Source organism: Paenibacillus provencensis, assembly GCF_042678545.1.
Taxonomy (GTDB): domain Bacteria; phylum Bacillota; class Bacilli; order Paenibacillales; family Paenibacillaceae; genus Paenibacillus; species Paenibacillus provencensis.
On record NZ_JBHTKX010000001.1, the window covers coordinates 2,132,476 to 2,247,818 of the forward strand.

At 44.5% G+C, this 115,343-nt stretch carries 117 protein-coding genes and 4 pseudogenes (2 of these 121 only partly in view); 17 read left to right on the forward strand and 104 right to left on the reverse strand.

What is annotated here, in order from left to right:
- The 46 genes from rpsB to ACFQ3J_RS10400 all read right to left on the reverse strand — a co-directional run.
- Nucleotides 1-136 carry the start of a 30S ribosomal protein S2 gene (gene rpsB, locus ACFQ3J_RS10175; protein WP_091155186.1) on the reverse strand. The gene continues 563 nt to the left of window position 1, outside the view, so the window shows 136 of its 699 coding nt (coding positions 1-136); the start codon lies at nucleotides 134-136; its stop codon lies off the left edge, out of view.
- A 209-nt stretch (nucleotides 137-345) separates the two neighbouring features.
- Nucleotides 346-942, reverse strand: coding sequence for a hypothetical protein (locus tag ACFQ3J_RS10180; protein WP_251583227.1), 597 nt, complete (start codon nucleotides 940-942; stop codon nucleotides 346-348).
- The gene (locus tag ACFQ3J_RS10185) at nucleotides 939-1,469 is read right to left on the reverse strand and encodes a hypothetical protein (RefSeq protein WP_251583225.1); all 531 of its coding nucleotides are present in this window, start codon (nucleotides 1,467-1,469) and stop codon (nucleotides 939-941) included. Before ACFQ3J_RS10185 ends, ACFQ3J_RS10180 begins: the two co-directional genes overlap by 4 nt.
- Nucleotides 1,470-1,558: 89 nt before the next feature.
- Complete coding sequence (locus ACFQ3J_RS10190) at nucleotides 1,559-1,873, reverse strand: hypothetical protein (protein WP_091155179.1); 315 nt, start codon at nucleotides 1,871-1,873, stop codon at nucleotides 1,559-1,561.
- Between the two features lie 32 nt (nucleotides 1,874-1,905).
- Nucleotides 1,906-3,318 carry a DUF342 domain-containing protein gene (locus tag ACFQ3J_RS10195; RefSeq protein WP_251583223.1) on the reverse strand — a complete coding sequence of 471 codons (1,413 nt, stop codon included), beginning with the start codon at nucleotides 3,316-3,318 and terminating at the stop codon, nucleotides 1,906-1,908.
- Nucleotides 3,319-3,371: 53 nt separating this feature from the next.
- Nucleotides 3,372-4,160 carry a FliA/WhiG family RNA polymerase sigma factor gene (locus tag ACFQ3J_RS10200; protein ID WP_091155173.1) on the reverse strand — a complete coding sequence of 263 codons (789 nt, stop codon included), beginning with the start codon at nucleotides 4,158-4,160 and terminating at the stop codon, nucleotides 3,372-3,374.
- 14 nt (nucleotides 4,161-4,174) lie between these two features.
- The gene (locus tag ACFQ3J_RS10205) at nucleotides 4,175-4,618 is read right to left on the reverse strand and encodes a hypothetical protein (protein WP_091155170.1); all 444 of its coding nucleotides are present in this window, start codon (nucleotides 4,616-4,618) and stop codon (nucleotides 4,175-4,177) included.
- A complete protein-coding gene (locus tag ACFQ3J_RS10210) occupies nucleotides 4,615-5,115 on the reverse strand; it encodes a chemotaxis protein CheD (RefSeq protein ID WP_091155169.1) in 501 nt (166 codons plus the stop codon). The genes ACFQ3J_RS10205 and ACFQ3J_RS10210 overlap by 4 nt, the downstream gene beginning before the upstream one ends.
- Nucleotides 5,115-5,735 (reverse strand): chemotaxis protein CheC, encoded by a 621-nt coding sequence (locus tag ACFQ3J_RS10215; RefSeq protein WP_091155166.1) that lies wholly within the window; start codon nucleotides 5,733-5,735, stop codon nucleotides 5,115-5,117. The genes ACFQ3J_RS10210 and ACFQ3J_RS10215 overlap by 1 nt, the downstream gene beginning before the upstream one ends.
- On the reverse strand, nucleotides 5,735-6,196 hold the full coding sequence (locus ACFQ3J_RS10220) for a chemotaxis protein CheW (protein WP_091155165.1): 462 nt from the start codon (nucleotides 6,194-6,196) through the stop codon (nucleotides 5,735-5,737). The genes ACFQ3J_RS10215 and ACFQ3J_RS10220 overlap by 1 nt, the downstream gene beginning before the upstream one ends.
- A 93-nt stretch (nucleotides 6,197-6,289) precedes the next feature.
- On the reverse strand, nucleotides 6,290-8,359 hold the full coding sequence (locus ACFQ3J_RS10225) for a chemotaxis protein CheW (RefSeq protein ID WP_251583221.1): 2,070 nt from the start codon (nucleotides 8,357-8,359) through the stop codon (nucleotides 6,290-6,292).
- Nucleotides 8,360-8,382: 23 nt separating this feature from the next.
- Nucleotides 8,383-9,807, reverse strand: a complete 1,425-nt coding sequence (locus tag ACFQ3J_RS10230) for a protein-glutamate methylesterase/protein-glutamine glutaminase (RefSeq protein ID WP_091155160.1) — start codon at nucleotides 9,805-9,807, stop codon at nucleotides 8,383-8,385.
- Between the two features lie 31 nt (nucleotides 9,808-9,838).
- Complete coding sequence (locus tag ACFQ3J_RS10235; protein ID WP_091155158.1) at nucleotides 9,839-10,747, reverse strand: MinD/ParA family protein; 909 nt, start codon at nucleotides 10,745-10,747, stop codon at nucleotides 9,839-9,841.
- Nucleotides 10,744-12,042: a flagellar biosynthesis protein FlhF gene (gene flhF / locus ACFQ3J_RS10240; protein WP_251583219.1), complete on the reverse strand. Its 1,299-nt coding sequence runs from the start codon at nucleotides 12,040-12,042 to the stop codon at nucleotides 10,744-10,746. Before flhF ends, ACFQ3J_RS10235 begins: the two co-directional genes overlap by 4 nt.
- Nucleotides 12,039-14,072: a flagellar biosynthesis protein FlhA gene (flhA, locus tag ACFQ3J_RS10245; protein ID WP_091155154.1), complete on the reverse strand. Its 2,034-nt coding sequence runs from the start codon at nucleotides 14,070-14,072 to the stop codon at nucleotides 12,039-12,041. The genes flhF and flhA overlap by 4 nt, the downstream gene beginning before the upstream one ends.
- Nucleotides 14,072-15,181 (reverse strand): flagellar biosynthesis protein FlhB, encoded by a 1,110-nt coding sequence (gene flhB, locus ACFQ3J_RS10250; protein WP_091155151.1) that lies wholly within the window; start codon nucleotides 15,179-15,181, stop codon nucleotides 14,072-14,074. Before flhB ends, flhA begins: the two co-directional genes overlap by 1 nt.
- 34 nt (nucleotides 15,182-15,215) lie before the next feature.
- Nucleotides 15,216-16,004, reverse strand: coding sequence for a flagellar biosynthetic protein FliR (fliR, locus tag ACFQ3J_RS10255; protein WP_170862371.1), 789 nt, complete (start codon nucleotides 16,002-16,004; stop codon nucleotides 15,216-15,218).
- Nucleotides 16,005-16,016: 12 nt separating this feature from the next.
- On the reverse strand, nucleotides 16,017-16,286 hold the full coding sequence (gene fliQ / locus ACFQ3J_RS10260; protein ID WP_047909707.1) for a flagellar biosynthesis protein FliQ: 270 nt from the start codon (nucleotides 16,284-16,286) through the stop codon (nucleotides 16,017-16,019).
- Between the two features lie 35 nt (nucleotides 16,287-16,321).
- Entirely contained in the window at nucleotides 16,322-17,080 is a 759-nt protein-coding gene (fliP, locus tag ACFQ3J_RS10265) for a flagellar type III secretion system pore protein FliP (protein WP_091155149.1), read from the reverse strand.
- On the reverse strand, nucleotides 17,077-17,595 hold the full coding sequence (locus ACFQ3J_RS10270) for a FliO/MopB family protein (protein ID WP_091155147.1): 519 nt from the start codon (nucleotides 17,593-17,595) through the stop codon (nucleotides 17,077-17,079). Before ACFQ3J_RS10270 ends, fliP begins: the two co-directional genes overlap by 4 nt.
- A gap of 7 nt (nucleotides 17,596-17,602) precedes the next feature.
- On the reverse strand, nucleotides 17,603-17,968 hold the full coding sequence (locus ACFQ3J_RS10275) for a response regulator (protein WP_091155145.1): 366 nt from the start codon (nucleotides 17,966-17,968) through the stop codon (nucleotides 17,603-17,605).
- A gap of 30 nt (nucleotides 17,969-17,998) precedes the next feature.
- Nucleotides 17,999-19,276, reverse strand: coding sequence for a flagellar motor switch phosphatase FliY (gene fliY, locus ACFQ3J_RS10280; protein ID WP_379292744.1), 1,278 nt, complete (start codon nucleotides 19,274-19,276; stop codon nucleotides 17,999-18,001).
- Nucleotides 19,266-20,264, reverse strand: coding sequence for a flagellar motor switch protein FliM (gene fliM / locus ACFQ3J_RS10285; RefSeq protein WP_091155141.1), 999 nt, complete (start codon nucleotides 20,262-20,264; stop codon nucleotides 19,266-19,268). The genes fliY and fliM overlap by 11 nt, the downstream gene beginning before the upstream one ends.
- A gap of 47 nt (nucleotides 20,265-20,311) precedes the next feature.
- Nucleotides 20,312-20,776: a flagellar basal body-associated FliL family protein gene (locus ACFQ3J_RS10290; protein WP_251583215.1), complete on the reverse strand. Its 465-nt coding sequence runs from the start codon at nucleotides 20,774-20,776 to the stop codon at nucleotides 20,312-20,314.
- A gap of 1 nt (nucleotide 20,777) precedes the next feature.
- Complete coding sequence (locus tag ACFQ3J_RS10295; RefSeq protein ID WP_047909714.1) at nucleotides 20,778-21,002, reverse strand: flagellar FlbD family protein; 225 nt, start codon at nucleotides 21,000-21,002, stop codon at nucleotides 20,778-20,780.
- A gap of 62 nt (nucleotides 21,003-21,064) precedes the next feature.
- Entirely contained in the window at nucleotides 21,065-21,880 is an 816-nt protein-coding gene (gene flgG, locus ACFQ3J_RS10300) for a flagellar basal body rod protein FlgG (RefSeq protein ID WP_091155136.1), read from the reverse strand.
- An 82-nt stretch (nucleotides 21,881-21,962) separates the two neighbouring features.
- Nucleotides 21,963-22,349, reverse strand: a complete 387-nt coding sequence (locus ACFQ3J_RS10305) for a TIGR02530 family flagellar biosynthesis protein (RefSeq protein WP_091155133.1) — start codon at nucleotides 22,347-22,349, stop codon at nucleotides 21,963-21,965.
- Nucleotides 22,346-22,867 carry a flagellar hook capping FlgD N-terminal domain-containing protein gene (locus ACFQ3J_RS10310; protein WP_244533149.1) on the reverse strand — a complete coding sequence of 174 codons (522 nt, stop codon included), beginning with the start codon at nucleotides 22,865-22,867 and terminating at the stop codon, nucleotides 22,346-22,348. The genes ACFQ3J_RS10305 and ACFQ3J_RS10310 overlap by 4 nt, the downstream gene beginning before the upstream one ends.
- A gap of 21 nt (nucleotides 22,868-22,888) precedes the next feature.
- Complete coding sequence (locus tag ACFQ3J_RS10315; RefSeq protein ID WP_251583213.1) at nucleotides 22,889-24,373, reverse strand: flagellar hook-length control protein FliK; 1,485 nt, start codon at nucleotides 24,371-24,373, stop codon at nucleotides 22,889-22,891.
- Nucleotides 24,374-24,411: 38 nt separating this feature from the next.
- On the reverse strand, nucleotides 24,412-25,353 hold the full coding sequence (locus ACFQ3J_RS10320; protein ID WP_091155129.1) for a MotE family protein: 942 nt from the start codon (nucleotides 25,351-25,353) through the stop codon (nucleotides 24,412-24,414).
- A gap of 42 nt (nucleotides 25,354-25,395) precedes the next feature.
- On the reverse strand, nucleotides 25,396-25,839 hold the full coding sequence (fliJ, locus tag ACFQ3J_RS10325) for a flagellar export protein FliJ (RefSeq protein WP_091155128.1): 444 nt from the start codon (nucleotides 25,837-25,839) through the stop codon (nucleotides 25,396-25,398).
- Between the two features lie 11 nt (nucleotides 25,840-25,850).
- The gene (gene fliI / locus ACFQ3J_RS10330) at nucleotides 25,851-27,170 is read right to left on the reverse strand and encodes a flagellar protein export ATPase FliI (protein WP_251583211.1); all 1,320 of its coding nucleotides are present in this window, start codon (nucleotides 27,168-27,170) and stop codon (nucleotides 25,851-25,853) included.
- Complete coding sequence (locus ACFQ3J_RS10335) at nucleotides 27,157-28,011, reverse strand: FliH/SctL family protein (RefSeq protein ID WP_251583209.1); 855 nt, start codon at nucleotides 28,009-28,011, stop codon at nucleotides 27,157-27,159. The genes fliI and ACFQ3J_RS10335 overlap by 14 nt, the downstream gene beginning before the upstream one ends.
- Nucleotides 28,004-29,017, reverse strand: coding sequence for a flagellar motor switch protein FliG (fliG, locus tag ACFQ3J_RS10340; RefSeq protein WP_091155120.1), 1,014 nt, complete (start codon nucleotides 29,015-29,017; stop codon nucleotides 28,004-28,006). Before fliG ends, ACFQ3J_RS10335 begins: the two co-directional genes overlap by 8 nt.
- 11 nt (nucleotides 29,018-29,028) lie before the next feature.
- Entirely contained in the window at nucleotides 29,029-30,615 is a 1,587-nt protein-coding gene (fliF, locus tag ACFQ3J_RS10345; protein WP_251583206.1) for a flagellar basal-body MS-ring/collar protein FliF, read from the reverse strand.
- Nucleotides 30,616-30,653: 38 nt separating this feature from the next.
- Entirely contained in the window at nucleotides 30,654-30,974 is a 321-nt protein-coding gene (gene fliE / locus ACFQ3J_RS10350) for a flagellar hook-basal body complex protein FliE (RefSeq protein ID WP_285850173.1), read from the reverse strand.
- A 45-nt stretch (nucleotides 30,975-31,019) separates the two neighbouring features.
- On the reverse strand, nucleotides 31,020-31,469 hold the full coding sequence (flgC, locus tag ACFQ3J_RS10355) for a flagellar basal body rod protein FlgC (protein ID WP_091155114.1): 450 nt from the start codon (nucleotides 31,467-31,469) through the stop codon (nucleotides 31,020-31,022).
- Between the two features lie 7 nt (nucleotides 31,470-31,476).
- On the reverse strand, nucleotides 31,477-31,881 hold the full coding sequence (flgB, locus tag ACFQ3J_RS10360) for a flagellar basal body rod protein FlgB (RefSeq protein WP_091159059.1): 405 nt from the start codon (nucleotides 31,879-31,881) through the stop codon (nucleotides 31,477-31,479).
- Between the two features lie 500 nt (nucleotides 31,882-32,381).
- Nucleotides 32,382-33,776 carry an ATP-dependent protease ATPase subunit HslU gene (hslU, locus tag ACFQ3J_RS10365; protein ID WP_170862370.1) on the reverse strand — a complete coding sequence of 465 codons (1,395 nt, stop codon included), beginning with the start codon at nucleotides 33,774-33,776 and terminating at the stop codon, nucleotides 32,382-32,384.
- Nucleotides 33,777-33,816: 40 nt separating this feature from the next.
- The gene (gene hslV, locus ACFQ3J_RS10370; protein WP_091155111.1) at nucleotides 33,817-34,359 is read right to left on the reverse strand and encodes an ATP-dependent protease subunit HslV; all 543 of its coding nucleotides are present in this window, start codon (nucleotides 34,357-34,359) and stop codon (nucleotides 33,817-33,819) included.
- Between the two features lie 80 nt (nucleotides 34,360-34,439).
- Entirely contained in the window at nucleotides 34,440-35,771 is a 1,332-nt protein-coding gene (trmFO, locus tag ACFQ3J_RS10375) for an FADH(2)-oxidizing methylenetetrahydrofolate--tRNA-(uracil(54)-C(5))-methyltransferase TrmFO (protein WP_251583204.1), read from the reverse strand.
- 100 nt (nucleotides 35,772-35,871) lie between these two features.
- A complete protein-coding gene (gene topA / locus ACFQ3J_RS10380; protein ID WP_091155108.1) occupies nucleotides 35,872-37,971 on the reverse strand; it encodes a type I DNA topoisomerase in 2,100 nt (699 codons plus the stop codon).
- A 73-nt stretch (nucleotides 37,972-38,044) separates the two neighbouring features.
- A complete protein-coding gene (dprA, locus tag ACFQ3J_RS10385; RefSeq protein ID WP_251583203.1) occupies nucleotides 38,045-39,154 on the reverse strand; it encodes a DNA-processing protein DprA in 1,110 nt (369 codons plus the stop codon).
- A 166-nt stretch (nucleotides 39,155-39,320) separates the two neighbouring features.
- The gene (gene sucD / locus ACFQ3J_RS10390; protein WP_091155106.1) at nucleotides 39,321-40,250 is read right to left on the reverse strand and encodes a succinate--CoA ligase subunit alpha; all 930 of its coding nucleotides are present in this window, start codon (nucleotides 40,248-40,250) and stop codon (nucleotides 39,321-39,323) included.
- 60 nt (nucleotides 40,251-40,310) lie between these two features.
- Nucleotides 40,311-41,471, reverse strand: coding sequence for an ADP-forming succinate--CoA ligase subunit beta (sucC, locus tag ACFQ3J_RS10395; RefSeq protein ID WP_251583202.1), 1,161 nt, complete (start codon nucleotides 41,469-41,471; stop codon nucleotides 40,311-40,313).
- 275 nt (nucleotides 41,472-41,746) lie between these two features.
- A complete protein-coding gene (locus tag ACFQ3J_RS10400; protein ID WP_091155098.1) occupies nucleotides 41,747-42,202 on the reverse strand; it encodes a MarR family winged helix-turn-helix transcriptional regulator in 456 nt (151 codons plus the stop codon).
- Between the two features lie 623 nt (nucleotides 42,203-42,825).
- Between ACFQ3J_RS10400 and ACFQ3J_RS10405 the strand changes: the two genes are divergently transcribed.
- Nucleotides 42,826-43,062 (forward strand): hypothetical protein, encoded by a 237-nt coding sequence (locus ACFQ3J_RS10405; RefSeq protein ID WP_091155095.1) that lies wholly within the window; start codon nucleotides 42,826-42,828, stop codon nucleotides 43,060-43,062.
- A gap of 564 nt (nucleotides 43,063-43,626) precedes the next feature.
- On the opposite strand, the pseudogene ACFQ3J_RS27085 reads toward ACFQ3J_RS10405, so the two are convergent.
- From ACFQ3J_RS27085 to ACFQ3J_RS10430, 6 genes and pseudogenes are all read right to left on the reverse strand, one after another.
- Nucleotides 43,627-43,782 (reverse strand): annotated as a pseudogene (locus tag ACFQ3J_RS27085) (DUF7660 family protein); the annotation flags it as partial.
- A gap of 333 nt (nucleotides 43,783-44,115) precedes the next feature.
- Nucleotides 44,116-44,261: pseudogene (locus ACFQ3J_RS10410) on the reverse strand (IS3 family transposase); the annotation flags it as partial.
- Between the two features lie 499 nt (nucleotides 44,262-44,760).
- Complete coding sequence (locus tag ACFQ3J_RS10415; protein ID WP_251583201.1) at nucleotides 44,761-45,363, reverse strand: hypothetical protein; 603 nt, start codon at nucleotides 45,361-45,363, stop codon at nucleotides 44,761-44,763.
- An 85-nt stretch (nucleotides 45,364-45,448) separates the two neighbouring features.
- Complete coding sequence (locus tag ACFQ3J_RS10420) at nucleotides 45,449-46,309, reverse strand: hypothetical protein (RefSeq protein ID WP_251583200.1); 861 nt, start codon at nucleotides 46,307-46,309, stop codon at nucleotides 45,449-45,451.
- A gap of 386 nt (nucleotides 46,310-46,695) precedes the next feature.
- On the reverse strand, nucleotides 46,696-47,037 hold the full coding sequence (locus ACFQ3J_RS10425; protein ID WP_251583199.1) for a YolD-like family protein: 342 nt from the start codon (nucleotides 47,035-47,037) through the stop codon (nucleotides 46,696-46,698).
- Nucleotides 47,038-47,338: 301 nt separating this feature from the next.
- On the reverse strand, nucleotides 47,339-47,941 hold the full coding sequence (locus ACFQ3J_RS10430; protein ID WP_379293305.1) for an ATP-dependent DNA ligase: 603 nt from the start codon (nucleotides 47,939-47,941) through the stop codon (nucleotides 47,339-47,341).
- Nucleotides 47,942-48,143: 202 nt separating this feature from the next.
- Between ACFQ3J_RS10430 and ACFQ3J_RS10435 the strand changes: the two genes are divergently transcribed.
- The 4 genes from ACFQ3J_RS10435 to ACFQ3J_RS10450 are packed head-to-tail and all read left to right on the forward strand — an operon-like array spanning nucleotide 48,144 to nucleotide 54,527.
- Nucleotides 48,144-49,397: a hypothetical protein gene (locus ACFQ3J_RS10435; protein WP_251585031.1), complete on the forward strand. Its 1,254-nt coding sequence runs from the start codon at nucleotides 48,144-48,146 to the stop codon at nucleotides 49,395-49,397.
- 4 nt (nucleotides 49,398-49,401) lie between these two features.
- Nucleotides 49,402-52,215 carry a helix-turn-helix domain-containing protein gene (locus ACFQ3J_RS10440; protein WP_251585033.1) on the forward strand — a complete coding sequence of 938 codons (2,814 nt, stop codon included), beginning with the start codon at nucleotides 49,402-49,404 and terminating at the stop codon, nucleotides 52,213-52,215.
- Between the two features lies 1 nt (nucleotide 52,216).
- On the forward strand, nucleotides 52,217-53,842 hold the full coding sequence (locus tag ACFQ3J_RS10445) for a hypothetical protein (protein WP_379293307.1): 1,626 nt from the start codon (nucleotides 52,217-52,219) through the stop codon (nucleotides 53,840-53,842).
- On the forward strand, nucleotides 53,835-54,527 hold the full coding sequence (locus ACFQ3J_RS10450; protein ID WP_251585037.1) for a hypothetical protein: 693 nt from the start codon (nucleotides 53,835-53,837) through the stop codon (nucleotides 54,525-54,527). Before ACFQ3J_RS10445 ends, ACFQ3J_RS10450 begins: the two co-directional genes overlap by 8 nt.
- Nucleotides 54,528-54,931: 404 nt before the next feature.
- Here ACFQ3J_RS10450 and ACFQ3J_RS10455 read toward each other — a convergent pair whose 3' ends face one another.
- The 10 genes and pseudogenes from ACFQ3J_RS10455 to ACFQ3J_RS10500 all read right to left on the reverse strand — a co-directional run bounded on the left by ACFQ3J_RS10455 (nucleotide 54,932) and on the right by ACFQ3J_RS10500 (nucleotide 62,145).
- On the reverse strand, nucleotides 54,932-55,675 hold the full coding sequence (locus ACFQ3J_RS10455; RefSeq protein WP_251585039.1) for an ABC transporter permease: 744 nt from the start codon (nucleotides 55,673-55,675) through the stop codon (nucleotides 54,932-54,934).
- Nucleotides 55,676-55,685: 10 nt separating this feature from the next.
- Nucleotides 55,686-56,462 (reverse strand): ABC transporter permease, encoded by a 777-nt coding sequence (locus ACFQ3J_RS10460; protein WP_285850485.1) that lies wholly within the window; start codon nucleotides 56,460-56,462, stop codon nucleotides 55,686-55,688.
- The gene (locus ACFQ3J_RS10465) at nucleotides 56,462-57,385 is read right to left on the reverse strand and encodes an ABC transporter ATP-binding protein (RefSeq protein WP_251585041.1); all 924 of its coding nucleotides are present in this window, start codon (nucleotides 57,383-57,385) and stop codon (nucleotides 56,462-56,464) included. Before ACFQ3J_RS10465 ends, ACFQ3J_RS10460 begins: the two co-directional genes overlap by 1 nt.
- 42 nt (nucleotides 57,386-57,427) lie before the next feature.
- Entirely contained in the window at nucleotides 57,428-58,096 is a 669-nt protein-coding gene (locus ACFQ3J_RS10470; protein WP_251585043.1) for a GOLPH3/VPS74 family protein, read from the reverse strand.
- An 18-nt stretch (nucleotides 58,097-58,114) separates the two neighbouring features.
- Entirely contained in the window at nucleotides 58,115-58,591 is a 477-nt protein-coding gene (locus tag ACFQ3J_RS10475; protein WP_251585045.1) for a small multi-drug export protein, read from the reverse strand.
- Nucleotides 58,592-58,605: 14 nt separating this feature from the next.
- Nucleotides 58,606-59,055: a DUF3169 family protein gene (locus ACFQ3J_RS10480; protein ID WP_251585047.1), complete on the reverse strand. Its 450-nt coding sequence runs from the start codon at nucleotides 59,053-59,055 to the stop codon at nucleotides 58,606-58,608.
- Complete coding sequence (locus ACFQ3J_RS10485) at nucleotides 59,052-59,255, reverse strand: helix-turn-helix transcriptional regulator (protein ID WP_379292759.1); 204 nt, start codon at nucleotides 59,253-59,255, stop codon at nucleotides 59,052-59,054. Before ACFQ3J_RS10485 ends, ACFQ3J_RS10480 begins: the two co-directional genes overlap by 4 nt.
- A gap of 532 nt (nucleotides 59,256-59,787) precedes the next feature.
- Nucleotides 59,788-60,036, reverse strand: a pseudogene (locus ACFQ3J_RS10490) (IS110 family transposase); the annotation flags it as partial.
- Between the two features lie 837 nt (nucleotides 60,037-60,873).
- A complete protein-coding gene (locus ACFQ3J_RS10495) occupies nucleotides 60,874-61,548 on the reverse strand; it encodes a SurA N-terminal domain-containing protein (protein WP_251584490.1) in 675 nt (224 codons plus the stop codon).
- Nucleotides 61,549-61,563: 15 nt separating this feature from the next.
- On the reverse strand, nucleotides 61,564-62,145 hold the full coding sequence (locus tag ACFQ3J_RS10500) for a hypothetical protein (RefSeq protein WP_251584488.1): 582 nt from the start codon (nucleotides 62,143-62,145) through the stop codon (nucleotides 61,564-61,566).
- Nucleotides 62,146-62,551: 406 nt separating this feature from the next.
- Between ACFQ3J_RS10500 and ACFQ3J_RS10505 the strand changes: the two genes are divergently transcribed.
- Complete coding sequence (locus ACFQ3J_RS10505; protein WP_251584486.1) at nucleotides 62,552-62,788, forward strand: hypothetical protein; 237 nt, start codon at nucleotides 62,552-62,554, stop codon at nucleotides 62,786-62,788.
- Between the two features lie 264 nt (nucleotides 62,789-63,052).
- Here the strand turns inward: ACFQ3J_RS10505 and ACFQ3J_RS10510 are convergent, their stop codons facing one another.
- The gene (locus ACFQ3J_RS10510) at nucleotides 63,053-63,229 is read right to left on the reverse strand and encodes a hypothetical protein (protein ID WP_379292762.1); all 177 of its coding nucleotides are present in this window, start codon (nucleotides 63,227-63,229) and stop codon (nucleotides 63,053-63,055) included.
- Between the two features lie 510 nt (nucleotides 63,230-63,739).
- Between ACFQ3J_RS10510 and ACFQ3J_RS10515 the strand changes: the two genes are divergently transcribed.
- The gene (locus ACFQ3J_RS10515; protein ID WP_251584482.1) at nucleotides 63,740-64,600 is read left to right on the forward strand and encodes a hypothetical protein; all 861 of its coding nucleotides are present in this window, start codon (nucleotides 63,740-63,742) and stop codon (nucleotides 64,598-64,600) included.
- A 205-nt stretch (nucleotides 64,601-64,805) separates the two neighbouring features.
- On the opposite strand, the gene ACFQ3J_RS10520 is transcribed toward ACFQ3J_RS10515, so the two are convergent.
- The 4 genes and pseudogenes from ACFQ3J_RS10520 to ACFQ3J_RS10535 all read right to left on the reverse strand — a co-directional run bounded on the left by ACFQ3J_RS10520 (nucleotide 64,806) and on the right by ACFQ3J_RS10535 (nucleotide 67,102).
- Nucleotides 64,806-65,246: a hypothetical protein gene (locus ACFQ3J_RS10520; protein WP_091155086.1), complete on the reverse strand. Its 441-nt coding sequence runs from the start codon at nucleotides 65,244-65,246 to the stop codon at nucleotides 64,806-64,808.
- Between the two features lie 442 nt (nucleotides 65,247-65,688).
- The gene (locus ACFQ3J_RS10525) at nucleotides 65,689-66,486 is read right to left on the reverse strand and encodes an N-acetylmuramoyl-L-alanine amidase (protein ID WP_251584494.1); all 798 of its coding nucleotides are present in this window, start codon (nucleotides 66,484-66,486) and stop codon (nucleotides 65,689-65,691) included.
- 99 nt (nucleotides 66,487-66,585) lie between these two features.
- Nucleotides 66,586-66,869, reverse strand: a pseudogene (locus tag ACFQ3J_RS10530) (phage holin family protein); the annotation flags it as partial.
- Nucleotides 66,870-66,961: 92 nt separating this feature from the next.
- Complete coding sequence (locus ACFQ3J_RS10535) at nucleotides 66,962-67,102, reverse strand: XkdX family protein (protein ID WP_251584480.1); 141 nt, start codon at nucleotides 67,100-67,102, stop codon at nucleotides 66,962-66,964.
- Nucleotides 67,103-68,000: 898 nt separating this feature from the next.
- Here ACFQ3J_RS10535 and ACFQ3J_RS10540 point away from each other — a divergent pair.
- Entirely contained in the window at nucleotides 68,001-69,581 is a 1,581-nt protein-coding gene (locus ACFQ3J_RS10540) for a YifB family Mg chelatase-like AAA ATPase (RefSeq protein WP_251584478.1), read from the forward strand.
- A gap of 231 nt (nucleotides 69,582-69,812) precedes the next feature.
- Here the strand turns inward: ACFQ3J_RS10540 and ACFQ3J_RS10545 are convergent, their stop codons facing one another.
- The 17 genes from ACFQ3J_RS10545 to wecB all read right to left on the reverse strand — a co-directional run bounded on the left by ACFQ3J_RS10545 (nucleotide 69,813) and on the right by wecB (nucleotide 84,474).
- On the reverse strand, nucleotides 69,813-70,703 hold the full coding sequence (locus ACFQ3J_RS10545; protein WP_251584476.1) for a hypothetical protein: 891 nt from the start codon (nucleotides 70,701-70,703) through the stop codon (nucleotides 69,813-69,815).
- A 312-nt stretch (nucleotides 70,704-71,015) separates the two neighbouring features.
- Nucleotides 71,016-71,570, reverse strand: coding sequence for a nitroreductase family protein (locus tag ACFQ3J_RS10550; RefSeq protein WP_251584474.1), 555 nt, complete (start codon nucleotides 71,568-71,570; stop codon nucleotides 71,016-71,018).
- A gap of 307 nt (nucleotides 71,571-71,877) precedes the next feature.
- Nucleotides 71,878-72,294: a YraN family protein gene (locus ACFQ3J_RS10555; RefSeq protein ID WP_091155064.1), complete on the reverse strand. Its 417-nt coding sequence runs from the start codon at nucleotides 72,292-72,294 to the stop codon at nucleotides 71,878-71,880.
- Nucleotides 72,295-72,300: 6 nt separating this feature from the next.
- On the reverse strand, nucleotides 72,301-72,612 hold the full coding sequence (locus tag ACFQ3J_RS10560; RefSeq protein ID WP_251584472.1) for an EscU/YscU/HrcU family type III secretion system export apparatus switch protein: 312 nt from the start codon (nucleotides 72,610-72,612) through the stop codon (nucleotides 72,301-72,303).
- Nucleotides 72,609-74,639, reverse strand: a complete 2,031-nt coding sequence (fliK, locus tag ACFQ3J_RS10565; protein ID WP_251584470.1) for a flagellar hook-length control protein FliK — start codon at nucleotides 74,637-74,639, stop codon at nucleotides 72,609-72,611. Before fliK ends, ACFQ3J_RS10560 begins: the two co-directional genes overlap by 4 nt.
- A gap of 396 nt (nucleotides 74,640-75,035) precedes the next feature.
- On the reverse strand, nucleotides 75,036-75,713 hold the full coding sequence (locus ACFQ3J_RS10570; protein ID WP_251584468.1) for a ribonuclease HII: 678 nt from the start codon (nucleotides 75,711-75,713) through the stop codon (nucleotides 75,036-75,038).
- Between the two features lie 160 nt (nucleotides 75,714-75,873).
- A complete protein-coding gene (gene ylqF / locus ACFQ3J_RS10575) occupies nucleotides 75,874-76,737 on the reverse strand; it encodes a ribosome biogenesis GTPase YlqF (RefSeq protein WP_091155054.1) in 864 nt (287 codons plus the stop codon).
- 64 nt (nucleotides 76,738-76,801) lie between these two features.
- On the reverse strand, nucleotides 76,802-77,422 hold the full coding sequence (gene lepB, locus ACFQ3J_RS10580) for a signal peptidase I (protein ID WP_251584466.1): 621 nt from the start codon (nucleotides 77,420-77,422) through the stop codon (nucleotides 76,802-76,804).
- A gap of 327 nt (nucleotides 77,423-77,749) precedes the next feature.
- The gene (rplS, locus tag ACFQ3J_RS10585) at nucleotides 77,750-78,091 is read right to left on the reverse strand and encodes a 50S ribosomal protein L19 (protein WP_091155050.1); all 342 of its coding nucleotides are present in this window, start codon (nucleotides 78,089-78,091) and stop codon (nucleotides 77,750-77,752) included.
- A gap of 568 nt (nucleotides 78,092-78,659) precedes the next feature.
- On the reverse strand, nucleotides 78,660-79,505 hold the full coding sequence (gene trmD / locus ACFQ3J_RS10590) for a tRNA (guanosine(37)-N1)-methyltransferase TrmD (RefSeq protein WP_091155048.1): 846 nt from the start codon (nucleotides 79,503-79,505) through the stop codon (nucleotides 78,660-78,662).
- Nucleotides 79,505-80,014 carry a ribosome maturation factor RimM gene (rimM, locus tag ACFQ3J_RS10595; protein ID WP_091155046.1) on the reverse strand — a complete coding sequence of 170 codons (510 nt, stop codon included), beginning with the start codon at nucleotides 80,012-80,014 and terminating at the stop codon, nucleotides 79,505-79,507. Before rimM ends, trmD begins: the two co-directional genes overlap by 1 nt.
- Before the next feature lie 94 nt (nucleotides 80,015-80,108).
- Nucleotides 80,109-80,339 carry a KH domain-containing protein gene (locus tag ACFQ3J_RS10600; RefSeq protein WP_091155044.1) on the reverse strand — a complete coding sequence of 77 codons (231 nt, stop codon included), beginning with the start codon at nucleotides 80,337-80,339 and terminating at the stop codon, nucleotides 80,109-80,111.
- A gap of 26 nt (nucleotides 80,340-80,365) precedes the next feature.
- Nucleotides 80,366-80,638 carry a 30S ribosomal protein S16 gene (gene rpsP, locus ACFQ3J_RS10605; RefSeq protein ID WP_047909749.1) on the reverse strand — a complete coding sequence of 91 codons (273 nt, stop codon included), beginning with the start codon at nucleotides 80,636-80,638 and terminating at the stop codon, nucleotides 80,366-80,368.
- 45 nt (nucleotides 80,639-80,683) lie between these two features.
- Nucleotides 80,684-82,057: a signal recognition particle protein gene (gene ffh, locus ACFQ3J_RS10610; protein ID WP_091155041.1), complete on the reverse strand. Its 1,374-nt coding sequence runs from the start codon at nucleotides 82,055-82,057 to the stop codon at nucleotides 80,684-80,686.
- 39 nt (nucleotides 82,058-82,096) lie between these two features.
- Nucleotides 82,097-82,453, reverse strand: a complete 357-nt coding sequence (locus ACFQ3J_RS10615; protein ID WP_091155039.1) for a putative DNA-binding protein — start codon at nucleotides 82,451-82,453, stop codon at nucleotides 82,097-82,099.
- Between the two features lie 157 nt (nucleotides 82,454-82,610).
- Nucleotides 82,611-83,261 carry a PAQR family membrane homeostasis protein TrhA gene (gene trhA, locus ACFQ3J_RS10620; RefSeq protein ID WP_091155037.1) on the reverse strand — a complete coding sequence of 217 codons (651 nt, stop codon included), beginning with the start codon at nucleotides 83,259-83,261 and terminating at the stop codon, nucleotides 82,611-82,613.
- 97 nt (nucleotides 83,262-83,358) lie between these two features.
- Nucleotides 83,359-84,474, reverse strand: a complete 1,116-nt coding sequence (gene wecB, locus ACFQ3J_RS10625; RefSeq protein ID WP_091155035.1) for a non-hydrolyzing UDP-N-acetylglucosamine 2-epimerase — start codon at nucleotides 84,472-84,474, stop codon at nucleotides 83,359-83,361.
- Nucleotides 84,475-84,677: 203 nt separating this feature from the next.
- Between wecB and ACFQ3J_RS10630 the strand changes: the two genes are divergently transcribed.
- From ACFQ3J_RS10630 to ACFQ3J_RS10650, 5 genes are read left to right on the forward strand one after another with little or no spacing between them, the layout of a single operon-like run.
- Nucleotides 84,678-85,703: a glycosyltransferase gene (locus ACFQ3J_RS10630; RefSeq protein ID WP_091155033.1), complete on the forward strand. Its 1,026-nt coding sequence runs from the start codon at nucleotides 84,678-84,680 to the stop codon at nucleotides 85,701-85,703.
- The gene (locus tag ACFQ3J_RS10635) at nucleotides 85,657-86,937 is read left to right on the forward strand and encodes a glycosyltransferase family 2 protein (protein WP_251584455.1); all 1,281 of its coding nucleotides are present in this window, start codon (nucleotides 85,657-85,659) and stop codon (nucleotides 86,935-86,937) included. The genes ACFQ3J_RS10630 and ACFQ3J_RS10635 overlap by 47 nt, the downstream gene beginning before the upstream one ends.
- Nucleotide 86,938: 1 nt before the next feature.
- The gene (locus ACFQ3J_RS10640) at nucleotides 86,939-87,943 is read left to right on the forward strand and encodes a polysaccharide pyruvyl transferase family protein (RefSeq protein ID WP_251584453.1); all 1,005 of its coding nucleotides are present in this window, start codon (nucleotides 86,939-86,941) and stop codon (nucleotides 87,941-87,943) included.
- A gap of 25 nt (nucleotides 87,944-87,968) precedes the next feature.
- On the forward strand, nucleotides 87,969-88,286 hold the full coding sequence (locus ACFQ3J_RS10645) for a mechanosensitive ion channel domain-containing protein (RefSeq protein WP_251584451.1): 318 nt from the start codon (nucleotides 87,969-87,971) through the stop codon (nucleotides 88,284-88,286).
- Between the two features lie 58 nt (nucleotides 88,287-88,344).
- Nucleotides 88,345-88,548 carry a hypothetical protein gene (locus ACFQ3J_RS10650; RefSeq protein ID WP_091155024.1) on the forward strand — a complete coding sequence of 68 codons (204 nt, stop codon included), beginning with the start codon at nucleotides 88,345-88,347 and terminating at the stop codon, nucleotides 88,546-88,548.
- Nucleotides 88,549-88,664: 116 nt separating this feature from the next.
- Here ACFQ3J_RS10650 and ftsY read toward each other — a convergent pair whose 3' ends face one another.
- The 12 genes from ftsY to ACFQ3J_RS10710 all read right to left on the reverse strand — a co-directional run bounded on the left by ftsY (nucleotide 88,665) and on the right by ACFQ3J_RS10710 (nucleotide 101,774).
- Nucleotides 88,665-89,672, reverse strand: coding sequence for a signal recognition particle-docking protein FtsY (gene ftsY / locus ACFQ3J_RS10655; RefSeq protein WP_251584449.1), 1,008 nt, complete (start codon nucleotides 89,670-89,672; stop codon nucleotides 88,665-88,667).
- Nucleotides 89,673-89,756: 84 nt separating this feature from the next.
- A complete protein-coding gene (smc, locus tag ACFQ3J_RS10660) occupies nucleotides 89,757-93,326 on the reverse strand; it encodes a chromosome segregation protein SMC (protein ID WP_251584447.1) in 3,570 nt (1,189 codons plus the stop codon).
- Between the two features lie 361 nt (nucleotides 93,327-93,687).
- On the reverse strand, nucleotides 93,688-94,380 hold the full coding sequence (gene rnc / locus ACFQ3J_RS10665; RefSeq protein ID WP_091155017.1) for a ribonuclease III: 693 nt from the start codon (nucleotides 94,378-94,380) through the stop codon (nucleotides 93,688-93,690).
- 14 nt (nucleotides 94,381-94,394) lie between these two features.
- A complete protein-coding gene (gene fabF, locus ACFQ3J_RS10670) occupies nucleotides 94,395-95,633 on the reverse strand; it encodes a beta-ketoacyl-ACP synthase II (RefSeq protein WP_091159057.1) in 1,239 nt (412 codons plus the stop codon).
- A 206-nt stretch (nucleotides 95,634-95,839) separates the two neighbouring features.
- Nucleotides 95,840-96,073, reverse strand: coding sequence for an acyl carrier protein (gene acpP / locus ACFQ3J_RS10675; RefSeq protein ID WP_025334828.1), 234 nt, complete (start codon nucleotides 96,071-96,073; stop codon nucleotides 95,840-95,842).
- 119 nt (nucleotides 96,074-96,192) lie between these two features.
- A complete protein-coding gene (gene fabG / locus ACFQ3J_RS10680) occupies nucleotides 96,193-96,942 on the reverse strand; it encodes a 3-oxoacyl-[acyl-carrier-protein] reductase (protein ID WP_091155015.1) in 750 nt (249 codons plus the stop codon).
- Nucleotides 96,943-96,991: 49 nt separating this feature from the next.
- Nucleotides 96,992-97,930 (reverse strand): ACP S-malonyltransferase, encoded by a 939-nt coding sequence (fabD, locus tag ACFQ3J_RS10685; protein WP_091155013.1) that lies wholly within the window; start codon nucleotides 97,928-97,930, stop codon nucleotides 96,992-96,994.
- A 77-nt stretch (nucleotides 97,931-98,007) separates the two neighbouring features.
- Entirely contained in the window at nucleotides 98,008-99,003 is a 996-nt protein-coding gene (locus ACFQ3J_RS10690; protein ID WP_091155011.1) for a beta-ketoacyl-ACP synthase III, read from the reverse strand.
- Nucleotide 99,004: 1 nt separating this feature from the next.
- The gene (gene plsX, locus ACFQ3J_RS10695) at nucleotides 99,005-100,000 is read right to left on the reverse strand and encodes a phosphate acyltransferase PlsX (protein WP_251584444.1); all 996 of its coding nucleotides are present in this window, start codon (nucleotides 99,998-100,000) and stop codon (nucleotides 99,005-99,007) included.
- Nucleotides 99,984-100,580, reverse strand: a complete 597-nt coding sequence (gene fapR / locus ACFQ3J_RS10700) for a transcription factor FapR (RefSeq protein ID WP_170862471.1) — start codon at nucleotides 100,578-100,580, stop codon at nucleotides 99,984-99,986. The genes plsX and fapR overlap by 17 nt, the downstream gene beginning before the upstream one ends.
- A 453-nt stretch (nucleotides 100,581-101,033) precedes the next feature.
- Entirely contained in the window at nucleotides 101,034-101,207 is a 174-nt protein-coding gene (gene rpmF / locus ACFQ3J_RS10705; protein ID WP_036645943.1) for a 50S ribosomal protein L32, read from the reverse strand.
- A gap of 54 nt (nucleotides 101,208-101,261) precedes the next feature.
- Nucleotides 101,262-101,774 carry a YceD family protein gene (locus ACFQ3J_RS10710; RefSeq protein ID WP_379292779.1) on the reverse strand — a complete coding sequence of 171 codons (513 nt, stop codon included), beginning with the start codon at nucleotides 101,772-101,774 and terminating at the stop codon, nucleotides 101,262-101,264.
- 289 nt (nucleotides 101,775-102,063) lie between these two features.
- Between ACFQ3J_RS10710 and ACFQ3J_RS10715 the strand changes: the two genes are divergently transcribed.
- Nucleotides 102,064-103,299 (forward strand): nucleotidyltransferase, encoded by a 1,236-nt coding sequence (locus ACFQ3J_RS10715; RefSeq protein ID WP_251584440.1) that lies wholly within the window; start codon nucleotides 102,064-102,066, stop codon nucleotides 103,297-103,299.
- Nucleotides 103,300-103,436: 137 nt separating this feature from the next.
- Here the strand turns inward: ACFQ3J_RS10715 and ACFQ3J_RS10720 are convergent, their stop codons facing one another.
- On the reverse strand, nucleotides 103,437-104,483 hold the full coding sequence (locus ACFQ3J_RS10720) for a SepM family pheromone-processing serine protease (protein WP_244533148.1): 1,047 nt from the start codon (nucleotides 104,481-104,483) through the stop codon (nucleotides 103,437-103,439).
- A gap of 166 nt (nucleotides 104,484-104,649) precedes the next feature.
- Here ACFQ3J_RS10720 and ACFQ3J_RS10725 point away from each other — a divergent pair, with 166 nt between their 5' ends.
- On the forward strand, nucleotides 104,650-105,864 hold the full coding sequence (locus tag ACFQ3J_RS10725; protein ID WP_091155000.1) for a nucleoside recognition domain-containing protein: 1,215 nt from the start codon (nucleotides 104,650-104,652) through the stop codon (nucleotides 105,862-105,864).
- Here the strand turns inward: ACFQ3J_RS10725 and coaD are convergent.
- The 6 genes from coaD to ACFQ3J_RS10755 form a co-directional block, all read right to left on the reverse strand.
- Nucleotides 105,839-106,357, reverse strand: coding sequence for a pantetheine-phosphate adenylyltransferase (coaD, locus tag ACFQ3J_RS10730; RefSeq protein ID WP_091154998.1), 519 nt, complete (start codon nucleotides 106,355-106,357; stop codon nucleotides 105,839-105,841). The genes ACFQ3J_RS10725 and coaD overlap by 26 nt on opposite strands.
- Before the next feature lie 4 nt (nucleotides 106,358-106,361).
- On the reverse strand, nucleotides 106,362-106,979 hold the full coding sequence (gene rsmD, locus ACFQ3J_RS10735) for a 16S rRNA (guanine(966)-N(2))-methyltransferase RsmD (RefSeq protein ID WP_244533147.1): 618 nt from the start codon (nucleotides 106,977-106,979) through the stop codon (nucleotides 106,362-106,364).
- 432 nt (nucleotides 106,980-107,411) lie between these two features.
- A complete protein-coding gene (locus tag ACFQ3J_RS10740) occupies nucleotides 107,412-108,305 on the reverse strand; it encodes an SMP-30/gluconolactonase/LRE family protein (RefSeq protein ID WP_251584438.1) in 894 nt (297 codons plus the stop codon).
- A gap of 12 nt (nucleotides 108,306-108,317) precedes the next feature.
- Nucleotides 108,318-108,968 (reverse strand): SGNH/GDSL hydrolase family protein, encoded by a 651-nt coding sequence (locus ACFQ3J_RS10745; protein ID WP_251584436.1) that lies wholly within the window; start codon nucleotides 108,966-108,968, stop codon nucleotides 108,318-108,320.
- Nucleotides 108,969-109,006: 38 nt separating this feature from the next.
- The gene (locus tag ACFQ3J_RS10750; protein WP_251584434.1) at nucleotides 109,007-109,795 is read right to left on the reverse strand and encodes an alpha/beta hydrolase; all 789 of its coding nucleotides are present in this window, start codon (nucleotides 109,793-109,795) and stop codon (nucleotides 109,007-109,009) included.
- A 77-nt stretch (nucleotides 109,796-109,872) separates the two neighbouring features.
- Nucleotides 109,873-110,706 carry an AraC family transcriptional regulator gene (locus ACFQ3J_RS10755; RefSeq protein WP_251584432.1) on the reverse strand — a complete coding sequence of 278 codons (834 nt, stop codon included), beginning with the start codon at nucleotides 110,704-110,706 and terminating at the stop codon, nucleotides 109,873-109,875.
- Nucleotides 110,707-110,819: 113 nt separating this feature from the next.
- Here ACFQ3J_RS10755 and ACFQ3J_RS10760 point away from each other — a divergent pair, with 113 nt between their 5' ends.
- Both ACFQ3J_RS10760 and ACFQ3J_RS10765 read left to right on the forward strand, forming a co-directional pair.
- A complete protein-coding gene (locus tag ACFQ3J_RS10760; protein WP_091154983.1) occupies nucleotides 110,820-112,847 on the forward strand; it encodes a beta-galactosidase in 2,028 nt (675 codons plus the stop codon).
- A 37-nt stretch (nucleotides 112,848-112,884) separates the two neighbouring features.
- Nucleotides 112,885-113,793 (forward strand): hypothetical protein, encoded by a 909-nt coding sequence (locus ACFQ3J_RS10765; RefSeq protein ID WP_251584430.1) that lies wholly within the window; start codon nucleotides 112,885-112,887, stop codon nucleotides 113,791-113,793.
- A 113-nt stretch (nucleotides 113,794-113,906) separates the two neighbouring features.
- On the opposite strand, the gene ACFQ3J_RS10770 is transcribed toward ACFQ3J_RS10765, so the two are convergent.
- On the reverse strand, nucleotides 113,907-115,343 hold the 3' portion of the coding sequence (locus tag ACFQ3J_RS10770) for a UxaA family hydrolase (protein WP_091154981.1). It continues 84 nt past the right edge of the window; only the last 1,437 of its 1,521 coding nucleotides appear in the window; its start codon lies off the right edge, out of view — the gene reads right to left on this strand; its stop codon occupies nucleotides 113,907-113,909.

Here is a 115,343-nt window from a genome sequence, read left to right on the forward strand (position 1 = left end):
TCTTTTGCAAGTCAATGATGTAAATACCGTTTCTTTCAGTGAAGATATAACGATCCATCTTTGGATTCCAACGGCGAGTTTGGTGACCGAAGTGAACCCCAGCTTCGAGAAGCTGTTTCATGGAGATAACTGCCATCTCCACACACCTCCTAATTATTGGTTTTTGTGTCCTCCGCCGGCATCATTTCCCGTCAAGACTTACCATAAGGCAAGCACCCTCGACAGAATTAGCACAGCGTGTGTTTTAACACCGTCAATTAATATATCACAACTGCATCCTCGATGCAACAAAGTTGGCATGAATCTCATTTATTTTCACAATACCTTCAAAAATCTCGTCTCTGTTCAGGGACCTGATATAAGTTTTGATATTATAGAATCTATTGATTCTCCCTCAGTGAACTCAAAGGTGCCTACCTGAATCTTCCTGTTGATTCCTTGATTTATCGCCTCTTCAACGAATGCGTCCCGATCCTCTATTACGCGAAGAGATAACAGATTATCTGCTACATCATTTAAGGTAGCCCCGTTTATTACACGATAAGAAACCGTACCCGGTACTGGCTCGCCGGCCGGATTGGGAGAATTGGTATTCTCCGGTGCTTCCGGCTGATCCGGCTGTTCAGGCACACTTACAGCAGGTCCGCCGCTGCTCGACGCATTGCCGGAGTTAGTGCCGGATAATGTGCTGTTATCCTGCGCCTGCTCCCCCGCCCTAGCCTCGGTCCATTCCTCTTCTGTCATGACCTCAGCAGATGCATCATATACCTTGAGCTCCAATTCTTCCGCTGCCTCTTGAAGCTCTTCTCTCGATAGTGTACTGAGATCCTGAGTCGGCTGTCCTCCAGCTTGTCCTTGTCCGATCAAAGCCAGTTGTAGAATCAAAGCGCCTGCTGCAATTCCGGTTCCAAGTCCAATAAGAAAGGACCGATTTTTGATCATCGACTCTCCTCCTTATTCCCTAGCTGCAATATAACCTGGACCTCTCCTTTAGGCATGTTCAACTTGCTGGAGATATAATCTACAGACTTCCCTTCCAAGTAGAGCCTGAACAACTCTGGAAATCGTGACTGAATTGAATTTGTTTCTGAAGAGGTTTCCTTGTTCTGTATGATCGGATCTTCTACCGCAGCAGCAAGCTCTCTCTCTTGAATAGATGCTGGTGCCGTCACTGTTTCCTTATGAGCTGACTGTGCCGCTAGATGGGACTGAAGTGAACTGAGCTGCTGGCTCAAATCAAGAATTTCCTGTTCTCTGCGTTTGTCTGTCTCTGACCATTCCTGCTGATAGAGCTTGAGCCTGTGAATAACCTTCTCATTCTCAAGTTCAATTTCTGCCAGGTATCGATCCAGTGTAGACTCTACGTCCTTTACAGCCTTTTGTCCTGAATCCGTCCTTGATTTGGGCACAAACCAAGCGAATACAATGACACATAGGCCAAGCAAGACGATAGTACTCCATGGTTGCATGAGCCTGTTCTCCTTTATTTACGTGCACGTGCGTTCTGATTATATTAAGAATTATTGCTATTCAGAAGCTTTGACATTTTCTTATGAGACTACAAACTTACATCAAAATTTTTCCCCTTAAATGGATGCTCCGCGGGCACTGTTGCTGTTTCATCAGCTTGCTCATTACTCTGATTCAACTGACCCACCATTGTGTGTGAAGAATTGCGCTGATCCTTGATACTTGCCTGCTCTGACTCGTTCGTTTTTGGACTTTGCTTGGCTTTCTTCTTGATCTGTTTGGACTGATTATCCGCGAGCAGCGACTGCTCTGATGATCTTCTGTGGTCGTATTCGCTTTGATAACGTCCCGCCTCACTCGTGCGCGGAATAGCAATCTGAAGTTCAACCGCTTTTAGACTCATCTGAAAAGTCACTCCTTTGGCTGTAATAAAGTTTACATTCCTTTTAAGGGTAGCATTGATATATCGCCATTATGATAAAAAAACGATATTCTTGTCGCTGAATCTTTAACAAATCTAGTGTATCTGCCGATAACTATTTTAGAACCGCCGTAGATGGTCTTCATGACATCTACACTGGCATTGGATGTGTCCTCGAGCATTTTCTCAATTTCAAGAATCCGTTCCTTAACTTCAGCAAGTTCTCGCATACTTGACTGATGGGTGACCTGAAGCTTCATTCTCATACTTATTTTATCAGGGGCCAGCTGCCCGGATGCAGCCATTTGATCCAGCAAATGTAATGCCTTTGCCGTCTTGTCGATGCTTTCAGTTTGGGCTTTGAGCTCTGTCCTCAGCTGTGCAAGCTCATTGCGCAGCTCTGGAACGACACCCACTTCAATCGTTGTCAGGGTTGACATCGTATTCCCAATTGTCCGTGCTATGACTTTTTCACCAGCCTGAATGACACCGCCAACAATGAGGCCTTTGGTACCTTCACATATGCATTGCTTGCCTGCCCTAATATTAGAATGCATGATGCTCTGAGTTACATATACACTCCCTCCGGCCTCTACATTGGCATCTTGAATAAACGAGCTCTTAACATCGACGCCTGCTTGAATAAGCCCCTTATTATACCCAATGATTCCGCTTGTAACTTGTATAGAACCTCCAGCATAGAGCTCGGCACCTTCGACCCCGCCAACTACACGGATATCTCCTGCAGCTCTAACTTTAAAGCCCGTCAAAACGTTCCCTCTGATTACGACCGTCCCTACAAAATCGATATTTCCGGTATTATAATCAATGTCTCCGTTCACCTCGTACACAGGGAATACATTGATCCGATCCTTTTCCGTAGGAGTTACAAGACCATCTAGTGCGGCATACATCGCATCGCCTTCAGCATTAACGACCACATTCTTGCCTGGCTTAAATCTGGCTTCCTTGCCTGGACGGTAGGGTATCGTTTCACCTTTGACACTCTTCCCAGGTATGCCTGGCTCAGGCGGGATCCGCCTGGCAATAACCTGCCCTTTTTTCACGTTGCTGAGCTGAGTAATTTCTTTGTAGTCTACTCTCCCGCCCTCTGTTTCGAGCGGCTTGCGCTCTCCGGTTTCAATCAAGTTCGTAATTAATTCAATGACTCCATCGGTCCCTGGGACCGGATCTTCACCAGAAGCAACCGTCGGCTTTAATCCATAATATGCTGATGGACGATTCGCGATATCTTGTAGAACATCCTCGTGAATTCCGTATACGATTCCTTGCTGAGCAAGATATGCTTTTAATTCCCCAGCTGTAATTTCAAATTCTTCTTGTCTAATCATATCAAGTACTGCGCTGCTGTGATCTGCTGAAAACAGTACCTTGATGTACTGCGCTGGGTCTAATTTCTGCGTCATCTGCAACCTTCCTTCTTTCTCCATAGACAGCTTATTTTAAAATTACTCTAATTCTAATGCCTGTTCATTAAGAGTTCACGCTGTTTTTCAAGAGTACCTCTCAGCCTCAGAATTGCCTTGGAGTGAAGCTGGGAAATACGTGATGGTGACAATGACATGACTTCTGCAATTTCACTCAAGGATAAATCCTCATAATATAGTAGGGATACAACGATTCTTTCTTTTTCCGTCAGCTTATCGATTCCCTGCATCAAAGCCTGCTTCAAATGAATATCTCTTACGGTCTGCTCAGGCGCATATGCTTTCTCATCGATTAATAGAGACATACGCGTCTCGGCATCCTCTTCACGCAGCGGATCTTCAAGTGAATAAAGCGACATTACTGCCACTTCCTGCAGCATATTCCTGAAATCTCCTGCAGAAACGTCGAGATACTGGCCCATTTCTTCATCAGTTACACTTCTTGAATATCTCTGTTCAAGATGCTGATAGGCCTCCTCAATTTTCTTCGCCTTCTCTCTAACAGATCTAGGCACCCAGTCACCTTGGCGCAAGCCATCGAGAATTGCACCTCGCACTCTCCATGAGGCATAGGTTTCGAATTGAAGTCCGCGCTTATAGTCAAATTTATCTAGTGCATCCATCAGTCCTAGAGCACCATTGCTCTCCAAATCATCTTTTGATACATTCTTGGGCAATCCGACGGCAAGTCGACTTGAGACATACTGAACGATATGAAGATGTTTTTCAATCAGCTGGTTCCTTGCATCCAGGTCCCCTTGTTCCTTCCATCTTTCCCACAGGTCCATATCTGCCAAATGGGACGAATTTCGGCCTGTCATATCGCTTCACCCCCTTAATTGTCTGACAAGTGTCGAACGGCTTTTGCCAATTCTTCAGCATCTTTTGTCCGAACAAGCTTCGGAGGATTAAGTGGTTCAAATCCCGTTTTAGCTGCTGATTTTTTCGGTTCATTGACACTTTCTTCTTGCGGTGAATACTTTAATAGATTCCTTAGCTCCTCATCGTCATCAGGAGCCGTTATATCCAGCTGGGTTCCCTTATGTTCCTTTTCTTCATTCTGCTTGCTATGATCTCCAGCACTTTGCGAAGGTGCCAGAACGTATCCCAGCACCCATCTGCAAATAAAAGCAATGACAAACCAGATTACAAAGGCCGTTCCCGCACGATATAAACTGGTAGATAACAAATTACTGCTGTATGAAACAAAAAATGTATACACAAGTCCAATAAGACCAAACACAAAATTTATGCGAATCGTACCAAACAACGTTGTCATAACTCCTTCACACCCATCTGAACGCTTCGAATAGTCAGCACCCCTGTATCCCGATCCAGATCAATGGTTCTGCCATGGTGTCCACCACAATCTTCTGCGATCAGAGGAATTTCTGCTATATTCAAAGCTTCTTTACACGCTTCCGTATTTCGAGGGCCAATACGTAACGTATCCCCAGATCCGGCAAATTGAAACATCTGTGATCCGCCTGCCATCTTCGCAACAATATGCTGATGAGATGCTCCTTGCGCCTTCATTCTATCTAACAATAGTACGATTGCGGTATCAGCATACTTTGCCCTATTCAAATCAATGCTTTCTCTTGCAATAGAAGAGGAGGGGAGCATAACATGCGCCATGCCGCAAATTCTGCTCACAGGATCGTGCAATGTGACACCGACACAGGATCCAAGCCCAGTCGTTCTAATAACTCCTGGCTCAACTAGAATGTTTAAATCCGCCATTCCTACCTTAATCAGCTTCTTTTGCTCAATCATCAGCCATGTACTCCAAGGGCTTCAAATATAGCGGCAAAGGATTCGGGATCAGGTATAAGGAAAAATTGTCCTTGCACCCGATTTGATCCCTCCAAAAAATTCGTATCTATTAGTAAGGCTTCGTTTCCCATATGACTCATATGAAGCAGCCCGTAACTTAGTATTGCACCTGCCATATCAACGGCAAAGCCGGGTACGGTAGGCAGCATGGCTAGTTGAGTAAAGTCTGCCAGTGAAGACAGGTAGGATCCGGCAAGTATATTTCCAATCTCGGACAGGATGGATCGTTCCATATCCGAGAATTCAAGCACCTCATTTGTCACGGATCGACTAAAGTGATGCAACAGCTGTTTTGCTGCCTCCGGCGTCATCATAAAAAACAAATTCCCCGGTGCATCACCTTCCACTCTAAAGTAGACAGCAGTAACGATACTCTCGTCACCACCAACGCTTTCTGCAATCGACTCGAACGGTACACGCTGAACAGTTGGAACTCCCATATCGATTGGCCTGTTCAGCAGTGTCGATAATGCAGTAGCCGCATGGCCTGCACCTATATTGCCTATTTCTTTCAGAACATCCATTTCAATATCATGAAATTGATCAAAAGAGCGTGTCATTATCCTTCTATACCTTCAAGCATGATAATTTCGCTCTTATTCAGCACTTCCACCAGATTGAGCATGATGAGCAAGCGATCTTCACCCAGCTTTGCAACACCTCTCAAGTACTTGGCTTTTATGCCACCAATAACCTCTGGTGGATTCTCGATATCTCCTGAATGGATGTCTAATACATCATTTGCCGAGTCGACAATAAATCCAACTTGCATGTCTTGTACAGTGACCATAATAATTCGAGTATGATCGGTGTATTCCGTCTCCGGGAGAGAAAAGCGTCCACGCAAATCAATAACTGGAATAACAATGCCACGAAGATTAACTACGCCTTTTACAAATGAATAGGTTTTGGGAACTCTCGTAATCGGCATCATTCTCTCAATCGTCTGAACCTGATCGACCTCAATGCCATACTCTTCTTCACCCAATTTAAATACGATTACTTTAATATCTTCTGCCATGACCTAATACCTCCTTAAGAAATGAACAACCTCGGATGCGGGAATCCAGCACCGCCGAATCTATCTATTATGAAACATGAAAATACTAATCTTCTATTTAATGAAGCCATTTGGATCAATAATGAGAGCCACCTGGCCGTCCCCAAGAATCGTTGCTCCTGAGATGCCTTGTATGGCAGGTAAGTATTTACCTAAAGTCTTGATTACAATTTCGTTCTGTCCGATAAAATCATCTACCGCAAGTGCAGCAAGCTGTTCACCCTTACGAATGACTACAATTTCAACTTCGTCCTCTTCGTCATCGGTATATCCGCTGACATTAAACACTTTCGACAGCGAAACATAAGGAATCATAGAGTCTCTGAAGCTGATCATTTTTGAACCGTGTACATAACGGACTTTTTCTTTCTTGATAATTGCCGTTTCCACGATGGAGGATAACGGAATTGCATACTTTTCTTCCCCAAGTCTAATCAACATCGCTGCAATAATGGATAGCGTAAGTGGCAGCTGAACCGAGAAATTCGTTCCATGTCCCGGCGTGGAGTGGATCGATACATTTCCGCCGAGCGAAGTTATTTTTGCCTTAACGACATCAAGTCCTACACCTCTTCCGGAAATATCCGATATCGTCTCGGCTGTACTAAATCCAGGAGCGAACAACAGCTGATACACCTGCTCGTCTGTCATCAATTCTCCTTCAGCTTCTGTGACTACACCGCGGGATACAGCCGTCTTAAGCAGCTTGTCGCGGTATATTCCAGCTCCATCATCTTCGATTTCAATGAATACATGATTGCCGCTATGGAAGGCTCTTAATTGAATTGTTCCTGTTTCAGGCTTACCTGCCTCTATTCGCTTGGAGATGGACTCAACACCATGATCCACAGCGTTTCGAAGCAAGTGGACAAGCGGATCGCCAATTTCGTCAATGACCGTGCGGTCAAGTTCCGTTTCGGCACCGGTGATAACCAAATCCACCTTTTTATCCAGCGACTTTGCCAGATCCCTTACCATTCTTGGGAAACGGTTAAAGACGGTGTCTACCGGAACCATCCTGAGCTTCAGAACAATATTTTGCAGATCTGAGCTCACTCTGCTCATATGAGAAACCGTTTCTATTAGATCAGAATGATCCAGCTCACTTGCCAGCTGCTCTAGTCTAGATCTGTCAATCAGCAGCTCACTGAACAAATTCATCAGTACATCAAGCCGTTCAATATCCACTCTAATCGTTCGGTTTCCAACTGCGGCGCCGGCTGGCTTCGCACTACTCTTGTCTGCTGCCGGCTTGATCGGTTTAGCAGTTCCTTTATCATTCTTATTAACTTCTGCTTTCTTCTCTTCTATCAGGGGCATCTCTACAGAAGCAGCCGCTTCGTTGCTGGCGATATGTCCCAGCATTTCTAAGGTTAATGGTACGACTTCTACCTTCTCAATCTCGGAAATGTTCAGAATCGCCTGCTGCAGCTCTTCCGGTTGCATTTGAGTTATGTAGTATAGTGAAAAATCGTAATCGAATTGGTCCTGCTCAATTTCTTGTACTGAAGGCTCTGTCTTAATAACCTCACCGGAACGCTCAAGCAAATCAAATACCATGTAAGCTCTAACAGATTTAAGCTGGCTTGACTTACTGATGGTGACGTGTACAAACACTGCGCCCTGCCCATCAGTAATGGACTGCGTTAATACGGATGCTTGAAATTCATCAAGTGATAACGCTGTTGAACTAGAAGATGTATCTGCTGCGCTTATCTCTGATGCAGCATCAGCAACACTCGCTTCTCCATTCTCGATCGCCTGTAGCTTAGCTACAATGGCAGACACGTCAGCCTTGCCCTCTCCGCCTGCCATAATGTCCTGTACCATGGACTCGAGTGCATCCAAGCTCTGAAATAGAACATCAAATATAGGCTCCTGCATGGTCAATTTCTCATTGCGGACCAAATCCAGCACATTCTCCATCTTATGAGTCAATGAGGCAAGATCCTCAAATCCCATAGTAGCAGCCATTCCTTTAAGTGTATGAGCCGATCGGAATATAACCTGAACAATGCTGATGTCCTCCGGATTATTTTCCAATTCGAGCATCTTCTCGTTCAATGATTGGAGATGATCATTAGACTCATCAATGAACATGGATAAATATTGATTCATATCCACTTTGTATTACCTCCTTTATCGAATTAACCGTTTCTAGTGACCGCTTTAACCAGTCTTTCGGCCAGCTCCTCCAGCGGGAGCAGCTGGTTTACACATCCGAGCTCCGCTGCAGCACGCGGCATCCCATATACGACGCAGGTCTCCTCATTCTCGGCAAATGTAGAAGTAACTCCAGCTTCGAAGAGACGCTTCATCATTCTTGCTCCATCGCTGCCCATCCCCGTCAAGATGGCTATATGTCTTTCCAGAGCATCAAACGGGAGTAATGATTCAAATAGGGTATCGACTGAGGGCCTGTGTCCATTCACCGGGTCCTCACTGCCGAGCTCAATCTCATAATCCGAATTAACATTCTCCCTTACTCTCATGTGATAGCCGCCAGGAGCGATATAAGCAGTTCCCGCCTTCAAGATCATTCCATGAGCTGCTTCAACCACATGAATCTCACTGAAGGAATCAAGCCGAGCAGCCAGCGATCTGGTAAAATCCGGCGGCATGTGCTGGACGATCACAATCGGAGCCTCAAAATCCCCGGGGAAATGAGACAGCAGCGTCTTAAGTGCACGCGGGCCCCCTGTCGAGCATCCGATGGCAACCAATTTGCTGAAAGAACCAGAAGGTTTTGACGATGAATCGGCCTTCTTAGGCTTCTTGGTCTTGGCTGCTTTCACTTGAGCCAAGGATTCCTGCTCTGTTTTAATCACATCGGAAGACAGTTTGGCAGGCTCCTTATCCGCTCTGCTCGATTTCGATCTTGTTTTTTTCTCAGTTTCTTTTTTGGCTGTTTCTAATTCTTGGGCCAGCCTCTGGGTAATGGACTTGATGTCATCCAACTTGCTCTTCGCCGATCTCGGAGCTGGAATGTTCTTGCTTGCTGTCTCCGGATGAGCAGATTTAGACTCTTGTGCGATAGTCTTGTCAGGCAGCTTATGATGAACAACAGCATCTCTGTTCTTGGTCCTAGCAGACGTAGACGGCTCCTCTCCTGAGGAAGCAGTCCTTGCTGCAGCCTCATCCTTCTCCGCGGCTCTCCGGGCTCTCCGCTCCATCATCTGAACGGCTTCCTTCATCTGGTTACGAAGCTCATTGCCCACCTCATAAATATCCTGACGAAATTGAATGGAGGGCTTACGTATAAAATCAAATGCACCTGCTTCTAGCGCCTTGATGGTTTCTTTAAGACCGGTCTCATTAATTCCTGACAGCATGATGATGGGAATCGGCTGCTCGGACATAATGATCTTCAAGGCATCAAGCCCGTTTAATTCTGGCATTTCAACATCCATCGTAATTAAATCAGGGTGAAGTCTTCTGGCTTTCTCAACAGCTTCCACACCTGTCGCAGCGGTATCTGCTACACGAAAAGAAGGATCCTGCTGAATTAAATCGGTTATTATTTTTCTCATAAATGCTGAATCATCAACCACAAGTACCTGATAGACTGACATGTAAGACACCTCTAAAATAATTTCAACTTGTTTATTGGGCCGTTTTCCTCAGCCACTTGGCAACAAATCCTCTTAAACCCGGTCCCTCGCTCGATATCGGTCTGCCCATCTCCGTGTAGTTTTGGGAGATTCGTTCCATATCCTTAGAAGCCGTGCAGTTCGGATATAACGTAGTAAAGGGGGTTTGCTTCTTGACCGCACGCATCACATGACTATCCTCGGTCACGTATCCGATTAACGGAATGTCTGCTCCCAAAAAACGTTTAGCAACCAGCTGTATCTTCGAGCTGACCTGCTCAGCCTCCCGTTTGTTCTCAGCCCGATTGACGATCATACCAAAAGGGCTGTGACCGTTAATTTTGTGCATCATCTTGATGAGTGCGTAAGCGTCAGTGATCGCCGTCGGTTCTGGGGTCGTCACGACAATACATTCATCGGCTGCTGCGATAAAGCTTCTATTCTCCAGTGATAATCCGGCACCGGTATCAAAGAAAATATAGTCCATTTCCGAAGCTAGACTCTCCAAATCACGGGTGAATGCATCGATATCCTGTTCAGTCAGAGACAACAGCTCTACAAATCCGGAGCCGCCTGCGATATAAGGAAGACCAAGTGGTCCAAGCTGTATAATGTCTGAAATCCGTTTCTCTCTTGTCAGCACATGATATAGACTGAATTTAGAGGAAACCCCCATGAGTACATCGATGTTGGCCATTCCCATATCAGCGTCGAATACGAGAACCTTTTTGCCTGCAGCATGGATTTTCAATGCGAGATTTAAAGTGAAGTTGGACTTCCCTACACCGCCTTTGCCGCTTGCTACCGCAATCAATTTGGCCTGCTTCTTCACCTTTTGCTTCGTTGTAAGGTTCTCTTCCGGAATCTTCGGAATAGGCCTTGTTGCCATTAATTCTCTGAGAGATGCAGCCTGATCACTCATCCTCCATCACTTCCCAATATGCAATCTGAGAGCGTCTTGGCATCCGGCACCATAAGGTCATCAGGCACATTCTGCCCATCAGCAATGTAAGACAGTGTCACTGGGTAACGATACAGCACGTTAATTATAGAACCCAGACTGTCCGTTTCATCCATTTTGGTAAAGATGACTTTAGATAGGCCATATTTAGTGAAATGGTCTAAGATGACAAGCATGTCCTCTGTCTTTGAAGTAAGACTCAGGACAAGCACCATCTCACTATTAGGTTCATTGAGAAGCAGGCTGTTCAATTCCGACACCAGCATTTCATTTCGATAGTTTCGCCCTGCGGTATCCATAAAAATAAGATCACAATCCACTAGACGCTCCATTGCCCGCTTGGTATCTGCAGGGGATTGAACCACCTCAAGCGGAACCCCCAAAATGGAAGCATAGGTTCTAAGCTGCTCAACAGCTGAAATCCGGTACGTATCTGCCGTAACAAGCCCGACCTTGCGCTTGTGCTTAAACATTTGCTCAGCAGCCAGCTTGGCAATGGTCGTCGTCTTACCTACACCCGTCGGACCCGCAACGTACACGATACGTGTGTCCTGTGCAATGCCGCCATCCATGCGCTCTGCGAGGAATTGCCTCATCTCTTCCTTCACCATTGCTAAGCCGCTCTGCTCGGTTTGTTCTGTCCCTTGCTCCGCTACTGAATCGATCCATTTCATCCATAATTCATCGCTGACGCCATGTTGAACTAGTTTGGTACGCGCTTCATTCAGGTTGCTTGGCAGCACGGCTTCATGAGCATCTCGCTTAGCAAGTGAGACCATCATCTGCTTCATTTGCTGAATTTCAACAAGCAGAGCTTGATCAGTAGAAGCGGAAAAATCCGCCCCTTCCGGGTGCGGCTCTTGAACAGGAAGAGATGGAAGGACTGTTGAACGTGACCCCCAGTATGACGTACTCTCTTGCTTTGCATCTTCCTGTTTTTCCTTGGCCGGTGCCTGTTCTCCGTTATTCATACCGTCTGCTACTTTTCGGTAAGCATCCGGGGCCATTGCTCTTGGGATCGATCTTGACTGAGCCGGAGAAACCGGAGGGCTTGGTTGCAGATTGGTCGATGCTGCCGATCCCGCCGACTCCTCAACCGCCGCTACAACTTCAATCTTTTGTTTGCGGAACAGCCCGGCAAATCCGCCTGTTTTGATAGATTTTGTCGATAAAATGACCGCATCTGCTCCTAGCTCACTGCGAATCAGGCCCATTGCTTCAGGCATGGTATCCACCCTATATTTTTTCACTCTCATAGATTAACCACCCCGATACTTTGAATTTCAACATTAGGCTCCAGTTCGCTGTAGGACAAGACCGGTATATCCTGCATCGTTCTTTCGATCAATTGCCGCAAATACATACGGATTGTCGGTGAAGTAAGTACAATCGGCTGTTGACCTGTCTGAATCAGTCGGTTCACTTGCTCCATCAGCTTCTGATACAGCGTCTGACTTGATACCGGATCAAGCGCTAGATAGCTCCCCTGCTCCGTCTGCTGAACACTCTCCGCAATCTTCTTCTCCAGATTCGGTCCAACCGTAATGACACGCATCGTCTCCCCTTTTTGAGTAAACTGCTGTGTAATCTGTCTGGATAGAGCTTGTCTAACATATTCCGTGAGTACATCCGGATCTTTCGTATAGGTACCGTAATCCGCGAGCGACTCAAAAATAGTCACCATATCCCGAATCGAAATTTTCTCACGAAGAAGTTTAGCCAGTACTTTTTGAATATCACCAATGGACAATACCGATGGAATAAGCTCATCGACCAGAGCTGGATAATTCTCTTTCAAGTTATCCACCAGAGCTTTCGTTTCCTGACGACCTAGAAGCTCATGCGCATGCTTCTTAATCATTTCCGTCAAATGAGTCGCCACAACAGAAGGCGGATCGACGACGGTATAGCCGGACAATTCAGCCCGATCCTTAGTGGCTTCGTCAATCCATAGTGCTGGAAGCCCAAAAGCAGGTTCGGTTGTTTCAATCCCGGTTATTGAATCATCATCATATCCTGGACTCATCGCCAGATAGTGATTGAGCAGAAGCTCACCGCTCCCGACGATGTTCCCTTTAATCTTGATCACATATTCGCTCGGCCTTAACTGAATATTGTCTCTTATCCGAATTACCGGAACGACAAGTCCCAGCTCAAGAGCACACTGTCTTCGAATCATGATGATACGATCAAGCAAATCTCCACCTTGTCCTGTATCTGCTAAAGGGATAAGTCCATATCCAAATTCGAATTCGATCGGATCCACTTGAAGCAGATTAATTACACTTTCCGGACTGCGTACCTCTTCAATCTGCTGCTCTTCTTCCATTTGTTCATCACTTATTTGCTGTTTGTTCAAATTCTGCTGCATCTTCCACCCTGCAAAGAAGAGAAGTAACGCAAGTGGCAATGTTGTAATCAGCTCAATTGGTGTGAAGAATCCTAGGAATGCAACCGTTGCTCCAACAATATATAGAAGCTTCGGATAAGAGAAGAGCTGGGATGTAATATCATCCGCCATTGTGCCGTTAGAAGCTGCACGTGTAACGATAATACCGGATGCGGTAGAAATGAGTAGTGCAGGGATCTGGCTGACCAGTCCGTCTCCGATCGTTAACAGAGAATAAGTAGACAACGCATCAGTAAAGCTCATACCCATCATTACCATACCGATAATAAAACCGCCGATAAGGTTGATGAGCAGAATAACGATACTCGCAATCGCGTCTCCCTTAACAAACTTACTCGCACCATCCATCGCACCGTAAAAGTCCGCTTCGCGTTCGATTTTACTTCGGCGATCTTTAGCCTGATGCTCATTAATAAGACCTGCGTTTAAATCCGCGTCTATACTCATCTGCTTCCCGGGCATCGCATCGAGCGTAAATCTAGCTCCTACCTCCGCCACGCGCTCCGAACCTTTCGTTATTACAATAAATTGAACAACGACAAGGATAAGAAACACGATGAAACCGATAACCGGCTGACCGCCGGAGATCCAGCTTCCAAAAGTGGCAACAACCTGTCCCGCATAAGCATCTTGCAAAATGTGCTTGGTCGTTGCGAGGTTAAGTGCTACACGAAATAAGGTCGTCACAAGCAGCAAGGAAGGGAATATGGAGAATTCCAGAGCTTCCCTCATATTCATCGCCACTAGCAAAATAACCAAAGCGATAGCGATGTTGATTACTAGCAGTGCATCAAGTAGTCCAACAGGAATAGGGAGAATCATCATTAGCACGATGCCAATGATCCCGATCAGGATTGATAGGTCTTTAATTTTCACTAGTTTCCATGCCTCCGATTCCCCTTATGATTCGATCTTCCTTTTAATTTGTAAACATAGGCAAGAATTTCAGCGACCGCCTGGAAGAGATCTGCCGGAATAGAATCTCCGATCTCTGTCCTTTGGAACAAAGCCCTGGCAAGCGGTTTATTCTCCATAAGCGCCACACCATGCTCTTTGGCAATCTCCCGAATGCGTAATGCCATATGATCTGCGCCCTTTGCTATTACAGTGGGTGCCTCCATTTCATTGCCATCATATTTCAAAGCGACTGCAAAGTGAGTAGGATTCGTAATAATGACGTCCGCATTGGGAACTTCCTGCATCATCCGCTGCATCGCCATGCGTCTTTGCCGTTCGCGAATTTTCGCTTTAATGAGAGGGTCGCCCTCCATCTTTTTATACTCATCCTTAATGTCCTGTTTGGACATTCTGATGTTCTTCTCATGCTCATATCTCTGATACATGTAATCCAGAATAGAAAGTACAAATAAGGCTGCGCCAATATTGATTCCGAGATCCAGCGTCATTTCCGCTGCAAATTTCAGAATGCCATCCAATGACAACAAGCTGAGGCCTGCAAATTCATCACGTGCCCCCCACAGGATGTCGTAAACCAAATAACCGATAATGACGAGCTTAAGTATGGATTTCAACAGTTCCACCAGTGCTCGCATGGAAAATATGTTCTTGAAGCCTTTGATCGGATCCAGCTTGCTGAATTTAGGCGTGACCCCTTCGCCTGTAAGCAAAAATCCGACCTGAATATAATTGGCTGCAAATCCGATGATAACGGCGATGGCAAAGATCGGTGCAAGGAGGATAAGAATTTCCATTCCAAATTGTCCGAACATGACCATTACGTTCTCGCTTGTCACTTCCATATCCAGCCTGTTAACAAAGATATCTCTGAAGACGTCTGCTATGCGTTCCTTGTAAAATCCTCCAAAGATGAGCAGACACATGAAACAGGCGAGTAAAATGGCCGCTCCGGATATTTCCATACTTTTGGCCACTTGACCCTTTTTACGAGATTCCTGACGTTTTTTCGGGGTAGCTTTCTCCGTCTTTTCCCCTGAGAACATCTGCAGGTCCAGTTTAAATCTCATTACTGCTCTAACCCCCGCCCCGCAGATTCAAGCTTTAAGCTCCCTGTTTAATCACTTCCAGAACTCCCTGCATAGCTTCAAACATGACTGCGAACAAATTTTCAAATAAATATAACAGGCCTGGTATGGTAACCAGCATCATCGCGAGTCCTACCAAAATTTTCAACGGAACACCAATGACGAACACATTGAACTGCGGCGCTGTTCTTGCCAAGAAGCCGAGACCGACATCAGTCATAAATAGAGCGACAACCAAAGGTGCTGCCAGTTGAAATGCGAGCATAAATGCCTGAGCGAAAGCTGTAATGATTAATTCAGCAATATTCCCGCTTGCGATTGCATTAAAAAGATCATTCCCCATCAGCGGTACCCACTCATAGCTGTATACAATCGCATCCAGCATCCGATGGTGACCGTTCATGGTCAGAAACAACAGAACAGCAAATGCATACTTCACATTACCGGTCAAAGGAGCGGCCGCGCCTGTCATTGGGTCATAGACGTTTGCCATCCCAAACCCGATCTGAATATCGATAAATGCGCCTGCTGTTTGTATCGCTGTAATCATGAGCAGTGCAATGTAACCCAGCAGCAGACCCATCAGAATTTCTTTAACAATGAGCAGAATATATTGACCATCCATCGGAACCGACTGACCCAAGCCAAAAGTGAGGTACACGATGACTGAGATAAAAAAAGATATTCCAATCTTAAATACCCCTGGAACCCCCGGAGTGGAAAATATAGGTGCAGCAACAAAAAATGCTGTAATTCGACAAAAAATAAGCAGAGCGACAGAAAAACCTTGAAGCATCATCTCCATGTTTGTGTATGCCTACCCGATATAAGTATGAAGATTATCCAAAATGTTAAATGTGAAATCGACCATTGTTGCAAGTATCCAGGGCCCAAATAACAATAGCGCCACAAGTACCGCGATAATCTTGGGAACAAAAGCCAGTGTCTGCTCCTGGATCTGTGTTGTCGCTTGAAAAATACTGATAATAAGACCTACTACAAGCCCTAATACAAGCATTGGCGCACTGATTTCCAGTGCAATAAAAATCGCTTGCCCAGCCAGCTCAATGATAAAATCGGATGTCATGGCCGCTTGCCTCCAATGTCTAGATGCGCCCTAATTCAAGGACTGAAACTTAATAACAGAGATTTTACGACCAAATACCAGCCATCCACCAGAACAAAGAGAAGTATCTTGAAGGGCAGTGATATCATGACAGGCGGGAGCATCATCATCCCCATCGCCATAAGTACACTCGACACGACAATATCAATGACTAAAAATGGAATAAATATCATAAAGCCCATCTGGAATGCAGTTTTCAATTCACTTATGGCATAGGCTGGAACAAGTACATGTAATGGAATATCCTCATAGGACTCGGGTTTTTCCGTTCCGGTGTATTCCATAAACAGCAGCAAATCCTTCTCTCTTGTATGAGAGAACATGAATTCCTTCATCGGATCCGCTGCCTCCTCCAGTGCTTCCGTCTGTGTAAGCTCTCCTCTCAGATAAGGCTGGAGTGCGGCTTCATTCATTTGTGATATGGTTGGAGACATAATAAACAAGGTCAAAAAAAGTGCCAGTCCGACAAGTACTTGGTTCGGCGGCATCTGGTTCGTACCGAGCGATGTTCTGACAAAGCTCAGGACGATAACGATCCTAGTAAAGCTTGTCATTAATACGAGAATTGCAGGTGCAATGCTTAATACCGTAACGAGTAAAATAATTGATAATGCGCTTGTGCTCGGTTCTTCGCCTTCCGTATTCCCAAACTCGATAGAAATATCAGGGATCGGCTGTGCGGCAAAGGCCTCTGTACCATGGAATACCGTCAGGCACACCCACAACAGACATGCAACTACAATCTTCTTATTCATGAATCCCTCGACCGATCTCTAGTATCTTCTTGAAGCCAGTCTTCCATCTGTTCCTTGCGATCTGGCATTTCTTGAAGTTTCTGTTCAAATAATTGCTTAAAGTCAGCTTCATCAACTTCTTCAGACTTGGTCGTTTTTCGATTAAGCCGGGTCTTCAGAGTCTCGATAGTTGAGAATAATGTTGTTGTTTCCCTTCCTTCAAGCTCAAATTGCTTCATTAGCAGACTGATCTCCTCGGGATCAGCCAAGGTATCAATAACATTGATATCCTCACCAACCCCAAGGATATATAGTTTACTTCCGATCTCAACGATTTGAATTGACTTGCTCGGTCCAAGACCGACTCCACCCACAACTCGCATCGCTTTCTTTTGGAAAAAGTGTTGATTCTTACGACCCAGCCAGCGTACGAGCAGCACGATGGCTGCAATTATCGCAATAAGGACTACAATTACCCATAGCAGCTGGCCATAATAGCTGGTTTCCATCGTGTTGGTACTACTAGCGGCTTCCATCTATCGATTAAATACCTAACGTCTTGTTAATCGCTTCGATTACACGATCGGATTGGAACGGCTTAACGATGAAGTCCTTCGCACCAGCCTGAATGGCGTCAATTACCATTGCCTGCTGTCCCATTGCAGAACACATGATGACTTTAGCGTTAGGATCAATCTTTTTGATTTCCTTCAGTGCGGCAATTCCGTCCATTTCTGGCATGGTGATATCCATTGTAATCAAGTCAGGACGAAGCTCCTTATACTTTTCAATAGCTTGTGCTCCATCTTGGGCTTCTCCGACAACCTCAAACCCGTTTTTTGTCAGAATGTCCCGAATCATCATTCTCATAAATGCTGCGTCGTCCACGATTAAAATTCGATTTGCCATGTTAGTTAAAATCCTCCCCAAAAATTGTGCTTATTGTATTTTCTGTAGTCGGTCCCATTCACTGATGATATCTGTTACACGTACACCAAAGTTCTCGTCAATGACAACGACCTCGCCTTTAGCGATCAGCTTCTGGTTTACAAGAATATCTACAGGTTCACCGGCAAGCTTGTCCAGTTCAATGATCGATCCCTGAGATAGTTCCAAAATATCCTTAATTTGCTTCTGGGTCCTTCCTAATTCTACGGTGACTTTAAGCGGTATGTCCATCAATAAATTCAAATTATTGTCGCTTTGCTGCCCAAAATTTCCATTGTTGAAATTTGCGAACTGTACAGGTTGCACATTTACACTGCGAGCGTGCATATTTCCGTAATGTTGTGGTTCGTTATATTGCATATTCTGCATTTGCTGCGGCATTGGTGGCATCGCCGTTTGTCCCTGCCAAGGCTCCTGATATGGCGTGCCCGGCATCTGCATCGGTTCAGCAGGTGAAGAAGGCATACTGTTCGGATGCTCCTGCACGGGAGTCTGTACCGGGGGCTGCGCTGCCGGAGCCGCTGGTTCTGCAATCTCTTCAATCGCTGCTGCAATTTCATTTGCTGCTTCTTCTGCAGGATCTGACGATCCGTGGATGAGCATATGAACTATATTTTTCGAAAAATCTACTCTTAACAGCTGCATAATGTTTGAATCTATCAAATCCCCAATCAGCAATCTGAAGGAAACCTTAATCAGCGTTTCATCCATTGGGAAATTGTTAAGCCCTTCGCCGCTGGACATATTCAAAATGTCGATGCTTGGCGGAGAAATATTAACGAAACGATTAAACAAAGTGGACATGGAGGTTGCTGAAGATCCCATCATCTGATTCATTGCTTCTTGAACCGCACTGATATGAATCTCATTCAGTTCCTCATCCTGCGGATTCCCTTCACCGCCGAGCATCAGGTCAGCTATAACCTGTGCATCCCGCTTTTTGATCACAAGGGAATTAATTCCTTCAAATCCATCCACGTACGTAACATGTACGGTGACATGCGGTTTTGGGAATTCCTCTTCAAACTGTGATCGATTAATTATCGAAATTTTAGGTGTTGTTATATCAACTTTATTCCCGAGCAAGGTGGACAGAGCTGTTGCCGCACTCCCGAAAGTAATGTTGCCAATTTCGCCCAGTGCATCCTGCTCCAGCGGTGTGAGATAATCGTCAACTGTCTTAACTACAGGCTCTCCACTGGAAATGGATTCAGATTGCTTCAATAGAGCATCTATTTCTTCCTGGGACAAATAATCTTTACTCGTCAAGCTCTTCAACTCCTTCAATCAGAATCTCATCTATCTGCACGGCTACTCGATCTCTGAGTGTTCCCGGACTCCCCATAAATTTGGCCCGTTCCCCCACTTTGATCGTCAGCCCTTCTTCAACCGGCTTATTCAAAGTAATGACATCTCCGACATTCAAGGATAGGAACTCTGCTATGGAAATATTCGACTCGCCCAGTTCTGCTATGATCGGCAATTTCGCTTTTTTAACTCTCTCTTTTAGTGCTACGACTTCTTCAGGTGCTCTCGATTTTTTCTCAGATATGAACCACTGATGCGTTGACAGCTTGGACATGATCGGTTCAACCACCACATGCGGAATACATAAATTAATCATTCCTGTTGTGTCACCGATCTTTGTGCTGAGCGAAATAAGAGCAATGGTCTCGTTCGGAGATACAATCTGCATAAACTGCGGATTGGTCTCCAGTGCTTCCATTCTTGGTGTGATATCAAGTACCGTCTTCCACGCTTCTTGCAGACTGTCGAATGCTCTGCTGAATATTCGTTCCATAATCGTTGTTTCAATCTCGGTCATAGAACTCGTTTTGGCTGATGAGGTCCCGGGACCGCCTAGTAAACGATCCAGCATCGCATAAGCAACGTTAGGGTGTACTTCGAGCACCATTCTGCCTTGGAGCGGCTCCGCTTCAAAAATATTCAATATCGTCATCTTCGGTATGGACCTGATAAACTCGTCATAAGGCAGCTGTTCGACCTGAACAACATTAATTTGAACAAAAGTTCGTAATTGCGCTGAAAAATAAGTGGTCAGATACCTCGCAAAATTTTCATGTATACGAGTTAAGCTTCGAATATGATCCTTCGAAAAACGTACAGCACGTTTAAAATCATAGGATCTGATCTTTCTCGCTGTTTCTTCCTTCTTGAGTTCTTCAGCATCCATCTCCCCAGAGGAAAGAGCAGCGAGGAGGGCATCTATCTCATTCTGTGAAAGTACATCAACCATTTATCTCACCCCCTTGCAGAAATAAAAATGATCTTACGTAAGCTGCATTACAAACCTGCTACCACGATAGAAGTTATTTTACTTTCCATAACTCTGCCGCTTGGCAATTCCTTATTAATCAGATCTGTGAGCTCACTTAGGAACAAATCACGGTTCTTGCCAGACTCAAGCTGCTCAGGCTTGGTGTCGGCCAGCTTCTGCAGTATGGCGGGCTTGATTTGAATTTCCTTGATTTTCTCAAAATCCTCTTTAGCTTCCTTGGAGTTGACCTGGAAAGCGAGGTTCAATTGAACGATATTCGTATATCCTGCAAGGTTTGTCTTGATATCTGTAATTTCTGAAGTCAATTCTACGATTTCATCTGCGGATAAATGCTTCGTCGCTGTAGTTTCAGCTAAATCCTGATCTGAACTCTTATCTGCATTAGATCGATCTACTAGCAGAACCGCGGCAAGCACAATCAGCGTAATGCCAAGCATGATCGTTGAAAGCCAGGGTAACATCTTCTTCATATTAGGAATCCTCCGTTTGTTGCTGCACTTTTATCGTTGCTGCATGTATGCCTATTTCACCGTTATACTCTTTGATCTTGTTAATGATTTCGTCTGCCTTTTCTAATACAATCAAACGTTTTCCTGTAACGAGAGTGACGTATGTATCCGGTGTTTCTTCTACAGTTTCTACGAGCAGCGCATTTAACCACATGGATGAACCATTAAGTCTCGTCACTAATATCATGGGTCTTCCTCCTGCTTAAGTGCCTAAGGGAAGCAATCCGCCTCCCCTAAGCTATCAAATTATTAACGCTTGAGGTTTACTACTTCAGTAAGCACTTCATCAGAGGTTGTAATAATACGTGAATTCGCTTGGAAACCCCGCTGTGCCACGATCATTTCCGTAAATTCACCTGTAAGATCAACGTTAGACATTTCAAGCTGCCCTGTAACAATTGCACCAGTACCTGCTTCAGCGTCATTGGCAGTAACGATTTCAAGTTCTCCCTCTGGATTGGCATTCAAGGTCATGCGGTACAGGTTGCCCCCCATTTTCTCAAGACCACCCGGATTGGCTACGAGTCCAATCCCTAGCTGAACATCTGCAGCAACAGTTCCATCGGCAAGCTGTGTATTGATCATCCCATTCTGACCGATTGAAAAGGCCACCACTTCAGGGTCAATCACGATAGCCGCTCCATCAGAATCAAAGACAAACAAACCGTCAGAAGTTAAGAGATTGCCATTCGCATCCACATGAAAATCACCAGCACGCGTAAGATAAGGAGGTTCTTGACCATCTGTAAGACCAACAAGAAAGAATCCATTTCCTTCTAAACGTAAATCCGTAGGGTTATTGGTAGTCTGGGCAGAGCCGGCAAGATGCAATGTATCAATTGAGCCCACATTCACTCCAAGACCTACCTGCTTCGCATTTACTCCTCCACTCTCATCAGTTGGAGCAGTTGTTCCTGAGATTGTCTGGCTCATGATATCCTTGAACATAACCCGGCTGGATTTAAATCCTGTCGTATTCACGTTTGCAATGTTGTTACCGATCACATCAAGTTTGGTTTGGAATCCTCTCATTCCGGATACTCCGGAATACATAGACTTCAGCATTTTGCACTACCTTTCCAAGTTAAGTTATTTTTGCCGCTTCTGTCGGTCCACGGCATGAAGGCTCTCCGTTAGGGCCAGCCGGTTAAGAAATAATTACTGCGCTGTCAATCTGAGTAAATACGTTGTCACTCATGGAGCCTCCGTTCACCGCGGTTACAACCGTGCGGTTCGGCACATTCACAATAAAGGCCGTATCCTGCATCAATACCAGCGTTTCCTTTGCTCCTTTTGCTGCCGCCTTATCAATGGCATCACCAAGCTTCATCAGCTGCTCATTTCCGAGCTCAATTCCACGCTGTGCAAGTCTTTTGGAAGCATGTTGACTGAGCTTGACCCATTCATTATTTAATAGCTCCTGAAAAGAAGTTCCTGCCGCTGAGGAGCTCGTGCTCTTCTTGTTGACATCTCGAAGGCTTCCTGGCGATACCGGTCCCGTATACAGCTGGCCTACTCTTAAAATGTTACTCATGCCTGCATACCGGATTGATCTTCAGATGATTCTTCAACAGCGAGCTCTGTATCTGGCTGTTGCATTTCTTCTCCCTCTGCTGATGCTGGGTCACTGATTTGTATAATGTCTGTAAGAGCTACTTCCTCATCACCGATAATTGCGTACTGAATTTGGTCACGAATCAAGATGGACTCAACCTGTCCAGTCAGCACACCCGATTCTCCCGTCTCCGAATCTTTTCCGATCCAGCTTACATTTTTGCCAATCAATCCGGACGCTGCACCTAGAGATTGTGCCAAGCTCTCCAGCTGGCCTGAAATATTCGTTAGCTGCTCGACCGAAGTGAATTGTGCCATTTGAGCGATGAATTCTTTATCCTCCATCGGCTGCATCGGGTTCTGATTCTGCAACTGGGTTATTAGAATTTTTAAAAATTGATCCTTGCCCATCTCCTGCGTAGATTTTCCGCTGGCTGCGGCCACATTGCCCGCCGAATAGTTCGGCCATACATTAGATGTTGAGATTATGTCTGCCACTCGTTACCACCTCACTTCCTATCAAGCTTTGGCTGTAAAGCCTTGTGTACGTTCTGCTGAAGGGAAGACCTCCAGTCCTTGCTGTTCCCTTATCCATGTTCGAAGCTCATCCTGCATTTCTACCGCTTGAATGGCATCTTCATCTCTTTGCTCGCGTTCCCTGGATCTCCGTTCGCCACCGGACTGTCCATTAGAGCCTCTCCCATCTTGATACATATGAGAAGATAGAGATGAGTTTTGTGTAACCTCCAGTCTTTCGACTTGAATCCCTTGAGTCTGAAGTGTAGCTCTCAGCTGAGTGATCTGCTGCTCGAGCAAATCTTTGGCTATCACCTGCTCTGTCGTAAACCGGGCAACGAGTTGTCCATTCTGCATGGATAACTGAACATCCACCTGACCTAAATGCTCCGGACGCAGTGAGATTACCGCTTCCGCTATGCCGTTCTGTTTAACGAACTCAAACTTTTGAATAACAAACTCAGACATATCCTTAACAAACTGCCTCGCAGGTATTGCCAGCTCTGATTTTGCAACTGGGGTTTGAACGTTACCGCTGCGAAGTACAAGCTGTCCGGCTGTCGTAGGCTCGTTACTCTTCCCTTGTTCACCATCTGAGGTTGCAGCCGATGAATCGGTTTCCTCAACCACGCTGGTCTTTGAAACTTCTGATAGAACAACCTTTCCTGCTTCCTTGTCTATCAGCTGATCGGGCTCCTCTGTGTTGTTCACTGTACTCGAGCTGTCCTCTCCCGCGGCTTGAAGCAGCTGCTCCATTAATGAAGAATTGGAATTTTGGACCACAGGAGCCTTATCAGGCGACATATTTACGGTTGCTGCTATTTGCTCTGTTACGACCTGTAATTTCTCTAGAGTCTCTGTACTTATATCTGCTTTTTGTAATCGATTGTTGAGAGAGGTGATCAGCTCTGTATGTAGGCTCGGCTTCATCAGGACCTGTCCATCTGAACTCGTCTTCCCACTTGCTTCAACCACTTGCTGTAATGCCTCTTGGACTGCATATTGGATCGTGTTCGGATCATTAGCCAGAATATTAACCATTTGCTGAGAAGTGGATTCCGGCGAATCACTACCTGCCTGGGCTTCTGGGTAATATGCATTCATGAATTGAGAGAGCCAGGCATTCAAATCTGCTAATAGTTCAGAATCCTTCATAAGGAGCTTATCCTTAGATTCTTCCAACGATTTGATTAGGTTCTCAATCAGCTGTTCAGCTGCTATGGGCAGTTCAGACTCATCCAGCAGTGTCAGATTCATCTCTTCCTCGGAAGCCGTAATCCCGGCTGCTGCCAACAAAGTAAACAATCCCGTTTGCTTAACGTCAGATTTGCTGCTGCCAGATGCTGAAATAGTCCCCATCAATACCTGAAGCTGTTCCAGAAAAGACGGCTGCGCACTCATTACCGTTTCACTGCTGCTTTCTGCGAGTGAGCTGATTGTCGATTCGCTTGTCGGTGTCATCGCCATTTGCGGCAAGAAAGATATCATTTAATTTTTTCACCTCCTTTCAAATCGCCATTTAAGTTCTATTTACCGCCCATGAGCCTATTCAGGATTTTGGCAGAAGCTTCTTTGTCGATGCCAGACATGCTGTCAAGCAGCTCTGCTCTCTTAGCATCATCCACCGTTTTAAGGATCGTTATCGCCCGATCAGAGCTGATCTTGTTCATTTCTAAAATAAGCTCAGCACCACTCGCAGCCGACATGGATGAGAAAGTTTGAGTTAGTTCATTCTGGTCAAGATTCCTGCTGTTATTGGTCTGTGTCGTTTCTTCTGCAGGCTGACTCGCTGCGAGCTTCGATTGCAATGCCGCGATTGCCTTCACCTCTGAGGTTGTTACTTCCTTGAGAGCTGAAGTCAATTCAGCAGCAGTTTGGGGATTCATTTTCTCTAGAATGCCTATCTGCTCATCCGACTTCATCTCTGACAGGAGCTGCACCTGCTCTTCTTTTGTCATGCTTTGAATTATAGGTGCCGCTTTACTAGGCTTCATCTCACCATACATCTTGGCCAGGTCTCTGATCTCCTGCACATATGGATCGACCTTCTCCTCTCCCTCTTCTGCGCTGCTTTCTGTTGTTTGCTGTAACTGCTCTATTTCTTCTTCTAATTCCTGCACTTTGTTATCTTGCTCTGTCTTTTGCGCTACTGCTTCGGCCAGATCCTGCTCAGCAGCCTCAAGGTCTGCTTTCAAGGTCTCAATTGTAGCCTGGTCACTCTCCATTTGCTGCTCCAGCTTTCTCTCTTTGACCAATTCAGGATCAAGCGCTTCTTCAGGAATCCATTCCTTCACAATAGGAATTTGGCTTAAGAAAGCCAGAGCCTTATTCTTGAAGTCGCCGTTCAGCACGATGAGAAGCACTGTAACGAGGACAGCTGTAAACACTATCGGGACTGCGATTACAAGAAATTTTTCCCACCCACTGCTGGACTCTCGCTCCAACTCTTCCTTATCCTTGCCTACCAACACTCATACCTCCTCCGGCGCATTTCCTCACGTTACTCTTGATTAACGTGCTTTGACTGCAAAGCGCACCGTTGCCATTTCATCCAGTTCATTTTGTTCCCGAAGGAGCATTTCCTGTTGAAAATGCATTTTTGCTTTTTCTCTTGCTTCCATCCAAACCTTCTCGTCCAGCATCTTGTCATTCAGATAATCCTGATTCTTCTTAACGTTCACTTGTGCATAAGCCACATCGTTGTTCTTACGGCTGATACATTCGTCCAGATAATGAATATATCGGTTCATTTCCTGAAGATTCGCAGCAGATAGTGACTGCTGAGATGACGATGAGATGCCTTGGAGCATATCCTCTTTGTCTTGAACCAGCTCCATAAGATGCTGCTCCTCTGATTTCAGCTTCCCAATCGCGGAGGATAGCAGCCATTCAGCTTGCGTTTTTTCTGTGGATTTAAGATCGACAACCTTCTGAAAATGATACGTGAATCTCATAACCTACCTGTTCATCTCCTTGAGAATTCTGTAATCAATCTCTGTATAACCTCATCCAAATTTGTTTTCTCATCTACTTTTTGCCGTGTAAAATCCCAAATATCTCTGATCCGATCAATAGACTCGTCAATTTCCGCATTAGACCCTTTTTGATAAGCACCAATGTTGATTAAATCCTCCGAGTTCTTGAACACGGACATTAGTCTTTTTATATTTTCTGCAGCCTCAATCTGATCTCGTGGAGCAATATCCTTCATCACCCGGCTTATACTCGCCAGCACATCAATGGCTGGAAAATGTCCTTTGTTAGCAATGCCTCGATTGAGCACGATGTGTCCATCGAGTATCCCTCTAACCGCATCGGCAATCGGCTCGTTCATATCGTCACCATCCACGAGCACGGTATAAAAAGCCGTGATGGACCCTGTTGGTCCTGTACCCGCTCGTTCCAGCAATTTAGGAAGACTGGCAAATACAGATGGGGTGTAACCCCTCATAGCTGGCGGCTCCCCAACCGCAAGACCAACCTCACGCTGGGCCATCGCATATCTCGTTACAGAATCCATCATCAGCATCACATTCATGCCTCGATCTCTGAAGTACTCTGCAATTGTTGTCGCGATAAGCGCCCCCTTAATCCTCACCAGAGCAGGCTGATCCGAGGTCGCAACGATGACAACAGAGCGTTCCAATCCTTCCGGTCCCAAATCCCGTTCAATGAAGTCAAGCACCTCACGTCCGCGCTCTCCAATAAGAGCGATGACATTCACATCGGCAGACGTATTTCTTGCGATCATTCCCATGAGTGTACTTTTTCCAACCCCGGATCCGGCAAAAATACCTACACGCTGGCCTTTGCCAATCGTGAGCAAGCCGTCGATGGCCCGAACGCCAATACTTATCGGCTCCTGAACTCTCGGTCTGCTCAGCGGATTAATAGGCGCGCTAGAAGTGGAATAGTGCTGCATTCTCGCAGGTATTATGGAACCATCCAGCGGCTGGCCTAATCCATCCAGTACTTTTCCTAACAGCTCGGATCCCACCTGTACATTCAGCGGCTTCCCTGTACCAACGACATCACATCCGGGACCGATGGATTGCAAATCCCCAAGCGGCATCAACAGCACTTTGTTGTCTCTAAACCCGACAACCTCTGCCTTCAAAGGTGTGGATGACTGGCTGGGATAGATGAAGCATACATCGCCTATGCTGGCGTCAGGACCTTCCGACTCTACCATCAGCCCGATAACCTGTGTTACTTTTCCATTGATGCGAATAGGGTCCAGATGTTTGAGCTGATCGATATATCTGTGCGAGCTAAGCACCTTCATACTGTCCTCGCTCCTCCTGATCAAGTGCGACTCTAATCAATTCCTTCTTGATCTCAGTCAATTGCGTATCTATTCTCGCATCGACACTTCCATACGCCGAACGGATGACACAGCCGCGATCCTTGACAGAGGCATCAGGCAATATCTTAAGCTCCGCTTGAGAATCAATGGCGAAGGACAATTCCTCTCTTGTTGCTTGAACAAAGGAGTACTGGGAAGGTGCCACACATAGTGTAATAACCCCTTGCTCGCGTTTGCGAGATAAATTCTTTTTGATCAAATCGAGCATAAGATCCGTGTCTTCTGCGAGCTGCCTGTCTATAATTTTCTCAGCGATGGCACTGCTGAGCTCTACAAGGAAAGGCTCAGCTTCCTGTATAATTTGTTCCTTCGCTTGATAAGCCTCATTTAGCACAGCTTGAGCTTCAAGCATTTTCATCTCCACTTGCTCTTGGAGTTCCTTCTTTGCTTTGTCGCACCCTTCGTCATACCCCTGTTTAAAACCCTCAGAGCGCAGCGCCTCAACCAAGTGCTCATCCTGCAATCTTTTTTCTTCCCACCAGGCTTCAATCTGTGATCTGCTCTCCTGCAGTATGTGTTCCGCTTCTTCTGCAGCTTCGCGAATTTGTCTTTCTGCAAATTCTTTCGCATTTTGAAGCATTTCTTCTTTCAATCTCTGGGTCTCCTCATCAACACCCGGCTGTTGACCGATATGAGAAGTAATATCCAGATTGTCCGTAATCTGCTCCTCCTGCGGCTTATCGCCATATTCATGAACAGGTCTCAGTTGTTTGTGAGTATCCACAGGCACATATTGGAAGGACTTGATCAAATTAGACAACGATATCATCTCCTCCGCCGCGAGCTATAATAATCTCACCAGCTTCTTCCAGTCTTCTGATCGTTGCAACAATTCGAGTCTGTGCTTCTTCCACATCACGAAGCCTTACAGGACCCATATACTCCATCTCTTCCTTGAACGTTTCGGACATGCGTTTCGACATGTTCGTGAATATCGCCTGACGTACTTCTTCACTTGCCACTTTAAGGGCAAGCTGCAGATCGGCATTGTCGATATCACGGATAATGCGCTGAATCGAACGGTTATCCACATTAACAATATCTTCAAATACAAACATCCGTTTCTTGATTTCTTCTGCAAGCTCTGGATCTTGAATTTCGAGAGAATCGAGAATAGTACGTTCTGTTCCTCGATCGACACCGTTCAGAATTTGAACGATGGATTCAATACCGCCGGCATTCGTATAATCCTGAGTCACCGTCGCAGACAGTTTCTGTTCCAGAACCCGTTCCACTTGTGAAATGACTTCAGGAGAAGTGCTGTCCATAACAGCAACACGTCTTGCAACATCCGCCTGTTTTTCTTGCGGAAGCGAGGACAGAATGGCTGCTGCCTGCTCGAACTGCAGATAGGACAGTACTAATGCTATGGTCTGCGGGCTCTCGTTCTGAATGAAGTTAAGAATTTGATTCGGATCCGCTTTCCGGGCAAAATCAAACGGTCTGACCTGGAGCGTAGCTGTTAGACGATTGATGACCTCCAGCGCTTTTTGTGAGCCAAGCGCTTTTTCCAAGATCTCTTTGGCATAATTGATACCACCCTGAGAGATATACTCCTGTGCCAAGCAAATTTGATGAAACTCGGACATAATCAATTCTTTTTCTCCCGAGTCCACCTTTCGAACATTTGCAATTTCCAGCGTTAATTGTTCGATCTCTTCATCTCTCAAATGCTTAAAGATCTGGGCAGACACTTCAGGTCCTAATGTTATTAGCAATATGGCCGCTTTCTGCCGGCCTGTTAATCCGTTCCCCTGCTTAACCAACTCGTTCACCTCTATTCATCAGCTAGCCATGTACGAAGCAGGTTAACAAATTCATCTGGTTTCTTCTTAGCGAGTGTTTCCAGCTGTTTGCGCACTTGGCTTTCGTTCGTGACTGTTTCCAGATTAATGGACGGGAACTCTGTAGGAACCTGGAGCGGAATATCTTCTTCGAACTCTTCTTCCTTGTTGCGCCGTCTTCTGTATATTAAGTATCCACCGCCTGCGAGCAGTAATGCGGCTGCTGCAATCAGCCCCCATATCATGCCGGATGTGAGCTGAATTCCTGTCTGTTCCGGAGTCTGCACCTGCGCCGGTTTCTCGGTAACAGATACTCTCTGAATCACTTGCTCCTCAGTGTATTCAACCCCTGAGCTCGACAGTGAGGATCTGACAATATTTTTAAGCACCTCTGTAATCTGTTCTGTTGTCTGTGATGCTCCACCGTTTAGATCATCATTTTGACCCCCGGGTGTTTCAACAGCTACATTTATGGTTAAATCTTTAACAACATAAGGACTCTGCACGATTTCTCTGGCAATGCGGTTAACTTCGTAATTAATGACAGAAGAGCTGTCTTCACCGCTTGTGGTTGAAGCATCGGCTGCCGGGTAATTGACGACATCTTCTTCCCCGGTGCCTGCGACTCCGCCATCAGCAGAACTGCCTCCGGTATAACTGCTCTGAATATCCTGAACGCTGATTTCGATTCCCCTCATATTTTCTTCATCGACAGGGGTTACGAGATTTTGCGTTTCATTCACTTTGTCGAAGTTCAGGTTAGATGTTACAAGCACGTCTACGTTGCTGCTGCCCGTAATACCTGTTAGAAACTCTCTGACTGTTTTTTCAATGTCTTCTTCATATTGCTTCTGAAGCTGCATATTCTCTTGCACTTCACCAAGGGCACTACCACCACCGCGCTCCGTAGGTACAAGTTCTTCGCCTTGATCGGTTGAAATCGTAATATTTTCAATTGGCAAATGTGGAACTGCTGTTTTTAGCAAATTAAAATATCCGTCAACTGCGGCCTGCGAAGGCTGATATCCAGGTTGAAAACTTAATACTGCTGAAGCGGAAGCACTGTCCTGTGCTGATGAAGCAAACAGGCTTTCTTTAGGGAGATTAACTAGGACTTTAGACTCTGATATTCCCTGCATGCCTAATAGCATCTGCTCGATTTCACCATTAAAAGCATTGGCGTACTTCACTTGGAATTCTTTGTCCGTCATTCCCATTGCAGACGAGCCTTGTTCAAAGATGTCATATCCGATCGATCCATTCTGAATCAAGCCTTGGGAGCCAACATCGACTTTAACTCGGGCCGCTTGTGTACTCGGGATGGAAATTTCAGAGCCATCTGCGTTCAATTGAAAAGGAATATTGCCTGATTCCAAATAACTGATAACTCCGGCAGAATCTCCAGCATCCAGACCCGTAAACGCAACCTCATATTCCGTCTTGGAGAATTGTATCGTTAGAATTACAACTGCAATGATCAGGAATAAAACAGTAGAAATTAACATTACTTTTTGTTTTTTCGTAAATTTATTCCAATACGCGGAAACCTTGTCCTTATATTGGGCCATTCTTTCGTTCACTGTGTCACCTCATCCGAAACTTTGCTATAAACTTAAAACTACATTTGGATCCGCATGATTTCCTGGTAGGCCTCGATCACCTTGTTTCGAACTTGGGTTGTCAGTTGCAGACTAAGGAGAGCCTGCTGTGATGCGACCATGACCTGATCAACATTTACGTTGCCAAGGACAAACTCAGTTGACATTTCGCTGGCATGTTTTTCTTGATCTGCCACTTGAGTGATTGCATCTTCAAGGTAGGAAGAGAATTGTTTGATGGTTTCGGTTGGGGTTGAACTGCCCTGTGTCATGTTAACATTAGGGGTTTGTATAGCTGAAGCTTTAAACATGGTATTTTCGATCACGATTTTCCCTCCCATTATCTGCACGATTATGTATATACATAATTTTTCTCTAGCTTATTTCTAACGTCCAATCTCCAGTGCTTTCATCACCATTGCTTTGGAAGCATTAAGCGCGGTTACGTTTGCTTCATAGGATCTTGACGCACCAATTAAATCTACCATTTCTTTTGTTGTATCCACGTTAGGCATGTACACATAGCCTTCTGCATTTGCATCGGGATGTGTCGGATTGTATACCGGTTTAAGCGGAGCTGAATCCTCTTCGATTGCTGCTACTTTGACTCCCTGTCCTACATTCCCGCCTTGCATTTCATTGTCTAGCATCTGTTTGAAGCTGGGTTGATTCGACTCCAGTACAACCATTTTTCGCTTATAAGGTACGGCTTCTCCATTCTCGATCTTTGCTCTTGTCGTTTCACTGTTCGCTATATTGGATGAAATGACGTCCATGCGAAGTCGCTGAGCGGTTAAAGCCGAAGCACTGATATCAAAGCTTTTACTAATGTTCACTTATGCTCTATCTCCCTTCGGTTGCAGTGCGCATAATCTTGATATGCTCATTCACCAGTTGAATATAAGAGTTATAACGCAGCTGGTTCTCCGCGAGAAGACTCATTTCTTTATCCACGTCAACATTGTTGTCATTATTGCTCATCGCTGTACTGTTGTCTGTTGTTGTGACAGCTGCTGGAATGGAAGAACTAGGACCAATGGGTATATGTCTTTCATTCGTACGTCTTCCAGTTAAAGTCGGCGTTCCCTGCATTTCCTGTGCAAGCAATTGCTCGAAGTGAACCTCAGAACGTTTAAAATAAGGAGTGTCACTATTCGCTATATTATTAGTAATCGCAAGTTGTCTGACGTTAGCTGCATCAACCCCTGCTTGCAATGTTCGAAAGCTTACATCATTCAGAAGATTAATCCTCATTCTCTCCCTTCCAGAATCTATAAACTATTACCATTTGAAAAATGAGACCTAGTTCAGATAATTTCGACAAATAAATCTGAAGTTTTCTCTTTTCCTAGGTCTTTAGTAGAAATAATAAGTTATTTGTCGTATATTCTAAGTTTCTTAGAGTTGGGCATTTATTACAATAAGAAAAAAGCCCTATCTTTTGCCAAAAATAAGGACTTAATGTGTATAATTTTCATAATATGTACATTCACATGAAAATTCAGTCCCATTCTAAGCTCCATATTTTCATAATAGTTTCTTAAATTCAGATAGGTCGAACTTAAGATTTCACAAAAAATGATATGATACTTTAGGAGGAAAAAGCGCGACAAACCGCATTTATTGTCATATTTGACTCAAAAATCGCTTAATCTACCACCCTCATGAAAGAAGAACATTGCACTAAGATGAAAATGTGCAAAATAAAAAGACTCTTTACAGAGAAATCCCTGTAAAGAGTCTTTATTCTACAAAATATACTGACTTAGATCACGATCTTTCGCAATTCCACCAAGCTTCTCTCTTACATATTCCGGCGTTATTGTCATCTTGTCTAAGGTTAGCTCAGGTGCTTCAAAGGACAGGTCCTCCAGCAGCTTCTCCAAGATCGTATGTAGACGACGTGCACCGATATTCTCCGTATTCACATTGACGGACTCAGCGATGTTCGCAATCTCCCGAATTGCTTCTGGAGAGAATTCAATCTCAATATCCTCTGTTTTCAGCAAATCAACATATTGTTTAGTCAGTGCATTTTTGGGTTCCGTCAGAATGGATACAAAATCATCCAAGGATAGACTGCTGAGTTCTACCCGAATCGGGAAGCGCCCCTGAAGCTCTGGAATGAGATCTGACGGCTTTGATACATGGAAAGCACCTGCGGCTATAAACAGGATATAGTCCGTCTTCACGGGTCCGTATTTGGTCATCACCGTCGATCCTTCAACGATAGGAAGAATATCCCTCTGAACGCCCTCACGGGACACATCCGGCCCTGATCCTTGTCCACGGCTTGCCACCTTGTCAATCTCGTCTATAAAAATAATACCGGACTGCTCAGCGCGACGAATCGACTCCTGCGTCACATCATCCATATCGATAAGCTTGCCGGCTTCTTCCTGAATGAGGACTTTACGGGCTTCCTTGATGGGCAGCTTACGTTTCTTTGTGCGTTTAGGCAGGAAGCTGCCGAACATTTCCTGCATATTCATACCCATTTGATCATTGCCTTGACCCGCAAACATATCGAACATATTAGGCGCGTGATCTTCTACATCAATCTCGATCGTATCATTCTCAAGCTGACCGGCCAGCAGCTCAAATTTCACTTTGCGTCTGCGTTCATTAACAGAAGCATCTTGTGCCGGATCTTCCTCTTGCTGTGGCTGCTGATGATTGCCGAACAGCATTTCAAAAGGATTTTTTTGATTCTTCGATTTGCTAGCCGATGGAACAAGGATTTGTACAATACGTTCATTCGCGTTTTCTTCAGCCTTGTCTTTGACCTTTTCCGTCTTTTCCAATTTGACAATTCGGATAGAAGTTTCAATTAAATCCCGAACCATCGATTCAACATCGCGTCCCACGTAACCGACCTCAGTAAATTTGGTAGCTTCTACTTTTACAAATGGAGCACCGACCAGCTTAGCAAGCCGTCTAGCGATTTCAGTCTTACCAACCCCTGTAGGTCCAATCATCAGTATGTTCTTAGGTACAATTTCATCCTGTGCATCTTCCGGCAGCCTGCTACGACGATATCTGTTGCGCAGTGCGACAGCGACCGATTTCTTGGCCTGCTTCTGTCCAACAATATATTTATCCAGCTCAGCGACAATTTGTCTGGGGGTAAAAGCTTCGTTCATTATTTACATACCTCCCTTTATTCTTGTTCCTATTCAGAGTTTACAGTTCTTCGACGATAATATTACTGTTCGTAAACACGCAAATCTCTGAAGCTACAACCAAAGCCTCACGAGCCATATCCTTCGCTTCGAGTTCAGCCGGATGACGCTTCAGTGCTCTTGCAGCTGCAAGAGCATAGTTGCCGCCTGACCCGATGGCCAGAATATCATCATCAGGCTCAATAATCTCCCCGCCTCCAGATATAAGCAACATACCCGTCTTGTCCATTACGATCATTAATGCCTCAAGCTTACGAAGCACACGATCCTGACGCCAATCCTTGGCCAGTTCTACCGCAGCTCTTTGCAGATTGCCATGGTGCTCCTCAAGCTTGCCTTCGAATTTCTCAAAAAGAGTGATTGCATCAGCTACAGAACCAGCAAAGCCTGCCACAACCTGTCCGCGGTACAATCTCCGGACCTTTTTTGCCGTATTTTTCATTACCACGCTTTGACCCATCGTAACCTGTCCATCCCCCGCGATGGCCGCCTTGCCATTATGACGCACGGCACATATCGTAGTCGCATGAAATGTAGTTTGCATAAATTTACCTCCCTTGATTCGTATATTGTAAAAGCCCGGTATGTCGCTGAGAGACTTACCGGGCTTTCCTCAAGATGTCGCTATTGCATGGTGGAGAGACCTTGCTCTTGTTTGAAGCGTCTTATGCTGTCTAACGCACGATTCGCCAGCGCCTCATTTTTTTCCTTCTTATTGCGAATTTTCTGTTCCAGGTTCGGCAATAGGCCAAAGTTGGCATTCATCGGCTGGAAGTGTTTGAAGTCAGCCGTCGTAATATAATGGGCCATACTTCCAAGTGTACTGTCTACAGGCAGCGTGGTCAGGTCTTTGCCTAGAGCCAGATTCGCAGCATTCATACCTGCGATCAGTCCTGAAGCTGCAGACTCCACATAGCCCTCTACACCTGTCATTTGACCCGCAAAGAACAGGTTGTTCCGATTCTTGAACTGATACGTAGGCTCAAGTAATTTGGGGGAGTTAATAAAGGTATTTCGATGCATGACCCCATAACGCACAAATTCCGCATTCTCAAGACCAGGGATCATGCCAAATACACGCTTCTGCTCTCCCCATTTTAGATGAGTTTGGAAGCCTACCAGATTATACAGCGTTCCAGCTGCATTATCCTGACGCAGCTGGACAACTGCATAAGGAAGCTCCCCGGTATGCGGATTAACAAGACCAACCGGCTTCATCGGCCCGAATAGCGCTGTCTGCTTGCCGCGTTTCATCATAACCTCAATCGGCATGCAGCCTTCAAAATAAATCTCTTTCTCAAACTCTTTAAGCTCAGCAACCTCAGCCGCGATCAGAGCATCGTAGAAACGATCAAACTCTTCTTCATTCATCGGACAATTGAGATAAGCGGCTTCCCCCTTATCATAACGGGATGCTAGATAGACTTTACTCATATCAATCGATTCTTTCTCTACAATGGGTGCTGCCGCATCGTAGAAATAGAAGTATTCTTCACCCATCAGATCTTTAATCTGTGCGGACAATGCAGGCGAAGTAAGTGGGCCTGTCGCAATAACGACAATGCCATCCGTTGGAATCTCTTGGATCTCCTCATTCACCACCGTAATCAGCGGATGCTCGTGCAATGTATTCGTGATTTCACCGGAGAACCCATCCCGGTCAACAGCCAGTGCTCCTCCAGCTGGAACAGCGTTACGATCAGCTGAGCCAATCACTAGTGAGTCCATCATTCTCATTTCTTCTTTTAATACACCTACAGCATTCGTTAGTCCATTAGCTCTAAGTGAGTTGCTGCATACCAGTTCAGCAAATTTGTTTGTGTGGTGGGCAGGCGTCTTTACGACGGGTCTCATCTCATACAGCTTCACCGGTACTCCCCGTTTAGCGATCTGCCAAGCGGCCTCACTTCCTGCCAGTCCTGCACCAATTACCGTTACTTGTTGTTTCTCGTTCATATTTACCCCCTCGCTGCATGTATCATGGGGCTCTATATCAAGAGCCCTGGATACAGGAAGCTGCAGCCCGTACTACCGGTTAATCATTTATTTTTATGTTTTAAATTTCGACCGCTTCGTCAGCTTCCTCGACCGGTTCTGTATGATCGCAAGAAGTACACTGCAGTCTTGTGCCCTGTTTGTTTCTCTTCTCTACCATCAGAGAATCACAATTAGGGCAAGGTTTAGCTGAGGGCTTATCCCAGGAGACAAAATCACATTCAGGATATCGGTCACAACCATAGAAGATCCGACCCTTTTTACTCCGACGCTCGACGATCTGTCCTTCCTTGCAAGTCGGACAGGTTACACCGATATTTTTGATAATGGGCTTGGTATTTCGGCAATCCGGGAATCCAGAGCATGCCAAAAACTTACCGAATCGGCCGAACTTATAAACAAGCGGTTTTCCGCATTTTTCGCAGATTTCATCGGAAACCTCATCCTGGATTTCGATCTCGCTCATTTCTTCTTCCGCTACATGCAGTCTCTTCTCGAAGGATTTATAGAACTCTGCCAATATTTTAACCCAATCCTCTGAGCCTTCTTCAACATGGTCCAAATCCTCTTCCATATGGGCAGTAAACTCAACATCTACAATTTCAGGGAAAAATTGCTCCATCTGCTCGTTAATGAGCTCACCAAGCTCTGTCGGAATAAATTTCTTCTCTTCAATCGCGACATATCCACGCTTCTGGATCGTCTCCAGCGTTGGAGCATACGTACTCGGTCTTCCGATGCCCAATTCTTCCATTGTCTTGACAAGTCTTGCTTCTGTATATCGAGGCGGCGGCTGTGTGAAGTGCTGTTTAGGCTCAATTTCTTTATGAATAAGCTTATCCCCGCTCTTAAGCGGTGGCAGCAGCTTCTCTTCATCCGTCGTGCCATCATCGTTACCTTCGACATAAACCTTCATGAAGCCATGAAAGCGTACCTTGGAGCCTGTGGCACGGAAAGAAGCCTCTCCTGCTGCAATATCAACAGACAGGGTATCAAGAATAGCTGAAGCCATCTGGCTCGCCACATATCGTTCCCAGATCAGCTTGTATAGACGGAACTGGTCACGACTTGTAAATGCTTTCACTGAATCCGGATCTCTCAATACGGAGGTTGGCCGAATCGCCTCATGCGCTTCCTGCGCATTCGCATTTTTCTTGGAATATTGTCGGAATGATTCCGGAACGAAGGATTCTCCGTACTTACCTGTGATATATTCTTTGGCTTCTTCCTGAGCAGACTGTGCAATACGAGTAGAGTCTGTTCTCATATAAGTGATCAGACCAACCGTGCCTTCCTTGCCGAGCTCAACTCCTTCATATAGCTGCTGAGCTACAGACATCGTCTTCGCTGCACGGAAATTCAATTTACGAGCCGCTTCCTGCTGCAATGAACTTGTCGTAAAAGGAGCCGAAGGATTGCGCGTTCGCTCTTTCTCTTTGACCTCTGTAACGACATAATCCTTATCTTCAATTTCTTTAAGTATTTCTTTCACTTGCTCTTCATTTCCAAGCTCTGTCTTCTCTCCACGAAGCTGATGGAACTTTGCCTCAAACGGACTTCCGTCAGCTTCCAGTCTCGCCGTAATACTCCAATATTCCTCCGGAACAAATTCGTTGATTTCGTCTTCACGATCCAGAATAATTTTGACAGCTACGGATTGGACTCGTCCGGCAGACAGTCCCTTCTTCACTTTCTTCCATAAAAGCGGACTGATCTTGTAACCTACAAGCCGGTCCAAAATACGTCTTGCCTGCTGTGCGTTCACAAGATCCATGTTGATCTTGCGAGGCGTCTTGAAGGCATCCTTGACTGCTTGCTTCGTTATCTCATTAAATACGACCCGGCAGCTCTCGGTTTGGTCAAGCTCCAGAGCATGAGCCAAATGCCAGGCAATTGCTTCTCCCTCACGATCGGGGTCAGCTGCCAGATATACTTTTTTTACTTTTTTAGATGCGTCTTTAAGTTCTTTAAGCACAGAACCTTTTCCGCGGATCGTAATATATTTAGGATTAAAATCATTTTCCACTTCTACGCCGGTCTGACTCTTCGGCAAATCGCGAACATGACCCATCGAGGCTTTGACAATATATTTGCTACCCAAATACTTACCGATTGTCTTCGCTTTCGACGGGGACTCCACGATGACAAGTGAATCCGCCATAGGTTCATCCTCCTCTCACAATATAACCCTACATGTCACCTATGGCGGATGTAATTCATAGCGCCACAGGAATCTATATTAACTTATATATAGCACCAGGTAATTGCATGATTTGCTTTTTTATGATTAAAGATAACAGAACTGAATGCAAATGTCCAAAATCGAATGGGAGTTTGTAAACCAAATCATCCAGCGTCAATGGTCCTGCCTCCAGCAAATCATATATCATTTGTTCCTCAGAACTCAAGCTCGGCATCATCTTCAGATCTGATTTGCCATCAGCTGCTGCCACTGTCTCCTGAGTTCTCTGTTTCATAAGGTGCGCATATTCTTCAATTATATCTTCTGCACAGGTAACCAGCTTTGCCCCTTGCTTAATCAAATTCAGTGTTCCTTGGCTTTTGGGTGAAGTAATCATACCCGGCACAGCGAACACATCTCTTCCCGCCTCCAGCGCAGCATCCGCTGTAATCAAGGAGCCACTGCGAATATCAGCCTCTACAACCAGCGTTCCGTAGGTAAGTCCGGCAATAATTCGATTTCTTTGCGGAAAGAGCCCGGGACGAGGCTGCATATGGAGCGGATATTCGGTGACAAGCAAGCCTTGCTGCTCAATTTGATCCGCCAGTGAATGATTCTCAATCGGATAAATGTGTGAGAATCCTCCCCCTAAGACAGCAATGGTCGTTCCTCCTGCCTTAAGGGCAGCTTCATGGCAGATACTATCTATTCCTCTGGCAAGACCACTGACAATGGTGTATCCTGCGCTGGAGAGCTCCGAGGCTAGAATCTCCCCTACCTTCTTCCCATAGCCTGAAGGCACACGAGTTCCCACCATAGCTATAGAAGGATGATGAAGCAAGCTCGCTTCTCCTCTTAGATATAGCACTAGAGGTGGGTCTGGAGTTTCCTTCATGAATACAGGATAATCCGCATCAAGGTAAGTTATAAATGGGGTGCGCGCTTTGGATAAGGAATGAAGTTTCTCCTCGATCCATGCTTCGGAGAATCGTGCGTTTAATTTAAGCGCCTGGTCTTTCGTCATACCCGCATGAATCCAGTCCTGAGTTTCGTATTTTAGCATGTCCTTATGTAAATTTCCACTTGAGAGCAGCTTATTTATCGTCTTTCTTCCAATCCCATCAATTTCATGCAGCCCAAGTAATATATAACTAGATTCCAATAGATTAATCCTCCCTGACCCTATAATGAATGAGTAATCTTGTATAAAAAGACAAAAAGCAACCCTTCTGTCGTCATTCGACAAAAAGGTTGCTTACCTCGCTCTTGCAATATGCCTTCATCCACTATTACAGCTATTATAATAGAAGAAAAAATTATTTTAACAGTTAGTGAGTTGTGCAGAGATTAAGAATACCGCGCTCCTCAAGCACACTAACCAGCGTAGATCCCATCTCCGAAGGTGTAGGAGCGACGCGGATTCCGCAGGCTTCGAGTGTTTCGATCTTTTCCTTCGCTGTTCCTTTACCACCCGAGATAATCGCTCCTGCATGGCCCATTCGTTTACCTGGAGGTGCAGTCACACCGCCGATAAAGCCCACTACAGGTTTTGTCATATTATCACGAATCCACTCTGCCGCTTCTTCCTCAGCTGTACCGCCGATCTCACCAATCATGATTACAGCATGTGTGTCAGGATCCTCATTGAAACGTGAGAGAATATCGATAAATTCAGAGCCTTTGACAGGGTCTCCACCGATACCGACCGCAGAGGATTGACCAATTCCGCGTGTTGTCAACTGATGAACCGCCTCATAGGTTAATGTACCGCTTCGGGATACAACGCCAACATGACCCGGCATATGAATGTATCCAGGCATGATACCGATCTTACATTCTCCCGGTGTAATGACACCAGGACAGTTAGGCCCGATCAGAACCGTTTTCTTGCCTTCCATATAACGGGAGACCTTAACCATATCCAGTACCGGGATACCCTCTGTAATACAGATCACAAGATCTAATTCAGCATCAACAGCTTCCATGATAGAATCTGCTGCAAAAGCCGGGGGAACATAAATAACACTAGCTGCAGCTCCGGTCGCTTCTTTAGCTTCCACAACGGTATTATAAACCGGCAGGCTGACGACATTGCCATTCTCAAGTGTAATGTCAACGTTTGTACCGCCCTTACCAGGAGTTACACCGCCTACCATTTGAGTACCGTAATCCAGCGCACCCTTAGCATGGAATTTGGCCGTGGCACCTGTGATTCCTTGTGTAATCACTTTTGTATCTTTATTTACCAAAATACTCACGATCGTTCACATCCCCTACGGTTATTTTCAAATATTCGGGCAGCCCCGAAAAGGAATGAATTATTTAACGAGGGCAACGATTTTTTGTGCACCGTCTGCCATCGAATCCGCTGCTACGATGTTAAGACCGGATTCGGATAATATTTTCTTGCCCAGATCAACGTTCGTTCCTTCAAGTCTTACGACAAGAGGTTTGGTGAGGCCAAGCTGCTTCGCTGCTTCAACAACACCATCAGCAATGACGTCACAGCGCATGATGCCGCCAAAGATGTTGACGAAGATTCCTTCTACCTTAGCATCAGACAGAATAATCTTGAATGCTTCAGTTACTTTCTCTGTTGTAGCACCGCCCCCAACGTCAAGGAAGTTGGCTGGGTCACCACCGTAATACTTGATGATATCCATCGTTGCCATGGCAAGACCCGCACCGTTTACCATACAACCGATGTTACCATCAAGCGCTATGTAGCTCAGGTCATACTTCGATGCTTCGATTTCTTTCTCATCTTCTTCATCTAGATCACGCAAAGCTTGAATGTCTTTGTGACGATATAACGCATTGGAATCAAAATTGAGCTTCGCATCCAGCGCCATAACGTTGCCATCGCCTGTGACAACGAGCGGATTAATCTCGGCAATGGAACAATCTTTGTCAACGAATGCTTCATACAGCGCGAGCATGAACTTCACCGCTTTATTGACCAGTTCACTTGGAATGTTAATTGCATAAGCAAGTCTCCGCGCCTGGAATACCTGGAAACCAACCGCAGGGTCGATGACTTCTTTGAAAATCTTCTCTGGTGTTGCTGCCGCTACCTCTTCAATCTCGGTACCACCTTCTTCAGAAGCCATCATGACAACTCGTCCGGTTCCGCGGTCTACGACAACACCTACGTAATACTCCTTGCGAATATCGCATCCTTCTTCGATAAGAAGACGTTTTACTTCTTTACCTTCAGGGCCTGTTTGATGAGTGACCAGCACTTTACCGAGAATTTCGGAAGCATATGCACGTACTTCATCTGAATTTTTGGCTACTTTTACGCCGCCTGCCTTACCGCGTCCACCTGCGTGGATTTGCGCTTTTATTACAGTCACCTGGCTTCCCAGCGACTCTGCGGCCTCTACCGCTTCCTCTACCGTGTAAGCAACTTTCCCGTTCGGAACGGTAACTCCGTACTGTTTCAGCACTTCTTTTCCTTGATATTCATGGATATTCATTCTCGAATCCTCCTATCAACATGACTGCAACAAGGCGGGTTAAATGACATGTTTCCTTATAAACCCACATCATTGTATCATGTTTTTAAAACGCTTACCTTAAAAATTCATCTCGGAACGAGTGTATTTTGATATCAGTATCATTCCAAATATCGAATACTTGGCAATAAATGTAAAATAAAAAAACCTTCATGGTTAATTAGTTACTTTTAACCAGAAGGCTTCAACTATACACAATTATACTCAGTTTATCTGTTTAACCCCATTCTCAGTTATTACTGCTTACTCTCCACGTTTGCATCGTGAACTTTGGCTAACAGTCCTTTGAATTGATTGAGCATTACACCAAACTGCTCATCATCATCGCTCGTTCCTGAGCGCATCGCAAGCGGAATATGCAGCGCTTCATCATGAAGCCTCGCACCTTCCTCCGTCAACGTAATCATAACCTTTCTTTCGTCGCTCACAGAACGCTCGCGATGAATAAGGCCGGCTGACTGCATTCTCTTGAGCAGCGGAGTCAGCGTGCCTGAGTCCAGATAGAGCTTCTCTCCAATGTCCTTCACCGTACATTCCTTATGCTCCCATAACACCATGAGTACGAGATACTGTGAGTAAGTCACTCCAAGCTTATCGAGAAAAGGCTGATACAGTTTAGTAATCTCTCTAGAGCATGCATATATAGCAAAGCAAAGCTGGTTCTCCAGCTTCAATTCTTCATGAATCGACATAGTACCTCCACCCGCTTATCAGATTATGTTTTAATCAAGTTGTCTTTAATGTTCTTTAGCAGGATAATTCACATTTTCTTCTTATTTTAGCACAGCAATCATAAAAATCTACATTTAATTTATGAAAATTATTTACAATTATATTTTATTATGATAAATTTAATTTTACACAATATATTTTTCGGTATTACTACATTATCATCACTGCGTCCCTATTGACTCCAAAACGTTATCTATCCGTATATACAATTCTCTTGCAGCCTACAGGTTAAGCTTACTGGTATTTAAAGTTGGTACATTTATAACAATAATGTCTTCTATTTCCCTATAAATTGTTGTATGCTGCTGAGAATTTTTATATAGATAATTCCGTATCATTCTTATTTATAAATGAGTTAAGATACGGATTCAGATGAAGATTCTTGAACATCCAGAATGACTTGAAAATGAGGAAGCACCTATTCACACTGACACTCTCAAGATCATGTGACGAGAGCAGCGTAGAATAGGTGCTTTCCTTTTGTGTGGAAATATGCGGGTATGTTTAGTATAGTATAATTACTATATATTAAAATTTTTACTTATGAATAAAAAAGTATATTTCCAAGGAAGTGAAGTGGATTGTGACTCATAAATCTAATGATAATCATCAGAAGAATACTTCAAACGAATCACATGAAAATGTTTCTTTCAATAGTGCGACGGATCATTATCGTAATGTAATGGGTGCTCCTACGAAGAGAGTACATATGAGCAGCTTGCCAAAGCCAATCAAATGGTTCATGTATATTATTTATTTTGTTGCGGGACTAGCAGCTCTATCGATCTTGGCAATTATTATTTATCAGACTATTACTTGATTAAGGTATCGGAATTAAGCTTAGTCTAATCCTAATCTAAGAGGCATGAAAAAAGCTCCCGAGATCATTCTCGACAGCTAATAAACAGCACGACGTTATAGATTACGAATAATCTCAAAATAATATTGAATATATGCTAATCAAAGTGATTAGTATTCCTCCAACGAAAGCTAAAAGGTATCCTAATGTGCTAAAGGAAGTTAGAATCTCAAATAATACAGCGAGAAACATTGCAGGTTTTGCTTCCTGCTCCTTTAATCCCGTTTTAACGACATTATATAAATCTTTGACATAAAAATATCCAATCCAAGTAATGAATATCCCAGCTATAATTCCTATGAGGTCATTTTTTAGCATTTAATAGCGAGTCCTACTTCCCAATTATATTCCGCAATGAATCCATTAAATTTCTTCAATATTTCTAACATAAAAAGCTCGCCAGAGCGATTGCCAAGGTACTGAACAGAACAGTGAAATATAAAAAGCTAAAAGCCTATCAAGGTTTTTTTAAATTAATTTCTTATAGTTTAACTACATAAAATATAGTTGCAATAAAATTCCAGTTTATGTCGTTGGGATTGGGAGGTTGTCATTTTCATAATAACCCTCCATATCTTCTACCCACGATTTTAACCCATGAAGAAAGCTCTCTATATCACTATTCTCCCATTCGTCGGGCTTTAACTTAAAATCATTTGCTAACAAAGAAATAAACTTTGTGAATTGTTCCTTATCCTTTACTTTTTCTAACTCTTAATATAATTCATTTCCACATCTGACTATCTCTTTTGAAGCCCAATTGACTGGTTATTTCTTCAAAGTCCATATTTTCATTGAATCATCTTTCCATACATTAATTCTTTTTAAATAAATCAGTAGGTGATAGAGTACCTGCTTTTAATGCATTTGCATTTCCTGTTACTGTATACTCACCGGTTTTATTTTTAATAGAACTTTGCATATAATGGATGTCTTTAGGATTTAGAGTATTATTCCCCAAACCCTTTGGTTCACTCTTAAATAAACCTTACGGGTCAATATAACTTACTTCATCTGGTTTACAAATTCTGTTTTCATTACTTTGTAGGTGGCTTGTCGTAGAGACAACCTTTCGTGCTAAGAGAGCGACCAATATCGAACGCCCCTAGCAGCTCATCCTTCGTTTGGTTCTTAAATTCACTGCCACGATCCGTATGAAACCATTGAATGTCGCTCAAGTCGCCTTCTACCGTGGCAAAGACACGAGAAATTAAAGGACCTGCACTGTGTCCAATAATTTCTCTATTAAATAAGTCATTGTCCTCCTACAATGTTTATTTGTTAAAAATACTCAATAATAGTTATTTTAACATTAACTCGCCTAAAGCAATCTATCATATTAAAATTAATTCTGTAAACCTATAATTTGGTATATGTTGAAAATGAATCACAAAATGTATTAAAAAACAAAAAGGCTCTAAAGAATTATTTCAATTCTTTAGAGTCCGATGAATCTTAACGAAGAGCCGATCTATTTTGTTTAAATAATATAACCAATGGACTACTAACCTATCTATTTGTAAATAACTTTTTAATTACTAAATCAAGAAGATAATATACAAGTAATCATGGCCTTACTTCAGATATATGAACGGCTTTAGTTTATAATCATTGCTATTATATATACCTAATGCGCTCTTATCATCAAAGTATTTTAATTCAAATTGTATGAGTGTCTAACTCATCCAATAACTTCAAGTATTTATCAAATAATCTTTCAGAATCCTGCAAATTGTGCATTAAATGCTTTCTTTCCTCTTGTACTAGATTTGTTATATAATTCTCGACTTCATAGGTTGTAGGAATAGATTCAACATTTCTTACTATACTGTCTATAACAATTAGGATTGAATTTAAAATCTCTATAAAAACGACTAATGATAACTTTTCATCTATCAGAATTTTTGACTGATAATTTTCGGATAAGGAGCTAACCACAGTTTGACAGAGCTTATTGAGAATATTCGAGTATTTATCATCTATTATTAAACAGTGCCGAATGTCACCTATTGATGATAGCTCCGGCATCAAGTTATGCACGTATTGATTAGTCGAAGTGGTAAAAAGAGCTGCCAGTTTCGTGTACGGTTTACCTATTAAATCCATCTTGCTTTGAATTTTACTTTTTGTGGCTTGATCCTTGTTATCTCTAAAATTAATGAGATCAGACTTTAAATCGACTAGATTATCGTCACTACAAGATAAAGCGAATTCATCTAAATACTTTGTTAATTTAGAGTTTAGCTGTTTAAAATCTTTCATTCGGATTACCACCTCTAAAAAAATTTAATCAGATAAAAACCATAGAAGCAGTGTTTGAACACTGCTTCTACTTATTTCTATTATATTAGAAGAACGAATGACCACCAAATCTGTTCCATGTATGGAAATGGTAATAGTATCCAAATCCAAGACCAAGACCTTCTATTTCAGGGCCAATTGGTTCTTTACCGCCACCAGCTCGCTGAGCAACCTTAGCTGCTCCAGATAAAGTTGTCGACCATACGTCTTTGCCGGTAATTTTAGAATCACCATTAAATGATACCAATCTCGTAGCCGCATTACTCAAGGAAATAGCAGGCCCAATCCATACATCTTGTTGTACTATTTTAGCATAATAATGGTCGTACTCTCTTTTATTTCTCAAGTTCATTGCAATCTCATCTGTTTTTGCAAATTCGACACCATTGAGAAGAATGACAGCAGCAACAAGAAGAAGTGCTTCAATTAGTTTAGCGCCCACTATTTGTACAAGGGGAGCTAAGATTACCATCCTTGGTTGAATCACTGAATCATCATTACTGATAGTTGCTTTCTGTCCTGTTTCCTCATTCTCGTATGTTAAAGTTGCTCCAAACTCTGTTGAATAATCATCGATTGTTAAAGAATATTGTTCTATTAGATTACTATCAGTATCAGTAGATTCAACAGACAATAAGGAGACAGGCGTAAGTTTTGATTCTTCATATGTAGTAAAAGTAGTCTCCAACGTCTCTTTATCTTGAACTAATATACCAACCACACCATCAATCTCAGTTTTCAATCTAATCTCTTGCTCATTATCAACCACAACCTCTACACCATCTAACTCCGTTGTTGTGTTATTATTCTGAGCTTTAACATTAGATGGATTAATCACACCTACACTAACAAGAACAAATACAAGGAATGTTGCCACGAATTTTACGAGATTTCTTTTGAGTAACATTTTATTGGATATCTCCCTTTTTTGTAGTGTGTTTAAAAAAACTAAGCTACCCTCCTTTTCCTCATATATTGTAAACATATACTAAAAATAGTATTTATCAACAATAAAATACAATTTATATTATAATATGGAATTTAATACATATAAAATATTTACATATAAATATTACATATTTCATCCATTATCAAGCTAGTTTAGCTGGCTAAAGAACTAAGGAGTCGATTAAGACATCGCCCCCTAAACACCTCATTGCTCTTGGCCAAGGTGAACTTGCACATAAACCTTATTTATAACCTTCTCTCTATTGTTGTTATATTTGACCATATCTTAACAAAGTGAAGATAAAAATGAGCGTATTCACAACGCTCATTTCAACAGTTATGTAATTAATCGTAACCCTCTATATCAGCTCGAAGTACATCACTCACCTCGAACCATTCTCCATCAACCTTAAATCGTCTAAGCCGGGTATCAACCATTTCAACAACTCCAATTACCCTTCTGTCCTCATATTCATCATATAGTTGAACATTAACAAGTAACCTTTGTTGAAAGGATACTAAAAGAGCACGGTTTACTATCTCTTTCTCCTGATCATCCAAGTAAAATCGATCATTACGATCATGCACACGTTCATGTTCAACGAAAGCCTCTCTATGTTCCGGTAACATCATGCGGCTCGATTCCCAAAACATATTGCTTCCTGGTGCAAGTTTATTCCCTTTCATCCTGATCACCTCAGGATTTATTATAATACGAACATTAGTTCTTATTCCAGATATATTATTTTCCAGAAAGAAATCTTCTAGCACGCAAAAAAGCTGGCCATTTTAAGCCAGCTTCAATTGTTGATCAGTGAAATTTACAAACACTGGATCCCGAAGCTTTCCCGCCCTAGTCCAGTTACGCATTTTAACTTGTGCACCAATAATCGTTCCAGGAAAACAAAATCTTTATTCTCGCCGGTCTTCAGCTTATCGCCTATATGATAAAGCTCTTGCTTATTTTGTGAAGAAACACCAAAGCGGATTAGCCAGTATAAGTCACCTCGCCGTTCGGCTGACGTATGCCAGCTAACCATCCGAACTCCCCTTTACGATAGCCCATGAGGACGACATCGACATAAGTCCAGTTAATTACCTTCAGCCAGTCTGCAGATCGGCGGCCAGCGTAGCCACTATCGAATCGTTTTCCGACCATTCCCTCCATTTGGGTTAGTTCCATCTGCTTGAATAAAGCTTCCCCAGCTCCCTGTACAAATGGTGTCTTGCCCATTCTCGTGTTAGGGAAGGCTATTTCCTGCAGCAGCTCCTTGCGCTCGTGCAGCGGAAGCTTTCGTGTGTCTTTGCCATCATAATGAAGGATATCGAACACTACATAAGTAACTGGCATCGTCTGAGCCATAAGATTGATCTTATCTTCCTTACGAGCTAGGAAGCGTTTCATGACTAATTCGAAGTCTACCCTGCCCGTCTCCGGATCTGCGACAGCTACTTCACCGTCCAGAACAATATCCTTATCGAAGGAGCCTTCCAGTAGCTCAGGGTACTGTCTTAAGCACTCTGTACGGTGCCTGGTATATAGTTTAGTCTTGCCGGCAATTTGGGAATAGATCAACCGATGACCGTCGATTTTTGGTTATCTCCATAATACTGTACAAAAATATATTGCACAAAAATAATTAAGTATTTTCTTTTCATAACAGGACTTTAATAGATTTTGTGAAAAATATTATTGTACATAAATCAACAGAATGATATTATAGAAAACATGACATAACAGATATAACACATTTCGGTAATATTGTACATAAATATAACTTATTGGAGGACAAATGGTCAATTCGCATACGTCAACAATAGCTACTCTACAAAATTATAAATTTATCATGATTCCTGTCTGGATTGATTGGGGGATATTAAGCGACGGCAAAGTCATTAAAAAGCAGTTCGCGGTAATCGGACTTAAAAATCTGGATACAGGCACCCATATCATTCATCCGGTGACAGATTTTATATTACATAACTGGCAGGCAAGAAAATTCAACACTCAAAAGAAGCATGCGTTAAACACCGTGAAATTCCTTAATTACTTACTGCTTAACAGGCGCAGTATGCGTATACACTCACTGTCTGATTTGAAATTGGTGGACGGGAGCAAGTACCTGAATACGCTAACTTCTGAAGGACAATCTAGAGGAACTGTAAAAGATAGCGAAAGGACGCTCACCCATTTTTACCTTTGGTTAATCGGAAAGGGTGTCATTAGCAGCATTGATAGAGGCAGCTTTGTCAAAAAGGAAACAATGCATGGCACAATCTATTATGAATCTCCTTTCCAAGTGATTTATCCAGAACATCAGTCGCCAAATGTGGAGCATGCATTTCCTTCCAAGTACATCCCTCTTCTATTAGAAATCGCTATTCTGGAAGCAACGCCTATCGCGTTAGGGGTTTATATGCAGCTGTTTGGCGGTCTTCGAGTGGGAGAATTGGTCAATTTAAAACGAACTCAAGTGAAAAGACGAATAGCAAATGGGGATTTTCTTTTTGACGTTAAGGACCAAAATTTCCGTCCTGACCTCAAGGATAGTGCGGGCAGCAGCTATGTAAAACGAACCAGGAGTCAAAGAATCTTTCAGATAAAAGATTGGGGCGAATCTCTTTTCAATCAACATATTGAATTATATAAGACGACTGACAATACCAATGCCCTCTTTGTAAATAGGGACGGAAAGGCAATGTCCGGACGGAGTTACCGCCAATATTTCGATAAGTTAAAACGAAGCTTCATCGAATATTTGAAAACGTACGGAGACAGCGAGGATAAGTTGCTTTCCCACCATTTGAGCATGATGAGTTGGTCCACCCATATAGGGAGAGGAACCTTTACAAATATGTTGGCAGAGATAGCTGAAAATCCTTATGATATCGCATTTCCGCGTGGGGATAAAAGCCTCCTTTCCTCCCTATCCTATATGTCCAGGACCGAACGCTTGCGAAACAAGCTGGAACAAAAATTCAATCATATGCATGAAGCATACATCCCAAAACTGATTGAAAACCGCAAAACACAAAAGGAGAAATAACACATTGGAGAACACACCGGAATACCTGACAAAAACTGAACTCGGAAGAGTTTTAAATGTCGCCCATAGCACCGTCATCAGATGGATATCGGAGGGAAAGGTGCCTGTCGTTGAAATCGGTAACAAGTCCCTAATTCCCAAAGAAACTCTCCCTATGATCAAAAAGAACGTTGGGTACATAAACACAGACGAGTACATGCGTCTCGACGAATTCCTTCTTTTCTTTAAAATCAGCCATGAAACCTATTTGAATTGGATTAAAAGGGGTTGGGTCAAGGACAGTGTACGTTATGGAGGTAACACAACCTATATTCCTCTTAGCTCCATTGATGAGATAAAAAAGTTAAGTGGCTATGTAAATGAGGAGGAATATATAAACATTAAACGGTTGAGCTGCATATTGGATGCGAGTCCGGAGAAAATTTTAAGATTCATCAAAAGCGGCTTACTCGTTAATTGCCACCTTTATAAAGATAAATATCTCTTTAAATCCGATTCTATCGTTGAAATTAAACGAAGCATCGGTTATTTCGAAGGCTTTAATCCAAATGAGTATTTAAGGATAAAACAGGCTAAGGAAAAGTTGAATTTGGATTTTGAGTTTCATTATTGGAAAAAGAAAATTCCATACATCCTGCATATGGGAACCCCCTATATACATACGAAGGATTTGCCCCTTATTTATGACCTGATAAAAGAAAAAAAGGATAAACCGGTTCTTGCGGAATATCCGGGGCTTGAAAACTATGTGGACACAAATAAAGCTGCGGAATTATTGGGTATTGGTAAAAGTACGATATCCGTACAAATAAAATCTGGAAAGATTAAGGGTGCTGTAAAAGTTCCGTTTACACGAAATCAAACCAAATGGATGATTCCGATGGAATCTATCGAGGAATATAAGGAACAACGCCGACTTCCTTTAAGTGAGAAAAGAAATGAAGATTCAAAACCAGCCAATTCATTACAACTTAAAATGATAGCCGAAAAGTCCGGGGTGTCAACGCAAACGCTGCAGATAAAGATTAGAAATAAGCAGTTGTTTCCAAATGCCCAAAAGGTTAAAGGAGTCTATTATATATCAATTGAGGACGCAAATACTTTTATTGAGAGCACACGCCATCAGCACTACATTAAAAACGTGGATATCTACACGAACAAGGATGCGCTGGAAGAGCTTTTACACTTCATGTCCGCCTTTCCTTTGCCTTTTCACTTAAAGAAAACGCAGGATTTATATGCAGAATTCTGTAAAATCAAATTGAGTAAATTAAGAGGCGCTCCGAACCATATCCAAACCTTTTTCGGTTACTACCGGTCTGTGTTCGAAATCTTAAGGACCTTGGATAAAAATCTGTACGAGTTGGATGTTGATCTTATCGATTCGATTATGACCGATGAAACGACAAGCGATCATAAAAAGCGGATTTTCAATCATTTTTATGAATATTGTTACTCATTCCATGGTCTACAGGTTCCGAAAAAATATGTGGTTTCTAAAGCGAAAAGCAACGAGGAGAAGGATAAGGAAATTTACTCCCCTGAAGTTTTTTACTCTTACTATCAGTTTGTAAAAAATGCAGCATTGCATTTGCCTAATGCCATTAATGATCAATATTACGCCAACATGTGGGCATTTACAATAATGCATCTTACAGACGTATGGAGGGCTTCAGATATTGTTTATAAAACGCCGAATATTGATATCGCCGCCATCCAGGTTGACTCTTTGAGCTGGTTTGATACAAATGTTTTAACTATTACGCAGTGCCAACAGGTTATTAATCAATTGTACTTGAATTTCCGGTCAATCAGAACGAGTAAGACCAATACGCTGGTCACGTTTTTAGTCGAACCTGAACTGGTGGAGCCATTATCAACTGCGTTAATTATTTCAGAATTGCATAGGCAAAAAAACGGGCAGTCTTTTCTCCTTGAATCCTTCTTCAGAGGAAAAAAATTCAAAACGGTCGCTACATCCGGGAAAGATCGACACCATGACTTTTTTAAATACGAGCCGACCCTTGAGCCCTTTAAAAGCTTGAAGTTTAATAACAGTACGATGACTTACTTGTTTTATAGCATAAGCGATGAGGACGGCAACGATGCAGATGTTGCTCTGGAACTGACTCAAAAGGTAAGGTCCCATAATAAGGCGGAGACCACAGCCATTTATGTCCAAGCCACGAACAAGGATGGTACCTTGAATAAAGTGTCCTCTAACCTATTCAGGAGAGGGCATTTCGGCTGGCTCTTTAATTATTTAATATTGTTGGCTTCTGAAAAGGACGATGTGATCCGAACAATGGAGGAAAAAACAGAGGCAATTTCCACCCTTCGAATCGAATTAGGAAGCCCGATTCACACCGAAAGGTGGGCACAATTTTTACTACAAATTAGGCAAAAGCGAAGTTCTGTAATGAGTAGATTGGCGAATCTGAACAAGGAATCTCTTAAAGAAATGCTTGTAAAGATTTTTAAAGGAGAAATGCCTTCAAAAACTGAAAACGCCCAGTGCATTACTCATCCTGGTTGTGAATACCCGCGATTAAATTCGTGTTATTCATGCCCAAACATCATACCCAAAAATTATTTGTTTATCGAACTGGGTGGAGAATTCGACCGTTTGATTAATTCAATTGAAACCACCCAACATGATGCCGTTCGAAAAAAAGACTCGTATTTCCTTTTGAATTTATTGCTTTTGCTTGACGAAGGAATCAACTTTTTCGGGGAGGATTATGTTGAGGCGTTTATAAAAATACAACATGTACGAAGTAGGCTTAGCCAACTGGCTAACAAAATTTATATTGAATAAGGTGAACAACTTGGAATTAAAACTTTCTCAGGAACTGTTCGGTAACGCTAATGTGAGTGTAGTCGAACAAATTTATTATGATGACAAAGAAAAGGAACGATATTTAAACACATTTTCAGCTTTAAAAGAAAATGGGTATATCGCCGCCGACTCTTTTAATGATCATGTGTGGATTATGCCCTGCCCAATAAAGGCAAACGATTTCCATCTTATATTTGATATCGAAATCTTCAGGGAATTAAACCAAGCTGTTAAAGCTTTTATCACCTTGCGGAGATCATCCGGGGTCAGTCCGCACAAATGTTACGATGAACTCCAATTCCTAAAAAAAGCGATAAGGGAAACCAGTGGCTTTAAAACACTGGACAGGTTGAAGCAAACGATGTTGTCTATGTCGGCACCGCGTGCCTATAACCTTTCGAATGTGTTGAAGAACTTCATCAGTTTCTTTCCCTGCGAGCAAGAAGAGGAAATATTAAGCATTTGTAACACCGCATCCTTTGCAACATATGGAAACAGAGATTTACCGCACTTCAACGATGTACTGATATTCAATGATATCGTAAATGATTTTTTTCTGACGAAGCCAGTCGAGATGACCCTAAAATTTATGCCAATTATGATTTGGTGGCTTATTACGAATATTATACCTCAGCGACCAACAGAGTTTCTTCTAACGAATAAAGACTGCCTGGAACATAAACCAGATGGAAGCATGTGGCTTAAGGTCCCCAGAATCAAGAATGAAAATGACTCACCTGATAGAGTAATTCGTTCTGACTCCATCCAAATCGATCGTAAAACGTATCAAATTATCTCTTCCTATAAATTAAAGCTGATGGAACTTGGCATCGAGGATGACTACCTTTTCCCGCGGGATTTTTACCAATTGTTCCGGAAAAGACCCAAACGTCAAGCATTTAATAGGGTGACACTGTACAATTTTGATCTTCTCCTGCAAGAGTTTTATACCGAGGTAGTTGAAGGTGTATATTCGGAAACAAGTCTTGAAAAAATCAAGCCTGGAGATACCAGGCACTTCGCGATTATCAATATGTTTTTACAAGGATTTAACATGCTTTCCATCGCCAGAATGGCAGGTCATGATGTGATTGCCACACAGGAGAATTACTACTCTCATGCGGAACATTTTTCCCAATCATATGTATACATACTGGCTCAACACATTATGGAACGGAAAATCTCAGATGGGATTCCCGAGGGTTTTATTGGATGGAGGAGAGATGCATACGATCGGGGGAAAATTTACAATGACCAAGATACTCAAAAAATGATAAAAGTAGATTACGGTTATTGCAAAGAGAAAAGCGAAGTCTTCCCTACCACGTGCGTAGAGGATTGCAGGATGTGCAACCATTATGTCTTTAAACCGGACATTGACAAATACGATCAAGGGATAAAATGGCTGCAGGACTATTCCGCCTCCCTTAATCAGCGCATGAATGAGGTGCTTTCAATTATGAAGGAACATTGCAGGTCATTGCACCTACCAGGCCACTCTGGTTCAGAAGAAATTTTAAAGGCAAATTCAATGAATCTGATTAAATACATGAACCAAAAAGCAATGGTCGATTCGAAATTGATGGAGGAAAACAAATATGACTAAAGCACAAGATGGGCGGGCAGGGAAAGGCAGACCTTCCAATTATAGTGATGAGCAGCTTAAAGAAATGGCATTAAGAATTAAAAACAAATTTAAAGGACAAAAACTAACATATCTTTTATTAGAAAAGGAAACCGGGATCGGTAGAAATACATGGAGCCGGCGCATACCGGAAACGATTGATGAATTAAACAAGCCAATCCCAAGGTCTATTGGATTAGCAGAAACTGATGATGTATACTTTCCAAATATTGAACAAATCTTTGAAGTGTACAAAAATGACAAGAACAAAATCATCAACGAGCTTCACTTCATCGAGTCAACTTTCATTGAGCTTTATAAAGAGGCTAAGAGTTTAAAAGAGGAGCTCAATCGGAGAAAAGATGATAGTGAGGAGTTAAAACTGAAAAACGACGAGATACGGCTTTTACGCGACCAAGTAAAACATTATGAACAATTGTACAATGAAAAAATGGTTTCAAGCGCATTCCCTCACCTGCAATCCCAGAACCAGATTAAGGATAATTTGATTCAGTTTGATAAGAAAAACAAGAAACATGTAACTCTTGAAAACTTAGAAACCTTGTTTGAAACGGGCGAAGGACTTATTCACGGGGATACTGATAAAAATCACAACCTGTCAAACATGGAAAACAGGTTTAGCAATATATTTAAAAAGGACCGTTAGGTCCTTTTAACTGTTTTCTTATTGAACGCACCCTATAGTAAGTGCATTACTTCACAAACTTCTAACTAATACAAAAAGGCCGTGACTTACATAAGTCATCGCCCGATTTTACTAATTATTCAATGGAATAATAGTATTCCATTCGGTTCCTAAAATGAGCTACTGTAACTGTTTATACTTCCCCGACCGGAAGTTCAACATTAAATGGTTTTAAATCTTCAGAAGGAAAAGTCGAACAGTAGGATTTGTGTATTTTCCAGCTTATAGTTCTTTATTTTTTCTTCTCCGTTCAAATAGGATGTAGATTGGAAGTGCGCTGTTGATTTATCAATCATTTCTATTTTATTAAATGGAATTCCGTGGTTTTTAGGAGGCCATGGATTTTCCGTAGTTTTTGGTACACTTTATTTTATTTCAGTACGTATGAAGTGCCAGATCCCTACAAAGCTGAATAAGAGGAGTCCTGCAAAAACCGCTATGTAGAGGTCCTGAATTGATTGTGTGAAGCCAACTTGGTTTTCTGGTGTCATAGCGTAGACGGGCTGTGACCAAGGGTAATATTTTCCGTATTTTGAACTAGAAACAAAGATATTCGGAATGATGAACGCAAAATTCAAGGCCACTGGAATCGCAAAATTTTTCGATTGTGTCGCCAGCCAGGTTTGAAGGGCTATCAGGGACAGGATGGCAAACCACCCTCTTAGAAACAACCCTAGAAAATCAAGAAATGGAAACTCACCTGTCACTCCCATGATTTTCCCTAATACAAGGAAATATAAAAACAACACGACATTGGTGATCCCAACCAGCAGCCATCCCCATATCATCTTTGAAATATAAAAGTCTGCTTTGGGAATGGGATAGGATAATAGCTGTTTCCAGCCTCCATTCGCATGTTCAAAACGGCAGAGTATTGCCAGATACACACTTGAAAGTAGTGGGCAGAGAACCATCCCGTATAAAAACTCGACTTGGGTCCAGGCTCCCATCCACCCCACCATTCCATTTTCCTCGAATACATGAATATTAGTAGCATAATTGACGACTCCTATAACGGTAAAAAACAGAGGGACTATCAGGATGACCAGCCAAATTGTAATAAAGTTCTTGAGCTTTAACCAATCGGTCCATAATACATCTTTAAACATACTCCTCCTCCTAATCTACTTCCCTACTGGCAAAATGTATGGATCCAATGATAGTGAGAAACAGGCCAATGCCGATGCTGATCCATACCCACTCCCAATTGAAGATAGGGGTATTTACCATACTGGAAAAATCAGTGATGATATTTTCATTTGAAAGTGTAATTTGATAAGGCAGCACCCATGGAAGATACTGGGTAACCCCTGGCAGTTGGATCAAAAATAAACCCAGGGCTATTCCCACTCCACCCATAATCAGAGGTATTGCCTGGCTATTCAAAACCATGGACATCCATAGCTGAATGCCAATCAGCGCAAAAGAAGTCAGATAGGGAAACATCGTAAAATAAAAGAGACGGGAGGCATTCAATGTATCACTCCCTCCAAACAAAAATCCTAAAAGCCACAATCCCATCATGAGGATTATGCCGGAAAGAAGCACACCCATGGATACCCACAAATATCGTGTCCAATAATAACTCACCTTGGATATTGGCATAGAGAAGATCAGCTTCCACGACCGTGCCTGGTGCTCCAGATTGGCTATATATGAACAAAGAATAGCAGCGGACAGATGAATAATAAAAAAGTTGCTGTAGTAGGTAATCATCCACATGGTACCCCAAATGTTATAGCTTCTCCCTTCTGAAACCTCCTGCTGAATATCCCCTGCATTCAGCAATAAGAGCAAAAGGGTGCCTCCTATTAATACGGCCGGAAACAGCAGGACGATGACCCAAAACCATGAGCGTTTCATTTTGACTAAATCAGATGAAAGTATCGGCCTCATTAAAGACTCTGTCCCCCCCCGGTGAAGTCTAAGAAAATATCTTCAAGCGACTTTTTGATGCCTTCCAGGCGGGAGACCGTAAAACCGGCCTCGACCAAAGCCTTGTTGGCTTCTCCTGCTATGGACTGGGAAGATTCATTTATATATAATGCGCCTTCATCCTGCTTAAAATCTGCATTAATGCCCATTTTTTTAAGGGAAACGGATGCATCAACTGGATTATCGACAGTAATTTTAATCTTAGGTTCACTTTCTTTGCGGAGAACCTCAATAGAATCCTGAAATAGCATCTTTCCGTTTTGGATAATGCCTACTTGAGTGGCCATTAGTTCAATTTCGCTGAGCAAATGACTCGAAACTAGAACTGTCATTCCATATTTTGAAGGCATTTCTTTAATTAGCTCACGTATTTCGTGAATCCCTGCAGGGTCAAGGCCGTTGGTAGGTTCATCTAGAATTAAGAGTTGAGGGCTGTTCAGCAGAGCCGTGGCAATGCCCAGCCTCTGCTTCATGCCCAGGGAGTAGTTCTTTACTTTTTTATCCTTCGCCCCTTCAAGCCGGACAATTTTAAGCACCTCCCCTACTCTGCATGCATCTTCTATTCGCAGCAGTCGTCTGGCAGCTTCAAGGTTTTCATAGCCGCTAAGGTGGCCGTAATAGGTCGGCGTTTCTACAAGGGAGCCGATTTTGCCTAAAATTGAGAGGCGCTCCTTCTTTAAATCCTGGCCGAATACCTTCACTTCACCCGTTGAAGGACGTATTAGGCCGAGCAGCATGCGGATCGTCGTTGTTTTCCCTGCGCCGTTTGGACCTAAAAAACCATAAATCTCTCCTTGGTTGACTTTCAAATTTAATGAATCTACAACTTTATTATTTTTGTAGGTTTTCGTTAAATCGTGTGTATTAATAATGAATGAGCTCATTTCGCATCTCCTGTCACTATTTTGATTAACAACAATGGCCGGCTAAGGAGCGACAATTGCACCACCCAAAGAGGAAAGACAAGCCGTAATATCCTGTATAGCTCTTTCAATCTTTTTGATGGAATGTACACCGATGGAGAGCTGGTCTTTTTTACTGTGTATACAATCCATAACTTCGTTTCTTTCTTTTGAATCAAAATAGGTCTTTAATAATCCGGTTTCTTTTAGAAGGTATGAAAGCGCCACGGTCTGTTCATTGGGATTTCCATGGCGGATTAACTGGGAATGAAGTAACTCAACAATTTGCTCTTTTGATTGTTTTGTCACGGTGATTTTTCGTAGTGGAAGAATAGGGAGTTTAAAGCCGATGAGGATGGCCCCCTTTTTTTGTAGTTCTTGAAGAATTGAATAATGTATTTTTCCCCTAAGCCGATTTCTGAAATGGAAATACTTGATCCACCCTTTTAATTTTTTCATTCTAAAAGATTTAACGAGGATGGAGATAACTTTATCCATATAGTGAATACCGGTCTCTTGTGCATCGAGAACCTTAACTTTTCCTTTTTCATCCAACATTATTTTCTTTGTTAAAAGAAGGTCAATAAATATTGCACCAATGCTGTATGTCTCTACATATGAGCGATACTTCAGGCGAAGCTGATTTGCCCCTAGAAGGGCTATTTCTTCTGATAAAGGTAACCTTTGTTCCATATACTCACTCCTCTGCATTTAAATGATGTTCAAAAAGCTGAAGCCGTACACCGAACCGATAGTGAAAACAGCTGTCCAGAATGCTAAGCTAACCGTCATCCAGCTAATCACTTGGAAACGGGATGAACCTAATGTCAATGCCAAAACGGCAGCAATATCAGTACCAACAAGAAGAGGAGCAAGGAGGGCTAGACCAGGAATGCCGTATTTTTCCCAAATTTCTTTGGATTTTTTTTCTTTTTTGGATGGCTCAGTTACCCCTTTCTCCTTTCTCCTTTTCTCTCGCCATATGTAAAATTGCTTAAAGAAAAGCCCTAGCAACAATACCAAAAGGAAGTTTCCAGTAAAGGCTGTAATTGCAACGCCTATTGGCGGGAGACCCCACACAACACCTATAGGAACAACGATGGATACGTCCATCCAGGGAGCAAATGCAATGATGAAAATTACAATGAATTGCCATAGATCCGATTGGTTTTGTGCCCATTCCAGCACATCCTCACCTCCAATTAATATTTATTTAACTTTCGTATTGTCAGCCAATATACCAGGTACTGGCCCACTCCCAAGACGCCAATCACAATAAAAGGTGTAAGGACGAATCCAAAAAACAGAAAACAAGTGCATGCTGCAATCGGGAGGCCGACCGAAAAGAAAATATAAACATTACGGCAAGCTTTAAAAGTGATCCATTGCTGCCCTTCATCAATATCGAGAAATTCAGAAGGGACTAGGCCAGCAGAGCGAACCCTGTTTTCAGGATGCTTTTTATTATATTTTTTCACCAGTGCATACCATGTAAAGGTGAATGCAGCGAGTAACAAAAGGAAAATCCTCGCCAGTATCTGTTTTTCATCCTGGGGATCATACAGGGAAAAAGCAAAAAAAGAAACTAGTAAAATAAATAGTAACATTGGAACTATAGGAGACCTGATTAGTTTTTCAAGCACTTTGCTCATCCTTTCTCTTCGAGGTAAAAAACTTCTTCCACTGTCACTCCAAACGAATCGGCAATCTTTAAAGCTAGTATGACGGACGGTGAATAGTCCCCTTTTTCAATCAATCCAATCGTTTGTCTAGTGGCTCCGATCTTCTTGGCCAAATCTTGCTGGGACAACTTATGACGCGCCCGCATTTCTCTGACTCTGTTTTTTAGCATTTCTTTATTCCTTTCCATTAATTAACTAAATATATAATAAATCATTTTTTATTATATGTAAACAATCATTTGCATTTTGACAAAAATAATTGCCATTTTACCTAAAAAATAATGCAAAATAAACAGCTTTCGGAACGGCGTACTTTTGAATTACTTACCGGAAGGCGGCTTCACATCCTAGAATCCAGTGTAGGGTCGAAGGCTGGATGAACCATTCCCTCAGTTTAATACAATTTTCTCACGAATACTTACTTATTAGCAGGATTTCATCCTCCTCGGATTTAATTTCATGACTTGTAAGGAGTGAAACAGGGCGGCTTTATTAATTCTCTAGTTTTCCTCCCGTTCTGCATAATGTGCTTTCATGGTAATTTAAAGGAATTAAATAACCAAGATAATATTAATTCTTTTTATACGCTTAAATAAAACAAAAATAGGAGAGCAATGCTAAAGCTCCCCTAGATTAATCCTTTTGTCTATTCAATTTTTCTAGAAGATATTTTCAGTTTTAAGGAAAGCCGATATGCGCAAATACGCCTGGTATTTCATCAAGCAGACAGTCTATTTTTACATCCAATTCTTCGAATTGTAACTGGATTAGTTCATACTTAGCCAGAATGGTTTTGAGCTCCAGCCTGGCCATTTCAGTACCTTGTCGAAGTCCGATGGACTTACTGGCTGCCTCCTTTAACCCCCGGATCTTGTTTAGTCCAACACTCAGGGTTATGGATTTTCTTAAATGGACGAGCAGGTCTTCTTCGGTGAATTCAACACTTAGGTGCCTCCTGTAAGCCTGTGAGCTGGATACCGCCATTGTTCGGTATAACGTGTTTCAGAGTGGCAATTTTTACTCCACATCACTCACCCCATCGTATGCTGGGACAAAAGTTTCCTATTGTTCAAACTTTAGACCCGTACATTCGGAGGTTCGTCTATTCTTTTCCACAAGAAAATTCTCACCATATTTTGTTTTTCAGCCATCCGGCATATCTATTGGCATACCTTTTCCATGCGGAACGGCTTCAGCCTTCGTTCTGCCGACTTCACCTGTGCTCCAGACCTCATAATCTGTCTATTATGACGCATGCGGGAGTATTAATGGGATAGTTTCAAAATACGTGGTTTTATCATTCCTATCCTCGGTTATAAAGTTGGAACTTCCGTAGAAATCCCTTGTCTTTTTACACATTAGTTTACATACCGATAAATACATAAAAACTTATTTTTATTTTAAGTATCCAAGTGGATGGAATGTACAAAAATACCCACTCATCCGCCATTTATGTACAGGAAGTTAATTATGTACAAACAGAAAATCATAAAGAAACACATGGTGCATAACAATTAGGATAAGATTTTTGTTAATGTGCACACCCGTTTATAGAGATATCTTTGGTTCAAATATATATTTATCATTACTGAAAGGCTAATGCACCGTTTCCAGTAACATCGGATTAATGAACATAAAAACACCTCAGGTCAATTATACAGTTTGGTATAATGATTGACCTGAGGTAAGTCCTGGTATTTGCACAAATAAAGAGGGCAGCCTATCACAAATGCCGGTTGCCCTCTTTTTCTGTTAATCTTATGTTACCTCTAGCGGTTATCAATAAAATCAAATGTTGTTGAGTAGGTCAAGATTCAAGCTGATTTTATCCTTGTATTTAGTTAATAATTCTTCTTTGTACTTCTGAAAATCTTCAATGGTCTCAAAAGTTCTGTCGTCCCCACGCAAAGAATTCATTAATTTCCCTTCCAGTAATGCTTCTTTATAACCTTGTTTAACGAAATCAGCTTTCCAAAACTCCTCTTCAGATAATCCTATAATTCTGATTCTGTTCTTCATCATATCGTAAACATCTTGTACTTCTGGAGAAGACAAATCCATTTGATTTTCAAACACATCTCGTTGAAAATCAATCTCTTTTTGTACTTCCTCGTCGCTCACAGTAATTCCTTGCTGGATAGCTTCGTATGCAGTTAATTTGTCTTTTAGCATATTATCAATTAGGGACTGGTCACTAGGCACTTCAGTGTTTTTCAACTCTGCAACCAATTGTGCATTTGCTTTGTAAAAAACAAAGTCTTCTACGTCTACTTTCAGTGTATCAAAAGATGCCAAATTTTGATTTTGTACAGCACCAATCTTATCAATCGTTACTTTCATTTCATCAAATGATTGACTGATTAATTCTGAATTACTGTTACTAGATGAAGCAGAAACAATTGACAGCGTCATAGCTAGAACACAAACTCCTGCAGCAGGAATCAGTAAATACTTTTTCTTCATATATATACCTCCTTGTTAGTGATTTATAGTGTATGAATCTTGAACGGATCCTCCACCCATGCACACACTTGGATCAGCCAAGGCATTTACTTGATTTTTGAAAGTTATCGAGAAAGGGGAATAACGGGTAGCAAAGGTGCTGCCTGCCGACTGATTAGTAGAAGTTCTTCCAGAGTATGCATCCCATGAATCAGGGTCTATAAAATAACTTCCCCAGTAAGGGAGACTAACTTCTGATGATGCGCCAACAACAGTTTTTGGTGTAATGCCAAGTTGAGTGTTGCATCTATTGACGTTTGTACCGGCTCCTGCAGGCAATGCTAAAATCGAATCTGATTTTTTGAAATTTGTAAAGTTCCCCGGACTGTTACTCCATTTCATTGTAGAATAATTATACATAACGAACGAAAATAAAAGCCCACCATTTTCTCCGTATTGATATACAAATTCTCTACTGTTTGATTGAGTAGTTCCGTCTGCTAGAGGAGTAATATCATTTTGCATAGAAGTATCAGTGCTATTTGCATATATGCTGCTCGTAAAAAGTAGTGATGCTACTGCTAATAATAGTGTGGACATTCTAAGTTTAGTGACCATTAGTACCTCCTTGAGTTAATTGATGATCAGAGTTATGTCTTAATTACACTCTGCAAAATCTCTGCTTTTCTACAACCCTCTTTCATCCTATGTAGTAAAAACAAAAATAGTGATTAAATTACTAATATAAGGTAAATTATCACATAAAATCTTTGGTGACGCAAACCTAAAATTCCATAAAATTACTTTTTATTATAAGACATGGTATTTTTGAACCAGTGTGTCATGATATATGCATAGTAACAAACCACAGTTACAAGAAGTAAACAAGTATTCTCTTCACTAAATCGTTCTTAAGAACCAAATTCAGATTCAAATCCACCTCTGGAAATCAGAATCATTTTATGTTATAATATAATTTTACTTCTTACAATAAAATAAATACACTAATAAGGAAGTGATCGAAATGGATCATAAGCCTAATGACGAAAATCAAAAGTATGAAACAAACGAATCGAATGAAAATGTTTCTTTTAATAGTGTGACCGATCATTATCGTAATGTAATGGGTGCTCCTACTAAAAGAGTAAATATGAACAGTTTACCAAAACCAATTAGATGGTTCATGTATTTTATATATACTGTTGCAGGATTGGCAGCTCTATCTTTCTTAGCTATAATTATTTACCAGATAATTACTTAATAAGAGAGCATGTCTACTATCTTCACCTAATTGTGTGCTGAAATTATAATGCTACTGTAACAAAAAGAAGCTCTCAACTATTTAGCAGAAGAGCTTCTTTTTGTTACTCCTATTCTATTTTTATTAATTCTCTAAAATTTCAGCGGTGTCGTCTGGACAACTTCTATGCTTATCGAAATTAATTATGTATTTGACAAACTAATTTTTAGATTTGACAACCCCTCTCTAATACTTATTTTTCTCCTAACTATGTATGCTCTAAACTCATACAACCCCCGCATATAATAACGTTCCTGCTATCTTAATTGCTTCAGGAGAATATTTCTCGATCGTTCCTCCATAATCGACTATCTGCCCTTCGTTAAAGATAGTCACTCTAGCCTGTGATATAGCTGCTACAAAAAAATCTTGGTCATCATTTAAAACACGAAACGCTGGCATAACCATATACACCTCCTGCTCTTTTATCTGAATATACCACGAGATTTTGAAGGTTAAAATAAAAAAGTCCCGAGGTTTCCCTCGGGCACTTATCAGTATGTGTTTACTTCAAAAGTTAAAATATTATTGAAAATCACATAATCTATCCTCTGTTTAAAGGGACGTTATTTTCATACTTATCAATCCCATATCTTGAAGGACCAACTCCGATCTTTATTATCATACCAGTTTAAAAATGAATCTACGTCTGCCATTGGTAAATCATATTCTTGTTCGAGTCTGTTAAGCACTAGAATGGCTCTGTCTCCAGTTCCATCGCATCCTTAAAAAATATAGTATTTCCAGAACTCTCAAATTGATTATCAGTTGAAAGTGAGTGCAGATATACACACTTAAATATATTGATTAAGGACTTAAGAGGGAAGGTCGAAATATTTATATAGATAATTTTACCTAGTTCTGATAGACTTTATTGGGGTTTTATAGTAAATTTTTAGGGGATGTATCTACATGTGGGCGGTTATAGGGTTGATCAGCTTCATAGGATTTCTTGTTTTTCTAGTGTTAGGATTAATTTCAGTTGTCAAAAAGAATGGTCTTGCTAAGAAAAGATTCATAACTTCTTTAGTTCTTTTCGTATTAGTAATTGTTGCTGTGTCTGCAGATCCAAGCACTCAAACCGAAACAGCCGAATCGGATGAAACATCTACTGAGGTCGTAGAAACGAATGTTACAACAGCAGCTTCAAAAGCTCCAAACGAAGAAGCAGACGAAACGAACGAAGAGGAAAAAGCTGCACAAGAGGCTACGGAAAAAGCTGTTGCTGAAGAAGCAGCTAAAAAGGAAGCAGAGGAAAAGGCTGCTGCTGAAGCTGAAGCTAAGAAGCGAGAAGAGGAAGCAAAACAATCTTTAACTGCAAACTACATGACATTACTTGTACCTACTATCACTCAAGAAGCAGCTGAAATAAATGATATTACGTACAATTATCTAGTCGAAAACCATTCACTCTTTCCAGCTGTCACAGCAGAAGCGAAACAAGCAGCTCAAGACGCTGCCGATCCAAATATCACGACTAGACATCTTCAAAAGAACATTACCCCCTATCTAGATACTATGATATCTATTACAGGTGATGTGATAACTATTCAAGAAGAAGAGACCGAAACTGGAACGATAGCTTTTGTACATATCTTGGACGATGACTTTAATTCAATCACGGGATATTATTTTGGTTCTACTGGAGATATTCTAGAAGGTGATACTGTTAGATTAAGAGGAGTCCCAACGGCAGCTTATTCTTTTGCTAATATAGGTGGAGGTACAACAAACGCCACATTGATTACTATTTCAACTATTCAAAAGCTATAAAAAATGTACCCTCGCCAAATTAAGCGAGGGTATTTTTGATTTTTATAAATTAATCATTATCTGCTTTATTTTTCTAATCAAGCTTTGCGATGATTTCGGAACAAATGAAAGCTAAAAGCATTCAACTCTGGAGAGGCCTATTCTCAAGGAACATGACCTCTCATATATTTTCTTATTATACAAATGGGCTTATTTTGTTTCAACATTAATGCCCCAAGGCTTTAACACCATTTCTAAATTCATCAATTGAATTGTTTATTTTCTTAACATCATTTACAGTGATGTCAGATGGTTTATAGTTTATAGCCTTCCAAGCTTTCCCGTAAACTGCATATAATGCACCGAGTGCACCCTCATCTTCATCAAGTGGAGTAAGCGCACCATATGGTTCAGTTATATTTCTGAATTCTTCAATGAGGAAAGCCGCGTCAATCATTTCCTGATTCGTAATGTTATTATCAGTAATTAAAGCTGAAAACCGATAATTAATACTAGCGGCCCGCTCGTCTATGCTGACAAGCTGTAATTGTTGAAGATCTTTAATTTTGCTAGTGAGAGCGTGGTATTTACTTGCTGTAATTATTGAATAAACTCCAATAATTATTGCTAGACCAATCACCAACAAAATTAATATATTCTTTTTCATAGTTCACCTTACTTTCTTCCTGTAATCGTGAAGTAGTGCGTAGCTTGTCGAGTATATACATCAACAGGATAGTAATAAGAAATATCATTTGTTGTAAATACAGTGTAGTATGCTTTAGCGCTTGCTTGTAAATTTCTTGTTTTACCTTCAGGAACATCGTAGTGAAACAAAAAGTTTGAAACTGCTCCTATGATCTATGATCACTGCCCGGACAAATGATAATAGTGACATACTAGCTAATAATTATCCAAGGGAAGAAAGTCTTGGAATTATTGCTAATGTGTACTGATAAGTATAGCAGAGTGATTAAGCATGATTAACCTTTAAATATTTACAATAGAGGAATATGTTTCATTTAATGGGTGATATTTTTTAATCAAAATAAGAAAAAAGATATTTAAATGGAAATAAAGCCCTGTCCAGGAGAACAGGGCTTTTTCATTTAGTCAGCTACTTCAATCTCTACTAGTCTTCGATCAAGCTCGGCGATATCTTCAGAAATGATTGAAATAAGTTTTAGGAAATTCTTTCTGAACCGATACATAACGACAGCTGCTTCTTCCCTTGTCTGGGTTGCACCCGGTCTGGACCCGTCATAGTATCCGTTCTTCGTCATTTCTTCCCAGGCTGACTCAGCCCAATCGCTAACCTTATGAATATCCCTCTCTGTAGTCACCTTAGCAGTCTCCTTCCGCTTAATACCGAAGTATGATGCAATCCCCTTAACATGTCCGTCTATGATCGCCTGAATGACCTCTGGACGCTTTAAGCGTTCTGAGTCAGCTAAGACATCTATAAATAGATTTTCTGTCAAGACTGCTGGCATTTTACTTTCACGGACCATATGCAAGTTCTCTGTCTTCTGACCCCGATCAATTACACCGAATGGTTTGAGCTCATTCATTACAGCAGTGTGAATAGCATTCTGAAGCTTTACAGAGTTGGTACTAGCTTTATTGTATCGGAATGTTTCAAAGCCTCCCTTACCTCCTCCAGCGTTGCAATGGACGGAAATAAGGGCATCAACATCTAGCTTGTTCATCAAATCCGTGCGCTCATCGAGCTCAAGGAATAAATCAGTACTACGGGTCATGAATACCTGAATTCCTTCGTAATCTCTTTCTAGTTGCGTTTTAATCTCCAAACTTATATTAAGAGCAAGAGTTTTTTCTAATAATGAGTATGTGCCAGCTCCCCCATCCCTTCCGCCGTGCCCAGGATCAAGCCCTAACTTAACCATCACTGACCAGCTCCTTTCTTGGTTTGTTCTTGCTCCCCTTATAGGAACTCCCATACGTCCAAGGGTTTCGACTACTGAAAGCAACTCATTCGCTAAATAAAAGAAGATGACCACATCACGGAAATAGTGGGTATCTCCAAGGACCATATCAACTAGATGAGCAACCATAACAATAGCAAAGATGCCAACCTTACGAGCGATTCCGTAATATCCAACTCGGCTCTTTAGTTCTCCACCAATCCAAGCAGCTGCCCACCTGTCAGCCAGTCCAAAACAACCAATATTAGCAGAAGTGTGAGCATTGTTGTCCAACCTCCAAACGCGTAGCCGATCAGAGCACCGTCTGATAAGCTCTTAATTAGAATTTCAATCTTTTCTCCCATGACCGTCCCGCTCCCCTCTCTCCTTCAAATAGAAAAGCCCTCTTGGACTAGAAGGCACAAAAAAACACGCTGCCGTTAATCGGTGCGTGTCATTATTGTTCGTACTCTACATTAGTGATTTGTTTGTACTGATCAGCCGAAATCATCTGAGCCACAACAAAGGTCTTCAAACTTTCATTCGTATATGCTGGATGCACGGTATCATAGAATCTTTTAACTGTTGCGTACCACATATGCAGCACCTCCTTTTAGGGCTGTGACTTCAAACAGCAGATTGCCCACTGTTTCCTCTAAACCCACAATAGTTGCTTTATCAACTGCGCTTTGCATTAGCAGGCTACCCAATTCCTCGTTAAGAGCTGTATTTTCTCCCTGCAACCCTTTCACCTTCGATTCCAGCGATCCGTTAGAAACGTATTCATAAAAAATAGTTTTGTTAGTTATATCTATCCGTTGAATTGGTGTTAGGTCCGGTGCCAAATTTTCAGGACCCGGTACTTCGTCAACTTCTACATTTCCTGCGGAACCGTGAAATATATATAAGTGACTGTGCCATAACCTTCTTTATATGGTTCATAAAATACGTAAGCCATTTTAAATTCCCTTTCCTGTAGTCGAATTGTTTACATAGTGTATATCGTAATCCTGGAAAATCTACCAGATACAATTGGCGCGTAGTTGCATTCGCTGATAGTGAGCTCCCTAGCATACTAACCGATAAAATCGTTCCCGCTAATACTGAGCTAATTTTTTTATTTTTTTCATTTTTCACACCACTCCTTTTAAGTAACGTCTCATATCCCTTTCTACGGTGATAAGCACGAATAGAGATACTTTTCCATTCATAACTTTTGAACCCCACTGCCAACCAATATGGATTTCATTACCATCAAAAAAGTCATACTTGACATTTCAAGTTATCCCTATTTACAATTAACTGTAAGTAAAATTTGTAGCCCATTATTTATACTTTTGAATCTTCCTTATAGAATCAGAATACAGTTTATTTGATGTAAGATGATTTATATTAAATCTAATTCCTGTTTACTTGAAAATAAGGAAGCACCTTTTTTCACGTTGATACGCTCATGATTTTGTTATGAGACGAATACGTAAAAGAGGTGCTTTTTGGTGTATGGAAAATTATACGGTGCATGTTTATATGGCATAGATGGGGTATTAATTGAGGTGGAGACGGATCTCTCGAACGGTCTGCCCCAGACCTCCATCATCGGACTTCCGGATTCGGCCATTAGAGAAGCGGTGGAACGGGTTCGCGCAGCGATTAAGAACTGCGGATTTCAGTATCCGATGCAGCGGGTTACGATCAATCTGGCGCCAGCTGATCTGAAGAAGGAGGGGTCCTCTTTTGACTTAGCCATTGCCCTCGCAATACTATCGACCAGTGAGCAGCTGCTGCTTCCCCCTGACAAAAAGACACTATTTCTCGGCGAACTCGCGCTGGATGGGAGTCTTAGGCCTGTGCCTGGCGTTCTCAGTATGGTGGATTTAGCACGTAGACAAGGGTTTGATTCGGTCATTCTGCCTCAAGAAAATGCCGCAGAAGGAGCAATTATTGGAGGGATTGAAGTGTTTGGCCTCTCTCATCTAAAAGAGATCATTCCGGACAATTCTACTTCACCTGATGGAAAAATCTTGATAGAGAACTACAAGCATCTGATCAGTCATCGTCCACCTACCTCGACTGCTCATGAAGAGCATCCTTCCCTTCCTGAGGATTATCTGGATGTTCTCGGTCAGCAGCATGTCAAAAGAGCATTGACCATTGCAGCAGCAGGCATGCATAACATCCTGCTCGTAGGACCGCCTGGCACGGGAAAAACCATGCTCATTAAACGTCTTCCGACCATTCTTCCACCGCTGTCTGAATTGGAGGCACTGGAAGTCACCAAAATATTAAGTGCTTCGGGTAAGCTCAAAGAAGGAGTCAGCGGGCTTGCAACCAGACGCCCTTTTCGTTCCCCTCACCATACGATCTCGAGCGGAGGACTTATCGGGGGTGGGACAGTTCCCAAGCCTGGGGAAGTAAGTCTGGCCCATAGGGGGATCTTATTTCTTGACGAGCTGCCGGAATTCAGCAGGCAAGTGCTTGAAGTGCTCAGGCAGCCGTTAGAGGATCGGCAGGTTACAGTGAGCCGGGCAAGAGCCGCCTTTACATTCCCTGCTCATTTTATGCTCGCTGCATCCATGAATCCATGTCCGTGTGGATACGCCGGTGGAGATCCTCAGCTGCAGCGCTGTACCTGTAGCCCTGCCAAGGTTGCTGCTTATCGTGCGAAAATATCCGGTCCCTTAATAGATCGAATTGATCTGCAGGTAGAAGTTCCAAGACCTAGAGAAGGATTAGAGGCAACAGTAACCTCTTCTTCGGAAACGATGCTTCAGATGGTGCTCTCCGTTCATAAAATTCAAGCAGCGCGCTACAAGAATTACCCTATCTCTTGGAATAGTGAGCTGTCCGGCAGACTGTTAAGACGTTATGCCAACCTTGAGCGTGATGCATCTGAAATGCTGGTTCAAACCATTGATGCCCTCGGACTCAGCATGAGATCCTATGATCGGATCCTGAAGATGGCCAGGACAATTGCTGATTTGGGAGGGCAGGATTTAATCCAGATCGAACATGTTGCAGAAGCGATACAATATCGTAATTTGGATTTAAAATCGGTTGCGATGCCGGAGTATGATTAAGAATTTCTAACTAATAGGACTAACCATTCAATACGGAGCATCCTGAGGATGCAGCTATTAGATAGATATAATTTTAAATGAGTTAAATATAGGGATTAATAATGAATGAGATTGGATACGATCGAGATTGATAGACTTCAATAGAATTCAATAGACTTCAATAGAATTCAGTAGATGATATATTACATTCGAACAGGATACTAGATACATTACAATATAAACAACATACACTCAACTGTAATCAAAACCGCCTCTTTTCGCCTTAGATAACATCCTTGCTGCATGGTCTAGATCATATTTATTCTCAAGCCAATCGACATCGACGTATTCGGTAGTGCCAAATCGAGCTCTGTAGAAGGCTAGTCTCCTAATCGGGTACGGCTCTCCTTCTATTTTATTTAACAAATAATACCCAACCAGCTCTGCAGCTTCCTTCCAAGCATATCCTGATTTTTTATTCACCTTTAACTCATATAAGGTACCGTCGATCATCACATCAGCGTAAGCACCGCCCACCACCCTGCGTTTTTGATCAAAGGACGGGGAGTAGAACGTATTGCCATGGATAGTGGTAAAATGCTCATTGAAGATCTGAATTAATTGAATTAAGTCCTCCATCACATCTGGCGTGGGGGGTATTGTAAATTGTTTAACAAATTGTTCTGTACTTGTAAAGGTAGACCTTACGCCCACTCGATATATCGTATCGAGCTTACTGCACATAAAAGCACCTCTGATCATCTCAGAGGGATGAATCTGCTCACCATGAACAAAGCTTGTCCATTTTGATCTAAATTCGGCATATAGCTGATTCAGTACAGCAGTCTCAGGAACATCCTCAAAAAACTCATTTATGACTTCATGTCCCTTTACTACAAATGGATTAAACGCCATATCAGGAGAATCACCGTTCTTTCTCGCAATCATGGCACAGGCTAGATATTGAAATGAGGTTCGAATAAGGCCTGACACGTAACTTGTGAACTGGGCTTCTGCCAATAGGTTTTTATTTTTGAATGGCGCTGCCGCTGCATCAGAATAAAAATCACCGGCTACTGGTGTCACTTCTCGAATAACTCTCTGCAAAGTGGAATTCGTATTCAATAATGAAGCCAAGCTCATAGATAAATCACCCTATCATTAAATGAATGGACTGCACTCTTACGTACAAACCATTATAAATTTCATAAGACTAATTTACAAAAATCTAAGCCCTTTACAACTACCACTTGAAATTTATTCACCCATTTTTCTTTCACCAAATATTAGAGTAGTAATCCTTAATAACAATCCTGGAATCCACCTTCCTAGAGCAGAATTGTACAACAAACTAATACTACAAACTGTCACATCAAATAGTGCTTGACAAAGAAAACAAAAAAGCTCTTTCTGATCAATTCAGAAGAGCTTCGTCTTATTTCGTCTTATTATAGCTTACTCAAAAATTGTTAATTTGGCCGCTGCAGCAGTACGCTCCTGAGGCTTAGGTACAACGTCAGGGTATCCTACATAGATCATACCGAGAATTTTCTCGCCAGGAACAATATTCAGGGTTTCTCTAAATTTAGGTCCATATAGAAACGGCTTGGTCATCCAGAAGGTCCCGATCTCTTCACTCCATGCTGCGAGCATGAAATTTTGTATAAGTGCACTGGTTGCAGCAAAATCCTCATCCCAAATCGCTTGGCGCGGATCTTCCTTCATGATGACAAGCAGCGTTGTCGGATTCGTAAGTACGGCATTGACAAATTTATTGTCCTCGCCCATTTCATTCGATACCGCCTCAGCCAGCTTCTGACGACCTTCACCTGTAAACAAGAGAAATCTCCAAGGCTCGCGAAGCTTATGATTCGGTGCCCACACCGCAGTATCCAGCAGATCGGTAATTTTCTCAACCGGCACAGCCTCTTGCTTAAATTTCTTAATCGTCCGGCGCTCACGAATGACATCCTTTACATGGACAGATGAGGCAATTTGCGATTCATTCATATTATATGATCCTCCTTAACAGGTATGAAGTTTTAATCCAACACAGATAATGATAATCTTTATCAATTAGATACTGGTGTTAGCATACCTCGGTTCTTCATATAAAGTCAAATCATTATCCGTCCTACGAGTTCCACTAAGGGCTGTTTTTGCTATTAAAATTAGGATATGATCGACTATGCCCGAACATTCGTGCAGCTTCTCTCGAAGCACTTGCCATAGATTAAATCGATCTTGGCGAACAACATCAAACCGTTTGGCTTCGGCTCAGGAATGACATTACTAAGCCCTTAGTCAAACGATTTGATTAGAATGCATTTATGATGTGATCGATATGTAATGGTTCCTCTGTCCAGTTTGCTCGATTCAGCAGAACCCCTATGACATCAAAGCGAATGGGACTATTGTATAATTTGCGCTCTTGAATATATACGGCTGCGGTACGGCGTACCTGAGCTATCTTTCGTTGGTTGACCGATTCCAGATGAGTCCCGAATCGATCCAGGCTTGTCCGGCTTCTGATTTCCGCAAAAATATAGGTTCCGTCCTTCTGAGCAACGATATCGAGCTCCCCGCTCTTGCATTTCCAGTTCGTATCCATAATGTCATATCCCTGCTGCTTAAGGTATTGCATAGCCGCCTTTTCCCCAGCTCCACCTTTCTCTTTGCGAGAATCTTTCCTCTTGTTAGGTGCAGCCGGCTTGGAATTAAAATATTCCTTCATCGTCGCTTACACCTCATTTCCCTGTCCTGATGATGCAATTGCCTTCTGCTCGGCCTGATATACAAATGTAAGCACTTCGGCAACGAGCTGATACAATTCAGGAGGAATCTGTTCATCCAAATCCAGCTTAGACAGCACTTCGACAAGAGCGGGGTCTTCCTGAATCGGAACGCCATGCTCCAGTGCCTTCTCCAGGATGGATTCTGCCAGCCTTCCGTCCCCTTTTGCAACCACGACAGGGGCTTCTGCCTCGCCAGGTGCGTATCTGAGAGCAACCGCCTTCTTACGAACCACGCTTTCTTGTGATTGCTGCTTCATACTCGCATATCCACCCCTTTATATGATTCTGGCACATAGGAGGCTATTTTGTTAATGACGGAGGAAGAGGAAGCCTCTCCTTGTTCTTTTGGCTCATGACGATTCTCAACCACCTCTGACTTATATACCGAGAGCTGATAACCTGTGCTCCGCAGGGCACTGTCCACTTGTGCACGCCCCAGCTCAAATATTTGCGCAGCCATCTCATTATCCGTGCGAATATGGAGACTGATGACCTTTCCTGCCACCTGCATGTCGATTAGTGTGGGGCCGAGCCGCTTCATGTTCAGGTCAAACCATATTCGGCAATGGGATGCATCCATTTCACCGCGCGGTCCGCGGCGGGACTGGATCTGGACATTCGCCGTCGTCTGTCCGTCCGCTCCGCTCAGAGGGATGAACCAGTTCATCTGGGCAAAAGGAGCGGTTCGGTCGGTGTTCATCAGCAGCTGATGCCCTGTAAGCAAGTGCACGAGCTGTCCTGCGGTCTCTTTGAGACCAGCAGGCAGCTCTGGACTTGCTTCAATCTGCATCAGCACGCTCTTGAGCGTGTCCGCCTGCTCTACAGCGGACACCTCTGCCTGCGCGGGTGCCAGCGCCCCGCGCACCACCTGCTGCTCGTGCTCCGCACCGAGCAGCTTCAGCACACGCGCCACCCACGAGTCATCCCTCGTGGTGGCAGGCGTGTGCACTGCCGGTGCTGGCACTGCATCAGCACCGTCCTGCTGCGGCATGCCCTGCGCTGCCGCAGCCACCCCCGTGCCGGCCGAATCAGCTCCGGCCGGCCACTGCGGCGCAGCTCGCAGCTGGGCAAGCAGTGCTGCGGTACGCAGCACAAGCTCGCCCCCGCCCGCTGCTGCGCCTCTTGCAGCCTGGACAGGAGCTTCGCCTCTGTCCAGGCTGCGAGTGGCTGAAGTCGCCGTCTTCGGCTCTTCAGCCTCCCCCACAGGCAGGCTCGTCACTCTGCCTGCCTCATCCCGTTCAGCAGCAGCCGCTTGCGCCTGGCTGCCCGTATACACCCGGTGATCCTGAACTTCCGGATCACCGCCACCCAGCTCTGCCTGCAGTGTACCAGCTACATTATATCCTGGTGCGCCTGTGCCCGCTGAGCGAAACGTCGTATTAGGTTCTGCGGCTGCAGGACCAGATGCTGAAGTTGTCTTTACAGCTTCTACGGCGTTACCTTGGACAATCCTTGGATCGGTTTTCCCTTCCTTCATGGGCACCATTAGTTCGGGTTCGTCAGCTCCGGCATTTTGACCTGTTAACGCTGCTGCACCCGCAGCTTTATGAATATCTGCTTGCTGCTGCGCCATTCCAGCACTTGATGGTCTACTCCCCTCGCTCCCAGCATGTATCCGGGCTTGACTATTCTCTTGTGAGCCAGCCATCTCTCTAGCTGTCTCCGAGACGCCGCTCAGTACCTTCCCACTCGCAGCAGCTTCATTCAACCTTGCATCTAGCTGACCCAGCATTTCATCTAATGCGGGTCCAAACATCGCATAATATAAACCGGAAACGGTAGCCCCCGTGACAGGCAGTCCCCTCTGCATGGCAAGACTTGCCGAGGTGATCCACTCTATATCCCCTGCTGCAGCCGGCTTTAAATTCATAAGGGATTGAACCAGCTTCACATTGTCCTTGGTCAGCGGTACTCCACTCTGCTGCATTGCGCTAACCAGTGTTCTGTTCTCCTTCGTATCCGGCAGCTGAAGATTCGTCAGTAGATCTGCAAGCGTTGCTGTCGATACGGATGCAAGCGTGCCTTGAAAAGGCTTCATCACCATCATGCCGTCCTTGTTCTGTCCACCCACCTGAAGAAGCGCATTTTGCCCAGCTACTAGCGGAGCATCTAATGCTGCCCTCACCTGCACCCCTTTGATTTGAAGCACGGCTTTCTTTTGATCCGGTGACACCTGAATGACCTCGGCACGCACAACCATTCCTTCTTTCAGCTCGAGTGTCTTAGCTCCGCCTAGAGGCTTGGGATCGCCGAGCATTCCCCTGATCGCTTGACCTATATTCAAATAGCATCCGCTCCTTTCCATAAACAATGACGTGCCATTCTATATAAACGGGTATCATTGAAATACTTATGTCTAATCTACCAAAGTACACTATTAATCTTATCGGTATAACGGAAAGAACACTGAAGAACGCTGTCCTAGTAAAAAAGCAGTACTGCTCTTAGACACAGTACTGCATAAAATTTAATATGACTATCATAATTGATATCCATCGATCATATGAAAATGAAATGAATTACACAGATCACGATAAGTGCATTCCAAGGAGCTTCACAATCTATTATTCATTGTATTATGCTAACCTGTAACCCATACTATGATAAGGCATGGACATCAGAGGCACTCGTCTCATCTACTTCTTAATTACTGCTTATTTGCTACATTACGCCCTATCTACTAGAACAATGTAGGCTGCTCCTGCTCTCCTAATATCTTTCCAAGAAAGCTTCTGCGATGCAGCGGTGTCGGTCCCAAGGCAAGGAGCTGCTCTCTGTGCAGCTTCGTTGCATAGCCCTTATGTATAGCAATTCCGTACTCAGGATACAGCGCATCCCACTCCCCTTTACACATCCGATCTCGCGTAACCTTGGCAATAATGGATGCTGCACCGATCGATTGACTATTAGCGTCCCCTTTGATAATGGATAATTGCGGCAGATGAATGTCCACGGTTTCTGCATCCACGAGCAGATGATCCGGAGATGGGGTAAGCGACTGAACGGCCTGTTTCATGGCAAGCCTTGATGCCTGTCTAATATTAATCCGGTCTATCGTCTCCACATCCACAATCCCTATACCTACAGCGACAGCTTCCTTCATGATGATATCGAATAACAATTCCCTCTTCTTATCACTCAGCTTTTTGGAGTCATTGACCCCTTCAAGCACCAGACCTTTAGGCAAAATAACGGCAGCTGCTACAACATCGCCGAACAAGCAGCCTCTTCCTACTTCATCAATGCCTGCAATATATTCCGCCCCACTGTCCCAAGCTTCTCTTTCGTACCTTAGCATATCAACTTCAGGTTCTTCGAACGTATCCGTCCCCTGTATTTCCAAATTTAGTTCTGTCATTTGTTATTTCCCCCTAACGGCACAACCCATAACCATTATCATAACATATGTATACTTACGCGAGAACCACATAGAAGCACGAGTAATGCAGCAATCCCCTGCAGTACTCTGCAGGGGATTAACGGCAAATCCTATTTTGATGATTTAATAGATGGTTTCTTTAAAAAGGAGATTCCAGACTAAATCGACCAAGCTTGCCGCCTCTCAGCTCTCTAAGCATCAAAGAGGAAGCCTTCTCCAGATCGATTCGTCCTCCGCTCATGACGGCACCGCGCTTACGTCCGATTTCTTCCATGATGGCTACAATCTGATCCGGATCTTCCGAATCTTTCGGAGCTTCAGACAAGCCATAACGCTCCTGCATTGCCGGCCAGTAATACTGGGCAAGATATTTTATCGCGAAAAAGGCAATGTCCTCCACGTTAAGTATCTCTTCCTTAATGGCACCCGTAACGGCCAGACGGTAACCCACATTCTGATCTTCGAATTTAGGCCACAGAATACCTGGCGTATCCAGGAGCTCAATTTCCTTACCTACTCTAATCCATTGCTGACCTTTGGTTACGCCTGGACGATCACCGGTAGCCGCAATATTTCTACCGGCCAAACGGTTGATTAGTGTAGATTTACCGACATTCGGTATGCCAACGATTAGTGCGCGAATCGCTCTCGGGTTCATGCCTTTGGCAATTTGCCTGTCGATCTTTTCTTTCAACAATATCTTGGCAGTCGAGGGGATATCCTTAACACCTGTTCCTGTATTAGCATCGACAGCCAGTGCAGTATGACCCTCTTCTTTAAAATACTTAATCCATTCTTCCGTTACCTTCGCATCAGCCAAATCCGACTTGTTCAGCAGGATCATTCGTGGCTTGTTCTGCAGTATTTCATCAATCATCGGGTTACGGCTGGATAATGGAAGCCGTGCATCCACCAGTTCAATGACGACATCGATCAATTTCAGCTTCTCCTGAATTTGACGACGGGCTCTCGTCATATGTCCTGGAAACCATTGTATGGTCATCGCTATTCACCTTCTTTTTCACAAACAGTTGAATCCATTTCAACCTCTGTCATATATTTCAATTTCAGTGATTAATCCATTCGATATCCTTCAGCGGCCAGAAAATAACATCGGCTCGTCCTACAATATCCTCAAGTGGTACATATCCAATCATACGACTGTCTGTACTGTTCCCGCGGTTATCACCAAGGGCAAAAATATGACCTTCCGGCACAGTGCCGTCCGGGAAATACTCATTCGGGAAGTTGTACGTATTGTACTGTCCGCCATTCGCCTGTGCTTCTGCAATCGCTTCTTGCAGATAAGGCTCCTCCACAACTTCACCATTTACCTTCAAGGTGTCCCCCGTGACTTCAACCGTATCCCCTTCAACGGCAATGACCCGCTTAATGAAATCCCGGTTTTCAGAAGGCACATGGAAGACAACGACCTCTCCACGTTCGGGTTCCCTGATGTCATACAGGATTTGGTTCACAATGACTCTTTCACCTGTATGAAAATTCGGCTGCATCGATGGCCCGTCAACAATAAAAGGCTTGAACAAGAAGAATCGGATAATAAACACGAGCACCAACGCAATTGCAATGGCTTTGACCCATTCCCAAATCTCGTTCTTTACCTTTTTCGATTTAGAATTCCCATTCTCCGGTGTATTCAAACGTTCATTCTGCACATCCTGCTCCATCGCTTGTCCTCACTTCCTCATCCATGTCATCATCGAAACGATGCATCTAGACATATTCTATGTATGATATCTTGTTAGAGACATACCATCTGTTGTCAAGATCGTTTCCTCTGAAAATATTGTAAGAGAAATCTTAACCGGATACAACTTCGTCCCTTCGATCGGAGGGCGAAAGCTCCTCTATATCACATAAATAGATTAAAAATTCTATATTGTTCATAATCAATTGAGCTGGATCGTTTACAATCGCATTCTGCTTCTGCACAAACTATACATAAAAAAAAGCGAAAAGGGCTTGTTTCCAAGCCCTTTCCGTTATTCGTTATATTAACGAATTTCTTTAATTCTCGCTGCTTTACCGCGAAGTTCACGAAGATAATAAAGCTTCGCACGACGCACTTTACCACGGCGAGCCACTTCGATTTTATCGATTTTTGGGGAATGAAGCGGGAAAGTTCTTTCCACACCTACACCGTAAGAAATTTTACGAACTGTAAAAGTCTCACTAATTCCACCACCACGGCGTTTGATTACTACACCTTCGAACAACTGGATACGTTCGCGAGTTCCCTCGATAACCTTAACGTGCACTTTCAAAGTGTCACCAGGACGAAAGTTCGGCAAATCTTTACGCAATTGTTCTTGTGTAATCGCTTGGACGATATTCATCTATGACTCCCTCCTTCCGTACAGGTGTTCATGTCTCTTCCGGATAACCTTCTGTCATCCATCATCATCCACAGCGGACCACCGTATTCCACACAACAGAAAAATTATAACATGTAATTGCAAAGTAATGCAAGTATTAAGCACTATTTTTCATAAAACCATTAGTTAATGCTGATTCATGCCACTTCTTGTCTGATTCAGTAAATTTGTTGTATCCAAAATATTACAATCCAGCATATTGTATCGTTTGTGATAGAGAAATGTTAGACATGAACCAAGCAAAATCCGATCTACCCTTGCTGCATATGCTATTGCCGCGAACAATCCCACCCGTGCTCTGACTCATAAATCCTGTACTTCTTGGGAGCTCGTAAAGAACAAGGCATTTGACTTATCACTTCGTCAGCTTGTGCCTGAAGTGGCCACAGCCTCGTTCCAGCCCAATACGTATAGTCTGGGGACAGTCAAATAATAGATGCAAGTATAGCATTTAGGTTAACTGTGGCGTAAAAACATCTGGCCATCGACTAGAACTCGGCTTATCTGTCATTATTTAAGGCTTATGAATTCACTCTTTCCGTTCGAGCTGTTCAAGCCATGCTTTCTCCTTCTTCGTCAGCTCCACCTGCTCCAGTAGATCTGGACGTCTCGTCAGCGTCCGAAGTAAGGACTGTTCTCTGCGCCAAGCGTCAATGTTTTTATGATGGCCTGAGAGCAGGATATCCGGTACCTTATGACCTCTAAACTCTGCAGGTCTCGTATAGTGTGGGTACTCCAGCAGACCGGTGCTGAAAGAGTCGGTAACCGCACTTGTTTCATTACCAAGCACGCCTGGAAGAAGTCTCACCACGCTGTCGATAACGACCATAGCTGGCAGCTCTCCCCCTGTCAGTACATAATCTCCGGTGGAAATCTCATCTGTCACCAGATGCTCACGAATTCGCTCATCATAGCCCTCATAATGACCGCAAATAAATATAAGATGTTCTTCCTTCGATAGCTCCTCAGCCTTCTTCTGCGTAAAGGTCTCTCCTTGCGGACACATCAGAATAATGCGCGGCTGTTTGGCAGATGATGCTTCCGACTGGATCTCCGCAATTGATAATGTCGCTGAATCTGATTCCACATCTAGAACGGATTCCGCATGCTCTTGCATATTAGACCCACTTCTTCTCGCTTCCTTCTTACACAGCAGATCTTCCACTGCGGCAAAAATCGGCTCCGGCTTCAGCACCATCCCGCCGCCGCCACCGTATGGCATGTCATCTACTTGTCCATGCTTGTTCCCCGCATATTCACGAAAGTTCAGAGCGTTCAAGGAAACAATTCCTTTGGCTTGTGCTTTCCCTAATATGCTTGTACCAAATACACCGTGAAACATTTCCGGAAACAGGGTTAACACATCAACCTTCATTACACTAATCCTTCCATCAGATGCACGGTTACCTTTTGATTAACAACATCGACATGCAGAATGACCTCGTCAATATAAGGAAGCAGAATCTCTTTGCCGTTATTCGCTTTGACCACCCACACGTCATTTGCTCCAGGAGTCAAGATCTCCTTAATCGTACCAAGCGTCTCTCCTTCATCTGTTACCACTTCACAGCCGACAATTTGGTGAAAGTAGAACTCATCTTCGCTCAGTTCTGATTGATACTCAGAAGACACTTTTAACATCGTGCCTTTATATTTTTCAACTTCATTAATGTTTGTGAAGTCGTTTAAACGCACGACATACATATTTTTGTGAAGTCTTGCTGACTCTACCGTTACAGGCAGATGTCCCTCTCCAGTATCAATAACCAGCTTGCTCCCTTTGGCAAAGCGCTCCTCCGGGAAATCGGTCAGCGGAAGTACTTTCAGCTCACCATGAATTCCGTGTGTATTTACGATTTTTCCTACATTAAAAAATTGTGACATAGGTCCTCCTGAATTTCGATTAGACAAGGCTAAGTTATATAAGCATGTACGAAAAAGGGCTAGGACATGCATCCTAACCCCCTTTCGTATATCTTTAAGATATGATATCGACGGTAACCCGTTTATCCATCTTAACTGCTGCAGATGTGACGACCGTACGGAGTGCTTTCGCGATCTTCCCCTGCTTGCCGATCACTTTCCCCACATCCTCAGGATGCACGGTCAATTCATAGACAACAAGGCGATCCTTCTCCAGTGTCCGGACCGACACATCTTCCGGATGATCTACCAAAGCCTTCGCAATAACGCCGACTAATTGTTCCATAGATACCCTCCGTTTTCAGCACCTAATTATTTCTGTTGTTTAAGCTCATGGAACTTCTTCATTACACCCGCTTTGCTAAGCAAGTTGCGAACTGTATCAGATGCTTGCGCACCATTTTGAAGCCATTTGAGTGCTTTATCTTCATCGATCTTAACCACTGCTGGTTGTTCAACCGGATTGTAGTAACCGATTTCCTCGATAAAACGGCCATCACGCGGGGAACGGGAATCCGATACAACCACACGATAGAAAGGCGCTTTATGAGCTCCCATACGTTTCAGACGAATACGAACTGCCACGAAAATTCACCTCCTTCAATAAAATAAATATATTGTAAGCTCGGCTTAACGGAAAGGGAATTTCATTCCCTTACTGAGTCCTTTAAGCTGCTTCATTGCCTTCTTATTGCCCTTCGGCCCCATCATACCACTGAATTGCTTCATTACTTTACGCATCTCATCGAACTGCTTAATCAGACGATTGACTTCCGCAACGGTAGTACCGCTGCCTGCTGCGATCCGTTTGCGACGGGATGGATTGATGATCTCTGGATTCTGCTTCTCTTCTCTTGTCATGGAGAATACGATGGCTTCAATCCGGTTCATCTGCTTGTCATCCACCTTGAGATCCTTGGTCTGCTTCATATTGCTCATCCCAGGAATCATGTCCATGAGCTGATCAAGTGGTCCCAGCTTCTTGATCTGGTCCATTTGCTCGAGGAAATCTTCGAACGTGAACGATGCGGTCCGCATCTTCTGTTCCATTTCCTTCGCTTTAGCCGTGTCAATGTTTGACTGGGCCTTCTCGATCAAGGATAGCATATCGCCCATGCCCAAAATTCGGGAGGACATGCGTTCCGGATGGAACGGCTCAAGTGCATCCAGCTTCTCACCGAGCGTGATGAATTTAATCGGACAACCTGTAACAGCCTTAACGGAGAGAGCAGCACCACCGCGAGTATCTCCATCCAGCTTCGTAAGCACGACGCCGGTTAGTGATAACTGTGAGTTGAAATGCTCTGCTACGTTTACTGCATCCTGACCCGTCATGGCATCCACGACGAGAAGTACTTCATCCGGATTTACATTACTGTGGATCAGCCGAAGCTCTTCCATCAGCTCTTCATCTACATGAAGACGACCGGCCGTATCAATAATGACATAGTCATGGCCGTTATCCTTGGCATGCTGCAAGCCTTGCTTCGCAATCTCTACTGGGCTTGTCTTGTCACCTAATGTAAATACCGGTGCTTTGAGCTGCTCTCCAAGAACCTGCAGCTGCTTGATCGCCGCCGGACGATAAATATCGCCTGCCACAAGCAGCGGCTTTGCATTTTGCTTCTGCAAGAGCTTCGCGAGCTTACCTGTGGTTGTCGTCTTACCGGCACCCTGCAAACCGATCATCATAATAACTGTCGGCGGTTTGTTTGCCTTGGCCAGCTTCGATTGGCTTCCGCCCATCAGCTCGGTCAGCTCTTTATTTACGATGTCAATGATGACCATGCCAGGAGTGAAGCTCTCCATCACTTCCTTACCAACGGCCTTCTCTTTGACTTTCGAAATAAACTGCTTGACGACCTTGAAGTTAACATCGGCTTCAAGTAAGGCAAGACGCACCTCTCGCATCGCTTCGTTGACATCTTCCTCGCTTACTTTCCCTTTGCCGCGAAGCTTGCTGAATACATTCGTAAGTCTAGCTGTTAATCCTTCAAATGGCATAAACACACCTCCTAAAGTCCATATTGCGAAGGGTAATCCCTATTCCAGAACCTCCAGGTGGTTCACAATTTCATTCATTCTATGTTTGTCTTCACTCGTCATCCCGCTTGATTCAATCATAATCTTAAGCTTCTCTAGGTCAGTAAGCCGCCATTCATGCTTCTCAAGCAAGCCGAGTTTGTCCTCATACATTTCAAGTACCTGCTCTGCACGCTTAATGTGCTCATACACCGCTTGCCGACTAATCTCAAATTCTGACGCAATCTCTCCCAAGGAAAAATCATCATGAAAATAATACTTCAGAAAAGTCTGCTGCTTCTCGGTTAACAGGTTTTCATAAAAATCAAACAGTAGGTTGATTCGATTCGTCTTCTCAAGCCGATTCTCCTGACTCATCTTGAGGGACACTCCCTTCGTCAAGGAAAAACACTTTACACTCATTAACGTTCTCTATCTTACAAAAAACAAAAGAAGATGTCAAGCATAAATCCTTGTCATCTTCTCATTCATTTTATTTTTGATCCCTACACTCACCAATTGGACTTATGAGCACCTATAGTCTGATAGGCGTCAGATAAATAATAACGGTAAAGAAATGCAGCACACTACCTGCCAGAACGAATAAATGCCAGATGGCATGATGGAACGGAAATCCCCGCCATACATAAAAAATTGTACCCAGGGTATAACAAATTCCTCCGGCAACAAGCAGCTCAATTCCGCCTGAAGGGATTGCGGCGGTTAATGGAGCCCATGCAATGACGATCAACCAGCCCATCGCAATGTAAAACAAGGTAGACATAAACAGAAACCGCTTGGTGAAGAAAGCCTTGAAGGCCACACCAAACAAAGCAATCCCCCATATGACTCCAAACAGCGTCCAGCCGAGTGTTCCCCGAATCGCGACCAGCAAGAAAGGAGTATACGTTCCCGCTATGAACAAATAAATGGAGGAATGATCAAAAATCTCAAATAGATCCTTCGCTTTGCCATCCTTCAGAGCATGTACGAAGGTAGAGCTGACATAGAGGAGCAGCATGGACACCCCATAAATCGTAAAGCTGACGACATGCCAGGCTGTTCCATTCATACTTGCGGCAACAATAAGCATTACTAACGCTGCAACACTGAGGAGAGCTCCAATGCCATGGGTAATGGCATTCGCGACTTCCTCTCTCCGAGTATAGGTATAGGTGTTAGCCATAGAATCATCCTTTCAACATCCGCTGCCTGCTATTCAGCAGAACCGAAATCTTTCTACATATTATACTACGTTCACGGCTAATGTTCATCTTTAGGATTCAACGTGCAAAATATTTCAATATAATAGATGCAATTCGATCTGAAGCATGGCCGTCACCGTAAGGGTTAGCAGCTCTTGTCATTCTCCGATACCTTTTTCCTCCTGACAATAACAGATTGATCTCCTTCTTAACCTTGTCATACTCTGTCCCTATACAGCGAAGCGTACCTGCCTTGACACCTTCCGGCCGCTCCGTTTTGTCACGAAGGACGAGTACCGGCTTACCGAGCGATGGCGCCTCCTCCTGAATACCTCCCGAATCGGTCAAAATAACGTAAGCATGATTCATCATATTATGCATATCGCTCATATCAAGCGGCTCAATCAAATATATCCGTTCCGTCCCGCCGAGCATTTCGAACGCCAGCTCTTTTACTGCCGGATTCGGGTGGACCGGATAGATTAATTCGAGTGTCCGATCCTGTTCAATGATCTCTCTCACAGCCTGAAACACCTGTTTCATCGGGCTGCCCCAGTTCTCTCTCCGGTGCATGGTCATAAATATCTTTCTTGTCCCTGGATGAAGCCGCGATAGTAGCGGATGGTCGAATTCCTTCTTGATTGTCCAGCGCAGGGCATCAATCGATGTATTGCCTGTCACGTAGACATGCTCTTTCCGGTGCTCGTTTGCCAGCCTTTTCGCAGCCGTCGTGGTTGGTGCAAAATGTAGATCCGCAACCCGGCCAATGAATTCCCTGTTCATCTCTTCCGGAAAGGGCGCATATTTGTCATAAGTTCGCAGTCCGGCTTCGACATGACCGATCGGGATTTGAGCATAGTATGCACAGAGTGCGGCCGAGAAAGCCGTCGACGTATCTCCATGGACGAGCACAAGATCATATTTCTCGGCCTTCATTACTGGCTCAAGCGATTCTATTAAACGGGCGGTCAAAGCGTATAGCGTCTGCGCCTCACGCATCACTTTTAATTCAATATGCGGTACGATATCAAATTCTTTCAATACTTGAGCCAGCATCTCCTCATGCTGTCCGGTAACACACACAATGGGTTCGATGTCAGGTGCCGCCTCTAGTGTTTTTACTAGGGGCGCCATCTTGATAGCTTCAGGTCTCGTTCCGAACACAACAAGCACCCTGATTCGATGTTCCTCCATTTGATCAGGCCCCCTTTCATTTTTGATAAGTTAAATTGATTCAATCCCTTATCTATATATGATAGAGTCTCTCCATCTCGTAACGGCACTCTATGAAAAAGGACCTTAAACTATTTATTTCTGAACAGGACAACTGTCGGTTTCTATTAATCTATCAATGCATAACCTGTAATTAGAGTGACGCAAAGGAGGTTATCCATCACATGGCAGTTATCATCTATCCTAAGACGATGAACTGGAAGTTTATGCGACAGCGTCCGCAGCAGCTGATGACTGAGCTTGGAGCTAGAGGACACCATGTGTTCTTCGAGAATCTTGCACCCATGAACAGTCAACTGGAGGAAGTAGAACCTGGTGTACATTTATTTACAGATCACCATTCATTTGTGAAGAGACATCTGGACAAATTAAGAAAAGAGCATCCCGTTGTCGTATGGACGACCTGGGCTAAGCAGAGAACAAGACTTTCTGCAATCTATCAACCTGATGCCGTTATCTACGATTGCTGTGATGAGTTTCCGCATTGGGCAAAGTATGAGCATCGGATGGTTGAATCTGCCGATCATCTGGTCGCCACTGCCGAAACGATCCGTACACGTCTTTCTCTGGCCTATCCGGACAAACCCCTTACCCTTATCCCCAATGCCGCTGATGTCAGCATGTTTGATGCGCCTGTTGTCCCAAGACCCCATGATCTGCCTGCAGGTCCAACGGTGGCTTATATTGGCGCTTGGGCTTATTGGGTGGATCATGCATTGTTTGCAAAGACAGCTGAGCAATATCCGAATGTGCAGTTTGTCTCAATTGGTGCACCATACGGAGACATCCCAGGTTACGGTACTCTGCCGAACGTCCATATTCTTGGAGAGAAGCCGCACAGTGAACTAAAAAAGTACTTGCAGCATATTGATGTTGCGGTCATTCCGTTCCTTTATCATCCGATTACCCTTGCCACCAATCCAGTGAAGGCTTATGAATACATGGCTACTGGAGTCAAGGTCCTCTCTACCGCACTGCCGGAATGTATTCGGATGGAGCCGTACATTACTACGGCAACGACTCATGAGGATTTTATTGGTAAGCTGGGACAGATGCTTAATGAACAGGAAGATCCTGCGGCAAGATTGGCACGAATAGCATACGCAAGACTAAATACGTGGGTTCAGCGCGGAGAAGCAGCAGATGAGGTTATCCGAAAGACGCTTCAGCTCAAAGGATTTCATGAATAATAAATATACCGTCTACCTTACGGGAGCTGTCTACAGGAAACAAGCCGCCGCGCATGCCAACAACGCTCTCCATTTATATCAATCGATTCGTGACCAATTATTACAATCCTCTGCACACTGGCTCGTATGGTCTCCCAATGCTCTTCATTTATCCAATCATAACAAGCAGCTGCTTGAAGCCGAACTGAATACTCTATCTCCCGATACCCATTGTGTAGTTTGTCCGGGCAACAGCTTTATTTTTCGAATGGAATGCTTCGTTCATTCAGATACAAGTCTCGTACGTTCTTTACCCTCCGCCTTCTGGCTAAGCTGGGAACTGTACGCCCAGTGCTCAGCCTCGGAACATGCAGCCTGCCTATCTGAAGCACTTCAGCCTATGTTCCTGTCCGCAATACAGCAGCAAAGATATCTGGATCCCGTCTTCCCGCCTACTCTTATCGATAGCAACTATGAAAGTTCCCGTCATCCCATTCTTTCGATACTAAGACGTTCCACAGCTCTCTCTCTAACTTCCCATTCAATGAACTCGCTTGGAGAAACACCACTCATAACAATCATGCTCAGTGTATTCAACATGGGGAGAACCGTAGAGTGGGCGATTCGCTCTGTGCTTGCACAGACCTATCTGAACTGGGAGCTCCTCATCGGCAACGACGCGTCAACGGACAATACCGCTGAGCTTATTAACGAATACGCTATGGATTCACGCGTTCGAATCTTTCACTCCAATACGAACAAAGGCAAGGCAGTAATGATGAATCATCTGCTTGAACATGCGAACGGGAAGTATGTGCTGGAGCTGGACGGTGACGACTGGCTGCCGACATTCGCCCTTGACGCACTGGGCAAAGTCATGACACTGAATCCAGATTCAGGACTTGCTACAGGTGCATGCGGAATATGGCGCCGCAGTAACAATGGTGATTTGTATTACCGAAGTACGGACTGTTTTGACGGAAATCTGGAATCTGCCGACCATGCTCACCCTCCTGTTCCCCGCATGTATGACATAACGGCACTTCAGTTTATCGGCGGATGGCCCGTGCTGCCTGGCCTTTATGGAAGAATATTCGAGGATATCGCGGTCTGCAAGAAATTACTCAAGCATTATTCCTATGTACAGACAGACGAAACGGTATATCACCGGGTCATCCATCCAAGAAGCATCAGCCAGCAGTATTTGCCGCTATATCCACAGTGGAAGGAACGTTTGGAGAAGGAGGTGAAATGATATGAAAATTGCAGCTAGCGGATATTACGGCATGGGCAACTTCGGAGACGATTTGTTTCTCAAAACGTTGCAGCAGGCTTTTTGCAAGCACACCTTATTTCCTTGGAATGGTTACATGGATCCGGCAAAAGTGGATGCGGTTATCATAGGCGGCGGAGATCTGATTACTCCCTACAAGTTCAGCAGCTACTATTTTCCAGCTGCACTTGCCGAGCATCCCATGTGGCTGTATGGGGTCGGGATCGTGGATACGTATCCTCCTGAAACGTGGCCGGCGGATCAAGTCGAGCTTCACAAGCAGTATATCGAGAAGGCGAGACGTGCCATTTTTAGAGACCAGAAGTCACAAGAGCTTGCCACGATCGCCAAGCTTCATACGAAGCCTGAAACGGCACAGGATATGGTCTTCGCTTACCAGGAGCATCCGTTCCCCATGAATCGATTCTCTCTTCGCAAAACGATCGGTGTATGTCTGTTCTCGTATCCTTCATTCCCAATGGAAGCTATGGTTCAATTGCTGCTTAGGCTAAGTACAGAGGGCTTCCATATCGTGCTCATCCCTGTCATTAACCATCCTTCGAACCGCTTCTCGGATTACAGTACTTGTAAACTGCTTGAGCAGAAGATGAAGGAAATAGACAGTGCCGCGTCGGTTCAGACTCTGTCACTCTTGCTCGAAACAGATATCACTTATAACGTGATTCAATCCATGGATTATCTGATCAGCTACAAGCTGCATCCCACACTTGTGGCGCTTCGGGCAGGTGTACCTGTGCTTGCCTTCAGTAAGATGGGAAAGGTGAAGCATCTGCTGTCGCGCTTCCATCTTAACCATTACTATTGCGATTACGCACAACCTTTTGAAGCATATGAAGACATCATCAAACAATTCATTAAGAGCGGTCCTGATGAAGTTAGGGCGGCATTGCCACTCATTCGTCAGGCTGAGCATGAAAGCTATTGCGAGCTGACCCAGCTCGTGTCAGAAATAGAGTCTCTAAAGTAGATAACATCAAGGAGGTCATGTAACGATGTGTTTCTTTTTTCACTCCCGTCTATGGGCAAGAATCAAGCAGCTGGAGGTCCAGCAGGCATTATTGACTGAAAGAGTGGATATGTTAAATGCCCGCATTGAAAAATTGGAAGCCGAAGTCCGCTCTGGAATCGTTGTTAATCCACAGCTGCAGCAATTTCTGGAGAGCAAAATCGGACAATACATCAGCATCAGCACCAGCAGCGTTACTGTTCTTGGCACGGTGCTCGCTGTAGGTACGGATGCTGTTGAAATCCGCGAAACGAGCGGTGATATCGTCATCATTCCTTTTTCACAAATATCGGTCGTTCAATAATGTAATGACTATATTAATGCTTCGGAAACATGCCAATAAGTCTAAGGAGGTACTTGATATGAATTTCAGAGATATGATTCGCGGCTTCTTGGGAAGCGAGGTAGAGGTACTGACGGGTAACGATTATTTGGACGGAACACTCATCTCCATTGATGAAACTACGCTTGTCCTGCAAATTCCACCCATTATCTACGGGCCGCCTGGAGATGTGGCTGTCATTCCATTGTCTTCCGTTGAGCTTGTGCGCGTTCTGGCTGCATAGGATCGGGGTTAAGATCGCTGCAGCATTCGATAGCACATAGCACTTTAATAAAGGAAAAAGAAGACCGCATCCTTTAATGGATCGGTCTTCTTCTTGTTATCTCAGTTAACGCTATATCATTTTACTTCACTGTCTGCATCTTCAGTCTCGGTTTCCTGAATCAATCCTGCAAACAAGGCGTGTACAAACTGCTCCGAATCAAACGGCTGCAGATCGTCTGCCTTCTCTCCGAGTCCAACGAGCTTGACTGGAATATCCATCTCTTGGCGAATTGCGATAACGATACCACCCTTGGCAGTGCCGTCCAGCTTCGTGAGCACGAGACCTGTAACTCCGCTCTTCTCTCCAAATAGCTTGGCCTGACTGAGCGCATTCTGTCCTGTGGTTGCATCAAGCACCATGAGTACTTCATGCGGCGCACCTGGAATTTCACGCTGAATTACACGGAAGATTTTGTTCAGCTCTTCCATGAGATTTGTTTTGTTCTGGAGTCTTCCTGCCGTATCGCACAGCAGAACGTCAGCGCCGCGCTGCTTCGCGGCCTGAACCGCATCAAACATGACTGCCGCTGGATCAGAACCGGCTTGCTGCTTGATCACGTCTACCCCTGCGCGCTGTCCCCATACTTCCAGCTGCTCGATGGCACCCGCTCTAAATGTATCTCCTGCCGCGAGAAGAACCTTCTTGCCTTCATTCTTAAAGCGATGGGCCAGCTTGCCAATTGTTGTTGTTTTGCCGACTCCGTTAACACCAACAAAAAGAATTACTGTGATGCCATCCTTATTCATGTTAAGACTATTATTTTGCTCTGAACGGAGAAGCGCTGTTAATTTCTCCGACAACACCGGCTGCAGCTCAGCCGCATCCTGGATCTTCCGTTTCTTCACTTCGACACGCAGATCATCAATCAGGTCCATAACCGTGTTGACACCTACGTCAGCACCGATCAGGATCTCCTCAAGCTCCTCGTAAAATTCCTCATCAATTTTCTTACGGCGAATGACGAGATCGGACACCTTCTCAACGAAGCCTTTGCGCGTTTTCTCAAGACCATCTTTAAAGATATTGGTTACCGATTCTGTTTTTGTTGATATGCTTTCTTTTAGCTTTTTAAAGAAACTCATAGGTTCCCTCCAACTCAAAATTACAATACATTGGATCAGATTCATAACTTATTAACGAGAAGGTATTATGAATTTGATTCGTACTTAAGCGATTTCCGCTTCCTCATTCTCCAGCTTCACCGAGACAAGCTTCGATACGCCGCCCTCTTCCATTGTAACACCATACAGCACATCTGCTTCCTCCATCGTTCCCTTGCGGTGCGTTACAACGATAAATTGGGTTTGCTCTGAGAATTCGCGCAAATACTGTGCGAAACGAACGACGTTAGCTTCATCCAGTGCTGCCTCGACTTCATCCAATACGCAGAACGGCACAGGACGAACATGTAGAATAGCAAAGAGCAGTGCCATGGCGGTCAAGGCTCGTTCGCCACCAGAGAGGAGCTGCAGGTTCTGGAGCTTCTTGCCCGGCGGCTGTGCGACAATTTCAATCCCTGTCGTAAGCAGCTTGTCCGGTTCATTCAGAATTAGATCTGCTCTACCTCCGCCAAACAGCTTCGAGAACACGGTGCCAAATTCACGCTTAATGGCATCAAATGTCGTCTTGAATCGTTTGGACATTTCATCTTCCATTTCCTTGATGACTTGATAGAGTGTCGTCTTGGCTTCAATCAAATCGTCCTTTTGCTCACTGAGGAAGAGATAACGCTCATTAACGCGTTCATATTCCTCAATCGCACCAAGATTCACTTCTCCCAGCGCGGAGATGCTTCGTTTAAGCCTCTGCACTTCTGCCTTACTGCCTTCAATATCCTCAGGAATGGAGTAGTGCTGCTTCGCAAGCTCATAAGACAGCTCGTACTCGTCATTCAGCTTTTTCAAAATATTTTCAAGCTCCACGTCCAGACGATTCACACTGATCTCCGTCTGACGAAGCTCGTCTTCACATGCTTTCAGACTGATACGCTGCTCTTTGGTCTCATTCTCTTCAAGCTCAAGCTTCTTCGTAAGCTGGGCTCTAGCTGCACGTTTGAAATCAAGCTCCCTTCCGGCTTCCTCCTTCTTGAGACGGTAGCGGTTCAGGTCCTCCGTCTGCTTAACGCTCTCTTCTGCATTGGTTTTGAGGTCCGCTTCTACAGAGGCCAGCATCGTACGATTCCGGTATCTTTCTTTGTCCGAATTCTCGTATTCCCGCTCCATTCTGCGAACCTGCTCTTCTACGGAGAAGCGCTCCTGATCCAGCTTGCCCTCACGAACCTTCAATATCGTCAGCGAGTTCTGGAGCTCCTCCTTGGCAGATTCATTCGCTTTGCGGGCAAACTCTGCAGCATGAATGGCTTGATGTGTCGCCTTTTCCTCTTCTTCCAGCTTCATCAGCGACTGTTCAGCAGCTGCACGGGTATCTTCAAGCGCTTTAATTTCATCCTTGAAGCCCGATTTCTCCGCACCGGCAGCCTCAACCTGAGTAAGCACATGTGCCAGCTCATGCTCAAGCTGTTTGAGCGACAGCGAGGCTTGCTGCTCTTCTGTCCGTTTCTCATCGCCATCATGACGAAGCGTGTCGAGACTGGTCTGACACTGCTCCATTTGAGCCTTCACTTCTTCCAGGCTTCGATGCAGCTTAATAATCTGATTCTCCGTCTCCATAATGTCATGATCCAGCTGATCCAGCTGACGCTTACGGGACAAGAGACTTGTATTCTTGCGGTACTGACTTCCCCCGGTCATCGAGCCGCCTGCATTCACCACATCACCTTCAAGCGTAACGACACGGTAACGATATTGACAGCGGGCTGCGATTCGGTTCGCATCTTCCAGATTCTCTGAAATAATTACATTGCCGAGCAAGCTTCCTACAATGGCTTCATATTTAGAATCAAACTGCACCAGCTCGGTCCCGATACCAACAAACCCCTGCAATTCAGAGATCATACTCCGATCAGAGGCGCCGATCGCACGTGGCCTGATAACGTCCAGCGGCAGGAAGGTAGCTCTTCCGAGCTGACGCTGCTTCAGGAAGGAGATCGCCTGGCGGGAGACGGACTCATTCTCCATCACCACATGCTGGAGCGATGCTCCAAGTGCAGTTTCAACGGCCATCTCTACTCGCTCCGGCACTTTGATCAGTTCTGCAACCGCACCATGTACGCCATGCAGCACATTCTTCCGCGATGCCTTAAGTACCTCTTTGACACCGGTGTTAAACCCATCGAAGTCATCCTGCATTTCCTTCATCGTGTCACGTCTTGAAACTTGAGCTTCCCGCTTCTGCTCCCATTTCCGTACAGTGCTCTGACTCTCAGACAACAGCTTCTGCAGTGATTGAAGCCGCTCACTTTCTGTTATATATCCATTTCGCAATGAGCTGATCTCCGTACCAATCTTCTGAATCTGCTGGGTCAGCTCTCCTTTGCGTTTAAGAATATCTGTCTTCTGGAGCTCCCACTTGTCCGACTCTTCACCGGCACGGTTCAGTCTCCGTTCGATAGCTTCCTTCTGCTGATCAGCATAGCGAATCTCATTACGTGCCTGCGCCATTTGGTTCATCAGCTCCAAGAGGTTCCCCTTCAGGCTCTCCTCCTGCTCCTGACTGATCCCTCCGGTTACACCTACCAGCTTCGCTTCCTCGGCAGACAGCTGTTCACGCAGCTCATCAAGCTCCTGCTGTATTCCAGCCAGCTTGCTCTTAAGACCGTCCAGTTCAGCCTCACGCTCCGCATACCGCTCCTCACTGCCGGTTAAGGAATTAAGCAGCTGCTCCCGGTTTGCTTCGAGATTCTTGAGCCGTTCCTTGAGCAGTTCACGATATCCTTCACTCTTCTCGGTAGCTTCACTGTAGTGCAGCAGCTCGCCCTGAAGACGCTCCACGTCCTCTTCTACCTGGCGAAGCTCTGTCCGATCCTGTTCCAGAATAGCATCATGTCTTGATACAATCGTAGATAATTCCAGCTGCTGTTCCTTAAGCTCGTGCAGCTTCTCATTCGCTTCACTCCAGGCCGTATGAATCTGCTCGATCTGGTATACGTATAGAGACAGCTCCTTCTGCTTCAGTTCAGCTCTAAGCTCTTTATAGTGCTTCGCCTTCTCAGACTGCTCCTTAAGCGGTCCGATCTGATCCTCTAGTTCCGTAACCAGATCATGTATCCGCAGCAAATTTTGCTCGGTATCGTCCAGCTTCCGCACAGCATCTTTCTTGCGTGATTTATATTTAACAATACCGGATGCCTCTTCAAAGATCCCTCTGCGATCCTCGGAACGCGTACTTAGAATTTCCTCAATCCGCCCTTGTCCGATAATCGAATAAGCTTCTTTACCGATACCGGTATCCATAAACAGCTCCGTAATATCCTTTAGTCTGCAGGACTGTTTGTTAATAAAATATTCACTATCACCGCTGCGATGAACACGGCGTGTTACCGTGACTTCACCAAAATCGAGTGATAAGACATGATCTTCATTATCCAAGGTCAGTGACACCTCGGCAAAATTCACAGGCTTGCGAGTATCACTGCCGGCAAATATAATGTCTTCCATCTTGCCGCCGCGGAGTGATTTCGCACTCTGTTCTCCTAGAACCCAACGGATGCCGTCGGAAATGTTGCTCTTCCCACTCCCGTTGGGGCCTACAACAGAGGTTATACCGCGAACAAACTCCATCTCTGTTCGATCGGCAAACGATTTAAAGCCCGACAGCTCAATACGTTTTAAATACATCTTGTTCTTGACACCTCCAAGCTTCTTGCCACGGTCCTACACGGGTATGTACATCCGTTATTATTGTAGGGGAAACGTCTCTTGAAGTCCATTTCTTCTACATCCTAAGAGCATACCATAACTTCATTTGGGATTTATACAAAATCCCTAAGCAACAAAAAGAAGAGCAAAAAGCAGTCCTTCCCATTCCATCATTAGCCTGATAACTAAAGCGGGCTGCTCTTTGCTCTTCGTTTGTAAGAAAAGACAGGCCGCCAATACAACGGCTGGTTTCTTGTTCTTGAGATATAAGAAGATCTCACTACTCCGTTAGATTTTCTTATGAATTAAGAATCCGCAAAAGCGGTCTGCCGATCCATTCCTAAGGAAGCTTCAGCGTACTTAACGCGATTTGTGCCGCCTTCTGTTCTGCTTCCTTTTTCGAGCGGCCGTTACCACGGCCTAATCTCTGACTGCCCATATAAACTTCGGAGACAAACTCCCTCTCGTGAGCGGGACCTTTTTCCTCAACGATTCGATATTCGAGCACACCCATATTATGATGCTGGGTCAATTCCTGCAATTCAGTCTTGAAATCGGTAAGCACGAGTTCACCTTCCACAATAAGGCCGGCAAAGATGTGCTTATCCAAAAATTTCTTCACTGCAACAAGGCCTTGATCCAAATAAAGAGCACCGATAAATGATTCGAAGACATCTGCCAGGAGAGCGGGACGATTTCTGCCCCCTGTCAGTTCTTCCCCTTTGCCCAGAAGTACAAATTTGCCGAATTCCAGAGCCTCAGCAAATTTCACGAGTGAGGGCTCGCGTACAAGTGCTGCCCTCATCTTGGTGAGTTCTCCTTCCGGACGATTCGGATGTTCATTGTATAGATACTCCGATACCGTCAGCTCAAGTACAGCGTCCCCGAGAAACTCGAGTCGTTCGTTATCCTGGCTTTGACTGAATCTGTGCTCATTCACATATGAAGCATGAGTAAAGGCCTGCTTTAACAATTTGCGATTGTTAAACTCGATTTGAAGTTTGCGCTCTAATTGTTTCAGATCTGCATTCAATCGAATCGGACCCCTTATGATTCATATTTTTTGAGAATTACAGTTGCATTGTGTCCGCCGAATCCGAAGGAATTTGATAGCGTGTATTCCAGTTCAGCTTCACGCGGAACATTCGGTACGTAATCCAGATCACAAGCCGGATCAGGATTCTCCAAATTAATCGTTGGCGGAATCTTCTGATTCTTAAGTGCCAGCGCACAAATGATTGCTTCTACACCACCAGCTGCTCCGAGCATATGACCTGTCATCGATTTGGTAGAGCTTACTGCCACTTTATAGGCGTGTTCACCGAGTGCAAGCTTAATGCCTTCCGTTTCGGATTTGTCACCAACCGGAGTTGATGTTCCATGAGCGTTGATATAATCAATATCCTCAGGATTAATGCCAGCGTCTTTTATCGCCATCTTCATGCTGCGTGCGCCGCCTTCCGGATCCGGATCAGTCATATGCTTCGCATCCGCAGATAGTCCGTAACCGACAACCTCACCATATATACGGGCACCACGAGCAAGCGCATGCTCTAGTGATTCGAGGATAAGAATTCCAGCCCCTTCCCCCATTACGAAGCCATCACGGCCTGAATCAAATGGGCGGCTTGCTTTTTCCGGCTCATCATTGCGGGTAGACATCGCACGCATGGAATTAAATCCTGCCATGCCTGTTGGACGAATCGTAGCTTCTGCTCCGCCGCAGATCATGGCATCCGCATCTCCGCGCTGAATCATTCGCATGGAGTCCCCAATGGAATGACTGCCTGTAGCACATGCCGTTACCTGGGTCGTATTTGGACCCTTCGCACCAAAGCTAATAGACAGCTGGCCTGATGCCATATTCGCGATCATCATCGGAATAAAGAACGGGCTTACCCGCTTCGGACCTTTTTCCAAAAGAATATTGTGCTGGTCTTCCCAAGTACCGAGACCCCCGATACCAGAACCTACGGATACACCGATGCGCTCGGCTTCGATATTCTCACCAATTTGCAGCCCACTGTCATTGATCGCCTGGCCTCCAGCGGCAACGGCAAATTGAACAAAGCGGTCCATCTTGCGTGCATCCTTGCGGTCCATATAATCTTCAGGATTGAAATCCTTAATCGACGCTGCAATCTTGGAGTTGTAGTCGCTCACATCAAAGGCTTCGACAAGCGATACTCCAGATTTACCTTCCATCAGACTGTTCCATAGCGTATCCAGGTCTTTACCAATCGGGGTCATGACACCCATGCCTGTAATAACAACTCTTCGTTTCAAATCCATTTCACCTCTATATTGACTGCATATTTCTATGCAATTAACAGATTTTAATGTAATGAAACCCATTCTATACATGTCGTTATGATAACAAACACCTATAAAATGGGCCTTCATAAGGGCTCTATGCCTTTAGCTTGCAAAATTGGAGGGGAAGCTCCGTATGAGATAAGACCTGCTTAACTCACGGAGCTTCCTCATATGACTTAGGTATGAGATTGTATGTAGTTTACAACTTCACCTACGGTCGTGATTTTCTCTGCATCTTCATCAGAGATCTCCATATCAAACTCGTCTTCGAGTTCCATTACCAATTCAACAACATCTAGAGAGTCAGCACCCAAATCATCTTTGAATGATGCTTCCAATGTTACTTCAGCTTCGTCAGCGCCTAAACGATCTACAACGATACGTTTTACGCGTTCCAATACGTCGGACATCCGGTTCACCTCCCTTTCCGTATTATACGAGAATCAATCGTAAAATGCCATAGAACCTACATCACCTTCATATCAAGGGGCGAACAAGTACTCCGGCTGGTCATCCATTACGGGTAAAATTACATGTACATGCCGCCATCCACATGCAGCGTTTGACCTGTCATGTAGGATGCAGACTCGGAAGCAAGGAATAGAGCAACCCCTGCCACTTCTTCCGGACGTCCAAGCCTTGAGAGCGGTATCCCAGACAACATACCTTCTACGAGTTCGGATGACAAGCCCTGTGTCATTTCGGTTTCAATAAATCCAGGAGCGATGCAGTTCACCGTAATTCCGCGGGATGCAAGCTCCCGGCTTGAGGATTTAGTAAGACCAATGACTCCTGCTTTAGCAGCTACATAGTTGGCTTGACCTGGATTACCCAGCACACCGACTACAGATGAAATATTGATAATTCGTCCATAGCGTTGTTTCATCATCGGTCGAGTCACCGCTTTGAGGCAATTAAAGACGCCTTTCAAATTGGTTTCGATTACTTGATCGAATTCCTCTTCCTTCATACGCATGATTAAATTATCTCTAGTAATACCTGCATTATTCACCAGAATATCAATTCTGCCCAGCTGGTCCACCGTTTCTTTCACCAATTGGTCCGCTTCAGCTGTAACGCCTACATTGGCTTTGATCGCGATGGCTCTGGCTCCTTTGGCTTCAATGAGCTGTACAACTTCGGCCGCAGCTGCTTCGTTGCCCGCATAGTTCACAGCAACATCAGCGCCTGCATCGGCTAGAGCCAATGCGATACTGCGACCGATTCCGCGTGATGCACCTGTTACAAGAGCAACCTGGCCTTTAAGTGTTGTGGTCATCTTGTTGTTCCTCCTTTCCCCAAATATACCTGTGGAAATGATTCAATCTCTACAGCTCAGCAGCAAGAGCATTCAAGCTATCCAAGCTGTTTACGTTGTATACTTTAACCGTTCTGCTTACCTTCTTGATGAGTCCACTGAGTACGCTGCCAGGGCCGATCTCCACAAAAGTGTCTACCCCCTGATCCATCAGCCATATCACGGTATCTTCCCATTTGACCGAAGAATATACCTGCTGCGCCAAAAGATCACGGATAACTTCACCCTCAGTTACGGGCTCAGCGTTCACATTCGCCACCACAGGTATGCTTGCATTACGAAGCTCAACAGAGGAGAGCTGGTCAGCAAGCCTAGCAGATGCCTCTTTCATCAGTGAAGTATGAAAAGGGCCGCTGACTTCAAGAGGAATTGCCCGTTTAGCTCCGGCTTCCTTGACACGATCTATCAGCTGTGCCACTCCGTCCTTAAGACCGGATACCACAATCTGTCCCGGTGAATTAAGGTTCGCCAACTCAACGAGATAGTCCTTCCCTTGAGCCGAAATTTTCTCGCATAGCAGAGCTAGCTGATCACGATCGGCCCCGAGCACGGCAGCCATAGCTCCACGTCCGCCCGGAACGGCTTCTTCCATGTAGGTCCCTCTCGCCCTAACAACAGCAACCGCATCCTCAAAGGACATTACACCAGCTGCGACCAGCGCACTGTATTCACCCAAGCTGTGGCCTGCTGTGTAATCAGCGGTAATTCCTTTCTCACGAAGTGCCTCATATAAAGCAATACTCGCTGTCAAGAGCGCTGGCTGTGTGTTCTTCGTTTGCTTGAGTTCGGTATCCGGACCTTCAAAGATCAGCGAGCTCAGCGAAAAACCAAGCTTCTTGTCCGCAGTCTCAAAGACATTGCGGGAGGACGTTACATTCTCATATACGTCTTTCGCCATCCCAACGGTCTGTGAGCCTTGACCCGGAAATACAAAAGCGATTTTCCCCATCTATTCATTGCTCCTTTTTACGATCTAAAGTGAAAAGCTTGCAGTGAGGCACCACGAAATGTGTGCATGGCAAGCTATTACCACACCAGCACAGAGGCTCCCCAAGTGAGTCCGCCGCCGAATCCGACCATTAGAATGGTGTCTCCTGCCTTCATCCGGCCCTCTTCAGCAGCTTCCACCAATGCTAATGGAATCGAGGCGGCGGAAGTATTCGCGTATTTATCAACATTAATGACGACTTTATCTTCAGGAAGCTCAAGACGCTGCATAGCAGACTGAATAATACGAATATTGGCTTGATGCGGAATGAACAAGTCGACATCTTCTTTGGTTAAACCTGCTTTTTCCAGAACATCAATCGTTGCGGTTCCCATTACTCGCACTGCAAATTTAAATACTTCTCTACCGTTCATATAAATGTAGTGCTGTTTGTTAGCTAGTGTAGTCTCAGATGCAGGCAGTCTCGAACCTCCTGCTTGGATGTTAAGAAGCGGCCCGCCGGCACCTTCTGCACCCAGATCAAAGGATTTGAATCCACGACCTTCAGGAACCTCTCCCAAGATGACGGCGCCTGCTCCGTCTCCAAACAGAACAGCCGTATTTCGATCTGTATAATCCGTAATGCGAGACAAGCAGTCTACACCAATCACAAGCGCGTTATTATACATTCCTGTTTGAATAAAGCTTGTTGCAGTAGCCAGACCGTATACAAAGCCGGAGCAGGCTGCAGACAAATCGAACGCAGCAGCACCCTTGGCTCCCAGCTTATCCTGTAAAATGCATGCCGTTGATGGAAACGCACTATCCGGAGTTATAGTAGCAACAATGATCAACTCAATATCGCTTGGTGAAATCCCTGCAGATGCAGCAGCCGCTTTGGCAGCTTCGTATGCAAGATCCGAGGTCGCTTCTTCAGGGGCCGCAATATGACGTTCGCGAATACCCGTACGGGAGACAATCCACTCGTCACTGGTTTCCATCATTTTTTCCATATCATGATTCGTCAGAATCTGTTCCGGTACGTATTTCCCTGTCCCAATGACACCGACTGGACGCAAATGTGTATTCTTCATGTCACTCAACTCTCCCGCTAATTTCCTTAGATATACTTTCAACCAACTGGTTGGAGATGGCAAGCCTTGCCTGACGCACCGCATTTTTAATTGCATTCGCATCGGCAGAGCCATGGCTCTTCACGACTAGACGACTAAGGCCAAGCAGCGGTGCACCTCCATGCTCCTTATAATCAAGCTTGCCCTTGAGCGCACGCAGCTCCGGCATCAGCATTGCAGCTGCCAGCTTGCTCTTAAGCGACGAGGAGAACTGCTCTTTTAACAAAGAAAAAATGCCCGCAGCCGTGCCTTCAAGCGTCTTCAGCATGATATTGCCGGCAAATCCGTCACATACCAGTACATCACATCCGCCCATCAGCACTTCTCTTGATTCAACATTGCCAACAAAATGAATAGGCAGCTCTTTCAGTAGCGGAAAAGTATGCTTGGTGAGCTCATTTCCTTTGCCTTCTTCAGTACCTACATTTAAGAGTCCTACTCTTGGCTTATCAATTCCATGCACCTTCTGCCGATACAAGCTTCCCATAAGTGCATACTGAGCCAGATGCTCAGGCTTGGCATCCATGTTGGCGCCGAGATCCAGAGCAAGCATTCCACGATCATCGATCGTAGGAATCATCGGGGCCAGAGCCGGACGCTCGATGCCTTCCATTCTGCCAACGACAAGGAGTCCTGTCGTCATGAGCGCTCCCGTATTGCCGGCAGAGATCATGGCATCCGCTTGTCCTTCGCGAAGCATACGCCCCGCAACAACCATAGATGCATCCTTCTTCCGCCGAACCGCCTTCACCGGCTCATCATCTGAACCAATGACCTCTGAAGCATGAATTACGGTTATACCCGATGGACGATCTGCGCCCAGCAAAGGATTAATCTTGGCTTCATCGCCGACAAGTACGATCTCCGTATCGTTCCATTCTTTTGCAGCAAGCACTGCACCTTGGACTGTCGCTTCCGGTGCATGATCGCCTCCCATTGCATCAATGACGATCTTCATGATGAACTCCCCCTTCGTCACTATCTTGCCCGGCGGATCGGTAAATGACGAAGTTTCCTTGAAACACCATTTCCTCACCGACATATGCAAACACTTCTACCTTGGCTTTGCCCTTCTGCTCGGGAGTGGAACGCACATATGCCTTCGCAATGCACTTCTCTCCTAGATGCACCGGTCTTACAAACCGGATGTCCGCAGAAGCGGTCAGCGCAATCTCATCGTTAATGACAGCAACAGCAAGTGAATTGGCTTGTGCAAATACATAATGTCCACGTGCTATTCCTGTTCTTGAAAATACATGCTCTTCTCTAATCTCAAAAATGGAAATACCGCTCTTATCCAGCTGAAGGTCAACAATATCCCCGATGATTTCATGCAAAGGCAATGAGCGCACTTGATCATACGATCTCTCAGCCATCAGCTTCATCCGCTCACGAAGTTCAGGTATGCCGAGCTCCATCCGATCCAGTCGAATCGTCTGAATGCTCACCTTAAGTAATCTTGTCAGCTCTTGGTCGGTGATAAAAGGGTTATCCTCAATCATTTGAGTTAGCTGCTGCTGTCGTTGTCGCTTCGGTATTCGTTCTATGATCAAGCACCCCCCGCTTATGTGACTTCAAAGACCCATTAATTTATATTCAAGATTCAAGTCCAATCTATATGACACCAGCGTACAGCTCTTTACCTCGTGAGGTGGACAATTCTTAATATAACTATCTCAGGAGTCATTGAGCGACTGAATTGTTCATCACCCATCTGTGTTCGTATGTACGCAAACTTTATAAAAATGAATCAATTTCATAGTACCTTTAGCTGCTTATATCAAGGGTATATATAGTTTCAAATTTACCTGTTTAATGATTTATGAAATTGATTCAAATATGGATTAAATAAAAAAGAAACACCGGTTAGAACCAGGTACTAATGCTTAGTATAAAACATGTAGAACCAAAAAGAAAGGGGCCGCTACTTTTTCGCAAAAAAAATAGCACTTCATCCGCTATAGATGAAGCGCTACTTTTGAGCAAAAATATTATTGAGAGATGATCTCTCTAGATTTGTACGTTCCGCACACTTTGCATACGTGATGAGCAAGCTTCAATTCTCCGCATTGTTCACATTTCACCATGCCTGGCACAGCCAATTTAAAGTGAGTACGACGTTTGTCACGACGAGTTTTGGATGTTCTCCGTTGAGGTACTGCCACAATTCCCACCTCCTTATCAAAGTCAAACCTTAAGAAAAAGAAATAATCTTGTTCTTATTTAAAGAAATCCTTAAGCCCAGCAAGCCGCGGATCGATTGGCGTATTGTCACAATCGCAGCTGCTCTCGTTCAAGTCGGTTCCACAGCTTGGGCACAGCCCTTTGCAATCCGATTTGCACAGCGGGGCAAACGGAAGATGAAGCAGGAAGTACTCCTCCAGAAAAGGAACCAGATTCACGGTATCCTCTTCCATGTACAAGGTATCGTCCTCTTCTTCAACTTCCTCCGGCTCTGTTCCTTGCTTGAACTGCTCGGCGAATTTCATATTTAAATGCTCATGGACATTTCCTAGACAACGAGAGCAGAGCATATCTGCTTCGGCTGATAACGTTCCTTGAACATCTACCACGCCTTCCGGCAATGCAGTAATTGTGAGCTCCACCTGCATCGGGGATACGGCTGTGATTTCATTGTTGTTTCGAATTAGATGGCTGATATCCAGCGACTCTGTAAGCTTCATCGGTCCAGCAGCCGAGGCCATCTTGCGAAATGACATTTCCACGTTCATCACTCCAGACGATAAACCATTTTAACAACATTTGTAGTATGCTTCAAATACAGCGCTAGTTATGTTGAAAAACAGTCTAACAAACAAAAATCATTATACCGATTTTGAAAGAGGTTTGTCAACACTTTAAACTTTACACCCTGTATATCCAGTTATCCAGGCAACATGCACATCATCAGGAACAAATTGTGTAATTCATTCATCAGACCTGCTGCAACTTGGATATAATGGACTCTATAAACCTATCAGATATGCCTTACTGAATGCAACAGGGAGTGTGAATTATATTATGAGTAGAACCGTGGGCCTGATCGTTGAATATAATCCGATGCATAACGGACATGTATATCATCTTGAAGCTTCTAAAAAAATTACAGAGGCAGATACCAGCGTCGCTGTGATGAGCGGTCATTTTCTGCAGCGAGGCGAGCCTGCGATGCTGAGCAAATGGGCCCGGGCCGAGATGGCGCTCGCCATGGGCGTCGATCTCGTGCTTGAGCTGCCGGTCTCTTATGCAGTAGGACCGGCAGAGTGGTTTGCCCATGGTGCTGTGGCAACACTGCACCATACAGGGATTGTCGATTCGCTGTGCTTCGGCAGCGAATCCGGAGAGCTTGCGCCGCTTGCTGCGTTGGCAGATCTCCTCGCGAGCGAGCCGAAGGCGCTCTCTGCGGGCATCCAGCAGCAGCTGCAACAAGGCGCAAGCTACCCCGCAGCCTACGCAGCAGCTGCGGCTGGGCTGGCCCCCGGCGGAGACGTAGCCGGGGCCCTGGCACTGCTCAAGCAGCCCAACAATACACTTGGGCTGCATTATATGATCGCGCTGAAACGGCTGGGCAGCGCGATCCTGCCCTTCACGGCGCAGCGCACCGGCGCCGGATATCACGATATGCTGCCAGGTCCCGGCAGCATTGCGAGCGCAACGGCCATCCGCCGGCTGCTCCTCGGCGATGGACCCGAGGCAGCGGCGCCTTATGTGCCGGCAGCTACACTTGCCATTCTGCAGCGCGAATGGCAGGAAGGACGCGCTCCGGTTCACCTGGAGTGCTTCAGAGACATCTTGCTTGCCCAGCTGGTGACCACAAGCGCAGCAGAGCTGGCCCAATATGCCGAGGTGACCGAAGGGCTTGAGCACCGCATATTAAATCAGCTTCCCAAGCTCACGGAGCTGTCAGTCGATTCTCTCCTTGAAGCGTTAAAAACAAAACGTTATACACGGACCAAGCTCCAACGAATGCTGATTCATATTCTGCTTCATCATAACAAAGAGGAATTGATGCCCTCTGTACTGGCCGAGGGACCGCATTATATTCGAGTTCTTGGTTTCAATAACAGAGGACAAGCCCTGCTCAAGGAAATGAAGAAAAAAGCAACTCTGCCGGTCATTATCAAGCCTTCATCCTTCAGCCACCCTCAGCTGACCAGAGATATTCAGGCGTCTGCTCTATATGCCCTCGGGATGGGTGCTGCTGCTGACACGCAATTCATGTATAGAGACTACTATCAATCCCCTGTTCGGATCTAGTCTTCGTCAGGTCTCAGCCTTTCATCCAGTACAATTCGCCGCCACAACCAATCGAACCCGCTTGACATTAATCAGGCGGGTTCGATTGGCTTTATTCATTTGCAGCACTCATCTATATTCGTTACATTAAATATTCACTAAACCTCGGTTTTCACCCTTAGCTTCTCGATGTAATCCAGCGCATCGTCGGCAGTTTTCACTGGGACAAGCTCCATGTCCGTCTTGATGGATTCGGCCTTCTTCTTCGCTTCATCATAATTCGCCTCTGGAACGAAGAAGACCTCGGCCTCCTCCCGATCTGCAGCGACGATCTTGTGTACGACCCCACCGATCGGCCCGACAGTTCCTTCTTTATCAATGGTTCCTGTACCTGCGATAATATGGCCTTTAGTCAAATCTCCAGGGGTCAGCTGATTGTATATTTCCAGCGTGAACATCAGGCCTGCTGAAGGTCCGCCGATTTCCGTATTGGTAAATGTAATTTGATGTGCAGAGTCCTTGGGCTTCACCGTTTGTAGGGTGCCGATCATTACGCCGAGTCCGGCCCTTGTCTCACCCGTTTCAGTGTCCTTGATGGCAACAAGCTGCAGTTCTCTTGTAATGGTCTCTCCCTTACGGTCCAGCTGAACCTCAACCTTATCCCCTACCTGCTTGTTCTCAAGCTGCTGGGCCAGTACCGTATTGTCGGGAGTAGGAACTCCGTTAATCGACAAAATTTTATCCTGGGGCTTAATATCTCCTTCGGGAAGCGAATCCTTCGATAGACCAAGTACAAAGATATATTCCGGGACAATATCATATGCGATGCCAGCCTGTTCATAAGCGGCTTCCATCGCAGCTGACTGCGAATCACTCATAAACCACACTTGCTCTGCCGAATATTCCTCCTGTGTTCTGCCAGCAAGTCGCTCTTCCTTCTTGCCGATCTGTGCATGTTCATTAAATGCTGAAATAAACAGCAGCGAGAGGTTCGCATAGCTGGCCGATACGGTGGTCATCAGAAACTTGCCCTCTTCCTCTTCATCACCGTTCTTCACAGCTACCATCGGTTTAACCGATTCCGCCGTTCCCGGCTGAGTGACAATATAAGGTGTCGGCATATACACGAGCACATACACAACGACAGCCAAACTTAAAATATATACTGCGGTGCGAAACCCGCTTCTCTTGGTGATATTACTCAATCGCTGCCCTCCTCCCCTACTTGACTGCTTGTTCTTCTTTCCCTTCTGATCACATATAAATGCATATGTACAGGCTGATTCTGATATCATTCTATCTTTCTTCTATACCAGCAATTTGTTTACCATTTCGTCAGCCATCTAAGTTATTGATCGGGGTGAAGATCCATTGAATTCGGAAATGACTAGTAAAAAAGACATTCCTTCTTATGTAAAAACGATGATTCTCGGTATCAGTGCCCTGCTGGTCGTGGCTGCGGTTGTCACTTCTCCAAGTGAAGCATTTGACGCCTCGATGCAAGGTCTTCAAATATGGTGGAAGATGGTCTTTCCCGCTCTCCTGCCCTTTATTATGCTGTCGCAAATGCTGACTGCCTTCGGGTTCACCCATGGACTCGGTGTGCTGTTAGAACCTTTAATGCGTAAAGGCTTCAATCTACCCGGTGTAACAGGGCTTGGTCTGGCTGTAGGGATGACCGGCGGCTTCCCATCAGGCGCAGACACAGCTGCCAGGCTGTATCAGCAGAAGCTTGTCACGGGAAGAGACGCTGCCATTCTTGCCTCCATTACCCATTTTGCAAGTCCCATGACGTTGTTTGTTGTTATTGGGGCAGCCTTCTATGAAGCGCCTGCCATCGGGTATATTTTAGCATGTATTCACTGGATTAGTGGTATAATTGCAGGAATTTTGCTCGGACGAGTTACCCTTTTCTCAAAAAAAACAACAAAAATAAGCGAGCTAAAAGAGCAGCCCGAACCCGTGTCTGCACTCGAAGCTATGATGAAGGCTAAAGAAAAGGATGGCAGAAGCTTTGGCAGATTACTGGGAGATACGGTAAGTCATGCGGTTCAAGTATTAATGATGACCGGCGGCTACATGATCATCTTCTCTGTGTTCATCCGGCTGCTGGGCAAATATGTAACGCCATTTCTTCCTGAATGGATCTGGTCCTCTTTTTTTGAGCTTCACCTTGGAGCTTATTCGATGCGTTCACTCGATATTACCGCACATGCGGTCGGATTTGCACTTCTTGCAGCCGCAATCGGCTGGGGAGGGCTCAGCTCACATTTACAGGCAACTGCACTGCTTGCTCCATACGGAATAAACACGCATATTTTTACAATAGGGCGTATATTGCATGCAGGTATTTCCTATGGACTTGTCCTGCTGCTGTGGCCCCCAATACAGAGCTGGCTCGATCATTCAAAAGCTGTCTTTCTTAATACCGAACAAAACCCTTTAACGCAAGCCCATTTCTCTCCAGGAGGTCTTCAAGCAGCAGGTACCTTAGGGCTGTTCCATGTGTTACTGTTAGCAACCCTAATCGTCATCTCTTTGTGTATCGGCAAATGGCAGTCTACCCGCCATTCTTCTTCTCGATAACCTTACGTTTGAGCGCATCCTCTACCTCGGCAGGTACCAGCTCGGAGACATCTCCTTCGAAGCTCGCAATCTCCTTCACTACACTGGAGCTCAGATACGAATATTTGGGATCGGTCATCATAAAGATCGTTTCTGCATCCTTGTTCAGCTTTTTGTTAAGTGATGCCAGCTGCAGCTCGTATTCAAAATCAGTAACCGAACGAATTCCACGCATAATGACCTGTGCGCCCTTGACCCTTACATAATTGGCAGTTAGATCACGGAAGCTGTCCACTTCAACATTCGGCAGGTCCGCTGTAACCATCTGCAGCAGCTCAACACGTTCCTCCACAGTGAACAGCGGATTCTTGCTCTTATTATTAAGCACAGCCACAACTAGCCGATCAAATTGTTTGGAGGCTCGCGTAATAATATCCAGGTGGCCCAATGTAACAGGGTCGAAGCTCCCGGGGTATACGGCTACTCTCTCCGTCTTATGTCCTGCTTCATTCATTGCCCTAGTCCTCCTGAATGTTGTCGTCAATGTTCAATATCGTGTTCGTGTCATCATGCACATCTATGGCCGAAAAATACTCATATATCGTAATTGCCGTATCTCCATATGTAGATTTGCGTGTTTGCTCAAAGGAGCCAATTCTCTCTCCGTATTCATGATCGGCATCGTGTTCTACAACAACGATGGCATCATCGTTGACCATATTGTGTTCTTCAAGCCAGGATAGATACTCTTCCACATTTTTCATTCGATAAGGGGGATCTAGAAAGACCAAATCGAATTTATAATTTCGTTTGGACAGAAGCTTCAGTGCCCTGCCTGCTTCATTTCGAAACACTTCAGCCTTGCCGTCGAGACCTGTTGCCTTCAGATTCGCCCGGATGACCTCAATACTCTTCGGTTCAAGATCGATAAATACAGCCTTGTCCAAACCTCTGCTGAGCGACTCTATGCCGAGGCCCCCGCTTCCTGCAAACAGATCCAGCACGACGCCTCCATCAAAATAAGGTCCAATCATACTAAAGACCGCTTCCTTAACCTTATCGGTTGTTGGACGGGTTCCGGTTCCGGGAACAGCCTTAAGCGGTCTACCTTTTGCAGTGCCTGATATTACTCTCACGTTGATTTCACCCTGTTTCATTCTTTGTAAGTGCCTTATACACCGATATCGTACCACAATCTAAGTAAGATGTGAAAATAACGAAAGCTTAAAAAACACAGAGTAAAAAATATTAACCATGCGATGTATAAACTGGAGGGCTGGCGGTCATGATGTAGTTATCGGCATCAAAAGTGCCGTAGACAACCGCGGAGAAGACTTACGTTTCCCCATAAGCTCTTCGTCCGGTTTCTCCTCTCCCATGATTAGGGCGTCTCGAAAGAGGCGCCCGAATAAAAGCCTGTCAGGATTTCCTGGCAGGCTTTTGTTCATATTTGATTAAGAATGAATCGGATAAGACTTGATCCTCGTCCCAATCGGGTTATACGAATATTAAAGATTACGGCTTAACAAAAGGATGGCACCAATGACTGCCAAGTGGATCAGCTTTTATTAGATACCGCTCGACTTAATATCTTTATAACGATAAGTGGGCTGACCTTTGACGCCGGGTCTAACTCGAAATACGCCGCCCGCATGCGGGGTCTCGACCAGCTTGTCTTCACTAAGTCCATTACGAGCGGTCGTGATGTACAGTTCATCAAGGTCTTCTCCTCCAAAACAGCAGGAAGTAACTTGTGAAGCAGGCACTTCAATATGCTGAATCAGGCTGCCTGTGTCCGGATTCCAGCGAGATACCTGTGAACCGCCATAGTGGGCCACCCATATCATACCTTCGGCATCTACCGTCATACCATCAGGAAAGCCGGTTCCTTCCGGTAGAGAGAACAAGGATTTTCGATTATAAATTTCACCCGAATCCAGATCAAAATCAAACTGATCAATGCGGCCTGTCGGTGTATCAATATAGTACATCTTCTTATGATCTGGGCTGAATCCAATGCCATTAGAGAGAGATACTTCCGTAAGCACAGTTCTAACATGCCCATCATTCAATAGACAGTACAATGCACCCTGATTCTTCTTGTCAATAAGACTCATCGTCCCTGCCCAAAACCGGCCTTTGGCATCACATTTTCCATCATTAAATCGGTTATCGTCCCTATGGCTTTCCGGATTGTGAAGCAGGGTAAGTTTCCCCGAAGCTAGATCATACAGATGAAATCCATTTTTCAAGGCAACCATTACGTGATGTCTATCGTAGGGAACAACGGCTCCAATATGCTGTCCCATCTCATGCACCGTATCTCTTCCTGAATCCGGTTCATAAATGTGAAGCTTGAAGCCTTCGATATCAACCCAATACAAGCGCTTCTCTTCTGCATCCCAGCTGGGCCCCTCCGCAAGTCTCGCCTTAGCGTCAATGACCAGTTCTACTTCTGTCATCCAATCCCTCCTCTATTTATTCCAATCAAAACCGATGCCGTTCAAGAAGGCGCGTGCCAGAACCATATGACCCGTGTGGTTAGGATGTACCCGGTCCCAGGCAATCGCCCCTGGGTACAGCTGATCCCAGATGGGTGCATATGCAGCCTGTGTGTCTACAAATACGGCATCATATTCTTCAGCAACACGCTTAACAGCAGCTCCGTACAGATCCATGGTCGAGCGCATTGGGTCCTCTACATTTGGCTCCAGATAATAAGGTGTCATCAGGATGAGGCCCTTCACCTGAGGGCGCACCGAAGCAACCAGCTCACGCAGAGTAGCTTCATACTCATCCAGAAACACATGAAGCTCTCTGCGCTGTGGACTATCAAACTGACGCCATACGTCGTTGATACCGATCATTACAGACAGCCAATCTGGCTGTAGATCAAGCACATCTTCCTGCCAGCGATTTTTCAAATCTCTGACATTGTTCCCGCTTATTCCTACATTAAGTACACGAATATTTAATTCCGGATATACACTTTGAAGCAAAGCATCCACATTATGTACATATCCATTGCCAAGACCCATGCTTCCTTCACCAACTGGACGTGCTCTTCCGCAATCCGTTACCGAATCCCCAATAAAGACTAACTTATCATCCTGACCCAGCTTCATATCTCCATCTCCCTATCCAGATATTCAATGTGATAAAATTACCAGCCCTGCTGTTTAAGCCAGGATATACACAAGCCTTTCCATCGGCCTGTCGTTTCTGCCAGCTCCTCTGCCAGCCCGAGGCCATGACGTCCTGCTTCAAATACATGAAGCTCATGGGGCACACCTGCTTTGGTCAAGGACAGCGACATTTCCAGACTGTTCTGCAGCGGTACGGCCGCATCCTCATGGGTATGCCATATGAAGGCGGGGGGTGTCACGCTCGTCACCTGACGTTCAGCACTGTATTGTCTGACCAATTCCTCATCAGGATTGTCGCCAAGGAGTGCATCTTTTGAACCTTGATGACCGTATTCCTCCATTGTAATGACAGGATAACACAGCACAATGCGATCCGGCCTTGAGCTGACCCGCTCGAGCGGATCGCTGCTCTCAGGATCTCCCTCCACCCACATCGTTCCTGCACTTGCAGTCAAATGACCTCCAGCAGAAAAACCGAGCATCGCGATCTTGTTCGGGTTAATCCCGTACTTGTCGCTGTTTGCTCTCACATACTGAACAGCTCTCCTTGCATCAGACAATGCTGCTGGCTGACGATGAGGGTTAATTCGGTATTTAAGGACGAAGGCCGAAATACCTGCTTGATTGAGCCACTCCGCAACAGGTCCGCCTTCATGATCGGCTAAATGACAATAACCGCCGCCAGGACACACAATAACGCAGCTGTCAGCTCCTTCGGCCAAATAAGGCGTTAATGCGGGAAAATCTTGTTCCAGTCCAGCGGCTGCATACGGCGGCTCTCCGGACCATAGATTTATCGATTGCACAGCTATCCCTCCCAAGCTAGAAATAGATTGATTTGTATTCATCATCCTATATTAAATCGTTTTCATCAATCCCTTATTTAGTAGAGCGTTCGGAAATGCTCCGGGGTAATTCCTTCTATTCTCCGAAAAGTAGCTACAAAATGACTCGCGTCACGGAAGCCTACTCTGCCCGCCGTCTCCTTCACGGTGAGGTGAGGCTCTGAAGTCATGATCTCCTTAGATTTACGTATCCGTTTCAAAATAAAATAACTGTACGCTGTAATACCAAATGACTGCTTGAACATCATATTCAGATATCTTGGAGATACCGAGAGCACTTCTGCCATTTCCATAAGCCCTACACCGGGATCACTTATTTTCTCTTCCATAAATGACAGCAAAGGGGCCAATCGATCCATAGCATGAGACAAGGAGAGGGTATTACCTGTCGTTCCATGCTTCTTGAGAAGCAATAAGAATCGATAAATATCTCCTGAAGCATCGAGCCCCGTTAGATCAAAATCGCTGCCAATGGAATCGAGAACTCTTTTGCCATAAGTCTGGAGCGCAGAGCTCACTTTCCACTGATAATAAGCTGATTCATGCAAATCCAGTGAGGATAAGATCGCTGCCGCCTGGGGACCGCTGAATGTAATATATATCGTAGACCAGCCTTCGCCTCTTCCGCTATATTTGTGCGGCACATTAGGGGCAAGCAGGATTCCCGTCCCCTTAGGAAGTGGATAGGCTCTGCCCTCAAATGAGAATGCTCCCTCGCCGTCTACCGTTTGCAGCCAGTGATAACAGGGATAGCCTGCAGCTCTCTCAATCGGCTCCTGATTGTTGTTCTCTCCTATGCTCTCTATAAACAGAGGCAGCGGATGCTCCTTCCCTGTCATAAAAAATCGCTGATGGTCTTTGCTCAGCCACATAACCTTCAATCCTCTACTTCCATATTATTATATAGTCCTTAACAATTCTTATATTTTAAAAATATAATTCATATTATATGATTGAATTATTCTTATACAAGAGGTGAATTCACTTGATTAGTACGAAGCTTCCTAAAATGTTCTACGGCGGTGACTACAATCCTGAGCAATGGGATCAGGCTACACATCAAGAAGATCTGCGCATGTTCAAGCTCGCAGGTATCGATATTGCGACGATTAACGTTTTTTCCTGGGCCAAGAATCAACCCGACGAGATCACATATAATTTTGGATGGCTCGATGAGCTGATTGACAGTCTTTATGAAAGCGGTGTCTATGTATGCCTTGCAACAAGCACAGGCGCTCATCCAGCATGGATGGCAACCAAATATCCCGACGTACTGCGTGTGGATAAGGATGGACGCAAACGCAAATTTGGGGGACGCCATAACTCCTGCCCGAACAGTCCGACTTACAGGCTCTATTCAGAGCGCATTGCGGACAAGCTGGCAGAACGTTATAAGGATCACCCTGCGGTCCTTGTCTGGCATGTATCGAACGAATACGGAGGCGACTGTTACTGTGACAACTGTGAACGTGCATTCCGTGTATGGCTGAAGGAGAAATATCAGACACTTGATCAGCTGAACAGAGCCTGGAATACGGCATTTTGGGGTCATACGTTCTATGATTGGGATGAAATTGTGCTGCCAAGCAACTTGAGTGAGGAATGGGGAGACCGTTATACGAACTTCCAGGGAATCTCTCTGGATTACTCCAGATTCAATTCTGACAGCATGCTGAACTGCTACAAGCTGGAGTACAATGCGATCAAAAAGCATGTACCCGAATCTGTCGTGACTACCAATCTGATGGGCTTCTTCAAGCAGCTGGATTACTTCAAATGGGCCAAGTATATGGACATTATCTCATGGGACAGCTATCCGAGTCTGACGACACCGCCAAGCGAAACAGCCATGGCGAATGATCTCATGCGCGGACTTAAGGACGGGATGCCGTTCATGCTGATGGAGCAAACACCAAGCCAGCAGAACTGGCAGCCATACAATTCGCTTAAGCGTCCTGGTGTTATGCGTCTGCAGAGCTACCAGACTGTAGCGCATGGAGCAGATACGGTCATGTTCTTCCAGCTGCGCAGATCCATCGGTGCCTGTGAGAAATACCACGGTGCGGTTATTGAACATGTCGGACATGAGAATACACGTGTATTCCGCGAAGTAGCTCAGCTTGGTGAGGAGCTGCAGCGTATTGGAGACCGTCTGCTGGACTCGCGTGCCGACGCCAAAGCCGCGATTGTGTTTGATTGGGATAACTGGTGGGCTATTGAGAAATCAAGCGGTCCAACCATTGCCTTGAATTACGTTCAGCAGATTCACAAATATTATGCTGCCTTCTACAATCGCAATGTCCAGGTTGACATGGTGAGTGTGGATACAGATCTCAGTGCATACGACCTTGTTGTTGCTCCGGTTCTGTACATGGTTAAGCCTGGATTCGCTGAGAAACTGGAAGCCTTCGTGGAGAATGGCGGAACGTTCCTGACGACATTCTTCAGCGGTATTGTAAACGAAAATGATCTGGTAACGGTAGGAGGATATCCTGGAGAGCTTCGGAAAATGCTCGGCATATGGGTCGAGGAGATCGATGCCCTGTTCCCGGATCAGAAGAACAAGGTCGTTCTGAAAGACAAGTTCGGCAAGCTTCAGGGAAGCTACGAATGCGGAATGCTATGTGATCTCCTGCATACAGAAGGTGCTGAGGTTATCGCAGAATACGGCGAAGATTTCTACAAGGGGATGCCTGCGGTAACTCGCCATACATTCGGCAAAGGTGAAGCGTATTACGTAGCAACTGATCCAGAACAGTGCTTCCTGGATGAATTGATCGAGAAGATTACAACGGATAAGGGAATACAGCCTAACCTCTCAGCTCCATCGGGTGTCGAGGTCAGCCGTCGTGTCAAAGATGGCATCTCCTATCTGTTTGTGCTTAATCACAATACGGAGATCGTATCCTATGATTTGGGCCAATTAGAAGCTGAAGATTTAATTAGTGGCCATCAGCTGAGCGGTACAGTATCCATTGAAGGCCGTGACGTTCAAATTCTGGAAGTCAAATAATCTCTTGATTCAGATTCCCTAAGGAGATGATTCTGTGATGAAAAAGTATCCCCTGCTGGATATGTCTCACCCCACCGTACAACAAGCAAGTGACTTTATCTTTAAGAACGCGCGCCTCTTGGATCGTCTAAGATTCGCACATCTCAGTGGACAAGGATCGCCTGAAGCGGTCTTGCAGGCACTAGCCGCGTATCAGAACAAGGATGGCGGCTTTGGTCATGCCCTTGAACCTGACATTCGCAGTCCATACAGCCAGCCCCAGGGGGCAGAATTTGCACTGCATTTGATGGACGAAGTTGGAATTTATCCTGAGAGTATAATGACAGGACTAGGGCAATTTCTTGAACGACAATCTAATCCTGTTACAGGGGGATGGCCGTACTCTTTCCGCAGCGTAAACGAGCATCCTCATGCTCCTTGGTGGACTACGGAATCAGATGATACGGCTTCCATTAATCCTTCCGGCTCGATCGTAGCCCTCCTGCTGAAATCAAGAAACTGGCATCCCTTTCTCAAAGAAAAATGGTTGAACAGAGCTATTCAATATGTGTGGGACACTGTAGAGAGTTCCGATCTAACCGGATTCCACAACTGCATCCAAGCTGTCCATTTTCTCGAACAACAGACAGATGAACCTCGTGCTACCGTCGTGAAGGCTCGGGTAGATCAGTACTTATCCAAGCCGGGTGTCATCGAACTTGATCCTAAGGCTGAAGGGTATGTGCATAAAGTACTCGACTGGGCACCGGATTCAACCAGTTATGCCGTCCAGTTCGTCCCTGAGCATATTATCTCTCTCCATCTCGATCATTTGATCTCAGAACAAAAGGATGATGGCGGGTGGCCGATTACATGGGAGCCACTGAGCTCAGCTGCCGAGAACGAATGGCGGGGGCATCTCACGATTGAGCGGCTGAAGACGCTCTCAAGCTACGGCCGAATATAACGGCAAAATAAGCTTCCGCTGCAAAGAAACAGCCGGAAGCTTATTTCGTCATTTATCTCAGGATTCTGGATAGTCGATGGATTGTTTTATTGGGAAATGCAACACCCCTTATACTATAAGATTACTCCATCCTTAAATATGGCAATTTCCCGGAATCCGTGCTGCTCGCTGTTTGTCACTGCACGACCTGATGCAATATCCACGAGCTGACTTAACAGCTGGGCGGCCGCATCGTCCATACTTTTTCCTTCGAGCAGCTGCCCTGCATTATAATCAATCCAGTGCTTCTTCCTGCGAGCCAGGTCGGAGTTGGTTGCGATCTTCACCGTAGGAACGGGCCCGCCAAACGGTGTCCCTCTGCCTGTCGTAAACAAAACGATGTGCGCGCCCGCTGCGGACAGTGCCGTGACAGAGACTAGATCGTTACCGGGAGCTTCAACAATATTAAGTCCAGGCTTTGTCGTCCTGTTTCCATACGATAGAATATCAACGACTTCTGAGCGCCCGCCTTTTTGAGTACATCCAAGCGACTTCTCCTCCAGGGTAGTAATGCCTCCAGCTTTATTGCCTGGAGATGGATTCTCATAAATGTTCTGACCGTGGTTTACAAAATACTGCTTGAACCCATTAATCAGCTTAACCAGTTCATCATATACCCCCTGGTTTGCTGCACGGTTCATCAGGATGGTCTCAGCTCCGAACATCTCAGGGACCTCTGTTAGAATGGCTGTACCTCCCGCTGCTATTAGCAGATCGGACACGACACCAACGAGTGGATTGGCCGTAATGCCGGAGAAGCCATCTGATCCACCGCATTTAAGTCCGATCTTCAGCTTGGATAAAGGAAGCGGCTCACGATGTGCGCGCTCGGCCTGCTCGACCAGCTCTTCGATCAATCTCATTCCTTCGCTTAGCTCATCATCTGTTTCTTGTGCTTTGAGGAAACGTACTTTATTCTGATATTCAGCAGGGATAAACGTCTTGAAATCATCGACTTGATTGTTCTCACAGCCTAGTCCAATGACGAGCACCCCTCCAGCATTCGGGTGTACAACGAGAGAAGCAAGGAGCTGCTGTGTATACTTCAAGTCATCGCCAAGCTGAGAACAGCCAAAGGGATGAGGAAAGTGGTATACACCGTCCACACGCCCTTTGAATTCACCTTCTCCCATCCGGGCCAATGCTTCACACACCTTGTTAATACAGCCGACCGTATTAATGATCCAGATCTCATTACGGATTCCCGCCTCCCCGTTCGCACGCAGATAGCCATCGAATGTCAGAAGATGAGCTGGCGGAGCAGGAAGCGCCTCTGGTTCTGTTTTGGCATATTCATATTCAAGGAGTCCAGACAGGCCTGTCGCAAGATTATGCGTATGAATCCAGCTGCCCGGCAAGATATCTTCTGTGGCAATTCCAATGGAATAGCCATATTTGAGTACATTCTCTCCTGCTGTAATCTGTCTAACAGCGATTTTGTGTCCCTTCGGAATGTCTTCATTCAGAGTGATACCGGATAAAGGACTCTGGCTCAGTTCAATAACCTCTCC

What these genes read in the sequence shown, in the direction of transcription:
- ACFQ3J_RS10180 (WP_251583227.1), bottom strand. Translation starts at nt 942, where the DNA reads ATGATCAAAAATCGGTCCTTTCTTATTGGACTTGGAACCGGAATTGCA.
- ACFQ3J_RS10185 (WP_251583225.1), bottom strand. Translation starts at nt 1,469, where the DNA reads ATGCAACCATGGAGTACTATCGTCTTGCTTGGCCTATGTGTCATTGTA.
- ACFQ3J_RS10190 (WP_091155179.1), bottom strand. Translation starts at nt 1,873, where the DNA reads ATGAGTCTAAAAGCGGTTGAACTTCAGATTGCTATTCCGCGCACGAGT.
- ACFQ3J_RS10195 (WP_251583223.1), bottom strand. Translation starts at nt 3,318, where the DNA reads ATGACGCAGAAATTAGACCCAGCGCAGTACATCAAGGTACTGTTTTCA.
- ACFQ3J_RS10200 (WP_091155173.1), bottom strand. Translation starts at nt 4,160, where the DNA reads ATGACAGGCCGAAATTCGTCCCATTTGGCAGATATGGACCTGTGGGAA.
- ACFQ3J_RS10205 (WP_091155170.1), bottom strand. Translation starts at nt 4,618, where the DNA reads ATGACAACGTTGTTTGGTACGATTCGCATAAATTTTGTGTTTGGTCTT.
- ACFQ3J_RS10210 (WP_091155169.1), bottom strand. Translation starts at nt 5,115, where the DNA reads ATGATTGAGCAAAAGAAGCTGATTAAGGTAGGAATGGCGGATTTAAAC.
- ACFQ3J_RS10215 (WP_091155166.1), bottom strand. Translation starts at nt 5,735, where the DNA reads ATGACACGCTCTTTTGATCAATTTCATGATATTGAAATGGATGTTCTG.
- ACFQ3J_RS10220 (WP_091155165.1), bottom strand. Translation starts at nt 6,196, where the DNA reads ATGGCAGAAGATATTAAAGTAATCGTATTTAAATTGGGTGAAGAAGAG.
- ACFQ3J_RS10230 (WP_091155160.1), bottom strand. Translation starts at nt 9,807, where the DNA reads ATGTCAGTCTATCAGGTACTTGTGGTTGATGATTCAGCATTTATGAGA.
- ACFQ3J_RS10235 (WP_091155158.1), bottom strand. Translation starts at nt 10,747, where the DNA reads ATGAGTGATCAGGCTGCATCTCTCAGAGAATTAATGGCAACAAGGCCT.
- flhF (WP_251583219.1), bottom strand. Translation starts at nt 12,042, where the DNA reads ATGAGAGTGAAAAAATATAGGGTGGATACCATGCCTGAAGCAATGGGC.
- flhB (WP_091155151.1), bottom strand. Translation starts at nt 15,181, where the DNA reads ATGAGATTTAAACTGGACCTGCAGATGTTCTCAGGGGAAAAGACGGAG.
- fliR (WP_170862371.1), bottom strand. Translation starts at nt 16,004, where the DNA reads ATGGAGATGATGCTTCAAGGTTTTTCTGTCGCTCTGCTTATTTTTTGT.
- fliQ (WP_047909707.1), bottom strand. Translation starts at nt 16,286, where the DNA reads ATGACATCCGATTTTATCATTGAGCTGGCTGGGCAAGCGATTTTTATT.
- fliP (WP_091155149.1), bottom strand. Translation starts at nt 17,080, where the DNA reads ATGAATAAGAAGATTGTAGTTGCATGTCTGTTGTGGGTGTGCCTGACG.
- ACFQ3J_RS10270 (WP_091155147.1), bottom strand. Translation starts at nt 17,595, where the DNA reads ATGGAAGCCGCTAGTAGTACCAACACGATGGAAACCAGCTATTATGGC.
- ACFQ3J_RS10275 (WP_091155145.1), bottom strand. Translation starts at nt 17,968, where the DNA reads ATGGCAAATCGAATTTTAATCGTGGACGACGCAGCATTTATGAGAATG.
- fliM (WP_091155141.1), bottom strand. Translation starts at nt 20,264, where the DNA reads ATGGTTGATGTACTTTCACAGAATGAGATAGATGCCCTCCTCGCTGCT.
- ACFQ3J_RS10290 (WP_251583215.1), bottom strand. Translation starts at nt 20,776, where the DNA reads ATGAAGAAGATGTTACCCTGGCTTTCAACGATCATGCTTGGCATTACG.
- ACFQ3J_RS10295 (WP_047909714.1), bottom strand. Translation starts at nt 21,002, where the DNA reads ATGATATTAGTGACGAGACTTAATGGTTCATCCATGTGGTTAAATGCG.
- flgG (WP_091155136.1), bottom strand. Translation starts at nt 21,880, where the DNA reads ATGCTGAAGTCTATGTATTCCGGAGTATCCGGAATGAGAGGATTCCAA.
- ACFQ3J_RS10305 (WP_091155133.1), bottom strand. Translation starts at nt 22,349, where the DNA reads ATGAGTAACATTTTAAGAGTAGGCCAGCTGTATACGGGACCGGTATCG.
- ACFQ3J_RS10315 (WP_251583213.1), bottom strand. Translation starts at nt 24,373, where the DNA reads ATGATATCTTTCTTGCCGCAAATGGCGATGACACCGACAAGCGAATCG.
- fliJ (WP_091155128.1), bottom strand. Translation starts at nt 25,839, where the DNA reads ATGAGATTCACGTATCATTTTCAGAAGGTTGTCGATCTTAAATCCACA.
- fliI (WP_251583211.1), bottom strand. Translation starts at nt 27,170, where the DNA reads ATGAAGGTGCTTAGCTCGCACAGATATATCGATCAGCTCAAACATCTG.
- fliE (WP_285850173.1), bottom strand. Translation starts at nt 30,974, where the DNA reads ATGGGAGGGAAAATCGTGATCGAAAATACCATGTTTAAAGCTTCAGCT.
- hslU (WP_170862370.1), bottom strand. Translation starts at nt 33,776, where the DNA reads ATGAACGAAGCTTTTACCCCCAGACAAATTGTCGCTGAGCTGGATAAA.
- hslV (WP_091155111.1), bottom strand. Translation starts at nt 34,359, where the DNA reads ATGCAAACTACATTTCATGCGACTACGATATGTGCCGTGCGTCATAAT.
- trmFO (WP_251583204.1), bottom strand. Translation starts at nt 35,771, where the DNA reads ATGAACGAGAAACAACAAGTAACGGTAATTGGTGCAGGACTGGCAGGA.
- topA (WP_091155108.1), bottom strand. Translation starts at nt 37,971, where the DNA reads ATGGCGGATTCACTTGTCATCGTGGAGTCCCCGTCGAAAGCGAAGACA.
- sucC (WP_251583202.1), bottom strand. Translation starts at nt 41,471, where the DNA reads ATGAATATCCATGAATATCAAGGAAAAGAAGTGCTGAAACAGTACGGA.
- ACFQ3J_RS10400 (WP_091155098.1), bottom strand. Translation starts at nt 42,202, where the DNA reads ATGTCGATTCATGAAGAATTGAAGCTGGAGAACCAGCTTTGCTTTGCT.
- ACFQ3J_RS10415 (WP_251583201.1), bottom strand. Translation starts at nt 45,363, where the DNA reads ATGAAAGATTTTAAACAGCTAAACTCTAAATTAACAAAGTATTTAGAT.
- ACFQ3J_RS10420 (WP_251583200.1), bottom strand. Translation starts at nt 46,309, where the DNA reads ATGTTACTCAAAAGAAATCTCGTAAAATTCGTGGCAACATTCCTTGTA.
- ACFQ3J_RS10425 (WP_251583199.1), bottom strand. Translation starts at nt 47,037, where the DNA reads ATGAAAGGGAATAAACTTGCACCAGGAAGCAATATGTTTTGGGAATCG.
- ACFQ3J_RS10435 (WP_251585031.1), top strand. Translation starts at nt 48,144, where the DNA reads ATGGTCAATTCGCATACGTCAACAATAGCTACTCTACAAAATTATAAA.
- ACFQ3J_RS10450 (WP_251585037.1), top strand. Translation starts at nt 53,835, where the DNA reads ATGACTAAAGCACAAGATGGGCGGGCAGGGAAAGGCAGACCTTCCAAT.
- ACFQ3J_RS10455 (WP_251585039.1), bottom strand. Translation starts at nt 55,675, where the DNA reads ATGTTTAAAGATGTATTATGGACCGATTGGTTAAAGCTCAAGAACTTT.
- ACFQ3J_RS10460 (WP_285850485.1), bottom strand. Translation starts at nt 56,462, where the DNA reads ATGAGGCCGATACTTTCATCTGATTTAGTCAAAATGAAACGCTCATGG.
- ACFQ3J_RS10465 (WP_251585041.1), bottom strand. Translation starts at nt 57,385, where the DNA reads ATGAGCTCATTCATTATTAATACACACGATTTAACGAAAACCTACAAA.
- ACFQ3J_RS10470 (WP_251585043.1), bottom strand. Translation starts at nt 58,096, where the DNA reads ATGGAACAAAGGTTACCTTTATCAGAAGAAATAGCCCTTCTAGGGGCA.
- ACFQ3J_RS10480 (WP_251585047.1), bottom strand. Translation starts at nt 59,055, where the DNA reads ATGAGCAAAGTGCTTGAAAAACTAATCAGGTCTCCTATAGTTCCAATG.
- ACFQ3J_RS10485 (WP_379292759.1), bottom strand. Translation starts at nt 59,255, where the DNA reads ATGCTAAAAAACAGAGTCAGAGAAATGCGGGCGCGTCATAAGTTGTCC.
- ACFQ3J_RS10495 (WP_251584490.1), bottom strand. Translation starts at nt 61,548, where the DNA reads ATGAAGAAAAAGTATTTACTGATTCCTGCTGCAGGAGTTTGTGTTCTA.
- ACFQ3J_RS10500 (WP_251584488.1), bottom strand. Translation starts at nt 62,145, where the DNA reads ATGGTCACTAAACTTAGAATGTCCACACTATTATTAGCAGTAGCATCA.
- ACFQ3J_RS10505 (WP_251584486.1), top strand. Translation starts at nt 62,552, where the DNA reads ATGGATCATAAGCCTAATGACGAAAATCAAAAGTATGAAACAAACGAA.
- ACFQ3J_RS10510 (WP_379292762.1), bottom strand. Translation starts at nt 63,229, where the DNA reads ATGCCAGCGTTTCGTGTTTTAAATGATGACCAAGATTTTTTTGTAGCA.
- ACFQ3J_RS10515 (WP_251584482.1), top strand. Translation starts at nt 63,740, where the DNA reads ATGTGGGCGGTTATAGGGTTGATCAGCTTCATAGGATTTCTTGTTTTT.
- ACFQ3J_RS10520 (WP_091155086.1), bottom strand. Translation starts at nt 65,246, where the DNA reads ATGAAAAAGAATATATTAATTTTGTTGGTGATTGGTCTAGCAATAATT.
- ACFQ3J_RS10525 (WP_251584494.1), bottom strand. Translation starts at nt 66,486, where the DNA reads ATGGTTAAGTTAGGGCTTGATCCTGGGCACGGCGGAAGGGATGGGGGA.
- ACFQ3J_RS10535 (WP_251584480.1), bottom strand. Translation starts at nt 67,102, where the DNA reads ATGTGGTACGCAACAGTTAAAAGATTCTATGATACCGTGCATCCAGCA.
- ACFQ3J_RS10545 (WP_251584476.1), bottom strand. Translation starts at nt 70,703, where the DNA reads ATGAGCTTGGCTTCATTATTGAATACGAATTCCACTTTGCAGAGAGTT.
- ACFQ3J_RS10550 (WP_251584474.1), bottom strand. Translation starts at nt 71,570, where the DNA reads ATGAATGAATCGCAAATTGCCTCATCTGTCCATGTAAAGGATGTCATT.
- ACFQ3J_RS10555 (WP_091155064.1), bottom strand. Translation starts at nt 72,294, where the DNA reads ATGAAGGAATATTTTAATTCCAAGCCGGCTGCACCTAACAAGAGGAAA.
- ACFQ3J_RS10560 (WP_251584472.1), bottom strand. Translation starts at nt 72,612, where the DNA reads ATGAAGCAGCAATCACAAGAAAGCGTGGTTCGTAAGAAGGCGGTTGCT.
- ACFQ3J_RS10570 (WP_251584468.1), bottom strand. Translation starts at nt 75,713, where the DNA reads ATGACAGAACTAAATTTGGAAATACAGGGGACGGATACGTTCGAAGAA.
- ylqF (WP_091155054.1), bottom strand. Translation starts at nt 76,737, where the DNA reads ATGACCATACAATGGTTTCCAGGACATATGACGAGAGCCCGTCGTCAA.
- lepB (WP_251584466.1), bottom strand. Translation starts at nt 77,422, where the DNA reads ATGGAGCAGGATGTGCAGAATGAACGTTTGAATACACCGGAGAATGGG.
- rplS (WP_091155050.1), bottom strand. Translation starts at nt 78,091, where the DNA reads ATGAATATCGTCCAAGCGATTACACAAGAACAATTGCGTAAAGATTTG.
- trmD (WP_091155048.1), bottom strand. Translation starts at nt 79,505, where the DNA reads ATGAAGGTTGATGTGTTAACCCTGTTTCCGGAAATGTTTCACGGTGTA.
- rimM (WP_091155046.1), bottom strand. Translation starts at nt 80,014, where the DNA reads ATGTCACAATTTTTTAATGTAGGAAAAATCGTAAATACACACGGAATT.
- ACFQ3J_RS10600 (WP_091155044.1), bottom strand. Translation starts at nt 80,339, where the DNA reads ATGGAACAATTAGTCGGCGTTATTGCGAAGGCTTTGGTAGATCATCCG.
- ffh (WP_091155041.1), bottom strand. Translation starts at nt 82,057, where the DNA reads ATGCCATTTGAAGGATTAACAGCTAGACTTACGAATGTATTCAGCAAG.
- ACFQ3J_RS10615 (WP_091155039.1), bottom strand. Translation starts at nt 82,453, where the DNA reads ATGAGTCAGGAGAATCGGCTTGAGAAGACGAATCGAATCAACCTACTG.
- trhA (WP_091155037.1), bottom strand. Translation starts at nt 83,261, where the DNA reads ATGGCTAACACCTATACCTATACTCGGAGAGAGGAAGTCGCGAATGCC.
- wecB (WP_091155035.1), bottom strand. Translation starts at nt 84,474, where the DNA reads ATGGAGGAACATCGAATCAGGGTGCTTGTTGTGTTCGGAACGAGACCT.
- ACFQ3J_RS10630 (WP_091155033.1), top strand. Translation starts at nt 84,678, where the DNA reads ATGGCAGTTATCATCTATCCTAAGACGATGAACTGGAAGTTTATGCGA.
- ACFQ3J_RS10635 (WP_251584455.1), top strand. Translation starts at nt 85,657, where the DNA reads ATGAGGTTATCCGAAAGACGCTTCAGCTCAAAGGATTTCATGAATAAT.
- ACFQ3J_RS10640 (WP_251584453.1), top strand. Translation starts at nt 86,939, where the DNA reads ATGAAAATTGCAGCTAGCGGATATTACGGCATGGGCAACTTCGGAGAC.
- ACFQ3J_RS10645 (WP_251584451.1), top strand. Translation starts at nt 87,969, where the DNA reads ATGTGTTTCTTTTTTCACTCCCGTCTATGGGCAAGAATCAAGCAGCTG.
- ACFQ3J_RS10650 (WP_091155024.1), top strand. Translation starts at nt 88,345, where the DNA reads ATGAATTTCAGAGATATGATTCGCGGCTTCTTGGGAAGCGAGGTAGAG.
- ftsY (WP_251584449.1), bottom strand. Translation starts at nt 89,672, where the DNA reads ATGAGTTTCTTTAAAAAGCTAAAAGAAAGCATATCAACAAAAACAGAA.
- smc (WP_251584447.1), bottom strand. Translation starts at nt 93,326, where the DNA reads ATGTATTTAAAACGTATTGAGCTGTCGGGCTTTAAATCGTTTGCCGAT.
- acpP (WP_025334828.1), bottom strand. Translation starts at nt 96,073, where the DNA reads ATGTCCGACGTATTGGAACGCGTAAAACGTATCGTTGTAGATCGTTTA.
- fabG (WP_091155015.1), bottom strand. Translation starts at nt 96,942, where the DNA reads ATGACCACAACACTTAAAGGCCAGGTTGCTCTTGTAACAGGTGCATCA.
- fabD (WP_091155013.1), bottom strand. Translation starts at nt 97,930, where the DNA reads ATGGGGAAAATCGCTTTTGTATTTCCGGGTCAAGGCTCACAGACCGTT.
- ACFQ3J_RS10690 (WP_091155011.1), bottom strand. Translation starts at nt 99,003, where the DNA reads ATGAAGAATACACATTTGCGTCCAGTCGGTGTCATTGGGACAGGGAAA.
- plsX (WP_251584444.1), bottom strand. Translation starts at nt 100,000, where the DNA reads ATGAAGATCGTCATTGATGCAATGGGAGGCGATCATGCACCGGAAGCG.
- ACFQ3J_RS10710 (WP_379292779.1), bottom strand. Translation starts at nt 101,774, where the DNA reads ATGAACGTGGAAATGTCATTTCGCAAGATGGCCTCGGCTGCTGGACCG.
- ACFQ3J_RS10715 (WP_251584440.1), top strand. Translation starts at nt 102,064, where the DNA reads ATGAGTAGAACCGTGGGCCTGATCGTTGAATATAATCCGATGCATAAC.
- coaD (WP_091154998.1), bottom strand. Translation starts at nt 106,357, where the DNA reads ATGAATGAAGCAGGACATAAGACGGAGAGAGTAGCCGTATACCCCGGG.
- ACFQ3J_RS10740 (WP_251584438.1), bottom strand. Translation starts at nt 108,305, where the DNA reads ATGACAGAAGTAGAACTGGTCATTGACGCTAAGGCGAGACTTGCGGAG.
- ACFQ3J_RS10745 (WP_251584436.1), bottom strand. Translation starts at nt 108,968, where the DNA reads ATGAAGCTGGGTCAGGATGATAAGTTAGTCTTTATTGGGGATTCGGTA.
- ACFQ3J_RS10755 (WP_251584432.1), bottom strand. Translation starts at nt 110,706, where the DNA reads ATGTGGCTGAGCAAAGACCATCAGCGATTTTTTATGACAGGGAAGGAG.
- ACFQ3J_RS10765 (WP_251584430.1), top strand. Translation starts at nt 112,885, where the DNA reads ATGAAAAAGTATCCCCTGCTGGATATGTCTCACCCCACCGTACAACAA.